Origin of the sequence: Microbacterium sp. MYb72 (genome assembly GCF_002979415.1) — a bacterium.
Taxonomy (GTDB): domain Bacteria; phylum Actinomycetota; class Actinomycetes; order Actinomycetales; family Microbacteriaceae; genus Microbacterium; species Microbacterium natoriense.
The window spans coordinates 87,079-169,883 of record NZ_PCOT01000005.1 but is presented as its reverse complement, the minus strand read 5'-3'; the positions used below and the strand labels follow the sequence as shown (position 1 = coordinate 169,883).

The 82,805-nt window shown below is 69.0% G+C and carries 75 protein-coding genes, 5 tRNA genes and 1 other RNA gene (1 of these 81 running past the window's edge); 38 read left to right on the top strand and 43 right to left on the bottom strand.

The window, feature by feature from the left end:
• Window positions 1-5: 5 nt before the first annotated feature.
• Window positions 6-404 carry a hypothetical protein gene (locus CQ047_RS04555; protein ID WP_105673094.1) on the top strand — a complete coding sequence of 133 codons (399 nt, stop codon included), beginning with the start codon at window positions 6-8 and terminating at the stop codon, window positions 402-404.
• Between the two features lie 67 nt (window positions 405-471).
• Here CQ047_RS04555 and CQ047_RS04550 read toward each other — a convergent pair whose 3' ends face one another.
• Both CQ047_RS04550 and CQ047_RS04545 read right to left on the bottom strand, forming a co-directional pair.
• Window positions 472-1,383 (bottom strand): restriction endonuclease, encoded by a 912-nt coding sequence (locus CQ047_RS04550; protein ID WP_181155831.1) that lies wholly within the window; start codon window positions 1,381-1,383, stop codon window positions 472-474.
• Between the two features lie 257 nt (window positions 1,384-1,640).
• A tRNA-Val gene (locus tag CQ047_RS04545) sits at window positions 1,641-1,713 on the bottom strand.
• 153 nt (window positions 1,714-1,866) lie between these two features.
• On the opposite strand from CQ047_RS04545, the gene CQ047_RS04540 reads away from it, so the two are divergent.
• From CQ047_RS04540 to CQ047_RS04525, 4 genes are all read left to right on the top strand, one after another.
• Window positions 1,867-1,939 (top strand) — tRNA-Gly (locus CQ047_RS04540).
• Between the two features lie 53 nt (window positions 1,940-1,992).
• Window positions 1,993-2,063 (top strand) — tRNA-Cys (locus CQ047_RS04535).
• A gap of 24 nt (window positions 2,064-2,087) precedes the next feature.
• Window positions 2,088-2,163: transfer RNA gene (locus tag CQ047_RS04530), tRNA-Val, on the top strand.
• 245 nt (window positions 2,164-2,408) lie between these two features.
• Window positions 2,409-2,693, top strand: coding sequence for a GIY-YIG nuclease family protein (locus CQ047_RS04525; RefSeq protein WP_258132475.1), 285 nt, complete (start codon window positions 2,409-2,411; stop codon window positions 2,691-2,693).
• Window positions 2,694-2,751: 58 nt separating this feature from the next.
• Here CQ047_RS04525 and CQ047_RS04520 read toward each other — a convergent pair whose 3' ends face one another.
• Entirely contained in the window at window positions 2,752-3,138 is a 387-nt protein-coding gene (locus CQ047_RS04520; RefSeq protein WP_105673092.1) for an SPW repeat protein, read from the bottom strand.
• A gap of 94 nt (window positions 3,139-3,232) precedes the next feature.
• Between CQ047_RS04520 and CQ047_RS04515 the strand changes: the two genes are divergently transcribed.
• Entirely contained in the window at window positions 3,233-3,874 is a 642-nt protein-coding gene (locus tag CQ047_RS04515) for a Pr6Pr family membrane protein (protein WP_258132473.1), read from the top strand.
• A 132-nt stretch (window positions 3,875-4,006) separates the two neighbouring features.
• Window positions 4,007-5,167: a DUF1611 domain-containing protein gene (locus CQ047_RS04510; RefSeq protein ID WP_105673091.1), complete on the top strand. Its 1,161-nt coding sequence runs from the start codon at window positions 4,007-4,009 to the stop codon at window positions 5,165-5,167.
• On the opposite strand, the gene CQ047_RS04505 is transcribed toward CQ047_RS04510, so the two are convergent.
• The 3 genes from CQ047_RS04505 to zapE all read right to left on the bottom strand — a co-directional run bounded on the left by CQ047_RS04505 (window position 5,133) and on the right by zapE (window position 8,238).
• The gene (locus tag CQ047_RS04505; protein ID WP_105673090.1) at window positions 5,133-5,726 is read right to left on the bottom strand and encodes a type II toxin-antitoxin system PemK/MazF family toxin; all 594 of its coding nucleotides are present in this window, start codon (window positions 5,724-5,726) and stop codon (window positions 5,133-5,135) included. The two genes, CQ047_RS04510 and CQ047_RS04505, sit on opposite strands and share 35 nt — an antisense overlap.
• Before the next feature lie 108 nt (window positions 5,727-5,834).
• Window positions 5,835-7,073 carry an ammonium transporter gene (locus tag CQ047_RS04500; protein ID WP_105673089.1) on the bottom strand — a complete coding sequence of 413 codons (1,239 nt, stop codon included), beginning with the start codon at window positions 7,071-7,073 and terminating at the stop codon, window positions 5,835-5,837.
• A gap of 124 nt (window positions 7,074-7,197) precedes the next feature.
• Window positions 7,198-8,238, bottom strand: coding sequence for a cell division protein ZapE (gene zapE / locus CQ047_RS04495; RefSeq protein ID WP_105673088.1), 1,041 nt, complete (start codon window positions 8,236-8,238; stop codon window positions 7,198-7,200).
• Window positions 8,239-8,368: 130 nt separating this feature from the next.
• Here zapE and CQ047_RS04490 point away from each other — a divergent pair, with 130 nt between their 5' ends.
• Window positions 8,369-9,262, top strand: coding sequence for a sulfurtransferase (locus tag CQ047_RS04490; RefSeq protein WP_105673087.1), 894 nt, complete (start codon window positions 8,369-8,371; stop codon window positions 9,260-9,262).
• Window positions 9,263-9,281: 19 nt separating this feature from the next.
• On the top strand, window positions 9,282-9,713 hold the full coding sequence (locus tag CQ047_RS04485; RefSeq protein ID WP_105673086.1) for a SufE family protein: 432 nt from the start codon (window positions 9,282-9,284) through the stop codon (window positions 9,711-9,713).
• Here the strand turns inward: CQ047_RS04485 and CQ047_RS04480 are convergent.
• Window positions 9,697-10,851 carry an alpha/beta hydrolase gene (locus CQ047_RS04480; RefSeq protein WP_105673085.1) on the bottom strand — a complete coding sequence of 385 codons (1,155 nt, stop codon included), beginning with the start codon at window positions 10,849-10,851 and terminating at the stop codon, window positions 9,697-9,699. The genes CQ047_RS04485 and CQ047_RS04480 overlap by 17 nt on opposite strands.
• Before the next feature lie 25 nt (window positions 10,852-10,876).
• On the opposite strand from CQ047_RS04480, the gene CQ047_RS04475 reads away from it, so the two are divergent.
• The 4 genes from CQ047_RS04475 to CQ047_RS04460 all read left to right on the top strand — a co-directional run bounded on the left by CQ047_RS04475 (window position 10,877) and on the right by CQ047_RS04460 (window position 16,074).
• Entirely contained in the window at window positions 10,877-11,458 is a 582-nt protein-coding gene (locus CQ047_RS04475) for a DUF3000 domain-containing protein (RefSeq protein ID WP_105673084.1), read from the top strand.
• The gene (locus CQ047_RS04470) at window positions 11,451-12,644 is read left to right on the top strand and encodes a ribonuclease D (protein WP_105673083.1); all 1,194 of its coding nucleotides are present in this window, start codon (window positions 11,451-11,453) and stop codon (window positions 12,642-12,644) included. The genes CQ047_RS04475 and CQ047_RS04470 overlap by 8 nt, the downstream gene beginning before the upstream one ends.
• Before the next feature lie 73 nt (window positions 12,645-12,717).
• A complete protein-coding gene (locus tag CQ047_RS04465; RefSeq protein WP_105673082.1) occupies window positions 12,718-13,923 on the top strand; it encodes a thiolase family protein in 1,206 nt (401 codons plus the stop codon).
• A gap of 6 nt (window positions 13,924-13,929) precedes the next feature.
• On the top strand, window positions 13,930-16,074 hold the full coding sequence (locus CQ047_RS04460; protein ID WP_105673081.1) for a 3-hydroxyacyl-CoA dehydrogenase NAD-binding domain-containing protein: 2,145 nt from the start codon (window positions 13,930-13,932) through the stop codon (window positions 16,072-16,074).
• A 117-nt stretch (window positions 16,075-16,191) separates the two neighbouring features.
• On the opposite strand, the gene CQ047_RS04455 is transcribed toward CQ047_RS04460, so the two are convergent.
• From CQ047_RS04455 to CQ047_RS04445, 3 genes are read right to left on the bottom strand one after another with little or no spacing between them, the layout of a single operon-like run.
• Window positions 16,192-17,814, bottom strand: a complete 1,623-nt coding sequence (locus tag CQ047_RS04455; protein WP_105673080.1) for an FAD-dependent oxidoreductase — start codon at window positions 17,812-17,814, stop codon at window positions 16,192-16,194.
• Complete coding sequence (locus CQ047_RS04450) at window positions 17,807-18,712, bottom strand: diacylglycerol kinase (protein ID WP_105673079.1); 906 nt, start codon at window positions 18,710-18,712, stop codon at window positions 17,807-17,809. Before CQ047_RS04450 ends, CQ047_RS04455 begins: the two co-directional genes overlap by 8 nt.
• A gap of 1 nt (window position 18,713) precedes the next feature.
• On the bottom strand, window positions 18,714-20,336 hold the full coding sequence (locus tag CQ047_RS04445; protein WP_258132471.1) for an FAD-binding oxidoreductase: 1,623 nt from the start codon (window positions 20,334-20,336) through the stop codon (window positions 18,714-18,716).
• Window positions 20,337-20,356: 20 nt separating this feature from the next.
• Here CQ047_RS04445 and CQ047_RS04440 point away from each other — a divergent pair, with 20 nt between their 5' ends.
• The 5 genes from CQ047_RS04440 (at window position 20,357) to CQ047_RS04420 (ending at window position 24,508) form a co-directional block, all read left to right on the top strand.
• Window positions 20,357-20,935 (top strand): TetR/AcrR family transcriptional regulator, encoded by a 579-nt coding sequence (locus CQ047_RS04440; RefSeq protein ID WP_105673078.1) that lies wholly within the window; start codon window positions 20,357-20,359, stop codon window positions 20,933-20,935.
• Window positions 20,932-22,380, top strand: a complete 1,449-nt coding sequence (locus CQ047_RS04435; RefSeq protein WP_105673077.1) for a glycerol-3-phosphate dehydrogenase/oxidase — start codon at window positions 20,932-20,934, stop codon at window positions 22,378-22,380. The genes CQ047_RS04440 and CQ047_RS04435 overlap by 4 nt, the downstream gene beginning before the upstream one ends.
• A 140-nt stretch (window positions 22,381-22,520) precedes the next feature.
• Window positions 22,521-23,216: an SPFH domain-containing protein gene (locus tag CQ047_RS04430; protein ID WP_105673076.1), complete on the top strand. Its 696-nt coding sequence runs from the start codon at window positions 22,521-22,523 to the stop codon at window positions 23,214-23,216.
• A gap of 45 nt (window positions 23,217-23,261) precedes the next feature.
• The gene (locus tag CQ047_RS04425; protein ID WP_105673075.1) at window positions 23,262-23,936 is read left to right on the top strand and encodes a TetR/AcrR family transcriptional regulator; all 675 of its coding nucleotides are present in this window, start codon (window positions 23,262-23,264) and stop codon (window positions 23,934-23,936) included.
• 101 nt (window positions 23,937-24,037) lie between these two features.
• Complete coding sequence (locus tag CQ047_RS04420) at window positions 24,038-24,508, top strand: hypothetical protein (RefSeq protein ID WP_146114267.1); 471 nt, start codon at window positions 24,038-24,040, stop codon at window positions 24,506-24,508.
• Between the two features lie 582 nt (window positions 24,509-25,090).
• Here the strand turns inward: CQ047_RS04420 and dxs are convergent.
• On the bottom strand, window positions 25,091-27,031 hold the full coding sequence (gene dxs, locus CQ047_RS04410) for a 1-deoxy-D-xylulose-5-phosphate synthase (protein WP_105673072.1): 1,941 nt from the start codon (window positions 27,029-27,031) through the stop codon (window positions 25,091-25,093).
• A gap of 125 nt (window positions 27,032-27,156) precedes the next feature.
• On the opposite strand from dxs, the gene CQ047_RS04405 reads away from it, so the two are divergent.
• Window positions 27,157-27,876, top strand: a complete 720-nt coding sequence (locus CQ047_RS04405) for a hypothetical protein (RefSeq protein WP_146114266.1) — start codon at window positions 27,157-27,159, stop codon at window positions 27,874-27,876.
• A 67-nt stretch (window positions 27,877-27,943) separates the two neighbouring features.
• On the opposite strand, the gene acnA is transcribed toward CQ047_RS04405, so the two are convergent.
• From acnA to dut, 4 genes are all read right to left on the bottom strand, one after another.
• Entirely contained in the window at window positions 27,944-30,778 is a 2,835-nt protein-coding gene (gene acnA, locus CQ047_RS04400) for an aconitate hydratase AcnA (protein WP_105673070.1), read from the bottom strand.
• A gap of 154 nt (window positions 30,779-30,932) precedes the next feature.
• On the bottom strand, window positions 30,933-31,667 hold the full coding sequence (locus tag CQ047_RS04395) for a DUF3159 domain-containing protein (RefSeq protein WP_105673069.1): 735 nt from the start codon (window positions 31,665-31,667) through the stop codon (window positions 30,933-30,935).
• Window positions 31,664-32,251, bottom strand: a complete 588-nt coding sequence (locus CQ047_RS04390) for a DUF3710 domain-containing protein (RefSeq protein ID WP_105673068.1) — start codon at window positions 32,249-32,251, stop codon at window positions 31,664-31,666. Before CQ047_RS04390 ends, CQ047_RS04395 begins: the two co-directional genes overlap by 4 nt.
• Entirely contained in the window at window positions 32,251-32,736 is a 486-nt protein-coding gene (gene dut, locus CQ047_RS04385; protein WP_181155829.1) for a dUTP diphosphatase, read from the bottom strand. The genes CQ047_RS04390 and dut overlap by 1 nt, the downstream gene beginning before the upstream one ends.
• 12 nt (window positions 32,737-32,748) lie before the next feature.
• Between dut and CQ047_RS04380 the strand changes: the two genes are divergently transcribed.
• Window positions 32,749-33,222, top strand: a complete 474-nt coding sequence (locus tag CQ047_RS04380; protein ID WP_105673066.1) for a DUF3093 family protein — start codon at window positions 32,749-32,751, stop codon at window positions 33,220-33,222.
• Between the two features lie 136 nt (window positions 33,223-33,358).
• Here CQ047_RS04380 and CQ047_RS04375 read toward each other — a convergent pair whose 3' ends face one another.
• Window positions 33,359-33,652 carry a DUF4193 domain-containing protein gene (locus tag CQ047_RS04375; RefSeq protein ID WP_105673065.1) on the bottom strand — a complete coding sequence of 98 codons (294 nt, stop codon included), beginning with the start codon at window positions 33,650-33,652 and terminating at the stop codon, window positions 33,359-33,361.
• Between the two features lie 200 nt (window positions 33,653-33,852).
• Between CQ047_RS04375 and sepH the strand changes: the two genes are divergently transcribed.
• Complete coding sequence (sepH, locus tag CQ047_RS04370) at window positions 33,853-34,890, top strand: septation protein SepH (protein ID WP_105673064.1); 1,038 nt, start codon at window positions 33,853-33,855, stop codon at window positions 34,888-34,890.
• Window positions 34,891-34,905: 15 nt separating this feature from the next.
• Here the strand turns inward: sepH and CQ047_RS04365 are convergent, their stop codons facing one another.
• Window positions 34,906-36,027, bottom strand: coding sequence for an alkaline phosphatase family protein (locus CQ047_RS04365; protein ID WP_258132468.1), 1,122 nt, complete (start codon window positions 36,025-36,027; stop codon window positions 34,906-34,908).
• Window positions 36,028-36,072: 45 nt separating this feature from the next.
• Here CQ047_RS04365 and CQ047_RS04360 point away from each other — a divergent pair, with 45 nt between their 5' ends.
• Window positions 36,073-38,514, top strand: a complete 2,442-nt coding sequence (locus tag CQ047_RS04360; protein WP_105673063.1) for a DNA topoisomerase (ATP-hydrolyzing) subunit A — start codon at window positions 36,073-36,075, stop codon at window positions 38,512-38,514.
• Window positions 38,515-38,625: 111 nt separating this feature from the next.
• On the opposite strand, the gene CQ047_RS04355 is transcribed toward CQ047_RS04360, so the two are convergent.
• Both CQ047_RS04355 and CQ047_RS04350 read right to left on the bottom strand, forming a co-directional pair.
• Complete coding sequence (locus CQ047_RS04355) at window positions 38,626-39,441, bottom strand: alpha/beta fold hydrolase (RefSeq protein WP_105673062.1); 816 nt, start codon at window positions 39,439-39,441, stop codon at window positions 38,626-38,628.
• Window positions 39,442-39,460: 19 nt separating this feature from the next.
• Complete coding sequence (locus CQ047_RS04350) at window positions 39,461-41,539, bottom strand: type IIA DNA topoisomerase subunit B (RefSeq protein ID WP_105673061.1); 2,079 nt, start codon at window positions 41,537-41,539, stop codon at window positions 39,461-39,463.
• Window positions 41,540-41,721: 182 nt separating this feature from the next.
• Here CQ047_RS04350 and CQ047_RS04345 point away from each other — a divergent pair, with 182 nt between their 5' ends.
• Window positions 41,722-41,937 carry a hypothetical protein gene (locus CQ047_RS04345; RefSeq protein ID WP_105673060.1) on the top strand — a complete coding sequence of 72 codons (216 nt, stop codon included), beginning with the start codon at window positions 41,722-41,724 and terminating at the stop codon, window positions 41,935-41,937.
• Between the two features lie 29 nt (window positions 41,938-41,966).
• On the opposite strand, the gene CQ047_RS04340 is transcribed toward CQ047_RS04345, so the two are convergent.
• From CQ047_RS04340 to CQ047_RS04315, 6 genes are all read right to left on the bottom strand, one after another.
• On the bottom strand, window positions 41,967-43,007 hold the full coding sequence (locus tag CQ047_RS04340) for an alanine racemase (protein ID WP_105673059.1): 1,041 nt from the start codon (window positions 43,005-43,007) through the stop codon (window positions 41,967-41,969).
• Complete coding sequence (locus CQ047_RS04335; protein ID WP_105673058.1) at window positions 43,004-43,699, bottom strand: alanine racemase; 696 nt, start codon at window positions 43,697-43,699, stop codon at window positions 43,004-43,006. The genes CQ047_RS04340 and CQ047_RS04335 overlap by 4 nt, the downstream gene beginning before the upstream one ends.
• Window positions 43,699-44,457: a type 1 glutamine amidotransferase gene (locus tag CQ047_RS04330; protein WP_105673057.1), complete on the bottom strand. Its 759-nt coding sequence runs from the start codon at window positions 44,455-44,457 to the stop codon at window positions 43,699-43,701. Before CQ047_RS04330 ends, CQ047_RS04335 begins: the two co-directional genes overlap by 1 nt.
• On the bottom strand, window positions 44,454-45,770 hold the full coding sequence (locus CQ047_RS04325) for a MurT ligase domain-containing protein (protein WP_105673056.1): 1,317 nt from the start codon (window positions 45,768-45,770) through the stop codon (window positions 44,454-44,456). Before CQ047_RS04325 ends, CQ047_RS04330 begins: the two co-directional genes overlap by 4 nt.
• Window positions 45,770-47,011, bottom strand: coding sequence for an RNA polymerase sigma factor (locus CQ047_RS04320; protein WP_105673055.1), 1,242 nt, complete (start codon window positions 47,009-47,011; stop codon window positions 45,770-45,772). The genes CQ047_RS04325 and CQ047_RS04320 overlap by 1 nt, the downstream gene beginning before the upstream one ends.
• A 166-nt stretch (window positions 47,012-47,177) precedes the next feature.
• A complete protein-coding gene (locus CQ047_RS04315) occupies window positions 47,178-48,119 on the bottom strand; it encodes a proteasome assembly chaperone family protein (RefSeq protein WP_105673054.1) in 942 nt (313 codons plus the stop codon).
• Between the two features lie 113 nt (window positions 48,120-48,232).
• Here CQ047_RS04315 and CQ047_RS04310 point away from each other — a divergent pair, with 113 nt between their 5' ends.
• The 3 genes from CQ047_RS04310 to sucB all read left to right on the top strand — a co-directional run bounded on the left by CQ047_RS04310 (window position 48,233) and on the right by sucB (window position 52,906).
• Window positions 48,233-49,711, top strand: coding sequence for a leucyl aminopeptidase (locus CQ047_RS04310; RefSeq protein ID WP_105673053.1), 1,479 nt, complete (start codon window positions 48,233-48,235; stop codon window positions 49,709-49,711).
• Window positions 49,708-51,081 (top strand): dihydrolipoyl dehydrogenase, encoded by a 1,374-nt coding sequence (gene lpdA / locus CQ047_RS04305; RefSeq protein WP_105673052.1) that lies wholly within the window; start codon window positions 49,708-49,710, stop codon window positions 51,079-51,081. Before CQ047_RS04310 ends, lpdA begins: the two co-directional genes overlap by 4 nt.
• 67 nt (window positions 51,082-51,148) lie before the next feature.
• Window positions 51,149-52,906: a 2-oxoglutarate dehydrogenase, E2 component, dihydrolipoamide succinyltransferase gene (sucB, locus tag CQ047_RS04300; protein ID WP_105673051.1), complete on the top strand. Its 1,758-nt coding sequence runs from the start codon at window positions 51,149-51,151 to the stop codon at window positions 52,904-52,906.
• An 8-nt stretch (window positions 52,907-52,914) separates the two neighbouring features.
• Here the strand turns inward: sucB and CQ047_RS04295 are convergent, their stop codons facing one another.
• The gene (locus CQ047_RS04295) at window positions 52,915-54,390 is read right to left on the bottom strand and encodes a hypothetical protein (RefSeq protein ID WP_146114265.1); all 1,476 of its coding nucleotides are present in this window, start codon (window positions 54,388-54,390) and stop codon (window positions 52,915-52,917) included.
• A 164-nt stretch (window positions 54,391-54,554) separates the two neighbouring features.
• On the opposite strand from CQ047_RS04295, the gene CQ047_RS04290 reads away from it, so the two are divergent.
• Window positions 54,555-55,265, top strand: a complete 711-nt coding sequence (locus CQ047_RS04290; protein WP_105673049.1) for a DUF4191 family protein — start codon at window positions 54,555-54,557, stop codon at window positions 55,263-55,265.
• Between the two features lie 65 nt (window positions 55,266-55,330).
• Here CQ047_RS04290 and CQ047_RS04285 read toward each other — a convergent pair whose 3' ends face one another.
• A complete protein-coding gene (locus tag CQ047_RS04285; RefSeq protein ID WP_105673048.1) occupies window positions 55,331-56,518 on the bottom strand; it encodes a RimK family alpha-L-glutamate ligase in 1,188 nt (395 codons plus the stop codon).
• A gap of 17 nt (window positions 56,519-56,535) precedes the next feature.
• Between CQ047_RS04285 and CQ047_RS04280 the strand changes: the two genes are divergently transcribed.
• Window positions 56,536-57,024 (top strand): ATP-dependent zinc protease, encoded by a 489-nt coding sequence (locus tag CQ047_RS04280; RefSeq protein WP_105673047.1) that lies wholly within the window; start codon window positions 56,536-56,538, stop codon window positions 57,022-57,024.
• A 6-nt stretch (window positions 57,025-57,030) separates the two neighbouring features.
• Here CQ047_RS04280 and CQ047_RS04275 read toward each other — a convergent pair whose 3' ends face one another.
• Window positions 57,031-57,462, bottom strand: a complete 432-nt coding sequence (locus CQ047_RS04275; protein WP_223586358.1) for an RDD family protein — start codon at window positions 57,460-57,462, stop codon at window positions 57,031-57,033.
• A 136-nt stretch (window positions 57,463-57,598) separates the two neighbouring features.
• Between CQ047_RS04275 and glnA (CQ047_RS04270) the strand changes: the two genes are divergently transcribed.
• Together glnA (CQ047_RS04270) and CQ047_RS04265 are read left to right on the top strand one after the other, a co-directional pair.
• Window positions 57,599-59,023, top strand: coding sequence for a type I glutamate--ammonia ligase (gene glnA / locus CQ047_RS04270; RefSeq protein ID WP_105673045.1), 1,425 nt, complete (start codon window positions 57,599-57,601; stop codon window positions 59,021-59,023).
• Between the two features lie 168 nt (window positions 59,024-59,191).
• Window positions 59,192-60,034 carry a transposase gene (locus tag CQ047_RS04265; protein WP_105673044.1) on the top strand — a complete coding sequence of 281 codons (843 nt, stop codon included), beginning with the start codon at window positions 59,192-59,194 and terminating at the stop codon, window positions 60,032-60,034.
• Between the two features lie 34 nt (window positions 60,035-60,068).
• On the opposite strand, the gene CQ047_RS04260 is transcribed toward CQ047_RS04265, so the two are convergent.
• Window positions 60,069-60,575 carry a GNAT family N-acetyltransferase gene (locus CQ047_RS04260; protein WP_105673043.1) on the bottom strand — a complete coding sequence of 169 codons (507 nt, stop codon included), beginning with the start codon at window positions 60,573-60,575 and terminating at the stop codon, window positions 60,069-60,071.
• Between the two features lie 114 nt (window positions 60,576-60,689).
• Between CQ047_RS04260 and CQ047_RS04255 the strand changes: the two genes are divergently transcribed.
• Window positions 60,690-61,862 carry an AI-2E family transporter gene (locus tag CQ047_RS04255; protein WP_105673042.1) on the top strand — a complete coding sequence of 391 codons (1,173 nt, stop codon included), beginning with the start codon at window positions 60,690-60,692 and terminating at the stop codon, window positions 61,860-61,862.
• Here the strand turns inward: CQ047_RS04255 and CQ047_RS04250 are convergent.
• The 4 genes from CQ047_RS04250 to CQ047_RS04235 are packed head-to-tail and all read right to left on the bottom strand — an operon-like array spanning window position 61,849 to window position 67,344.
• Entirely contained in the window at window positions 61,849-62,763 is a 915-nt protein-coding gene (locus CQ047_RS04250; RefSeq protein ID WP_105673041.1) for a diacylglycerol kinase family protein, read from the bottom strand. The genes CQ047_RS04255 and CQ047_RS04250 overlap by 14 nt on opposite strands.
• Window positions 62,764-62,805: 42 nt before the next feature.
• Window positions 62,806-65,781 (bottom strand): bifunctional [glutamine synthetase] adenylyltransferase/[glutamine synthetase]-adenylyl-L-tyrosine phosphorylase, encoded by a 2,976-nt coding sequence (locus CQ047_RS04245; protein WP_105673040.1) that lies wholly within the window; start codon window positions 65,779-65,781, stop codon window positions 62,806-62,808.
• 7 nt (window positions 65,782-65,788) lie between these two features.
• Window positions 65,789-67,126: a type I glutamate--ammonia ligase gene (glnA, locus tag CQ047_RS04240; RefSeq protein ID WP_105673039.1), complete on the bottom strand. Its 1,338-nt coding sequence runs from the start codon at window positions 67,124-67,126 to the stop codon at window positions 65,789-65,791.
• A 2-nt stretch (window positions 67,127-67,128) separates the two neighbouring features.
• Window positions 67,129-67,344, bottom strand: coding sequence for a hypothetical protein (locus tag CQ047_RS04235; RefSeq protein WP_105673038.1), 216 nt, complete (start codon window positions 67,342-67,344; stop codon window positions 67,129-67,131).
• Between the two features lie 70 nt (window positions 67,345-67,414).
• Between CQ047_RS04235 and ppgK the strand changes: the two genes are divergently transcribed.
• Complete coding sequence (ppgK, locus tag CQ047_RS04230; RefSeq protein ID WP_105673037.1) at window positions 67,415-68,161, top strand: polyphosphate--glucose phosphotransferase; 747 nt, start codon at window positions 67,415-67,417, stop codon at window positions 68,159-68,161.
• 68 nt (window positions 68,162-68,229) lie between these two features.
• On the opposite strand, the gene CQ047_RS04225 is transcribed toward ppgK, so the two are convergent.
• The 5 genes from CQ047_RS04225 to CQ047_RS04205 all read right to left on the bottom strand — a co-directional run bounded on the left by CQ047_RS04225 (window position 68,230) and on the right by CQ047_RS04205 (window position 72,221).
• The gene (locus tag CQ047_RS04225; protein WP_105673036.1) at window positions 68,230-68,925 is read right to left on the bottom strand and encodes a LysM peptidoglycan-binding domain-containing protein; all 696 of its coding nucleotides are present in this window, start codon (window positions 68,923-68,925) and stop codon (window positions 68,230-68,232) included.
• Window positions 68,926-68,972: 47 nt separating this feature from the next.
• Window positions 68,973-69,329: RNase P RNA component class A (gene rnpB, locus CQ047_RS04220), an RNA gene on the bottom strand.
• A gap of 14 nt (window positions 69,330-69,343) precedes the next feature.
• A complete protein-coding gene (locus tag CQ047_RS04215) occupies window positions 69,344-71,011 on the bottom strand; it encodes a bifunctional 3'-5' exonuclease/DNA polymerase (RefSeq protein ID WP_258132467.1) in 1,668 nt (555 codons plus the stop codon).
• A gap of 64 nt (window positions 71,012-71,075) precedes the next feature.
• Window positions 71,076-71,807: a zinc ribbon domain-containing protein gene (locus tag CQ047_RS04210; protein WP_105673035.1), complete on the bottom strand. Its 732-nt coding sequence runs from the start codon at window positions 71,805-71,807 to the stop codon at window positions 71,076-71,078.
• A 33-nt stretch (window positions 71,808-71,840) separates the two neighbouring features.
• Window positions 71,841-72,221 carry a YchJ family protein gene (locus tag CQ047_RS04205; protein ID WP_105673034.1) on the bottom strand — a complete coding sequence of 127 codons (381 nt, stop codon included), beginning with the start codon at window positions 72,219-72,221 and terminating at the stop codon, window positions 71,841-71,843.
• A 22-nt stretch (window positions 72,222-72,243) separates the two neighbouring features.
• On the opposite strand from CQ047_RS04205, the gene CQ047_RS04200 reads away from it, so the two are divergent.
• Together CQ047_RS04200 and CQ047_RS04195 are read left to right on the top strand one after the other, a co-directional pair.
• The gene (locus tag CQ047_RS04200; RefSeq protein WP_105673033.1) at window positions 72,244-73,074 is read left to right on the top strand and encodes an aldo/keto reductase; all 831 of its coding nucleotides are present in this window, start codon (window positions 72,244-72,246) and stop codon (window positions 73,072-73,074) included.
• Window positions 72,986-74,053 carry an isoprenylcysteine carboxylmethyltransferase family protein gene (locus CQ047_RS04195; RefSeq protein ID WP_105673032.1) on the top strand — a complete coding sequence of 356 codons (1,068 nt, stop codon included), beginning with the start codon at window positions 72,986-72,988 and terminating at the stop codon, window positions 74,051-74,053. Before CQ047_RS04200 ends, CQ047_RS04195 begins: the two co-directional genes overlap by 89 nt.
• On the opposite strand, the gene CQ047_RS04190 is transcribed toward CQ047_RS04195, so the two are convergent.
• The gene (locus CQ047_RS04190) at window positions 74,016-74,861 is read right to left on the bottom strand and encodes a helix-turn-helix transcriptional regulator (RefSeq protein WP_105673031.1); all 846 of its coding nucleotides are present in this window, start codon (window positions 74,859-74,861) and stop codon (window positions 74,016-74,018) included. The genes CQ047_RS04195 and CQ047_RS04190 overlap by 38 nt on opposite strands.
• A 101-nt stretch (window positions 74,862-74,962) precedes the next feature.
• Here CQ047_RS04190 and CQ047_RS04185 point away from each other — a divergent pair, with 101 nt between their 5' ends.
• The gene (locus tag CQ047_RS04185; protein WP_105673030.1) at window positions 74,963-75,727 is read left to right on the top strand and encodes an SDR family oxidoreductase; all 765 of its coding nucleotides are present in this window, start codon (window positions 74,963-74,965) and stop codon (window positions 75,725-75,727) included.
• A 3-nt stretch (window positions 75,728-75,730) separates the two neighbouring features.
• Here the strand turns inward: CQ047_RS04185 and CQ047_RS04180 are convergent, their stop codons facing one another.
• From CQ047_RS04180 to CQ047_RS04170, 3 genes are all read right to left on the bottom strand, one after another.
• A complete protein-coding gene (locus tag CQ047_RS04180) occupies window positions 75,731-76,618 on the bottom strand; it encodes a TIGR01777 family oxidoreductase (protein WP_105673029.1) in 888 nt (295 codons plus the stop codon).
• A 106-nt stretch (window positions 76,619-76,724) separates the two neighbouring features.
• Complete coding sequence (locus CQ047_RS04175) at window positions 76,725-77,678, bottom strand: L-lactate dehydrogenase (protein WP_105673028.1); 954 nt, start codon at window positions 77,676-77,678, stop codon at window positions 76,725-76,727.
• A gap of 73 nt (window positions 77,679-77,751) precedes the next feature.
• Window positions 77,752-78,660, bottom strand: coding sequence for a DMT family transporter (locus tag CQ047_RS04170; RefSeq protein WP_105673027.1), 909 nt, complete (start codon window positions 78,658-78,660; stop codon window positions 77,752-77,754).
• 92 nt (window positions 78,661-78,752) lie between these two features.
• On the opposite strand from CQ047_RS04170, the gene CQ047_RS04165 reads away from it, so the two are divergent.
• A complete protein-coding gene (locus tag CQ047_RS04165; RefSeq protein WP_105673026.1) occupies window positions 78,753-79,589 on the top strand; it encodes a LysR family transcriptional regulator in 837 nt (278 codons plus the stop codon).
• Window positions 79,590-79,649: 60 nt separating this feature from the next.
• Here the strand turns inward: CQ047_RS04165 and CQ047_RS04160 are convergent.
• Window positions 79,650-79,722, bottom strand: a tRNA-Val gene (locus tag CQ047_RS04160).
• Window positions 79,723-79,875: 153 nt separating this feature from the next.
• Between CQ047_RS04160 and aceE the strand changes: the two genes are divergently transcribed.
• Window positions 79,876-82,602, top strand: a complete 2,727-nt coding sequence (gene aceE / locus CQ047_RS04155) for a pyruvate dehydrogenase (acetyl-transferring), homodimeric type (RefSeq protein WP_105673025.1) — start codon at window positions 79,876-79,878, stop codon at window positions 82,600-82,602.
• Between the two features lie 32 nt (window positions 82,603-82,634).
• Window positions 82,635-82,805, top strand: partial view of a CdaR family transcriptional regulator gene (locus CQ047_RS04150; protein WP_105673024.1) — the 5' portion only. 1,026 nt of this gene lie beyond the right edge of the window; 171 of the gene's 1,197 nt are visible here — the first part of the coding sequence; it begins with the start codon at window positions 82,635-82,637; the stop codon falls past the right edge of the window.

Genomic DNA, 82,805 nt, shown 5'->3' with positions numbered 1-82,805 from the left:
GGCGCATGGTCAGGACTGCTGCACGATGGATGCTCGCGCTGGTACTCGCCGCGGCCGGCGCCGCGCATCTCGTCCGCACTCGGGGCTTCCGGATCGTCGTCCCGGACTGGGCGACGCGGGTCACGCGCCTCGACAAGGACGTGATCGTCATCGCCTCGGGGGCGGCGGAGCTCGCGCTGGCTGCCGGTCTCGTCGCCCTCCCCCGCGAACGCCGCAGGATGGGCTGGGCCGTGGCGGGGTTCTTCGTCGCCGTGTTCCCCGGCAACGTGCACCAGTGGCGTACGCGCCGCTCCGCACCCGGCCTCGACACGGATGCCCGCCGGCTCGGCCGCCTCTTCCTGCAGCCGCTGCTCGTGCTCTGGGCGCTGTGGGCGACCGCCGAGGGTGGCGACCCGCTCCGTTGACAGCGCGTGTCCCGCCTGGGGTTCCGGCAGTGGGCGCACCCACAAGCGTCGTACGTCGCGCGTCGGCTCAGGCGAAGAAGTCCTCATCGATCTCGACGACCTTGTACGTCTCGCGCACCTGGACCCCGACACCGTAACGGATCATCAGGCTCGTGAGCCGCGCACCGTCGATGAGGATGACGCGCATCGGGACGCCTTCGGCATAGGCGCGCGCCCCCTCGGAGAACCGGCTCGTCGTGATGAAGACGCCGCTGTCCGCCTTTCCGCTGAGGGCCCCGACGAAACCCTGCACGTCGGGACGCTGGACGACGTTGTGGTCGGCATAGCGCTTCGCCTGGATGTAGACGCGGCTGAGCCCGAGCACATCCTGATCGATGACCCCGTCGATCCCGCCGTCGTTGCTGCGCTGGGTCACGCTGCCGCCACCGGTCGTTCCGCCGTAGCCCATGGCGAGCAGCAGTTCTACGACAGCCTGCTCGAAGAATCCGGGTTCCTTACCCTGGAGTCGTTGGAGGAGCTCGGCGGCGACCTCCTCGTCGATGCGAGCGATACCGCTCTGCACCTGCTCGATCGGGGTCATCGACTCGCCATCGACCGCCGCGACCGTATCGCTGGGCTTCGCCCGCTCGGTCTTCTCGTAGAGGCGGATCGGCGATTCCGGGTCTGCACCGAGCGCACGGATGTCGCGCTCGCGGATGCCGTCGGGAAAGGAGCCGATGAGCTGACGGCCGGCGTCTGTGATCGTGTAATGGCCCCGCTTCGGCCGTGCGAGCGCACCGACGTTGGTGAGGAACGAGACCGCCCAGCCGATGCGGTTCTCGTACTTGACCTGACTGCCCGACGGCAGCATCTCCTGCTTCTGAGACTCCGTCAGCCCCGCCGCGTCTGCGACCAGCGGCTGGAACTCCCGCCAGTGCCTGACGATCCCGTCGTCGAGAACGCGAAGCGTCGGGATCATGAACCCTTCCCAGTTCGGCATCTGCTCAGTCACTTCATGCCCTCCCCGGGACAACATCCTGTCTTCGCGCTCCAGCCCAGGTCGGGCCGGCACATGATTCGAGTGTACGAACCTCACCCAAGGTGCCCACGACACCGCTCGCGCGTCTCGCCACGCAGCGTCACCGTGTATCCCTCCGACTGGAGGTCGCTGTCTCGCTAGGGTCCGAGCTCGCCGCCGGGTCGCACGCGAAGGCCAGGGAACGCAAAAACCCCCGGATGAACCGGGGGTTTTGTCTGTGCGCGATACCGGACTCGAACCGATGACCTCTTCCGTGTGAAGGAAGCGCGCTACCAACTGCGCCAATCGCCCATACCCGTGGGGTACGTCAACCGATACTACCCGACCGTCGGAGGCCCTGTTGACCAGATCGCGGGACACGCGCGAGATTCGGGTCTGGTTTTGACAACCGCCGATCGTCGGCTAATGTTTATCAAGTGCTCGGGGCAACAACCCGAGAACAACGCGGATGTAGCGCAGTTGGTAGCGCACAACCTTGCCAAGGTTGGGGTCGCGAGTTCGAGTCTCGTCATCCGCTCAAGTGCTGGGGCCTTCTTCGGAGGGCCTTCCGCACGTGGGGTCAATCCACACGGTGGCGTGGCCGAGCGGCTAGGCACCGGCCTGCAAAGCCGTTTACACGGGTTCGAATCCCGTCGCCACCTCTCAGAAACTGAATAGCCCCAACGGGCGCGATTGGCGCAGCGGTAGCGCGCTTCCCTGACACGGAAGAGGTCACTGGTTCGAGTCCGGTATCGCCCACCACAGAACCCCGCAGAGCTTCGGCCCCGCGGGGTTTCTTCGTCTCACAGCGGCCGAAGGTCCGACCGGGTCGGCCTCGGGTGTCGGAGCCCACGACTACCGTTCACATCGTGTCAGACCTTCCTCCCCTGCCCGGGCCTTGCGGACTCTGCGGGGGTCTGCGCGGCACGCGGCGCGAAGGTTCCCTGATCTGCGCCGACTGCGGCTGGCGCTACGGAGACGCACCTGACCCCGACCTGCCTCTTCCCGTGATCGAAGTGGTCTACTACCTCCGATATGACCGCCGGGTGAAGATCGGCACGAGCCGGAGGCCACGGCAGCGCCTCGCGAGCATCCGGCACGACGAGCTCCTCGCCTTCGAACAGGGCGGCAGGGCCCTCGAACAGCAGCGACACCGAGAATTCGCCTTGGTCAGGGAGGGCGGCGAGTGGTTCACCCTGACCGACGAGGTGAGAGCGCATATCGCAGCTCTGCGCGAACGCGGCGAGCCGTGGACGCTCTATGCCCGCTGGCTGAGCGATGCCCTTCGGTGACCTCACACGCCGATGACGGTGCCACCGGAAAGGTCCGGCAGCACCGTCGTCGTCGCTCTCACGCGTGAGCCGCAGAGACCTTCACGCGGGCCGGCTGGGGCTGCGAGAACAGCACGACCACGATCACCGCGACGCCGACCACGACGTGCGGCAGCCAGACGTTGAGCGCCTGGCCCGAGAAGCCGAACAGCCACGGCGACAGCGCGAGGAACAGGCTCGCCACGATGTCGAACACGAGGTGGACGGGCATCGGGATGAACCCGAACGGACCCCACTCGTACTTGGTGAAGAGGCTGTAGACGATGAGCCCGACACCGAGCACGATCGGGATGACGACGGCAGCGCCGCCGACGCTGGAGAAGCCGAACAGCCACGGTGCGGCGATCAACGCCACACCGACGATGTAGTCGAGGGCACCGTGGACCTTGGTGGGGATGAAACGCATGATTCCTCCTTAGCTGCGCCGCGGATCGCGACTCACAGCTGGTTCGGAGCGCAGGGGGAAACGGATTGCCGCCCTCCCCGCATAGCCTGGGGACGTGCCCGAGATCCGCCCCGCCTCTCGCCCCGTCGCCATCGCACGCATGCTCGTCGGGGCCGTCGTCATCGGCATCCTGATCTACACGTATGCGATCGGCATCCCGGCACAGGGCGCGAATCCGTTCGACTACTTCGGTTACTTCACGAACCTCACCAGCCTGCTGACCGGCCTGATCCTGATCGCGAGCGGGGCTGCGGCAGCCGTCACACGCACGGTGCCGGACTGGATGCCGCAGGCGCGCGGCGCGGCCGTCACCTGCATGATCATCGTCGCGCTGATCTACAACCTCATCGTCCCGGGTACGGGCACCGCTCCCGCATGGGTCAGCATTACGCTGCACCTCGTGTTCCCCGTGCTGCTGGTGCTGGACTGGCTCCTCGTCGGCGATCGGCCGCCGCTACCATGGCGGCGGCTCTGGATCGTCCTCCCCTATCCGCTGACCTGGCTCGTCGTGACGCTCATCCGCGGCGCGACGGACGGATGGGTCCCGTACGGATTCCTCCTTCCCGAACGGGGCGCCGCACAGCTCGCGGCCACCGCCGGAGGCCTGCTGGTCGCCCTCCTCGCCGCGGCTGCACTGGTCTGGACGATGAGTCGTCAGCGCGGGGTCGCCACGGTGTCGACCGGGTTCGCGGGGTAGTCCCAGGCTCGACTGCTACGGTGACCGAGTCGGCACCTCGTCGACGTCAGGGAAGACTTCTTGTCGACCAACGGGCCCCCATCGGCCATTTCGTTCTCCGTCGCCTCCTCTGGGTGATCCTAGGAGCGCGCCATGCCCGCCCATTCCCTTTCCGACCCGATCGACTCCTCTGCGCTCGACTGGGCGCTCCCCGCGACGCTTCCCGCCGGTTCGACGGCCGTGGTGTACTGCGAGGGACAGTTCGGCGAGCAGGACGGCAAGACCGCCAACGGGCTCGTGCGCCACTCCGAGAAGTACGAGATCCTCAGCGTCATCGACAGCACACGCGCGTTCCAGGACACGGGCGCGTTCCTCGACGGCGCGGACAACGGCATCCCGATCCTCGCGAACCTCGCCCAGGCGATCGTCAACGCCGGGCGAGTGCCCGACTACCTCATCTGCGGTGTCGCCCCCGCCGACGGGCTCATCTCCCCCGCGGTGCGCCGGGCCCTGCTCGACGGCATCTCACGGGGCATGCACATCGTCAGCGGCCTGCACGAGTTCCTCGGCGACGATGCCGAGTTCGTCTCGGCGAGCATCGCCGCAGGAGTCACGATCACCGATGTGCGCCGCCCGCGCGACAAGAAGGACCTCCATCTCTTCTCCGGTCGGATCTTCGACGTGACCTGCCCTCGGATCGCGATCCTCGGCACCGACGGCGCCATCGGCAAGCGGACCACCGCGACGCTCCTCGTCCGCGCCCTCACCGACGCCGGCATCCGGGCGGTCCTCGTCGGCACCGGCCAGACCACGATCATCCAGGGCGGACGCTACGGAGTCGCCCTCGACGCGCTCGTGCCGCAGTTCTGCTCGGGCGAGGTCGAGAACCAGGTCGTCGCGGCCTTCGAGGGCGAGGATCCCGACGTGATCATCGTCGAAGGACAGGGCGCGCTCAGCCACCCCGCGTACCTGACATCGGCGCACATCCTCCGGGGAAGCCGCCCCGAAGCCGTCATCGTGCAGCACGCACCGGCCCGCAAGACGCTCGGCGACTTCCCGATGGTCGCGATGCCGTCCGTCGCGAGCGAGGTGGCTCTCATCGAGTCGTTCGCCGACACCCGTGTGATCGGCGTCACGGTCAACCACGAGGATCTCACCGCTCCCCAGCTCGCCGCTGCGATCGACGAGATCGAAGGGGAGCTCGGCATCCCCGCCACCGATCCGCTCACGAGGCCGGCGAGCGAGCTCGTGGAGATGGTGCTTCAGGCCTTCCCGGCGCTCAGCCCTCAACTCGCCAGCCGTAACGCCGGCTGAGGGCGCCGGAGACCCGGCCGAAACGGACCTTGTCCAGGACGGCGGCTTCGCGCCTCAGCCCGCGCTCGTGGACGCTGTACAGCTGCTCGATGTCGACCCACGATTCCCTGCCCTGCGAGTCCCAGGAGCCGGATCCGATCGACAGGAAGTCCCTGTCCCGCTCGTGCGCCTTGCTGGTCATCCGCACCGCGTACACGCGGTCCGATGACTGGCGGCCGATCACGAGCACCGGCCGGTCTTTGCCCCTGCCGTCGTTCTCCTCATAGGGCACCCAGGTCCAGATGACCTCTCCGGCGTCCGGAGCGCCGTCACGTGCCGGCGCGTAGGAGATCCGCAGGTCTCGGATGCGCTCCGGATCGATGCGCACGGTGTCGGTGCCCGCGGCCTGCCCCGGCTCGACGACATGCCCGGAATCCGCGGAGTCGGTGCGCTCGGCATCCGTCTTCAGGCGTGCCCTCGGGCGTGTCGGAGAGCCCTGGGAGGGCGTTCGGCGCCCGGATCCCACCGCCTTGAGGAGGATCTCGAGGATCGAGGTCAGGATGCCGTTGCCATTGCCCACAGGGTCACCCTATCCGCTGCCGCTCCACGTCAGCGCACGCCGGAAGGGCGTCTCGGTTCAGGGGAACCGAGACGCCCTTCCGCGTTCGCACGACGATGCTGTAGGCGCTCACGCGTCCGCGAGCGCGTACCCCTCTTCGCCGTGCACGACCAGGTCCACTCCTGCGATCTCGTCCTCGTTCGTGATGCGGAACCCGATCGTCTTCTCGATCGCGAAGCCGATCACGAAGGAGATGATGAACGAGTAGAGCAGCACGCCCACCGCGGCGATCGCTTGCACCGCCAGCTGGCGGAGGTCGCCACCGACGAAGAGGCCGGTGCCGGTCGCGAAGAGTCCGAGGTAGAGCGTGCCGAACAGGCCGCCGACGAGGTGGATGCCCACCACGTCGAGCGAGTCGTCGAAGCCCAGGCGGAACTTCAGCTCGACCGCCAGCGCGCACAGGATGCCGGCCAGAGCGCCGAGCAGCAGCGACCACCCCGGCGTCAGGTTCGCGCAGGCCGGAGTGATGGCCACGAGACCGGCAACCGCACCGGACGCCGCCCCGACAGAGGTCGCCTTGCCGTCCTTGATGCGCTCGACGAGGATCCAGCCGAGGATCGCCGCCGCGGTGGCGCCCAGGGTGTTGAGGCCGATCAGACCGACGCCGCCCATGTCCTCAGCGAGCCACTCCGCACCCGCGTTGAAGCCGAACCACCCGAACCACAGCAGGGCGGCCCCCAGGAGCGTCAGCGGGACGTTGTGGGGCTTCAGGATGCCCTTCTGGAAGCCGATGCGCTTGCCGAGGACGATCGCCAGCGCGAGGGCCGCCGCACCCGCGTTGATGTGCACGGCGGTTCCACCGGCGTAGTCGATGACGGCGATGCCGCTGTCCTCGCCGAACAGGGTGGTGCCGAGATTCATGATCCAGCCGCCGCCCCAGACCCACGCGGCCACCGGGAAGTAGCCGACCGTCGCGAACACGCCGGCGAAGATCAGCCAGGAACCGAACTTCGCGCGGTCGGCGATCGCGCCGGAGATCAGTGCGACCGTGATGATCGCGAAGGTCGCGCCGTACGCGACGCCGAGCAGGGCTACGTTGGATCCCTCGCCGCTGGCCAGCGCGCTCAGGCCGAAGTCGGCGAAGGGGTTGCCTGCGAAGGCGGTCGGGCTGTCGACGGCGCTCATCGAGAATCCGAAGAGGATCCAGAGCACCGCGACGAGACCGATCGAGCCGAAGCTCATCATCATCATGCTCACGACGCTCTTCGCCTTGACGAGGCCTCCGTAGAAGAAGGCGACTCCGGGCGTCATCAGCAGCACGAGAGCCGTCGCTGTGATCGCCCAGGAGATGTTGCCGGGTGCATCCATGTGTAAACCTCACATTCGGGAAACTGTGAGGTTCAGTGTGGCGACACCCGATTTCCGGGATGCGTGAAGTTTGTTGCGCGCACGTTACAGGCTGAGCGCCCGTGTGAACATCGCGTTACGCAGGTCAGCGTTCGGCGTGGGTGAGGGCGTTCAGACGCGAGATCGCCCGCAGGTACTTCTTGCGGTAGCCGCCGCCGAGCATCTCCTCGGCGAAGACCTGATCCAGGCTGACCCCGGTGGCCACGATCGGGATCTGCGCGTCGTAGACCCGGTCGACGAAGGCGACGAAGCGCAGCGCCTCCGACTGATCGGTCAGCACGCGCACATCGCGAAGGCCCACGAGCCCGAGGCCCGTGATCAGACGGATGTACCGCGAGGGGTGCACGCGGGCGAGGTGGGAGATCACGTCGCCGAACGCGTCATCGGATGCCGCGCCCCCGGTCGCACCCTTCGCGATGGCGTCGGCGTACTCCGCATCGGACGATACGACGGCGTGACCGTCGAGCGCACGCTGGCGGAAGTCGACGCCGTCGATCCGCAGCGTCTCGAAGCTGTCGGACATGGCGTGGATCTCCCTCAGGAAATCCTGGGCGGCGAAGCGCCCCTCGCCGAGCGCGTTCGGCGGGGTGTTGGAGGTCGCTGCGAGCTTGGTCCCGGTGGGGACGAGCTCTCCGAGGAGACGCGTCATCACCATCGTGTCGCCGGGGTCGTCGAGTTCGAACTCGTCGATGCAGAGCAGATCGGCGCCCTTCAGCAGATCGACCGTGTTCTTGTACCCGAGAGCTCCCACCAGGGCGGTGTACTCGATGAACGAACCGAAGTACTTCCTGCGCGCGGGCATCGCGTGATAGATCGAGGCGAGGAGGTGCGTCTTGCCGACGCCGAAGCCTCCGTCGAGGTACACGCCCGGTTTGATCTCGGGCTCCTTCTTCGCCCGGCTGAACAGACCTCCGCGCTTCACCGGCGCACCACGCCCTGCGAACCGGATCAGGGTCTCCTTCGCCTCCTCCTGAGAGGGGTACGCGGCGTCCGCGCGATAGCTGTCGAACGTCGCTCCATCGAACTGGGGCGGGGGCACCAGGCTCGCGAGCATCTCGGGACCGGTGACGGTCGGCTGGCGCTCGGTCAGGTGCACGACGCCCGTGGCGGTGGTGGTGTCAGTCATCGTTTTCCTGTGTCGAAGTCTTACGAATCCGGTGCCGGGGGCGCAGCGGGGATCTATCGTCGAAGGGACGGCTCAACACTACGCCGTCCGCACCTGCGTCATCGCCCGCTCAACGTCTGAGGAGATCCCTGTGGCCATCGAGTTCGATTCGTCTTCGTCCAAGTTCGCCGAGTACGCGGAACCCGGCCGTCTGGTCACCACCGACTGGCTCGCCGCGCACCTCGGCGATCCGGGACTCGTCGTGGTCGAGTCCGATGAAGACGTGCTGCTCTACGAGACGGGCCACATCCCGGGGTCCGTGAAGGTGGACTGGCACACCGAGCTCAACGACCCTGTCGTCCGCGACTACGTCGACGGCGAGGGCTTCGCGAAGCTCCTGAGCAGCAAGGGCATCTCCCGCGACGACACCGTCGTGATCTACGGCGACAAGAACAACTGGTGGGCGGCCTACGCGCTGTGGGTCTTCTCGCTCTTCGGCCACGAGGACGTGCGCCTCCTCGACGGCGGCCGCGACCGCTGGATCGCGGAGGGACGCGAGATCACCCGCGAGGCCACGGTCCGCCCCGCGACCGAGTACCCCGTGATCGAGCGCGACGACTCGGTCATCCGCGCCTACAAGGAGGATGTGCTCGCCCACATCGGCAACCCGCTGATCGACGTGCGCTCCCCCGAGGAGTACAGCGGTGAGCGCACCACCGCCCCGGCCTATCCCGAGGAGGGCGCCCTTCGCGCCGGCCACATCCCGACAGCGCAGAGCGTGCCGTGGGGCAAGGCGGTCGCCGAGGACGGCGGCTTCAAGCCGCGTGCCGAGCTGGACGCCATCTACCGAGACGGCGCGGGTCTCGCCGACGGCGACCAGGTCGTCGCGTACTGCCGCATCGGGGAGCGCTCCAGCCACACCTGGTTCGTGCTGACGCACCTGCTCGGGTTCGAGAACGTCCGCAACTACGACGGCTCCTGGACCGAATGGGGCAGCGCGGTGCGCGTGCCGATCGTCACCGGGGCAGAGCCCGGCGCCCTCTGACGGTGCGAGAATGTCAGGGATGAGCACCAGCACCGTCCCCGACGTCCTCGCCGAGATCCGCGATTCCTTTCTGGAGACCCCGGAGCCCGATCGGCTCCTGCTCCTGCTCGAGTTCGCGGACGAGCTGCCCGCCGTGTCGGACGAGGTCGCCGCGCACCCGGAGATGTGCGAGCGGGTCGCCGAGTGCCAGTCCCCCGTCTACATCTACGTCGAGGTGCACGACGGCGTCGTGACGATGCACGCGACCGCTCCCCCGGAGGCCCCGACGACAAGGGGCTTCGCCAGCATCCTGGTGCAGGGGATCTCCGGACTCACCGTCGACGAGGTCCTCTCGATCCCCGAGGACTACCCGCAGTCGATCGGCCTGACCAAGCTCGTCTCCCCCCTGCGCATCGGCGGCATGACGGGCATGCTGATGCGCGCCAAGAACCAGGTCAGGCAGAAGAGCTGAAGCCGTTCCCGCTCACCCAGTCGGTGATGGATGCCGTCCACGCTGTCTGGTCGTAGTTCCAGAGCTTGGTGTGCCGCGCCGTCGTGAAACGCGGCATCGTCACGATGTCCGGACGGGCCTGCTGGAGCGCGTGAGAGGCGTCTGACGGGACGAAGCCGTCGTCGTCGCTGTGCAGGATGAGGATCGGCACGTCGAGCTCCTCGGCCCTGGCCACCATGTCGAGCCGATCGAAGGAGATGGCGTCGTCCGCGCCGCTCAAGCGCGCGGTGAGCGGGAGCTGGAGGGCGCCCATGGCCATGTCCGGCAGCGGCCCCCTGAGTCCGGACTCCCTCGCCTGGAACCGCAGGACGGTGCGCCAGTCGACCACCGGCGACTCGAGGATGAGTCCGGCGATCCTGCTGCGATTCGCCGAGTTGACCGCGGTCTGCAGCGAGATCGCTCCGCCCATCGACCAACCCATCAGGATGACGCGCTCGGCGCCGTGGCGCAGCGCGTAGGAGATCGCCGTGTCCACGTCGCGCCACTCCGCAGCACCCAGCGCATACGCGCCGGCTCTGCTCCGTGGCGCCTCGCCGTCGTTGCGATACGACACCACGAGGTTCGGGAGCCCTGCGGCATGCAGCACGGGCACGGCCCTGAGGCACTCCGCCCGCACCGCTCCGCGCCCGTGGACCTGGATCACCCACGTCGACGACTCCCCGGGGAAGTACCACGCTGGGCACGGACCGGCGGGCGATCCGATCAGGACGTTCTCCCAGCGCAGGTGCAGTTCGCTCGGGGTCGAGTAGTAGTAGCCGCTGAACGTCGCACCCCGGTCGACCCGGGCGCCCGGCTCGATCTGCGTGAGCAGCTTGCGCCGCACCGTCGTGGCATCTGCGCTGAGCACCGCGCCCAGCTTCACGTAGCCGTAGGTTCCGGTCGTGAACAGGCCGTAGCGCCCCGGGAGCTCCGTGTCGAGGGTCCGCTGCAGCTCGATCGTCTGCGCGCCCGTGTCGACAGCGCGGATGACCGTGTCCAGCGGCCTCCTGCCCGGGGTGACCACGCGACGGGCGGTGCCGAACACGAGCAAGGCGACCGCAGCCCCGAGCGCGAGCAGTGCGGGGACAAGGAGCGCAACGGCGTGCCTGAGACTCTTCATCGCCTCCTGACTCTAGCCTGTTGCCGTGACCGCACAGCCCGATGACGGGACCCTCTTCGACGCCGCCGTGGCCGAACTGCGTGAGACCGCCTTCCGTGCGGACATCGCCGTTCGGGAGATCACCACGCCCCAGAGCCTCGCCCCGTTCGCGATCGCGCTCGCCGCGGACGTCCGCCCCGACGACACCGGAGACTCGGTGTACGGCACCGGGCGCTTCGTCCTCCTCCACGATCCCGACGCACCGGCGCCGTGGGACGGCCCGTGGCGCATCGTGCTGTTCGCCCAGGCTCCCCTCGAGCCGGAGATCGGCACGGACCCGCTGCTCGCGGACGTCGCCTGGTCCTGGCTGGTGGATGCTCTCGACTCGAGGGATGCGATCTACCACTCTGCATCCGGCACCTCGACCAAGACGCTGTCGAAGGGTTTCGGCGGGCTCGCCGTCGAGGGCGACGGCGCACAGATAGAATTGCGGGCGTCCTGGACTCCAGAGGGCCCGTTCAGACCGCACGTCGAGGCATGGGCCGAACTGGTCGGAATGCTGGCGGGTCTTCCGCCCGGATCCGAGGGCATCGCCGTGATCGGCGCGCGAAAGGCTGCACGTGACTGAATACTCCGTGATCTCGGATTCCGAGGAGTTCCTGGCGGCATGCGCCGCACTCGCCGAGGGCACAGGTCCCGTCGCCGTGGACGTGGAGCGGGCATCCGGGTTCCGCTACTCCCAGCGGGCGTACCTCGTGCAGGTGTTCCGCCGGGGTGCGGGGGTCTTCCTCTTCGATCCTCCTGCCATCGGGGACTTCGCGCCGCTGCAGGCCGCGATCGGCGACGTCGAGTGGGTGTTCCACGCGGCGAGTCAGGATCTGCCGTCGCTGCGGGAGCTCGAGCTGGTCCCTGCGACGATCTTCGACACCGAGCTGGCGTCCCGACTCCTCGGCCACGAACGCGTCGGCCTCGCCGCCGTCGTCGAGGAGACCCTCGGCATCGTCCTGAAGAAGGAGCACTCGGCATCCGACTGGTCGACCCGGCCGCTGCCGCCGGCGTGGCTGGAGTACGCCGCACTCGATGTCCTCCACCTCATCGACGTGCAGGAGGTGCTGGTCGCCGAGCTCGAGGAGCAGGGCAAGACCGAGTTCGCCGCGGAGGAGTTCGCCGCCACGATCACCCGCCTGCCGAAGCCTCCTCGCGAGGACCCGTGGCGTCGGCTGAGCGGTCTCCACCAGGTGCGCGGTGCGCGCAACCTCGCGGTGGCCCGTGAGCTGTGGCGGGCGCGTGAAGCCTTCGCGCAGGAGCAGGACGTCTCCCCCGGCAGGCTGGTGCCCGATCGTTCGCTGGTGGCCGCCGTGCTCGCCAACCCGCAGAGCAAGTCGGCGCTCGCCGGCACCAAGGACTTCCAGGGCAGGGCCAGCCGCACCCAGATCGATCGGTGGTGGCAGGCGATCGTCGACGGCCGCGCCGCCGAGGAGCTGCCGCGCGAGCGCGTTCCCAGCGACACGCTGCCCCCGCCCCGCGCGTGGGCCGACCGCAATCCCGAGGCGGACGCCCGGCTCAAGGCCGCACGCCCTGTGGTGGAGGCCGTCGCCGAGGAGCTCGGCATGCCCACGGAGAATCTGCTCACCCCGGAGTTCCTCCGTCGCATCGCGTGGGATCTGCCGGGGACGACCGTCGAAGAGATCGGCACAGCGCTCGCCACGCTGGGAGCGCGCCCCTGGCAGATTGCACAGACTGCACAGAAGATCGCCGACGCCTTTGTAGAGGCTGGTCAATCGCCCGACGAGACCCCCACACCCGCTTCGTAGGTTCGATCCAACCGATTCCTCCCGCCTCCGCGGCCTTCCTAGACTGAGGTCACCGCACAAACTTGGAGGCAGAGTGGCCGAGATCTCGGACGTCTTCTTCGTCGATGGAGTGCGCACCCCCTTCGGGCGCGCCGGCGAAAAGGGCATGTACTGGAACACCCGCGCAGATGACCTCGCCGTGAAGGCGACCATCGGCCTGATGGAGCGGAACTCGGCCGTCCCGGCCGACCGCATCGACGACGTCGCGATCGCCGCGACATCGCAGACCGGAGACCAGGGCCTCACTCTCGGCCGCTCGGTGGCGATCCTCGCCGGCCTCCCGCAGACGGTCCCCGGCCTCGCCGTGGAGCGCATGTGCGCCGGCGCCATGACGAGCGTCACCACGATGGCGGCGTCGATCGGCATCGGCATGTACGACTTCGCCCTCGCCGGCGGCGTCGAGCACATGGGACACCACCCCATCGGCGGCAACGCCGACCCGAACCCCCGATTCGTCGCGGAGCGCATGGTCGACCCCGGCGCGCTGAACATGGGAGTGACGGCGGAGCGCATCTTCGACCGCTTCCCGCACCTCACCAAGGAGCGCTCCGACCGGTTCGGCATGCTCAGCCAGCACAAGGTGCAGGCCGCCTACGACGCGGGCAAGATCCAGCCCGACCTCGTGTCCGTCGCGACGAAGGGTGCCGACGGCGCCTGGGGCCTCGCGACCGAGGACGAGGGCCGCCGCCCGCAGACGACCATGGAGGACCTCGCCGCCCTCAAGACCCCGTTCCGTCCCCACGGACGCGTCACGGCCGGCACCTCCTCTCCCCTCACCGACGGCGCGACGATGTCGCTCCTCGCCGGAGGCGGAGCGGTCAAGGAGTTCGGTCTCACGCCCAAGATGCGCATGGTGTCGTTCGCCTTCGCCGGCGTGCAGCCGGAGATCATGGGCATCGGCCCGATCCCGTCGACCGAGAAGGCCCTCAAGAAGGCCGGTCTCACCATCGACGACATCGGTCTGTTCGAGCTCAACGAGGCCTTCGCCATCCAGGTGATCTCCCTGCTCGACCACTTCGGGATCGCCGACGACGACCCCCGGGTCAACCAGTGGGGCGGCGCGATCGCGATCGGTCACCCGCTCGCTGCATCCGGCGTGCGCCTGATGATCCAGCTCGCCGCGCAGTTCGCCGAGCGTCCTGACGTGCGCTACGGCCTCACCGCGATGTGCGTCGGACTCGGCCAGGGCGGCTCCGTCATCTGGGAGAACCCGCACTACAACGGCAAGAAGAGGAAGTAAGTCGCGATGACCAACTACGAAGACATCGACTTCTCCCCCATCCAGGCGCTCACCGAGGGCGAGGTGATCACGCACTCCCCCGTGCGCGACATCCGCCTCGCCTCCGGCAAGGTGCTCGCTCTCGTCACCCTCGACAACGGCCGCGACCACACGCGTCCGAACACCCTCGGTCCGGCGACGCTCACCGAGCTCGGCGCCACCCTCGACGGACTCAAGGCACGCGCCGCGGCCGGCGAGATCCAGGCCGTCGGCATCACCGGCAAGCAGTACATCCTGGCTGCCGGTGCTGACCTGTCGGACATCAGCAAGGTCGGGTCGCGAGACAACGCGCGCCTGATCGCTCAGCTGGGCCACAAGGTGCTCGGCAAGCTCTCCGAGCTCGGCGTCCCGTCGTTCGCCTTCGTCAACGGCCTCGCGCTCGGCGGCGGCCTCGAGATCGCGCTGAACTCGACGTACCGGACCGTCGACGCCTCCGCCGCGGCGATCGCTCTGCCCGAGGTGTTCCTCGGCATCATCCCCGGCTGGGGCGGCGCCTATCTGCTGCCGAACCTGATCGGCATCGAGAACGCCCTCGAGGTCGTGATCTCGAACCCGCTCAAGCAGAACCGGATGCTCAAGCCCCAGCAGGCCTTCGATCTGGGAGTGGTCGACGCCATCTTCCCGGCGGCGAACTACCTCGAGAACTCGCTGACCTGGGCCGATGCGGTCCTCGGCGGGAGGAAGGTCGAGCGCAAGAACGAGCCGGGCAAGATCGAGCGGCTCACCAAGTGGCCGATCGCGATCAAGATGGCCCGCGGCATGCTCGAGTCGAAGATCGGCACGGTGCCGAAGTCGCCCTATGCGGCTCTCGACCTTCTCGACAAGGCGAAGAGCGGCACCAAGGCCGAAGGCTTCGCCCGCGAGGACGAGGCGCTCGCAGAGCTCGTGACCGGCGACCAGTTCGCCGCGTCGATGTACGCGTTCGACCTGGTGCAGAAGCGCGCCAAGCGCCCCGTCGGCGCACCCGACAAGGCTCTCGCCAAGAAGGTCACCAAGGTCGGCATCATCGGCGCCGGCCTCATGGCCAGCCAGTTCGCGCTCCTGTTCGTGCGCAAGCTCCAGGTGCCCGTGCTCATCACCGACCTCGACCAGGCCCGCGTCGACAAGGGCGTGGCCTACATCCACGAGGAGATCGGCAAGCTCGAGGCAAAGGGCCGTCTGGACTCCGACTCCGCGAACAAGCTGCGCGGCCTCGTCACCGGCACCACCGACAAGAGCCTCTACGCGAACTGCGACTTCGTGATCGAAGCCGTGTTCGAGGAGGTCGGCGTCAAGCAGCAGGTGTTCGGCGAGATCGAGAAGATCATCGCCGAGGACGCGATCCTCGCCACCAACACCTCGTCGCTGTCCGTCGAGGAGATCGGCTCGAAGCTCGCGCACCCCGAGCGGCTCGTGGGCTTCCACTTCTTCAACCCGGTCGCGGTGATGCCGCTGATCGAGATCGTGAAGACGCCCTCGACGTCTGACGCCGCGCTGTCGACCGCGTTCGTGGTCGCGAAGGGCCTGGGAAAGAACGCGGTGCTCACCGCCGACGCCCCCGGATTCGTCGTGAACCGTCTGCTCGCGAAGGTCATGGGCGAGGCAGCTCGTGCCGTGTACGAGGGCACCCCCGTGGCGGATGTCGAGAAGGCCTTCGGTCCGCTCGGCCTGCCGATGGGCCCTTTCCAGCTGATCGACCTGGTTGGTTGGAAGGTCGCCGCCCACGTGCAGGACACGATGGTCCGCGCGTTCCCCGACCGCTTCTACGCGAACGAGAACTTCCACGAGCTGGCCGCGCTGGATGCCGTCGTGGAGAAGGACAAGGGCGGTCGCGTGACCGGCTGGACCAAGCAGGCGGAGAAGCTCCTCAAGCCGGCGGTGGGCAACTCGCCCGCATCCGCAGCGACGATCCTGCAGCGTGTTCAGGATGGTCTGGCGACCGAGATCAAGCTCATGCTCGACGAGGGCGTGGTGCCCGAGGTCGAGGACATCGATCTGTGCCTCATCCTCGGTGCGGGCTGGCCCTTCATCGACGGCGGCGCATCGCCGTACCTCGACCGCGAAGGGGCCTCGGAGCGTGCCTTCGGCGGGTCCTTCCACACTCCGCAGATCAGGGGTGTCGAAGCCCGCTGACCCCCGGTCGTTGAGCGAGCGAAGCGAGACGAAACGCCTCATCCGACGTCATACGTCGGATGAGGCGTTTCGCGTATCCCTGCACGCCTCGCCAGGCACGCGTGCAGTGGCGTGCTCCTACTGGACCGGCCTCACATCGTCGTCGCCCGCACGCGGCCAGTACGACAGAGCCCGCTCGGCGAGGGCGGTGATGGTGAGCGAAGGATTCACCCCGGGATTCGCGGGGACCGCGGAGCCGTCGACGACGTGCAGACCAGGGTGACCCCAGACACGATGGTAGGCGTCGATGACGCCCTCCTCCGGCGACGAGGAGATCACCGCTCCGCCGAGGAAGTGCGCGGTGAGCGGGATGCCGAAAACCTCGGGCCAGGAGCCGCGGGCCTCGGCCGGCTCACCGCCGTCGCGCTCGACACGTGCGGCGATGGCCGCGGCCGCTGCGTGCGCCTGCGGGAGGTAGCTCGGGTTCGGTTCGCCGTGGCCCTGCTCACTGGTCATCACCAGTCTGCCGAAGCGGCGGCGCAGAGACAGCGTGAGCGAGTTGTCGGCCGTCTGCATGACGAGAGCGATGATGCCGCGCTCGCTCCAGCGCCGAAGGTTGCCGAGTCGGAACTGCCGCATCGGCGAACGGAGCACCTGTGCCGCGAGGTTCGTCAGCCGAGCACCGAGCCGTCGATCGCCGGGGACCAGAGCTGTAGCGAGAGCGCCCATGAGGTTCGAGCCGGGGCCGTAGCGCACGTTCTCGACGTGGGTGCGGTCGTCCACGTGGAACGATGTGGTGATCGCGACCCCTCGCGCCAGTTCCAGCGATTCGGGGACCTTCGTCGCTATCGCTCCGTCGAGAGCCTCCGAGTTCGTCCGGGTGAGGCGCCCGACGGCATCCGAGATCCGCGGCAGCGAGCCCGACTCCTTCATGCGGTGCAGCAGCTGCTGCGTCCCCCACGTGCCCGCGGCGAGCACCACCTGCCTGGCCGTCACGGTCCGCCGTCCTCGTCGGAGCCACGCGCCGCTGCGCTGGGTCGTGACGGCGAACCCTCCGCCGGGCAGCTCGGCCACGTCGATGACCGTCCGCAGCGATTCGATCGCGACGCCGCGGCGCTCGGCCAGAGCGAGATAGTTCTTCATGAGCGTGTTCTTCGCGCCGACCCGGCATCCGACCATGCAGTTCCCGCAGAGCGTGCATCCGGTGCGCTCTGGACCCTCCCCGTCGAAGAACGGATCGGGGGTGCGCTCCCCCGGCTTCCCGAACCAGACGCCGACGGGCGCGCGCCGGAATGTGTCTCCCACGCCGAGGTCTTCCGCGGCCCCGGCCATGATCCGCTCGACGGGACCGGTGTGAGGATAGTGCTCGACGACGCCGAGCATCCGCTTCGCCGTCGCGTAGTGCGCGGAGAGCTCCCGTTCCCAGTCGGCGATGCCTCGCCACTGCGGATCCTGGAAGAAGCTCGCGCCCGGCTGATACAGCGTGTTCGCGTAGTTGAGCGACCCGCCGCCGACCCCGGCGCCGGCCAGGATCATCACGTGCGGCAGCCTATGGATGCGCTGCACGCCGAAGCATCCGAACGCCGGCGCCCACAGGTACCGCCGCACGTTCCAACTGGTCTTCGCGAAGTCCTCGTCCTCGAATCTGCGGCCGGCCTCGTACACGCGAACCCGGTAGCCCTTCTCCGCCAGCCGCAGTGCGGCGACGGAGCCTCCGAACCCGGACCCCACGATGACGACGTCTTCGTCGAACTCAGTCATTGTTCTCCCTCGGCACCAGCATCGTGAGCGCGCCCGGAATCAGCGAGATGGTGCATTCATCCTCGCCGATCCGCTCTCCGTCGGCATAGACCACGAGTCCGGGAGCGGACACCGACACGGTCTTCGCGCGACGGTGCCTCACCTCTCGACGATCCAGATGCCGCCCCTGGAGCAGCAGCGGGAACAGTCGAAGCAGCCTCATCCGACCGATCGGCGCGACCTGCACCACGTCCAGGAGCCCGTCATCGGGGATGGCGCCCGCGCACACCGGCATCCCTCCGCCGTAGCTCGACGTGCTCCCCACCGCGATCAGCGTTCCCGGAGCGTGCTCGGGGTCGGCGCCGTCGACGGATAGGCGGAAGTCCATCGGACGCAGACGCGCGAGCTCGATGAGGAGCGCGAGGTAGTAGCGCAGGGCGCCGTGCGGCCATCTCAGACGGTTCGTGCGATCGCTCACCTTCGCGTCGAACCCGAGTGCGGCGATCGTCAGGAACCGACGCGTCGAGTCCCTGGTGGCGACGACGCCCACGTCGATGGGACGCTGTACCCCGGTCAGCGCGAGCTCCGCCGCGGCCGGGGCGTCTCCGCGCGGCAGCCCCAGCGCCCGTGCGAGGTCGTTCCCCGTCCCGGCCGGGACGAGCACGAGGGGAACGGATGCCGCGCACAGTTCGTCGAGCACCCCCGACAGCGTGCCGTCGCCTCCGACGATGACGAGCGCCCGCGGGGCGTCGGCCAGGGCGGCTGCGGCGAGCCGATGGGTGTCGGCGGCTGAGCCGCCCGCGTACGCCCGCACGTCGGCGCCCCGATCGCGCAGGTGCGCGACCGCAGCTTCCGCCGCCCGCCTGCCTCGGCCCTTGCCGGAGAACGGGTTCGCGAGCACGGCGATGTGCTCGGCCACGTCAGCGCGTCCGCTCGATCGGGATCACAGCGCCCGGGTTCATGATCTCCGAGGGATCCAGCTCCCGCTTGATCGCGGACAGGATGCGGATGCCGGTCTCCCCGATCTCGCGCTCCAGCCATGCGGCGTGATCCCGCCCGACCGCATGATGATGGCTGATGGTGCCCCCCGCGGCGAGGATGGCGTCGTTGACGCTCGCCTTGACGGGCTCCCACACGGCGAGCGGGTCGGAGCGGATGCCGGCCAGCACGGTGAAGTACAGCGATGCCCCCGTCGGGTAGACGTGCGAGACGTGGCACATGACGTAGGACCTGGCCCCTGCCTGCGCGAAGCCGTCCTTCAGGGCGGCCTCGACCGCCGATCGCAGCGTCGAGAGGTTCGACCAGGTCGTCGCCGTCTCGAGCGTCTCGCAGAAGACGCCGGCGTCCAGGAGCGAATCGCGCAGGTACGGTCCGTCGAATCTCCCCTTCAGCCACTCCTCCGCCGCTCCCTCGCCCGCGGAGACGCCTCCTGCTGCTGCGAGCAGAGCGCTGACCCTGGACCGGCGCTCCGCGATGTCGTCGCCCTCGTAGACGGTGACGACGCTGGCGCCCTTCGCGAGCGCCTTCCCGATCTTCCCGACCTGAGCGAGGCTCACCGCGGTCTCCGCCTCGTCGGAGAGGCGGATGACGGTCGGCCCGTTCCCGTGCTGGGCGACGTGGCGGAGCCCCTCGGCGCCGCTCACGAAGTCGGGGAAGGACCACGACTCGAAGACGCGATCACGCGGAATCGGATGCACGCGCACGGCCACCTCGGTGATCACGCCGAAGATGCCCTCCGATCCGAGGAAGACCCTGATCAGATCGGGCCCAGCGGCAGAACCAGGCGAGCGGCCGAGGGCGATGTCTCCGGTCGGCGTCGCGACGCGGATGCCGGTCACCATGGTGTCGAAGCGGCCGTTGCCCGCGGAGTTCTGACCGGATGACCTCGCCGCGGCGAAGCCGCCGATCGTGGCGTAGCGGAAGCTCTGCGGATAGTGGCCCAGCTCGAGGCCGTGAGCGGACAGCAGAGCCTCCGCCTCGGGACCGGTGGTACCCGCCGCGAGGACCGCTTCGCCGCTGACCTCGTCGAGCCGGACGAGCCCGCTGAGCCTGCGCAGGTCCAGGCTGACGACGGCGTGGTGTCGTCCGCGCTCGGGGTCCAGGGCGCCGACCACGCTGGTTCCTCCGCCGAACGGGATCACCGCGACGCCGCGATCGGCAGCCACGCGCAGGCACGCGCTGACCTCGTCGTGATCGGCGGGTCGGATGACCGCATCCGGCGCGTCCTGACCGATCCGCCGCCTCCGCAGCAGATCGGGCGTGGAGCGTCCTCCCGCGTGACGGATGCGCGCCTCGTCGGAACGGTCGACGTGCTGCTCCCCCACCGCTGCCTGAAAGGCGGCGAGATCGTCGTCGTCGAGTGCGGAGGAGCCGAGCACGACCTCCCCGAGGGCGGCGGCCTGCTCGGGCTTGCGGATGCGTCCGAGCAGAAGGGGCAGCAGCGTGCGCACCGCGAGCGGGAGGTCCTTCGCCTTCGCCGGGTCGCCCCAGCCGTTCCATCTCATCGACGGGTCGTCCTCGACCCTGCCATCTTCTGGGCTCATGCGTTACAGTGTGACACATCATGGAAGAACGTCAAGTGATGTGGGACACCACGCAAGTGCGTATTCTCGACGCCGCCGATGCGCTGATCGAGCGCAGGGGCGTGCACGGCGTGACGATCGCCGAGCTCGCCCGCCGCGCCGATCTCAGCCGACCGACGATCTACCGCAGCTGGAGCGACGCCGACGATGTCGTTCGCGCCGCCCTGCTGCGCCGCGTGGGCGGCATCCTGGACGCGTTTCCCGAGCATGCGCGCACACGTGCCGATCTGGTGGACGACGTCCTGCGATTCACCGCGCTGTTCCGCTCCGACTCCGTCTACGGCCGTCTCCTCGCCGACGAGCCGGAGGCGTTCACGCGCTACACACTGCAGCGCGTGGGGTCGAGCCAGAGGATGATCCTGCAGTGGCTCGCCACGGCGATCGGCACCGCACAGGTCGGAGGGACGGTACGGCACGGTGAACCTCTGGAGATCGCCGTGATGCTGCTCCTCATCGCCCAGTCGGCGGTTCTCTCGCACGGCACAGTGTCCGAGCTCATCTCCGACGCCGCCTGGGAGCGCGAACTGCGCTCGGCGCTCGACGGACTGCTCCGGCCATGACTCCGGACCCCACGGTTCTCAACGTCGCTCGGCGCAGGACCGATCTCGCCAGGGCGGCCGACGGCACCGCGGACGTGCTCGTCGTCGGCGGCGGTATCACCGGCGTCGGCGCCGCCCTCGACGCGGCCTCCCGCGGCCTCAGGGTCGTGCTGATCGAGGCCGAGGATCTCGCCTTCGGCACGAGCAGGTTCAGTTCCAAGCTCGTGCACGGCGGACTGCGCTATCTCGCGACCGGAGATGTGGCGACGGCCCGGGAGAGCGCTCTCGAACGGCACCTGCTGATGACGACGATCGCTCCGCATCTGATCCACCCCCTGGCACAGCTCCTGCCGTTCAGTCCGGGGGTCGCTCTCCGCCAGCGCGCGGCCGGGGCGGTCGGCATGGGTCTCGGCGATCTGCTGCGGATGCGCGCCCGCACACCGCGCACCGTGCTCCCCACCCCGAGGCTCGTCTCCGCGCGCACGGCGCATCGCCTGGCTCCCGCCCTCGACCCCCGAGGGCTGCGCGGCGGGATGCTGTCGTACGACGGGCAGCTCGTCGACGACGCCCGCCTGGTCGCCACGGTCGCGCGCACCGCGGCGTGCCTCGGAGCGCGCATCCTGACCCGCGTGCGCGCGATCGAGCTGCGAGGGGACGGCGCGACGGCCGAGGACGCCATGTCAGGCGAACGGCTCGAGATCAAGGCGCACGCCGTCATCAATGCGACCGGCGTCTGGGCGGGGTCCCTCGACGGCGCGATCAGCGTTCGCCCCAGCCGTGGCACGCACATCGTCCTCGATGCCTCTGACCTCGGCTCCCCCACGGCGGCGCTCACGATCCCGCACGAGGGGTCGATCAGTCGATACGTGTTCGCCCTGCCGCAGCAGCACGGACGGGTGATCGTGGGCCTCACCGATGAGGACGCGCCAGGGCCGGTGCCGACCGTCGCCCAGCCCACCGAGCCCGAGATCGCCTTCCTCCTGAGCACTCTCAATCGGGTCCTCGCCGTGCCCGTCCGGCGCGATCAGGTGCGCGGAGCGTTCGCGGGCCTCAGGCCCCTGGTCGACAGCGGTGCAGACGCCACCTCCGACGTCTCCCGACGGCATCTCGTCGTGGCGTCGGATGCCGGGTTCGTGACGGTTCTGGGCGGCAAGCTGACCACCTACCGCCGGATGGCCGAGGATGCCGTCGACCTCGCCGTCTCGTCACGAAAGCTGAGCGCTCCGTCGAGTCGCACCGCATCGCTGCGTCTGGTGGAGCGCACCGTGGCCGGTCGGGAACCCCTCGACGAGATCACCGGTCTCACACGAGCCGATGTGGAGTTCGCCGTGCGCAGCGAGGGCGCGATGACGGCCGAGGACGTGCTCGATCGGCGGACCAGGATCGGACTCGTCGACGCCGACCGGGAACGCTGCCTCCCGGCCGTCGAGGAGCTGGTCGCGCGTACTCTCGCCGACCTCGGCTGAGGCCACGCGGCGGCCGATCAGGGCCGGGGCGTAACCGCTGCGGGGCACTCCGGCGAACGGCCGACGAACAGCGCATGAACTCACCCGCCGCACGCGCTTCGGAGGCGATCTGCTGCGACACGACGCGGCACAGTGGTGTCATGGACATGCTCTTCACGATGCTGGGCGGCAAGGGGATGTCGGGGTTGCTGAAGACCGGCACGGCGATCCTCACGACACTCCTGGTCCTTCCGGCTCTCCTCAAGCTCTTCGTGGTCACCGTCGACGAGGGTTGGGCCGCCATCCGCACGCGCAACGGCAAACCGATCATCCGCAATCGTCCGCAGCGTCGCCCGGCCAACCGGCGTGGAGCCGTCGGCGAAGTGGTCGTGCTCGATCCCGGTTCGCACGGCGCCTTCCCGCTGTTCTACTGGTACAAGCTCATCGACGTGCGCTGCCGTGCGACCGATCTCCCCGCGCGCGAGATGACCGGCGCCGGCGGACACCAGCACCGCGTGCACGCGTCGTTCGAGTGGCGCCCCATACCGACCGGACGAGATATGCGGGTCTTCGAGCTCGACGTCGTCAACGTCAAGGAACGTGCGTCCAACATCGTCGGCGCCGCGCTGCGTGACGTGATCCGCGGTCTCGACGGGGCGGAGCTGCCCCACAACGACGAGATCAACACGAGGGTGATCGCCGCCAGCGCGGAGGAGATCCGTCGAGCCTGCGGCGTGGAGCTCGTCCGCGTGATGGTCACGGGCGACGCGCTCACCGACGGCTATCTTCTTTCCACCGCCATGCGCGACGGAGACCGCGGCGCCCAGGCTGTCGCCGCTCTGCACGCCTTGAACTGAGGCGCCCACTGGCGGACTCCGCCACGGCGGCGTACAGTTTTGAACATGTTCGAAACTGAAGCGCCGATGTCGAAGAGCGCGCGTACGAAGGCGCGGATCAGCGCGGCGGCGGTCGAGTCGTTCACAGAGCGCGGATACGCCGAGACCACGATGCGGTTGATCGCCGAGAAGGCCGGAGTCTCGGCGGGAAACGCCTACTACTACTTCCCCTCCAAGGATCATCTCGTCCAGGAGCTGTACCGGCGCGTGCAGGAAGAGCACGCAACGGCGGCGCGCGCGGCTCTTTCAGGAGAGCACGGCCTCGTGGATCGTCTACGGCTGGTGCTCGAATCCGGACTGTCCACGTTGACTCCGTACCAGCGCAGCGCCGCAGGATTCCTGACGGCGATGATCCCCCCGGACTCGCCGATCAACCCGCTCGCTGCCGAATCGGAGGAGGCGCGGGCCATCACGATCGGGCTGTTCCGCGAGGCGATCGACGGCGCACAGCACCGCCTTCCGGCCGACGTGGCGGCGCTCCTGCCGGAAGCTCTGTTCGTGGGCTATCTCGCGCTTGTGCTCCGCTGGACGTACGACACCTCTCCGTCGCACGAGCAGACGACACGGCTGCTCGACGCCGGCCTGCGGCTGTTGAGCGTCGCGCTGCCCTTCGTGCGGGTGCCAGGACTGCATCGAGCGACCATGCAGCTTCTGACACTGATCGCGGAAGTCCGATCATGACCCCGCAATCGGTGCAGCGCTCGCCTCGCACACCGGCGGAACCCATGGCGTTCACTGGTGCCGAGCTCGTACGAGGCGCCGTCTCCGCATGGGTGATGTTCATGACCACGCTGCTTCTGTCCACGACGATCACCGCAGCCGCGTATTCGTCCTTCCCCGGCTGGGGTTCGCCGGGCACCCTTCTTCCCAGCGTCCTCATCGTCGACGCCGCAGTACTCATCATCGGCGGCATCGTCTCCGCTCTCGTGACGGTCCTTGGGACACTCCTCGCGCATATGCTCGGATCCTTGCTGCGCCACGAGGCATCTCTGCGCGTTCACGTGGCGATCTTCACGGCTTTCGGCGTCGGAGTCGGCAAGACCTACATCCTCGTTCTCCTGCTGATGCAGATTCCTCAGAGCGTGGGCGTATTCGGCGCACCGCTCGCGTTCCCGGCCGTGCTTGTGGCGCTCGCGGTACCGCTGGGGTGGTGGTACACAGCGTGGCGCGCCCTGCTCGAAGACAGCAGAACTCGCTCTCAAGCGGCGCGAGTGCAGAGCATTCAGGATGCGGTCGCCGAGGTGCGCCCATGATCGCGAAGAAGGACGGGATCCCTCCGCGCACTCAGGCGAGACCGATGGCGTTCACGGACCGTGAAGCGCTGCGCGGCGGCATCGACGTGTGGTGGATCTTCCTCGTCTTCCTCGTCATAGGCATCGGCGTCTGGTGCACAGCCCTCGATCTCACGGATGGCGTCGAGACGTCTCCCTCGAACATCAACGTGTTCCTGTTCGCCGCCTTCTGCGCACTCGTGATCGGAGGGACGATCTCTCTCATCGTCATGCCCGTGGGGGTCATGCTGGCGATACCTCTCGGGCGCGCTCTGTCGCGTAGCCGACGGCTCTGGGTGCACATCGTCGTCTACACAGCGCTCGGCATCGCCATCGGCCTCGTATACATCGCGCTGCTGCGGGGCGGTGAGGTGTTCACCCCGATCCGCTCAATATGGGACTACGTACTCTTCGTCCCCGCCGTCTCTGCGTCACTCGCGGTTCCGCTCGGCTGGTGGCGCACCGCTCATCGGCTCCTGCTCGCGGATCGACGTCGGACGGAGCACCGCACTGAGCGACCGCACACCGAGGGCGGTGCGGCGGGGAGCGCTTCCTCGACGGGGATCAGTGCCGCTCGTGCAGCGGAAGGTCGATCGCTCCGGTCTCACCGGCGTTGCGGGCGACCGGAATACGGGTGCCGAGCACCTGTGCGACGACGTCCTGGGCGATCTTCGGCGCGGTGAGGCCGGCATCCGCCAGCACCTGCTCGCGCGAGGCGTGATCGATGAACTCGTCGGGAAGCCCCAGCTCGTCCACGGCCGTGTCGATCCCGGCCTCGCGCAGCACCTGACGCACGCGGGTGCCGATCCCGCCCACCCGGATGCCGTCCTCCAGCGTGATCACGAGACGGTGATGCGCGGCCAGCTCGATGACGGAGGGCTGCACGGGGATCGCCCAGCGCGGATCGATGACGGTGGCCCCGATGCCCTGCGCCCTGAGGCGTGCGGCGACGTCCATCGCGAGCGCGGCGAACGGGCCGATGCCGACGATGAGGACGTCTTCCGATTCGCCCTTCGCGAGCACGTCGACGCCGTCGTCGAGACGCTCGATCGCGGGGAGGTCGGGGGCGACCTCACCCTTCGGGAAACGGATGACCGTGGGGGCGTCGTCGACGAGGACCGCCTCCTCCAGCGCCTCTGTGAGGCGCGCGGCATCGCGGGGAGCAGCGATGCGGATGTGCGGAACGATCTGCAGCATCGCGAGATCCCACATGCCGTGGTGGCTGGGCCCGTCGGGTCCGGTGACGCCTGCGCGGTCCAGCACGAACGTGACGCCCGCGCGGTGGAGAGCGACGTCCATCAGGACCTGGTCGAATGCGCGTCCCATGAAGGTCGCGTACACGGCGACCACCGGGTGCAGGCCGCCATAGGCGAGACCCGCGGCGGATGCCACCGCGTGCTGTTCGGCGATGCCGACGTCGTACACGCGATCGGGGAAGCGCTCGGCGAACGGCGCGAGGCCCGTGGGGCGCAGCATCGCGGCCGTCATGGCGATGACGTCGCTCCGGCGCTCGCCCACATCGACGAGAGCCTTCGAGAACACATCGGTCCACCCCAACCCGCCGGAGGAGAGCGTCTCCCCCGTCACCGGATCGATCCTGCCGACGGCATGGAACTGGTCGGCCTCGTCATCACGCGCCGGCTGATAGCCCCTGCCCTTCTCGGTGATCGCGTGCACGATGACCGGGGCCCCGTACGACTTCGCGAGCTCGAGCGTCTCCAGCAGCGCCGGCAGATCGTGTCCGTCCACCGGGCCGAGGTACTTGATGTCGAGGTTCGAGTAGAGCGCTTCGTTGTTCGTGAAGCGGGAGAGGAACCCGTGCGTTCCGCCGCGCACGCCGCGGAACACCGCGCGACCGACCGGCCCGAAGGCCCGGAACAGGCGGTCGGACTTGCGGTGCAGGTCCTTGTACGCCGCCGCGGTGCGCACGCGGTTGAGGTAGCGGGACATTCCGCCGATGGTCGGCGCGTAGGAGCGCCCGTTGTCGTTCACGACGATCACGAGGTTGCGGTCGTTGTCGTCGGAGATGTTGTTCAGCGCCTCCCACGTCATGCCGCCCGTGAGGGCGCCGTCGCCGACCACGGCGACAACATGGCGGTCGGCGCGACCGGTCGCGGTGAGAGCGCGAGAGACGCCGTCGGCCCAGCTCAGCGAGCTCGAGGCGTGCGACGACTCGACGACGTCGTGCGGGCTCTCGCTGCGCTGCGGGTACCCTGCGAGACCGCCGCGGACCCGGAGATCGGAGAAGTCCTGCCGCCCTGTGAGCAGCTTGTGTACGTACGACTGGTGACCAGTGTCGAAGATGAACGGATCGTCGGGCGAGGAGAAGACCCGGTGCAGTGCGATCGTGAGCTCGACGACACCCAGGTTCGGCCCCAGGTGGCCGCCCGTGCGGGACACGTTCTCCACGAGGAAGTCGCGGACCTCCGCAGCGAGTTCGATCAGCTGCTCAGTGGACAGGGCGTCCAGATCTCGGGGTCCTGAGATGCTCGGAAGAATGGGCATCTGCGCCTCCTCACAGGCTCTGTACGCGGCATCCGAGTTCCGGTTCGAAGGCCGCTACGATCCTATCGCGCGGCGCTGGGGAAGAACCTGGCGCCAGGTGGGCGATCCGTGCGAAGCTCATGGCCATGAACCGTTCGCAGAAGATCGCGGTCGCGGTGTCCGCGCTCACCGTCGCGGGCCTCGCCGCGATCGCTGCCCCGGCGATCGCGGCGGCCACGTCGACAGTCGGCGGCTGGTCGCTGTTCGGCCAGGCCGCTGCCGCTCCGGACGATACCGCCGCCCCTCGCCCTGTCGAGACGCCCGCGGACACGCCGTCCCCCGCCCCCGTCGATCCGTTCGACGGCTGCGAGCGGCCGGCGCAGATCAACTGGGGGCGCATGACCGCACAGATCGCCGGAATCGTCGAGGACCGCGGCCCTCGCCCTTACGCCGAAGGCACCGTGGGCGCCGACGAGAGCGGCGCCATCACGACCTACACCGTCGCTCCGGGCGATGGGCTCATCATGATCGGCGAGAGGCTGTGCATCGAAGCCGGTGCACTCGACATGTTCAATCACTCCCGCGACATCTACCCCGGCCAGGTGCTCCGCCTCACGCAGGATCCGAACGTGCCGAATGTCCCCTTCCTCCAGCCGCCCGACGCTCCCGAGGGCTTTCAGCAGATCCCCTATCAGCAGGCGATCGTCGACATGCGCAAGGCGGCGAACGCCGGCGACGTGGACACGATGCGCAGGATCTGGACGAAGACGCTCGCGCCGATGTTCCCTGTGGAGGCTGATGCTGACCTGATCAGCGCCTTTCTCGACGCCGGGGACATCACCAAGCTGCGCCAGATGTTCGCGTGACGCGATCGCACGACGACAAGGCGCCCCGCGCGGCCGAAGCCGAGCGGGGCGCCTTGTCAGCAGCTGATCAGACCAGCGAGCGCAGCACGTACTGCAGGATGCCGCCGTTGCGGTAGTAGTCCGCCTCACCGGGGGTGTCGATGCGGACGACCGCGTCGAACTCCACGACCTGCTTGCCCTCGGGCGAGTGCTCGCTCGGGGTGGCGGTCACGCGGACGGTCTTCGGGGTCACGCCGTTGTTGAGCTCTTCGAGACCCGTGATCGAGACGATCTCGGTGCCGTCGAGGCCCAGCGACTCCCAGCTCTCCCCCGCGGGGAACTGCAGCGGGACGACGCCCATGCCGATGAGGTTCGAGCGGTGGATGCGCTCGAAGCTCTCGGTGATGACCGCCTTCACGCCCAGGAGGCTGGTGCCCTTGGCCGCCCAGTCGCGCGACGAGCCGGAGCCGTACTCCTTGCCGCCGAAGATGACGAGCGGTGTGCCCTGCTCCTGGTAGTTCATGCTCGCGTCGTAGATGTACGACTGCGGGCCGTCAGGCTGGGTGAAGTCGCGCGTGAAGCCGCCCTCGATGACCTGACCGTCGTTGACGGCGGAGACCAGGAGGTTCTTCAGGCGGATGTTCGCGAACGTGCCGCGGATCATGACCTCGTGGTTGCCTCGGCGCGAGCCGAAGGAGTTGAAGTCCTTGCGGTCGACGCCGTGCGCCTCGAGGTACTTCGCGGCCGGCGTGCCCGGCTTGATGTTTCCGGCCGGCGAGATGTGGTCGGTGGTGACCGAGTCGCCGAGCGTCGCCATCACGCGGGCGCCCTGGATGTCGCGCACCGGGGTGAGCTCCATCGTCATGCCGTCGAAGTACGGAGCCTTGCGGACGTACGTCGAGTCCTCGTCCCACTGGAAGATCGCGTCATCCGGAGTGGGGAGGCTGCGCCAGCGCTCGTCGCCGTCGAACACCGTCGCGTACTGCTTGATGAACTGGTCGCGAGAGATGGACGAGTCGACGATCTCCTGCACCTCTTCGGGCGTCGGCCAGATGTCCTTGAGGAACACGTCGTTGCCGTCGGAGCCCTTCCCGAGGGCGTCGTTGTCGAAGTCGAAGTGCATCGAACCGGCGAGTGCGTAGGCGATGACCAGAGGCGGGCTCGCCAGGTAGTTCATCTTGACGTCGGGGCTGATGCGGCCCTCGAAGTTGCGGTTTCCGGAGAGCACCGCGGTCACGGCGAGGTCGTGCGAGTTGATCGCCTCGGAGACCTCCTCGATCAGCGGACCCGAGTTGCCGATGCAGATCGTGCAGCCGTAGCCGACCGTGTAGAAGCCGAGACCCTCGAGGTCCTTGTCGAGACCGGACTTCTCGTAGTAGTCGGTGACGACCTTGGAGCCGGGGCCGAGCGTCGTCTTGACCCAGGGCTTCTGCTTGAGGCCCTTCTCGAGCGCCTTGCGGGCCACGAGACCGGCGGCGATCATGACCGACGGGTTCGACGTGTTGGTGCACGAGGTGATGGCCGCGAGGGTCACCGCGCCGTTGTCGAGGATGTACTTCTCCCCCGACGGCGTGGTCACCGGAACCGGCTTCGACGCGTTGGCGGGCGCACCGCTGTTGATGTGCACCGGACGGGTCGTCGGGGCTTCCTCTCCGGGGACCTGACCGGGGTCGGATGCCGGGAACGAGTGCTTGCCCTCGAGGTCGACGAGGTCGTCGGAGGTCGACGGGGTCGCGTAGCTGAGGATGTCGTGCTCGAACTGCGACTTCGCCTCCGAGAGGAGGATGCGGTCCTGCGGGCGCTTCGGGCCGGCGATCGACGGCACGACGGTGCCGAGGTCGAGCTCGAGGTACTCGCTGAACACGGGCTCGTGCGACGCGTCGTGCCAGAGCTTCTGCTCCTTGGCGTACGCCTCGACGAGCGCGACGGCCTCTTCGCTGCGACCGGTGAGGCGCAGGTAGTCGAGGGTGACGTCGTCGATCGGGAAGATCGCGGCCGTGGAGCCGAACTCCGGAGACATGTTGCCGATGGTGGCGCGGTTCGCGAGCGGGACGGATGCGACGCCCTCGCCGTAGAACTCGACGAACTTGCCGACCACGCCGTGCTTGCGCAGCAGGTCGGTGATGGTCAGCACGACGTCGGTCGCGGTGACGCCGGCCGGGATCTCGCCGGACAGCTTGAAGCCGACGACGCGCGGGATGAGCATCGACACGGGCTGGCCGAGCATGGCCGCCTCTGCCTCGATGCCGCCGACGCCCCAGCCGAGCACGCCGAGGCCGTTGACCATCGTGGTGTGCGAGTCGGTGCCGACGCACGTGTCGGGGTAGGCGCGCAGGACGCCGTTCACGTTCCGGTCGTAGATGACCTTGGCGAGGTGCTCGATGTTCACCTGGTGCACGATGCCGGTGCCGGGAGGAACGACCTTGAAGTCCTGGAAGGCCGTCTGGCCCCAGCGCAGGAACTGGTAGCGCTCGCCGTTGCGCTCGTACTCGATCTCGACGTTGCGCTCGAGAGCGTTCTCCGAGCCGAAGAGGTCGGCGATCACGGAGTGGTCGATGACCATCTCGGCCGGCGAGAGCGGGTTGATCTTGTTCGCGTCGCCGCCCAGCGCCGTCACGGCCTCGCGCATCGTGGCGAGGTCGACGATGCAGGGAACACCCGTGAAGTCCTGCATGACCACGCGCGCCGGCGTGAACTGGATCTCGGTGTTCGGCTCCGCCGCGGCATCCCACGACCCGAGCGCCTCGATCTGCGCCTTCGTCACGTTCGCGCCGTCCTCGGTGCGAAGCAGGTTCTCAAGGAGCACCTTGAGGCTGAAGGGGAGCTTGTCGAAACCGGGCACCGTGTCGATGCGGAAGATCTCGTAGTCGGTGCTGCCGACCGTCAGGGTGCTCTTGGCACCGAAGCTGTTCACCGTGGACACGAATCCGTCTCCTTCTATTCGGATGGGAGCGACAGGCGCCTCCATCTTGCTCGCCTCCGACGCCGTCCGGCTAGCAAGGTGGACCTAACCCAGTCTGCTCCCCGCGGGCCTCGGGCGAAAGCCTGCAATTTATCTTGATGTCAAGATAAATCTATCATGCCTCGGAAGAGGACTCGGCAACCGACTCGCGGGGGTAGAGCGCTCGGACCACGAGCCACGTGACGGCGATCATGGGAGCGAACAGCGGAAGCCCCATGATCAGCTTCAGCGTGCCGAGCGCGGTGACCTCCCCCGCGAGGTAGAGCGGGAACTGCACGGCCAGCCGCGCGAAGAACAGCGCGGACCAGGCGAGCCCGAGCCACAGGAACGCGCGCTTCTTCCGGCGATCCCTGCGCCATGCGGTGCCGTCGCCCATGAGGAACCCGACCGCCAGGCCGATGAGCGACCATCCGATCAGCGCCGAGATCAGCAGCACCGTCCCGTAGGCGGCGTTCGTGATGAGACCGGGGACGAAGTTGTCCTGTCCTCGGCCCGTCCAGAGCGCGAGACCGGCGGCGGCCGCAGCGGCGACGAGACCGCCGATCGCGGCCGACGGCGGCGACTTCTGCAGCAGCCGGATGATCGTGAACACGGCGGCGAGACCGACGGACACCCCCAGTGCCAGGACGAGCGGCTCGGGGCGGATGGTGAACAGGATCACGAATGCGAGGCTCGGCAGGACCGACTCCAGGATGCCGCGCCAGCCGCCCATGGCGGACCAGACGACTTTCTGCGTGCTCGCGCTGTCGGCGGGATCGAGCCCTGCACGCCGCGCAGCGCCGCCGAGCGCCGCCCCGAGGATCTCGGATGCGGAGGGCTCGCGCTGGTCGTCGGGCTCTGCTGCGCTCACGCGGAGCCCGGGGTCGCCGGCATCTTCAGCGGGATCAGGTCGCGCGGCGGCATGGGAGCGCCTCCGCGGACGACCACGATCGAGCGGAACAGGTCCTCGACCTTGGCGGCGGCCTCCAGGTCGGATGCCGCGGCACCGCCGATCACGCCGCGCAGGAACCAGCGGGGGCCGTCGATGCCGATGAAGCGCGCGAGGCGCAGTTCGGAGCCCTCGTTGGCGGGTGCAGGCACCTCGGCGAGCAGCTCCTTGCCGAGGGGGCCGTCGCGCTCCTCGACCCGGCCGCCCTGGGCCTTGACCTGGTCGCGCAGCTGCACGCGGGTCTCGTCCCACAGACCCCCGGAGCGCGGTGCGGCGAAGGGCTGCACCTGCAGTGAGGAGTCCGCGTAGTCGAGTCCGACGGCGACGATGCGCTTGGTCTGCTCCTCGACCTCGAGGCGCAGGTTGAGCCCCTCCCGCGGGAGGATCTTGATGCCGCCGAGGTCGATGTACGGGCGGACGGGATTCGCCTCGGAGTCGTCCAGGGGGCCCTCGGTGGCCCGGTTGTCGGGCGCCGACTTCGACGGGGTGGCGTTGTTGTCAGTCATCAGCCTTGTCCTGCTTCGTTCTGGTGGGATGCTGCCTGGTATCCGGTGGATCCGAATCCGCCCTCGCCGCGGACGCTGTCTGGCAGCTCCTCGACGGGGATGAAGGTCGCTCGGGTCACCGGCATGATGATCAGCTGGGCGATGCGATCGCCGACGGCCACATCGTACGCGCTGCGGATGTCGGTGTTGATCAGGCTCACCTTGATCTCCCCGCGGTAGCCGGCATCCACCGTCCCAGGGGAGTTCACGATCGAGATCCCGTGCTTGGCGGCGAGGCCGCTGCGCGGCACCACGAACGCGGCGTATCCCTCGGGCAGGGCGATGCGGACGCCGGTCGCGACGAGCGCGCGCTCGCCCGGTCCGAGGTGCACGGCCTCCGCAGCGACGAGGTCGGCTCCGGCGTCTCCGGGGTGCGCGTAACCGGGAACGACGGCGGCGTCGTTCAGCACAGGGGCGATAATGGGGATGTCCACCGATTCAGTCACCCCACGAGGCTAATGCAGAACCGCGCCCCACAGACACGTCCGCTCTACCGCGAGCGGCTGTCGCCGAGCCTCTGGCTGCTCGTGACCGTCGCCCTCGCGGGCCCCATGGTGTCTCTGATCTTCGTTCCGGTCGGCTCGACCGTGGCTCTCCTCGCCGGCGCCGCCGTGTCGGCTGCGCTCGTCGCCGCGTTCATCGGCTTCACTCCGGTGCTGTCCGTCGATGGCACCGTGCTGCGCGCCGGCAGGGCCCACATCGACGCGCGTTTCCTCGGCGATCCCGAAGCCTTCACCGGCGACGAGGCGCGCCAGGCTCGCGGCCCGCGGCTCCCCGCACGGGGCTGGCACCTCATCCGCGGCGGTATCGACGGCGTCGTGACCGTCCCCAACATCGATCCGGACGACCCTGTCGACACCTGGACGATCTCGACGCGGACCCCCGACCGCCTCGCCGCGGCGATCCGCGCCGCCCGGCCCGTCACCGACTGATCCATCGTGCGTCCGCTCGCGAGCTGAACCGTCGCGACCGGCCGGCCCCTCCGGCACCGCGGCGACCAGCGCCCGGATACGACGACGCGCCCTGAACCGTGAGGTTCAGAGCGCGTGACGATCGCGTGTCGCTGCGTCAGGCAGCGCACTCCTTGCAGATCGGACCGGAAGCGTCTTCGTGGTCGAGCTGCGAGCGGTGCTTCACGAGGAAGCAGCTCATGCAGGTGAACTCGTCCTCCTGAGCGGGGAGCACGACGACGTCGAGCTCCAGGTCGGACAGATCGGCACCCGGGAGGTCGAAGCTGGACGGGTTGTCCGAGTCCTCGTCCCCGGTCGAGCCGGAGAGCTTGTCCGGCACACGCTCCTTGAGGGCTTCGATCGACTCGGAGTCGTCTTCGCTCTTGCGGGGAGCGTCGTAATCGGTTGCCATGTGGTAAATCTCCACTTTCATGGTGCGAGTGGTCGGGATGCGCCGTCGGGTATTCGGCGGCCATAGTTTGCATGACCGCGAGAGATTTCGCAAATGCCCTCGCATGCGACAGAGCAAACTCACGGCACGCCCAGGGTATTCCCGGCCCTGCCGGATCATGCGTGACACCATGAAAGCACACCCACCAGAGGGGCATTCGCATGGAAAACGTCACCATCGTCGGCACTGAAGCAGGAGTGCTGGTACTCGCGACCGAATCGGGCGCGCGGTTCGCGTTGCCCATCGACGACGTGCTGCACCGGGAGATCCGCCGCGCGACGCGACAGAGCGAGCCCGTCGTGCAGCGCCTCGCCGCCAGCCCCCGCGACATCCAGGCGCAGATCCGCGCCGGACTCACGGCACCGGAGGTCGCCGAGCTCCTCGGCATCGGCGTCGATGACGTCGCACGGTTCGAAGGGCCAGTGCTCGCCGAGCGCGAGCACGTCATCGGGCAGGCGCTCGCCGTGCCGGTCCTCATCGGCAGCGAAGTCGAACCCGATGCCCAGCCGACGTTCGGCACCGCCATCCGCGCCAAGCTCGCAGAGCTCGAGGCGTCCGCCGAGCGCTGGGCGAGCTGGAAGGACGAGAGCGGCTGGATCGTCAAGCTCGAGTTCACGGCGAACGAGGTCGAGCACGATGCGCGCTGGAGCTTCGACCCGCGCCGCAGCGCTCTCGCACCGCTGAACGCCGACGCCACCCAGCTCTCCCGCCAGGGATCCCTGCCCGAAGGCCTCATCCCCCGGCTGCGCGCCGTGGACGCGGAGCGCCCCGCGTCGCCCTACAAGGACGAGAGCCGCTTCGACTCCGGCGCCTTCGGACCCCGTCTCGTCCCGACGCCGGAGGCCGACGTCGAGGACCCGAGCCTCCCGGAGCGCTCCCCGTCCGCCGCTCAGGATGCCGCGATCAAGCGCGCACCGGAGTCCCAGACGACCAGCCCGGAGACGGCCGACCTGCTCGAGGCTCTGCGCCGTCGTCGCGGCCAGCGTGAGAGCGCGCCCCTCATCGACGCTGACGACGAGGATCGTTCGCCGGAGCCGAGTCCGATCGCCCTGTTCGACGCTCTCGAATCGTCTCAGGACGAGCCGGAGGACGAGCCGGAGCCCACCCCCGAGCCCGCGCAGGACAACGGACGCCGCCGTCGCCGCAACGCGATGCCGTCGTGGGACGAGATCGTCTTCGGAGCGCGCACCGACGAGTGATCCGCGCGCGACCGCTCAGCGAGCGAACGCGCCGAATCGCAGCAGAGGCACCTGGCGCTCCTCGGGAGTGAGTCCGCCGTGCTGCCCGACCATCCCCCGGCTGCGCTGATCGGCGGCGGTCCCGTCGTACACGGCCCCGCTCCCTCGCGCGACGACGAGCAGGTCGCCGATCCGGGATGCCGCGGCATCCGTCACCGTCTGCCCGAAGAGTCCCGAAGCGATGGCCTCGGCCTTCGACCCGATGTCGGCGACGCCGTCGAGGTCCGACCGCCACCGCGAGAGGACGGCATCGACGTCGCTCTCGGGCTGCAGATACACGTGGAGCATCCGCGGCTCTCCTCCGACGTGCCGTACTCCGTCGAGGTGCTCGGCCTCCAGCACCGTCTGCCGATGGCTCGGCACGTCCACCATCCCGTGGTCGGAGGTCACGATGACACCGACGCCCGGGGGGATCCTGCGTGCGAGCGCGGCGTCCACGTCCTCGAGCGCCGACACCCATTGGCGCGACGCGATGCCGTGCTTGTGCCCCGCCTTGTCGACCTCGGGAAGGTAGCAGTAGACGAGGGCGCCGGGATGGCGCTCCGCGAGCTCGTAGGCGGCCTCGACGCGATCCGCGGGCGACTGCGCCGCGACGAAGTCCGCACCGCGCAGCGTGGCCCGCGTGAACCCGCTGCCCGCGTAGGCGGCGACCCCCACGGCGAAGACCGGCCTGCCCTCGGCGCGTCCGCGTTCGAACACCGTGGGCGCCGACTGCCACACGGCGGGGTCGATGCCCTCCGACTCCCACCCGGACAGCTGATTGACCAGCACATCGCGCTCGCGGTCGAGCACGCGGTATCCCACGAGGCCGTGCTCGCCGGGCCACACCCCTGTGAGGATGCTCGTCAGGGCGGCCGCCGTTGTCGAGGGGAACACCGAGTGGGCGACGTCCTTCTTCGCCATCCCCGCCGTCAGGCTCCGCGCGTGTCCGGCGTGAGCTCGCAGGCTGATGGCCCCGAGGCCGTCGATGAGGACGAGCACGACGGAGTCCGCCCGCGGCAGCACCGCGGACTCACCGCGCAGGGACGCGAACAGGTCGTCCGCCACCCCGACGACGCTCCGGGCTGTCGGGGACTCGGACGGTAGCATGAGGGACATCCGAGCCAGTCTGACACAGGCTCCATCTACGCCCTCAGGAACTCCATGCCGAAAACCCCGCCGCCCGAGCTCGCCCCGGAACGAATCCAGGACATCGACCTCGAAAGCGAGATGCAGGGCTCGTTCCTCGAGTACGCCTACTCGGTTATCTACTCGCGCGCTCTGCCCGACGCCCGCGACGGTCTCAAGCCCGTGCAGCGACGCATCCTGTACCAGATGGCCGAGATGGGTCTTCGTCCCGACCGCGGACACGTCAAGAGCGCCCGCGTCGTCGGCGAGGTGATGGGAAAGCTGCATCCTCACGGCGATTCGGCCATCTACGATGCCCTCGTCCGCCTGGCCCAGGAGTGGGCACTGCGCGTGCCCCTCGTCGACGGGCACGGCAACTTCGGCTCGCTCGACGACGGCCCCGCGGCCGCGCGGTACACCGAGGCCCGTCTCGCGTCGCCTGCCATGGCCCTCACGGAGAACCTCGACGAGGACGTCGTCGACTTCATCCCGAACTACGACGGGCAGTTCCAGCAGCCGTCTGTCCTCCCCGCGGCCTTCCCCAATCTGCTCGTGAACGGCGCCAGCGGCATCGCGGTCGGCATGGCGACGAACATGGCGCCGCACAACCTCATCGAGGTCGTCGCCGCGGCGACGCATCTGCTGGAGAACCCCGACGCCTCCACCGAGGAGCTCATGGAGTTCGTGCCGGGGCCGGACTTCCCCTCCGGCGGCATCCTCATGGGCCTCGACGGCGTCAAGGACGCCTACACGACCGGACGCGGTGCGCTCAAGGTGCGCGGCAAGGTCTCCGTCGAGCCGCTCGGCCCGCGCCGCACCGGCATCATCGTCTCGGAGCTGCCGTACATGGTCGGCCCCGAGCGCCTCATCGAGAAGATCCGCGACGCGGTGCAGTCGAAGAAGCTGCAGGGCATCAGCGACGTCACCGACCTCACCGACCGCAACCACGGCCTTCGCGTCGCGATCGGCATCAAGACGGGCTTCGACCCGAACGCCGTGCTCGATCAGCTCTACCGGCTGACCCCGCTGGAGGACTCCTTCAGCATCAACAACGTCGCCCTGGTCGACGGACAGCCGCGGACGCTCGGCCTCAAGGAGATGCTCAGCGTCTACGTGGCGCACCGCCTCGAGGTCATCACGCGCCGCAGCCGCTACCGCCTCGCCCGCCGTGAGGAGCGCCTGCACCTCGTCGAAGGTCTGCTCATCGCGATCCTCGACATCGACGAGGTCATCCAGGTCATCCGCTCGTCCGACGACTCCGAGCAGGCGCGCACCCGCCTGCGGTCGGTGTTCGACCTCAGCGAGCTGCAGGCCGAGTACATCCTCGAGCTGCGGCTGCGTCGCCTCACGAAGTTCTCCCGGATCGAGCTGGAGGCCGAGCGCGATGCGCTGCGCGCGGAGATCGCCGCGCTGCAGGAGCTTCTGGCGAGCCCGGTGCTGCTGCGAGCTGCCGTGGCGAGGGAGCTGGATGCCGTGGCCGACGCCTACGGCACCCCCCGGCGCACGCTGCTCATGAACGCCGCCCCTCCGAAGCCGCGGGCCGCGAAGGGCGCCCCCGATCTGCAGATCGCCGACGCCCCGACCGTGCTCGTTCTCTCCACGACCGGTCGTGCCGTGCGCGTCGACCTCGCCGAGGGGCAGGAGCTGACGGCGCCGGCGCGCCGCAGCAAGCACGATGCGATCCTCACGACGGTCCAGACGACCGTGCGTGCGGATCTCGGTGCGCTGACCAGCGAAGGGCGCGTCCTGCGCTTCTCCCCCGTCGATCTGCCGTCGGTGCCGTCGACGTCGGTGCAGCTCGCCGCGGGAACCCCGCTGCGGGACTATCTGGGCGTCACGACGCGCGGAGAACGCGTCATCGGCTTCGTGCGCTTCGACAGCGACACGCCGATCGCCCTCGGCACCGCACAGGGCACGGTCAAGCGCATCGTCCCCTCGACCCTCCCCGTGCGCCCGGATCTCGAGGTCATCGGGATGAAGCCCGGCGACACCGTGGTCGGAGCCGCCGAAGCGCCGGACGACGCCGAGCTCGTGTTCATCACGACGGATGCGCAGCTGCTGCGGTTCGGAGCATCCGCGGTGCGTCCGCAGGGCGCACCGGCCGGCGGCATGGCGGGCGTCAAGCTCGGAGCCGGCGCCTCGGTGCTGTTCTTCGGCGCGGTGTCCCCAGAGGCCGAGGCCGTCGTCGCCACCGTGTCGGGCGCCGACAGCGCTCTGCCCGGCACCGAGCCGGGACGCGCCAAGGTCTCCTCCTTCGCGGAGTACCCGGCCAAGGGCCGTGCCACGGGCGGTGTCCGCGCGCACGCCTTCCTGAAGGGCGAGGACCGGCTCACGGTGGCGTGGGTGGGGCCGGACCCCGCACTCGCCGTCGATCCGACCGGTGCGGTCCGCAAGCTCCCCGAGAGCGGCTCTCGCCGCGACGCGTCTGGCCAGCCGATCGACGGCGTGATCGGCTCCATCGGTCGCACGATCGTCTGAACCGGCGCCCCCGAGGGGCCGGGATGAGCGCGACCGAGAACGCCCATCGCCCTCACGTCGCGCAGACCGCGCGAGCCGGGAGTCTGTGCGGGGTCTGCCGCTCCCCGCTTCTCAGGAGACTCGGCCCCTGAAGGCGGCACCGTCCAGGATGCGCAGAAGCGCCGTCGAGGCGGCGTCCGGTGCATCCCAGGTGACGATGTGCCCTGCACCCGCGATGACGTGCTCGACGACACCCTCGGCATCGGCCCAGGCAGGCATCGCGGTGGAGATGTTGCCCGTCCTGTCTTCTGCACCCCGCATCAGACCGAGGGGAACCGGCGTGCGATAGCCGGGCTCCGGAGCGATCAGCGAGGCGGTGGCGCGCCAGACGTCGAGGAACACGCGCTTGGGCATCCGCGCGAAGACCTCCTCCGTGCGGGCGACGGCCGCCGGGGTGGTCGCCGACGCTCTCGCCATGAGTCCGGGGAGCACCCGAGCGGGGATCATGGCCAACGAGGGCGCCGCGATGCGCAGAGCGAAGCGCTCGATCGCGGACAGCGGTCCGGCGTTCCAGCTCGCGTCGATCACGACCAGTCCGTGTGCGGCCGAAGGTGCTTCGCGGATCACTGCCTGGGAGAGGTTGCCGCCCAGGGAGTGCCCGACGAGAACGGCGCCTTCGGTTCCGATCGATGCGAGCAGCGCCTTCAGGTCGCCGACGGCATCCTCCGCGGTGAACCGTCGCCCGACCAGGGTCGACTCCCCATGACCGCGCAGATCCCAGACGATCGGCCGGAAGCCGGCCGCGGACAGCGCTCTCACCTGATCGTCGTACATACGGTGGTCCATGCCCGCGCCGTGGGTGAGCACGATCGGACGGCCTCGTCCGCCGTGGTCCGCGAACGCGATGCGGGAGCCCGGCCGATCGAGGAATCCGTCCAACTGCCCCATGACCGGCCTCCGCGACGACTCAGGCGTCGATCGCCTCGCGCGACAGACGGTCGGACGACTCGATGATGAACTCGCGACGAGGGGCGACCTCGTTGCCCATGAGCAGTTCGAAGACGCGGCCTGCGGCCTCCGCATCCTCCATGCGCACCCGCCGGAGCAGACGTCCGCCACGATCCATCGTGGTGGTCGCGAGCTGTTCGGCGTCCATCTCGCCGAGACCCTTGTACCGCTGGATCGGCTCGTGCCAGCGCTTGCCCGACTTCTTCAGCTTCGTCAGCAGCGCGTGCATCTCCTGCTCGCTGTACGTGTAGATCGTCTCGTTCGGCTTGGACCCCGGGTTCATCACGATGACCCTGTGCAGCGGCGGCACGGCGGCGAACACGCGCCCCTGCTCGATCAGCGGCCGCATGTAGCGGAAGAAGAGGGTGAGCAGCAGCGTGCGGATGTGGGCGCCGTCGACGTCGGCGTCGCTCATCAGGATGACCTTGCCGTAGCGCGCGGCGTCGATGTCGAAGCTGCGCCCCGATCCGGCGCCGATCACCTGGATGATCGAGGCGCACTCGGCGTTGGAGAGCATGTCTCCGACCGAGGCCTTCTGCACGTTGAGGATCTTTCCGCGGATAGGCAGCAGCGCCTGGAACTCGCTGTTGCGCGCGTTCTTCGCCGTGCCGAGCGCCGAGTCGCCCTCGACGATGAAGAGCTCGCTGCGCTCCACGTCGTTCGTGCGGCAGTCGACGAGCTTGGTCGGCAGTGTGGACGACTCCAGCGCGTTCTTGCGGCGCTGCGTCTCCTTGTGTGCGCGCGCGGAGACGCGCGCCTTCATCTCGGCGACGATCTTGTCGAGCAGCTGAACGGCCTGGCTCTTGTCGTCGCGCTTCGTCGAGCTAAAGCGGTCGCCGAGGTCCTTCCGGAGCACCTGAGCGACGATCTGGCGCACAGCGGGAGTGCCGAGCACCTCCTTCGTCTGGCCCTCGAACTGCGGCTCCGGCACGTTGACGGTGAGCACGGCGGTGAGCCCCGCCAGCACGTCGTCCTTCTCGAGCTTGTCGTTGCCGACCTTCAGCCGTCGGGCGTTCTGCTCGACCTGCGTGCGCAGCACCTTGAGGAGCTCCTGTTCGAAGCCCTGCTGATGCGTTCCGCCCTTCGGGGTCGCGATGATGTTCACGAATGAGCGTGTCGTCGTGTCGTAGCCGGTTCCCCAGCGCATCGCGATGTCGACCGCGCACACGCGCTCGACCTCGGTGGCGACCATGTGACCGTCGGCCTGCAGCACCGGCACGGTCTCCTTGAAGGTGCCCTCGCCCTGGATGCGCCATGTGTCGGTCACCGGCGCATCGGAGGCGAGGTACTCGACGAACTCGGAGATGCCGCCCTCGTAGTGATACGAGGTCTCGTTCTTCTCCTCGGCGCGCTCATCGCGGACGACGAGTTCGAGGCCGGGGACGAGGAACGCGGTCTGCCGTGCGCGGGTCTCCAGATCGGGGAGCTGGAAGGCCGCGTCCTTGGTGAAGATCTGCCGATCTGCCCAGTACCGGATGCGGGTGCCGGTGACACCGCGGGGGGCCTTTCCGATGACGCGCAGCTCGCTCTTGTCCTGGAACGGCGTGAACGGCGCGTCGGGGCGCTTCTCCCCCGTGTCGGCGAAGTTCCCCGGCTCACCCCGGTGGAAGGACATCGCGTAGGTCTTGCCGCCGCGGTCGACCTCGACGTCGAGCCGCTCGGAGAGCGCGTTCACGACGGAGGCGCCGACACCGTGCAGGCCTCCGGATGCCGCGTACGAGCCGCCGCCGAACTTGCCGCCGGCGTGCAGTTTGGTGAAGACCACCTCGACACCGGTCAGACCCGTGCGCGGTTCGACGTCGACGGGGATGCCGCGGCCCTTGTCGTGCACCTCGACGCTGCCGTCGGCGTGCAGGATGATGTCGATCTTCGAGCCGTTGCCCGCGACGGCCTCGTCGACGGCGTTGTCGATGATCTCCCAGAGGCAGTGCATGAGGCCGGGCGAGCCGTTGGAGCCGATGTACATGCCTGGGCGCTTCCGGACGGCCTCGAGCCCTTCAAGCACCTGGAGATGATGGGCGGAATACTCGGCGGTCACAATCTCCGATTCTATTCTCGCGACCCCCTCCAGAGCCGCAGACACTCCCCGATCTGCGCCAGACGGCCACCGCGGCGTACGCGCTGAGCGAAACACGCCGTAAGCCGGGCATGCGTACAGGTTGCGCGTGGTTGTATTGAGCACACCCCGACAGTGAACCCGACACCCAAGGAGGCACCGAGATGAATGCAACGACCGAACGTGAGACCTCCGCCGTCGAGTTCCGCCTGACCGCCATGGATCGCTGTGATTCGTGTGGCGCTCAGGCCTACATCGCGGCGGTCGTCAACGGTTCCGAGCTGCTCTTCTGCGCTCACCACGGACGCAAGTACGAAGAGAAGCTCCGCAGCATCGCGACGAGCTGGCACGACGAGACCGCTCGCCTCATCGAGGCCTGACTCTCTGCTCCCGACCGGCGCCGCGTGCGTCAGTCGATGACCACGCGGCGCACGCGTGAGGTGAGACGGGTGAGGATCTCCTCGCCCACCGTGTCGACCCGCTCCGCGAGCGAGGTCGCGCTCACCTCTCCGTGAGCGCCGGCACCGAAGATCCAGACGGTGTCGCCGACCGCGAGGTCGGCCGCGTCGGACATCACGGATGTGGTGTGGCCGATGCTCGTGAGCAGCCGAGTTCCGGACTCCGTCCCGACGGGCATGCCCGCGAGGGTCGAGAGCAGGCCGTCGAAACTGCCGATGCCGATCACCGCGGCACCGTCTGCGATCTCGACAACCGTCGCGGTGAGCTCCGCCACCGGCAGGATCCCGTCGAGCTCAGGGCCGTCAGCCGAACGGACGCCGTAGCAGAACGCCCCGATCCGGGAGACGGATCCGCGCAGCTCAGGACGCCACCACGACGCCGCTGAGGCGGTGAGGTGGAGGGCTTCCGGAGCAGCGCCGGACGCGTTCACGACCTGCACAGCGTCGAGGAAGGCATTCTGGGCGTCGTCGTCCTCGGCATCGCTCGCCTCCGCGAGGTGACTCCAGACACCGACCAGCTCGATGGCGCCGGATGCCTCGGCCGCACGGGCGCGCTCCACGACCGCGGCCCAGTCCTCGGGCAGCACGCCGTTGCGGTGCAGCCCGGTGTCGATCTTCAGGTGGATGCGCGCGCAGAGTCCGAGGGCGACGGCCCTGGCGATGATCCGGTCGAGGTATTCATCGGTGCCCACCCCGAGGTCGATCCGCTGCAGGAGCGCATCGTCGATCTCGTCGTCCGTCGCCGTCGCCCAGGCGAACACGCGCGCCGGGCGCTCGAGGATGCGACGGATCTCGAGACCTCCGCGGACGTCGTAGCTGCCGAACCACTCCACGCTCGTACGCGCCGCGGTCTCCACGGCCCAGGTGATCCCGTGCCCGTACGCGTCGTCCTTCATCACGAGCATCAGCTCGGACGGCGAGATGCGCTCACGCACCGCGTCGATGTTCGCGATGAAGCGAGCGCTGCTCAGTCGCAGCTGAGGACGGGTCATGACTCCCACTCCCTCTCGGCGTGGGACCCTGCGACCGTCACGAGTTCCGCGACGGAAAGCCCCGTCACAGACCTCCACCCGGCGAGGGCGGGTCCGGCAGGACCTCGTCCACCGAAGTACGTCACCTCTGTACCCACGGGAACGTCCTCGCCCTGCAGGTCGACGACGCAGACATCCATCGCCACCCGGCCGACGATGGGCCGTTCTCTGCCGTCGACTTCAACGTGGGCTCTGTTGCCGAGCGCTCGCACGATTCCCTGCGCGTACCCGCCGGTCACCAGGGCGACCACGGTGTGCGCGGTCGCGCGATGGGTGTACCCGTAGGACACGGCGTCACCGGGTCTGAGCCTCTTGGTCGACATGACGCGGCCTGCCAGCCGCATCACGGGATCGGTGAGCAGAACGCCGTCATCGTCCGGCAGCCCGTAGAGCCGCGCGGAGTCGATGTCGGGCTCGATGCCGACGACCGCGCCGATGCCCTCCAGGGACAGGGCTTCGGCCTGACTCGCCGAGTCGACGAGCACCGCTTCGGCTCCCGCCATCGTCACCGCGTGGGCGACGGAGAGGATGCCGTGCCCCCAGGCATCGGAGCGCAGATCGGCCACTCGGCCTCCTGCGGCGACAGCGGCCGCCGCGGATGCGGTGAGCGCCGATCGCGAGATCACCGCCCGGGGAAGCGCGCTGCTGATCATCACAGACCGATCGTGCTGAAGTCCTTGCTGTGAACGAGGTGCTCGATGGCCGCGCGGGCTCCGTCTGCGTACTCGTTCAGATGCGTGTGCGCATCGCCGGCGGACCACGCGATGCCGCGCCGTGCGGTCACCGCGGTGAGGATCGCGTCGGACCACTGCGGATTCAGCGGAAGAGCCGGACCCTGCACGTTGGACGCGTAGGACTCTCCCCTGCGGACGATCTCGCCGGCCGCGCCGTCAAGAGAGAAGCTGCCCTTGCCCGCCACCACGGTGCCTGCGGCCTCGGCCTGCGGGCCGAGGGTCCAGCGGGAGGCGTGGTCCTCGAATCCGATGACTCGACCGAACGGGGCGTCGGCGATGATGTATCCGACGTTGCGGTCGCGCGTGCGCGCCACACGGAACGGGAACAGGCCGAGGCCGTCCAGGATCTCACCGTCGAGCAGATCGACGCCCTCGCTGAGGAGCTCGGCGGACGCGCCGATCGCGAAGAGCGAACGGCCAGCCTCGACGAACTTCTCGAGCTCCGCGGCGCGCGCCCGGAGGTCGTCTGCGACGATGCGCATGGCGGAGAGGGGGCCGTTGCCGAGCACGATGATGTCGGCATCCGCGGGGAGTGCCTCCCCGATGCCGACGCGGACGACGTCGACGGGCACTCCGGCGCGCTCCAGACGCACCTGCAGGGCACGCACGTTGCCGCGGTCGCCAGTGATGCCGAGCTCCACCGGATAGAGCTGGACGATTCGCACGGTGTCGGTCATCGGCGCGCAATCTCCTGATCTCCGTGACCGAGCAGCCTGCGCCCGATCATCATCAGCTCGTAGTTGACGAACCAGGTCTGGCGGCCAGAGGCCGCGGGCTCGAGCGCCCGCATGAGCGCCACGGCCTTCTCCATGTCGGGCTCGACGACGCCGATCTCGACGCCGGCGTGCTCGAGGCTGAGAGCGAGCTGGTACGCCTTCTCCCCGGTCACGACGTCGATGCGCTTCACCACGTCGAAGTCGACGTCGTACAGCCAGGAGACGTCGGGGGTGCCCTCGTCGATCGCGATGAGGGCGCGCTCGGGGGCCCCCTCCAGCGCATCCAGGTTCATCTGCAGGCTGGGCGCGTTCTTGAACATGACGAACTCGACCTGCTCGCCCGCCGGGTCGCGGCGGAGCGGGATGACCTCGCCGCGTCCGTACGCGGGCGCCATCTGCGCGAAGCCCTTCGCGGCGCTCTCCACCGTGAAGTCGGGTCCGAGGACTCGCGACGCCACGGTCAGCGCGGCGGCCGCGTCGGCCGCGTAGTGCAGGCCGCGGGCGGGGAGGGTGATCTCGGCGTCCACACCGTCGACGCGGACGACCACATCACGACCACGGGCGCTGACGACCTCGGCGAAGGCGTCGTGGTCGAGGATTCCGGCGTTGCCGCTCCGGGTGTCCGCGGCATTCGCGAGGCCGTGGGCTGAGGCCGCGACGAGCTCGGGCGAGACGCCGAAGAACGACACCTCACCGCGCATCGCGCTCGTGTCGATCTTGCTCAGGTACGGGTCGTCGCGGTTCACGATGACATGACCGGTGGCGCGCTTCGACGCCTCGAGCATCATGTCGGCCACGCGCTCGGTCTCGTAGAAGCGGTACAGCTGGTCGACCTGCACGTTCAGCGAGAGGATCACGGACGGCGAGAGCCGATCCGCGAGATCCGCTGCGTAGCCCTCGTCGATCTCGAGCACGGCGACGTCGGCACGGATGCGGCCGGTGAGCGTCGCATCAGCGAGCAGCGCGCTGGTGACGCCCTGCGGCAGATTCGCGCCCGTCGGGTTCGTGAACACGGTCAGACCGTGTGCACGCAGCACCTCGCTGATCATGTGCGTCGTCGTGGTCTTGCCGTTGGAACCGAGCACGAACACGACGCCGTACCGGAACTGTCCGGCGAGCGTGGGAAGCAGCGTCGGCGCGAGTCTGTTCGTCAGGTACCCCGGAAACGCCGATCCGCCGCCGCGCAGACGCGTGGCGAACCGGGCGAGCTTGCCCGCCAGGACGGGGAAGACGTAGCGGATGCCTGCCGAGCGCGCCTGAGGTGCGCCCGTCATCATTCGAGGTAGTCCCGCAGCGACTGCGACCGGCTCGGGTGCCGCAGCTTGGCCATGGTCTTCGACTCGATCTGGCGGATGCGCTCACGCGTCACGCCGAAGGTGTCGCCGATCTGGTCGAGGGTCTTCGGCTGTCCGTCGCCGAGGCCGAAGCGCATCCGGATCACGCCGGCCTCGCGCTCGGAGAGAGAGTCGAGCAGCTGCTCGAGCTGACGCTGCAGCATCGTGAAGCCGACCGCGTCAGCGGGGACCACGGCCTCGGTGTCCTCGATCAGGTCGCCGAACTCGCTGTCGCCGTCCTCACCGAGCGGCGTGTGCAGGGAGATCGGCTCTCGGCCGTACTTCTGCACCTCGACGACCTTCTCGGGCGTCATGTCGAGCTCGCGGCTGAGCTCCTCGGGAGTGGGCTCCCTGCCGAGGTCCTGCAGCATCTGACGCTGGACACGGGCGAGCTTGTTGATGACCTCGACCATGTGCACCGGGATGCGGATGGTGCGGGCCTGGTCGGCCATCGCACGGGTGATCGCCTGACGGATCCACCAGGTGGCGTACGTCGAGAACTTGAAGCCCTTGGTGTAGTCGAACTTCTCGACCGCGCGGATCAGGCCGAGGTTGCCCTCCTGGATCAGATCCAGGAACTGCATGCCGCGACCGGTGTAGCGCTTGGCGAGCGAGACGACGAGGCGGAGGTTGGCGCCGAGCAGGTGGCTCTTCGCACGCTGGCCGTCACGGGCGACCCACTGCAGGTCGAGTCCGAGCTGGCTGGTCTTCTCCGCCGCGGTCATCGCGGCGAGCTTCTCCTCGGCGAACAGACCGGCCTCGATGCGCATCGCGAGCTCGACCTCTTCGGCCGCGTTCAGCAGCGCGACCTTTCCGATCTGCTTCAGGTAGTCCTTGACGGGGTCGGCCGTCGCGCCGGTGATCTGCGTGGAGTAGACCGGGACGTCCTCGTCGTCGTTCGAGGAGATGACGATCGCGCCGGTCGGCAGCGGCTCGGTGAACTTCGGCTTCGCGTCGTCGTCGTCCTCGTCGGCCTCCTCGGCCGCACCGGCGACGGGGGCATCGTCGTCTTCGACGATGTCATCCGACTTCTTCTTCTTGGCAGGAGCGCGCTTCGCCGCGGCACGCTGCGCAGCGGTCTTGGGCGCGGGCTTCTCGGGCGTCTCGTCGACCTGGGCGTCGATCTCCGGTTCGACGGCGGTCTTCTTCGTCCGGGATTTGTTTGTCGTGGCAGGAGTCACGTTTCGCCTTTCACGGGGCCGCTGAAACGCCCCGGAACTTTCGGACACTAGTAAGACCCTTGTCAAGTCCGGCCTCCGAAAAGACTGATTGACAACGGGTCAGAGTCCTAGTATCGCACACGTACGGGTGTGCGGCTGCATTCGGTGCGGAACATACCGCGTATCGTCAGCCTCGACCCTGCTTGTCGTCATCGCCCGACGGCCGCGAGGCCAGATATCTCTCCAGCTCCGCGGCGAGCTCATCGGCGCTGGGCAGGTCGCGTTCGCTGAATCCGCCCTCGTCGTAGGAGTCGTCCTCCGGGTCGCGCCCCGCCATGTAGGCGTCGTAGCGGCGCTCCAGGTTGTGCACCATCTGCTGCAGCTCGTCGTTGCCGAGGACCTGCTCGTCGACCCGGGTGATGTAGTCCTCCCGGCGCGCGCGCACCTCGTCGAGCATCAGCACCAGCCCCGTCGCGGCCATCAGACGCTCGGCCGCCGTGATCACGGCATCCGGGTTCTCGGTCTCTGCGAGGTAGTGCGGAACCAGCAGGACGAAACCGACCACGCGATCACCGCGCTCGGCGAACCGGAACTCGAGCAGATGCCCCGCGGTCGCCGGAACCTGCGTGCGGGGGCGCCACACCGAGTGCGCGACGGTGAGGTCGCGTCGGTTGCCGCTCACCGTCGTGCCGATCGGACGCGTGTGCGGCACGGGCATGGCGATCGAGTGCACCCAGCTGACGCCGGAGACCTCGTACTCGGTCGCGAGCTCGAGGACGGTGCGCGCGAACTCGTTCCAGGCGAAGTCGGGCTCGTAGCCGGAGAGGAGCAGGAACTTCTGCCCGAGCGCATCCGTGGCGAGAGAGAGCTCGAGCCGAGCGGGCCGGAACTCGGTCAGGTGGTCCTGATCGAAGGAGATCACGGGGCGGCGCGCCCGGTAGTCGAGGAGTGCGTCGTTGTCGAACACGACGACGGGCTGGAGATCGGCCGTCTCGCGGAGGTGGTCGATGAGTCCGGAGACGGCGCTGCCCGCGTCGGTGAATCCGGTCAGGAGCATCACCAGAGGAAGGCCGCGCGGCACTGCCGGCGCGTTGGCGACGCGTTCGAGGATGTCTCCGGAGAAGGGCATATCTCCATGCTACGAGCCGCGTCGGACGAGGGGGCGGCACGGGTATTGCTCAGAGCGAACACGCGGCGGCGCCACCACACGCCCCCGGCCTCCGTGCTCTCTAGGATGGAGGCATGACGCTTCCCGCGCTCTCGCGCACCTCAGATCAGTTCCCCGGAAGCGCTGCAGATGCCGCAGTGCTCGTCGTGCCCGACATCTCCGACTCCGCAGAGTCGCTCGCCGGCTTCCCCGGCCTCGCGGACTCGCTGCAGGGCATCGGCTTCACGGGTGGCGCCTCCGCCTTCGCGCGGGTGCACGCACCCCAGGTGACGACGGTGCCGTTCGCGGTGGTGGGCGCCGGGAAGAACCCGAACGCGCTCGCCGTGCGCAACGCCGTCGGTGCCGCACTGCGCACGCTCACGGGATTCGCGACCGTCTCGGTCGCACTGGCGCCGGGGCTCGAGGAGTTCGCGGATGCCGCGGCAGAGGGCGCCGTGCTCGGAGGCCACCGGTTCGACGGGTACAAGGCCGATCCCCCGAAGCCGCGGGCGAGCACCGTTCTGCTTCACGCTGAGCTCGACGATGCCGCCGTGGCGCGCGCCGCAGCCGTCGGCGAGGCCGTCGCGCTCGTCAAGGACCTCGTGCTGGTGCCCGCCGAGTGGCAGAGCCCCGCGCAGCTCGCCCAGAGCGCCGCCGACAGCGTCGATGGGCTCGAGGTCTCCGTGGAGATCCTCGACGAGAAGGCGCTGGCCGAGCAGGGCTTCGGCGGCATCCTCGGCGTGGGCCAGGGATCGGACCGGCCGCCGCGCCTCGTGCGCCTCGATTACTCCCCCGCCGACGCGGCGCGCCACATCGCCCTCGTCGGCAAGGGCATCACCTTCGACACCGGAGGCCTCTCCCTCAAGCCCGCCGCCTCCATGGTCGGGATGAAGTTCGACATGGCGGGAGCCGCGACCAGCCTCGCCGCGCTGCGGGCCATCGCGAAGCTCGGCCTTCCCGTTCGTGTGACCGCCTGGCTGTGCATCACCGACAACATGCCCTCAGGACGGGCGATCCGCCCCGGCGACATCCTGCGGATCCTCGACGGCACGACGGTCGAGGTGAACAACACCGATGCGGAAGGTCGCCTCGTGCTGGCCGACGGCCTGGTCGCCGCGAGCCGCGAGCACCCCGATGTCATCATCGACGTCGCGACCCTCACCGGCGCCATCATCGCCGCGCTCGGCCATCGGCACACCGGCGTGTTCGGAGACGACGACACCGTCGCGGAGTTCCTGGCCGCAGCGGATGCCGTGGACGAGCCGGCGTGGCACATGCCCCTCCCCACCTACATGGAGGACTCGCTCGACTCCCCCATCGCCGACCTGCAGAACGCGAACATGAGCGATCGCATGGGCGGAGCCTCCTTCGCCGGGCTCTTCCTGCAGCGCTTCGTCGGCCGCGTGTCCGACGCCGAGGACGCCCCGCGCATTCCGTGGGTCCACCTCGACATCGCCGGCTCCAGCGAGCACAACGGCGCACCCTACGGCTTCACTGAGAAGGGCCCAACGGGGGCGATGGTCCGATCGATCATCGCCTTCGCCGACGCATCCCACCCGGAGGCAAGATCATGACAACCCACACCTTCGACATCGTCGTCCTCGGTGGCGGCAGCGGCGGGTACGCCGCAGCCCTGCGCGCCAGCGAGCTCGGCAAGTCCGTCGCCCTGATCGAGAAGGACAAGGTCGGCGGCACCTGCCTGCACCGCGGGTGCATCCCCACCAAGGCGCTGCTGCACGCCGCCGAGGTGGCGGAGCACGTACGAGGGGCCGCGCACGTCGGCATCTCGGCGTCGCTCGACGGCATCGACCCGGCGGGCGTCCGCGCATACCGCGAAGGCATCGTCGCGAAGAAGTACAAGGGCCTCGAGGGCCTCGTCAAGGCCCGCGGCATCAAGACGGTGGCCGGCGCCGGGCGCCTCAACGCCGATCGCTCGGTGAGCGTCGGCGACGACGTGTACGTCGGCGCGGACGTGATCCTCGCGACCGGCTCGTACAGCAGGACCCTCCCCGGTCTCGAGATCGGCGGACGCATCCTGACGAGCGAGCAGGCGCTCTCCCTCGACGTCATCCCCGAGAAGGTGCTGATCCTCGGCGGCGGCGTGATCGGCGTCGAGTTCGCCAGCGTGTGGCGCTCGTTCGGCGCCGAGGTCACGATCATCGAGGCGCTCCCGCACCTCGTCCCCAACGAGGACATCGCGCTCAGCAAGGGCCTGGAGCGCGCATTCCGCCGCCGCGGGATCCAGTACTCCCTCGGCATCCGCTTCCAGACCGCCGTGCAGGACGACGCCTCTGTGACCGTCACGCTCGAAGACGGCAAGGAGTTCACCGCCGACTACCTCCTCGTCGCGGTCGGCCGCGGTCCGGTGACCGCCGACCTCGGGTTCGAGGAGGCGGGCGTCGTCCTCGACCGCGAATTCGTCACGGTCGACCAGGATCTCCGTACCGGCGTCCCCGGAGTGTGGGCCGTCGGCGACATCGTCCCGGGTCTGCAGCTCGCACACCGCGGTTTCCAGCAGGGCATCGCGGTCGCCGAGCGCATCGCGGGCCTCTCGCCCGCGAACGTCCCGGACGTCCAGATCCCGAAGGTCACGTACTCGAGCCCCGAGGTCGCCTCGGTGGGCATCACCGAGGAGGCGGCGATCGCCGCCCACGGAGCGGATGCCGTCGCCGCCTACGAGTACAACCTCGCCGGCAACGGCAAGAGCGAGATCATCGGCACCGGGGGTCTCGTCAAGGTCGTCCGCCTCAAGGACGGCCCTGTCCTCGGCGTCCACCTCCTCGGCGACCGGGTCGGCGAGCTCATCACCGAGGGCCAGCTGGCCGTCGCGTGGGAGGCGCACCCCGAGGACATCGCCCCCCTGATCCACGCCCACCCCACACAGAGCGAGGCACTGGGCGAAGCCTTCCTGGCGCTGGCCGGAAAGCCGCTCCACGCTCTCTGAGCACCAACCGGTGCGCAGTTCACTAAGCTAGACAAGCGTCATACAACTTCCTGAAGGAGACTCCGTCATGAGCACATCCGTGATCCTCCCCGCTCTCGGTGAGAGCGTCACAGAGGGTACGGTCACCCGCTGGCTGAAGCAGGTCGGTGACACGGTGCAGGCGGATGAGGGCCTGCTCGAGATCTCGACCGACAAGGTCGACACCGAGATCCCCTCCCCTGTCACCGGCGTGATCGAGGAGATCCTCGTCGCCGAGGACGAGACCGTCGAGGTCGGCGCGCTTCTCGCGCGCATCGGCGACGGCAGCGGCGCAGCACCGACCGCGGATGCCCCGGCAGCCGCGGCCCCTGCTGCAGAGGCGACCCCCGAGCCGGCCGACCCCAGCGTCGGTGCACAGGCCGAGGCCGCACCCGCTGCGTCCGCACCCGCGGCCCCTGCCGCACCGGCTGGCGACGCCACCGACATCGTCCTCCCCGAACTGGGCGAGAGCGTCACCGAGGGCACCGTCACCCGCTGGCTGAAGCAGGTCGGCGACACCGTCGCGGTCGATGAGGCCCTGCTCGAGATCTCGACCGACAAGGTCGACACCGAGATCCCGTCGCCGGTCGCCGGCGTCCTGCAGGAGATCGTCGCCGGTGAAGACGAGACCGTCGCCGTCGGCGCCGTGCTCGCGCGTGTCGGCTCCGGTGCAGCACCCGCCGCCGCGGCGCCCGCTGCTCCGGCACCTGCAGCGGCTCCTGCACCCGCCGCCGCACCGGCACCCGCTGCCGCACCGGCACCCGCCGCCGCACCGGCACCCGCTGCCGCACCGGCACCCGCCGCCGCACCGGCTCCCGCTCCCGCTCCCGCAGCTGCCCCGGCGCCTGCAGCCGCACCGGCACCCGCCGCCGCACCGGCCCCGGCCGCTGCGGAGAACGACAACGTCTACGTGACGCCGCTCGTGCGCCGCCTCGCTTCGCAGCAGGGTGTCGACCTCGCGACCGTCGCCGGCACCGGTGTCGGAGGACGCATCCGCAAGGAGGACGTGCTCAAGGCCGCCGAGGCCGCAGCCACCGCGCCTGCCGCTGCCGCACCCGCTGCTCCGGCTCCCGCTCCTCTCGAGGTGTCGCCGCTGCGCGGTACGACGCAGCCGATGTCGCGTCTGCGCAAGGTGCTCGCGGAGCGCGCTGTCGCTTCGATGCAGCAGACGGCCCAGCTGACGACGGTTGTCGAGGTCGATGTCACGGCCCTCGCCGACTATCGGGACAGCGTCAAGGGATCGTTCCTGCAGAAGACCGGCGACAAGCTGTCCTTCCTGCCGTTCTTCGCCCTGGCCGCCGCCGAGGCTCTGCGCGCCTTCCCGATCGTGAACTCCACGGTCGACGGCGACCAGATCGTCTACCCGGCGACCGAGAACCTGTCGATCGCGGTCGACACCGAGCGCGGCCTGCTGACTCCCGTCCTGCGCGACGCGGCGTCGAAGAACATCGCTCAGATCGCTCATGAGATCGCCGACCTCGCTGCTCGCACTCGCGACAACAAGCTGAAGCCCGACGAGCTCGCCGGCGGCACGTTCACGCTGACCAACACCGGTTCGCGCGGCGCGCTGTTCGACACTCCGGTGGTCTTCCTGCCGCAGTCCGCGATCCTCGGCACCGGAACCGTCGTCAAGCGCCCCGGTCTCGTGAAGGTGGGCGGCGCCGATGCGATCGCCGTCCGTTCGTACGTGTACCTCGCGCTCTCGTACGACCACCGGATCATCGACGGCGCCGACGCAGCTCGCTTCCTCGGTGCGGTCAAGGCCCGCCTCGAGGCGGCGAACTTCGCGGCAGACCTCGGAGCCTGATCACAGCATCACCCTGGCTGGTCCGCGACGTCGTACACGTCGCGGACCAGCCAGTGCTCGTTAAGGCGCACGAGCACGAGCATCCGCTCGCCCTCGGAGGGAGAACCGCCATCCTCCCTTGCGACCGCTGACATCCGCACCACTGCGACGTCGCCGTACTCGTCGACCAGCGCGAGTTCCGGTCGCTCCTCGCCCCGCAGCGCGACCGCCAGCGCATCGACGACACCGGCTGAACCTTCGGCCACCGCCTCCGTGCACGCGGCATCGGACTCAGCGAGGCACTGTGAGATCGTGTCGAGAAGCACGGGACCCGACGCCAGCGGATCCTCTTCAGGGCCCGGCGACTCCGGCGCGCTGTGCGGAAGTGCATCAGGTGTCGCGGCCGGGGACTCCGGCGGAGTGGACACCCGCGTCTCCGGTGTCACGGCACCGACCGTCTCTGCGCCATCGGCGGGCCACAGCAACCCCACGGCCAGGACTGCCACGGCGGCGACACCGGCGATCATCTGCGCTCGGCGCCGCTGGGGCCTCGGCACCCGTCCGCCGTCGCCCTCCCGACGTTTGTCACTCTGTCCGTCGTCACGCCGCCCGCGACCGATGCGGCTCCGCAAGCCAGCGCCTGTCTCCCGCGCAACACCGCGGCCGGAGTCAGGTCGCAGACGGAGAAGCAGGTCGGCCATCGTCCCGGAAGCAGCCCGCCCCCATCCCACCAGAGCTGAGCGGACGGCACGTCCTACTCCCCTGGACGCATCGCCCTCGTCAGAGGCGCGTCGGAGTTCCCGCCGACTCCACACCTGCGCGCGGGGGTCCTCGTCGCGGAGCATCTCGATGTCGCGAACCCTCTCTGGCGCCAGGACTTCCCGGTCGAGCGCCCTCGGCGCCGCGAGCTCGAACAGCTCCGCCTCCCATCGCGTGAGGTGCTGAGGCAGCATCCGCGGCCTGCTGCTCCCCTCCGTGAGCCCACCCTGCACGGAGGAGAGCAGCCGCCCCAGCGCCCGGTCGGTGCATTCCCGCTGCACCAGCTCGACGATCCGCGCGGTCGCGATCCGCACGTCCTCGCCCTCCCCGATCACGAACATCGGCCGACCTCCGTCCGTGATCCACCAGGTGCCGCTCCCCTCGGCGATCCTCTCCCCGCACTCCGCCACACCCCGCAGCAGACTCGCCACGAGGGTGCTCACCTCCCCAGGGGCGAGCGTGGAGCCCGCAGCGGCTCGGCGCCCCAGAAACGCCGAGATCCGCTCCGTGCACCACGGCAGCAGCACGTCGTGCCCGTCGGCACGACGCACGAGGTCGAGCGGACCGGCCACATGATCGCTCCCCGCGAGCATCCACCCCGTCCACCCGCTGAACGCGGCCGCATCCGCGCAGACGGCGACCCTTTCGCCGTCTGCGACCAACGTGCCCCGGAACGGCCCCTCGTCCGCATCGAGCACCCTGATCGCGCGGTGCGCACCGGGCACCAGCCCGGTCGCCGCGTTCATCTCCCTCACCATGCGACCATGACAGCGCATCCGCCAGCGCCGTGGTGGCGAAAGCGGGTGATGTGGATGGATCCGTCGCGAATCGACCGCTGTGGACGAAGAGTGGAATCCGCCCGGCGCGAACGGGACATCGGACGCACCGGGGAATCGGTAGGCTGATACCCATGGCAAACCGCGCGTCCGCACCTGAGAAGCGTCCTGGGTTCTTCTCCCAGATCAGGTCCCTCTTCAAGTTCACCCGTGAGATCTATCCCTGGCTTCCGTGGGCGCAGATCGCCATCCTCGTCGCCGGCGTCCTCGTCGGGCTGATCGCCGGATACGTCATCCCGCCGTTCCAGATCTGGACGCTGGTCCTGTGGGGCATCTCCGGTCTCATGCTCGGCATCCTCGGTGCGATGTTCCTCATGACGCGCCTGTCGACGTCCGCCATGTACCAGAAGATCGACGGCATGCCCGGCGCGACGGGTCATGTGCTGAGCACGAGCCTCGGCCGCAATTGGCAGGCCTCCGAGACGCCGGTGGGCATCAACCCGAAGACGCAGGATGCCGTGTACCGCACGGTCGGACGCGGCGGCGTCGTGGTCGTCGGCGAGGGTTCTCGCGGACGCCTCACCCGCCTGGTCAACGATGAGCGCAGCAAGGCGGAGCGCGTCGCGCACGGTGTTCCCGTCACGGTGCTCTACGTCGGCCATGGCGACGACGACGTCACGATCGCCGACCTGGCGAAGACCATCAAGAAGCTTCCGAAGGCCATCGACAAGGCGACGATGGGCGCGGTCATCCGCCGCATCGACTCGGTCTCCCAGTCGCTCTCCTCGCTGCCGATCCCGAAGGGCATCGACCCCACCAAGGTCCGTTCGCAGCGTCCGCGCTGATCGAACGCCCCGCACACGAAGAAGCGCGGCCGCACCTCGTCAGGAGGGCGGCCGCGCTTCGTCGTTCACTCGGAGAGCGGCTGGCGGGGCAGACGACGCACCTTCGCACGGCGCCGACGTCGCTCGGGGATCATGGAGCGCATCTCGTCGAGCTTGCCGAAGCAGAAGAGCCGATCGTCGGCCTCGAGGATCACGTGCTTGCGCGGGTTGGGGATGACGCTGACACCCCGGTGCAGCGTGAGCACGGTGATGTCGCGCTCCCACAGCCCCGCCTCGCCGAGCGTCTTGCCCACGAGATCCACCGCCCCGTGAACCATGAGCTCTGCCACTCCGTACCCGGTCGAGACGGTGAGCCGCTGTCGCACGTCGATCTCAGGGAAGGCGACCTGGCCGGCGATGTAGTCGATGATCGCACCCGCGACGTCGAGCTTCGTGGCGGTTTCGATGCCCTGGAGCCCCGGAGAGGAGTTCACCTCCATGACGAGCGGGCCGTCCTCGCCCTCCAGCATGTCGACTCCGGCGACGCGCAGGCCCATGATCTGCGCCGAGCGCACCGCGGCGCGCTCGTACACGGGGTCGAGCTCGATGGCCTCCACTGAGCCGCCCCGGTGCACGTTCGACCGGAACTCGTCGCCGGCTGCCGAGCGTCGCATGGCCGCCACGACGCGGTCGCCCACGACGAGGGCGCGGATGTCCTTGCCACGGCTCTCCGAGATGAACTTCTGGATCAGCACGTTCTGCTTCGTCGAGTGCAGGGTCTCGATGATCGCCTCGGCGACCTTGACCTGCGGAGCGAGGATAACCCCGATGCCCTGCGTGCCCTCGAGGAGCTTGATCACGACGGGGGCGCCTCCCACGCGTTCGATCGCCGGGCGCACGTCGGCGCGATTGCGGACGAAAGCGGTCGGCGGCATCGCGATGTTGTGGCGCGACAGGATCTGGTTCGCGCGGAGCTTGTCGCGCGCACTGGAGATGCCGTTCGCCGTGTTCGGCGTGTACACGTCCATCTGCTCGAACTGGCGCACCACGGCGGTGCCGAAGTACGTGATCGAGTTGCCGATGCGCGGCAGGATCGCGTCGTAGTCGCTGAGCTGACGCCCCCGATAATGCAGGTCCGGTTCATCGGCCGTGAGGTCTATCGCGAAGCGCAGCGTGTTCAACACCTTGACGTTGTGCCCGCGCTGGAGTGCCGCTGCACGGAGTCGTTGGGTTGAGTACGCCTGCGGCGCACGGGAGAGCACAGCGATCTTCACGAAGTTTTCCTGCCAGGATGTATCGGGTGAGTAAGACATCCCATTCAAACACTCTTATCGGGTGGCGAGAATGGGTGAGCCTGCCCGATCTCGGCGTCGACTGGTTGAAAGCCAAGATCGACACGGGCGCGCGCACCTCATCGCTGCACGCTTTCGAGATCCGCGAGTTCGAGCGCGACGGCGAGGAGTGGGTGCGATTCCGCGTCAAGCCCTGGCAGGACAGCCAGGAGGACACCGTCGAGGTGGAGTGCCCCGTGCACGATCGGCGGGCCGTCCGCAGCTCCTCTGGCCACGCGCAGGAGCGTTTCGTCGTCGAGCTGCTCATCCGCCTGCACGACCGCGAGGTCCTCGCCGAGGTCACGCTGAGCAACCGCGACGAGATGGGGTTCCGGATGCTCATCGGCCGCGAGGCGCTGCGTCAGGGGTACGTCGTCGATCCCGCCCGCTCCTTCGTGGGCGGACGCGCTCCCCGAGAGGCGCGCCGCCGCAACCGCGGCAAGGAGTGAGCCGCGTCAGGCGCGGATGAGCATCAGCCCTGACGCCTTGTCGTGGAGTCCTCGCTGATCGGCGTCCCATACCACCGCGGGGATGACGATGACCAGCAGGAGCGTGCGGACGACGGGGCGCCACAGGCCGACCCAGCCGGGGCCGGCGAAGGGAACCACACGCATGCCGAGAATGCGGTGCCCCGGGCTGCCGCCAGCGGTGGGGATGAAGAGGATCTGCATCACCGCGAACACGGCCATGGGCGCGAACTGGCTGAGACCGGCCTCCGAGGGCAGCGCGAACTGGTTGAATCCGAAGAACGCCGTCGCGATGATGCTCGCCGCCGCATAGTCGATCAGCAGCGCGCCGATCCGCCGGCCGGGGCGGGCGATGCTCCCGGGACCTTGCTCTGGAAGACCGAGTCGTTCACCGGGGTACGAGTTCACAGCATCCGTCACTTGTCCAGCCTACCCAGCGTCCGCGGGTGCCTCCGCCGTAACAAGCTCGAAACAAAGCGGACACCCCGGAGAAATCCTCCAGCCGTACTGTGCAGAATGGCCGTGAAGCCATCGATCCGCATTACAGGAGTCGTACATGTTCAAAGATTCGTCCGAGGTACTGAGCTACATCACGGAGAACGACGTCAAGTTCCTTGACATCCGTTTCACCGATCTCCCCGGTGTGCAGCAGCACTTCAACATCCCGGCATCCACGGTGGACGAGGACTTCTTCGTCAACGGCCAGCTGTTCGACGGTTCCTCGATCCGCGGCTTCGCGAGCATCCACGAGTCCGACATGCAGCTCATCCCTGACGTCACGACCGCCTATGTCGACCCGTTCCGCGAGGCGAGCACGCTCGTCATGGTCTTCGACATCTACAACCCCCGCACCGGAGAGATCTACTCGAAGGACCCACGTCAGGTCGCCAAGAACGCCGAGAAGTACCTCGCGTCGACCGGCATCGCCGACACCGCGTTCTTCGCGCCCGAGGCCGAGTTCTACATCTTCGACGAGGTCCGCTACTCCGTCACCGCGGGCGAGAGCTTCTACAAGGTCGACTCCGAAGAGGCCGCGTGGAACACCGGCCGTGAGGAAGAGGGCGGCAACCTCGGCAACAAGACGCCGTACAAGGGCGGCTACTTCCCCGTCTCCCCCGTCGACAAGACGGCCGACCTCCGCGACGACATCACCCTCAAGCTCATCGAGGCCGGGTTCATCCTCGAGCGCTCGCACCACGAGGTGGGCACCGCCGGTCAGCAGGAGATCAACTACCGCTTCGACACCATGGTGCACGCGGCAGACGACATCCTGAAGTTCAAGTACATCGTCAAGAACACCGCCGACCAGTGGGGCAAGACCGCGACGTTCATGCCGAAGCCGCTCTTCGGCGACAACGGCTCGGGCATGCACACCCACCAGTCGCTGTGGAGCGACGGCAAGCCGCTCTTCTACGACGAGGCCGGCTACGGCCAGCTCAGCGACATCGCGCGCTGGTACATCGGCGGCATCCTGGCGCACGCTCCGGCGCTGCTCGCCTTCACCAACCCGACCCTGAACAGCTACCACCGTCTGGTCAAGGGCTTCGAGGCCCCGGTCAACCTGGTCTACTCGGCCGGAAACCGCTCGGCCGCGATCCGCATCCCGATCACGGGCTCCAACCCGAAGGCGAAGCGCATCGAGTTCCGTGCGCCCGACGCCTCCGGCAACCCGTACCTCGCCTTCGCCGCGCAGCTCATGGCCGGCCTCGACGGCATCAAGAACCGCATCGAGCCGCACGAGCCCGTCGACAAGGACCTCTACGAGCTCCCGCCCGAGGAGGCCAAGAACATCCCGCAGGTGCCGAACTCGCTGCTGGACTCGCTGGAGGCCCTGCGCGAGGACCACGCCTTCCTCCTCGAGGGCGGCGTGTTCACCGAGGAGCTCATCGAGACCTGGATCTCCTACAAGTACGAGAACGAGATCCTGCCGATGGCCCAGCGACCGCACCCGTTCGAGTTCGAGCTGTACTACGGCGTCTGATCGCCCGACGTTCACGATGAGCCCGTCCCGACCTGCGTCGGGGCGGGCTCTTCCGTCTGCGCCAGGGTCCCGAAGAACAGGGCTGACGGCGCTCACGTTTCCTCGGTACTCTCGATCGATGCCCGCCCACATCTGCCGCGCCGCGCCGATCGTCTCACCCGTCGTCCGATGACGTCACGCGACTTCGCGGAGATGGCGGCCGCGCTGTACTCCGGTCCACCCGCCGAGTTCGTCGCGACCCGGAACGCCTTCGCGGCAGCGGCCGCCGATCGCGACACGGGCGATCGGATCCGCGCGCTCAAGAAGCCGTCGGTGTCGGCGTGGGTCGTGAACCTGTTCGCCCGCGAACGCCCCTCCCAACTCGGTGAAGCACTGCAGTTGGCGCAGGAGCTCCGCGACGCGCAGGCCGACCTCGACGCGGCGACGCTGGCGAGCCTCGGTCGTGAACGTCGCGCACTCACTCAGCGCCTGGCTGCGGAAGCGACCTCACTGGCGTCGGCGCAGGGCGAGCGCATCACGCCAGCCACCTCCGAAGCGGTGCGGCAGACACTCACCGCGGCGTTCTTCGATCCGGATGCAGCGGCGGCCGTCGCTTCCGGTCGGCTGATCCGAGAGCTCGAACCCTCCGCCCCGGTGGATCTGGAGTCGGTCGTCGCGGGCGGAGTGTCGGATGCCGCGCCCGCTTCCACCCCTCCTCTCGATGAGGTGCGAGCGCGACGGATGCGGAGGGATGCGGAACGTGCGGTCAGCGACGCGGAGAAGGCTCTTGCTCACGCCGAACAGCGGCAGCACGCAGCGCAGAGGGCGGTGAGAGACGCCGAGGCTCTGACCGCTCGGCTGCCTGCGCAGATCGAGGAGCTCGAGACGGAGCTCGCACGGATGCGCGATCGACTCGCCAGGGCGACGGCGGATGCCTCGGCCGCTCAGGCGCTCCTGGATACGGCGACATCCGACGTCGTGAGCGCAGCGGAGGAGCTGTCCGCATCACGGCAGCGCGTGAACGAGCTGTGATGACGGCCTCTCGAGCCTGTCGAATGATCACCGACTAGTCGTCGACGGCGCCCAGGTCCAGCATCCATTCGTTCATGACGAGCTCGCCGCCCCGGAAGGTCTCGGTGATCGTCCCGACGAGGGCGAAGCCGTTGCGCCGGCAGACGCCGTTCGACGCGGCGTTCTCGGCGCCGGGGAACGCGGTGAGGAACCGGCGCCCCGCGCGGTGCTCGCGCGCATCGACCACGAGCAGCGCGACAGCCTCCGATGCCGCCCCGCGCCCCTGCGCCTCGGGGAGGACGAACCATCCCGTCTCCAGGGCCGCTGAGCCCCGCCAGTCGACGTTCCACCAGCCGATCGACCCGAGCGGCACACCGTCATCCTCGATGACGAACATCCGCGCCTCTCCCGACTCCCCCAGCCGCAGATAGCGGGCGTGCCGGTCGACGAGCTCCTGCTCGCTCTCCGGTCCGTTGAGGTGGGCCGTCATCGTCGGAGTGTTCGCCTGCGTCAGGAGGGGGAGGTCTTCCGCGGACCAGGGACGGAGCAGCAGTGCGGTCATGCTCAGACTCTCCCACGCGGCTCGGACACTCCGCAGCGGACGCCGCGCAACCGGCTTGACTCCGGAGCGCGCGCCTGCTCAACTGACAGTTCCGAACCGACACCTGGGGGCACGATGCGACGCCGTCGACCGATCACCACGCCTGAGACGACGAACACGGCGCAGCCGTATCAGGGCACCCGCCCTCAGCCGCAGCCGACGACGGCCGCCGCCGCGATCTCGCGCATCAACCCGTTCGTGTTCGGCCTGTTCGGGGCCCTCGGCGTTCTCGTCGCGCTGACCCTGGGCGGCATCGTCACCCAGCTCGGAACGGTGCTCGTCTACATCGGGTTCGCCGTGTTCCTCGCGCTCGGCCTCGATCCGATCGTGACCTTCCTTGAGAAGCGGTTCTCGATTCCGCGCCCAGGCGCCGTCGCGATCGTCGTCGCGATCGTGCTGCTGCTCTTCGCGGGGATCATCCTGGCGATCGTCCCGATCCTCGTCGACCAGATCAGCAACCTGATCGAGAACGGTCCGAAGATGGTGAGCGACATCCAGCACGCCGGCTGGTACAAGGACCTCACCGCGCAGTTCGGCGCGAACTTCCAGGACGCGACCGACGCCGTCCTCAAGTTCGTGAAGGACCCCAGCAACCTCCTCAACATCGGCGGCGGCGTGCTCGCCGTGGGCACCGGCATCGCCGGCGGCTTCACCGGCGTCACGATCGTGCTGATCCTGACCCTCTACTTCATGGCCTCCCTGCGCAGCATGAAGAAGGTCGCCGCCCGCTTCGTGCCCGCCTACCAGCGCGACACCTTCAGCAGCCTCGTCGAGGACGTCTCCGGCGCCGTCGGCCGCTACGTCATCGGCCAGGTGAGCCTCGCCCTGGTGAACGGCGTCCTCAGCCTCATCGTGCTCTCGATCATCGGCGCCCCGGTGCCGGCTCTGCTGGCCCTGATCGCGTTCATCGGATCGATGATCCCGCTCGTCGGAACGCTGTCGGCGTCCATCGTCAACTCGCTGATCTGCCTCGTCGTGAGCCCCGTCACGGCGCTCATCGCCTTCATCTACTACCTCATCTACATGCAGATCGAGGCATACGTCCTCTCCCCGCGCATCATGAGCAAGGCGGTCGCCGTCCCCGGCTCGCTGGTCGTGATCGCCGCGGTCGCCGGCGGCGCCCTCGGCGGGATCGCCGGCGCCCTCGTGGCGATCCCGGTCGCGGCGAGCATCATCATCATCGTCCAGAAGGTGCTCTTCCCCGCTCAGGACGGGAAGACCACCCCGCCCGCCGTCAGCGCACGATGAGAGCGCCCGGCTGCACGGTCGCGACGAAGGACGCGACCTCGCCGACCTCCTCGCCGTCCACCTCGAACTGCTGAGGGGAATCCAAGGTCACCGAGATCGTCTGCGCAGCCACGTGGCGAGTCGACTCCGTGCTGACCGCCTCCGTGCCCCCGCCGAGGAGACGCCGGATGCCGTTGTCCCACACGACCGACCTCACGGTGTCGAGCCACTGCAGCGCCCCGTCGGCGCTCACGAGCAGCAGATCCAGCTGCCCGTCGTCGAGCACGGCATCCGGGAGCAGACGGATGCCGCCCTGCAGCATGCCGCAGTTGCCGATGATCATGGTGTGCCCACGGACCTCCTGAGCGTCGCCCTCGTCCAGCGTGAGGGTGATGTCCGTCATCTCCGTGCCCGCCAGCGCCCGCCCCATGGCCTCGACGTAGGCGAGCCAGCCCGCACGGTCCTTCAGATCGTCGTTCGTCTCCACGAGCATCTGCGCATCGACGCCGAAGCCGACCATGACGGTGAAGGCGCGCTTCTCCCCCTCGAACTCGACCCAGCCGATGTCGATGCTGCGGGGCTCGCCGTCCTGCACGCGCTCGAGCGCAGCGGTGATGTCGTCGAGCGGCACACCGAGGTTCCGCGCGAGCAGATTCCCCGTGCCCTGCGGGACGATGCCCAGCGCCACCTCGGTGCCTGCGAGCACCTCTGCGACCGCTCGGACCGTGCCGTCGCCGCCGACCGCGACGACGACGTCGCAGCCCTCGTCGATCGCGGAGGACGCCATCCCGCGCCCCGGGTCGTCTTCGCTCGTCTCCCACCACACAACCTCCGCGGTGATGGTCTCCGAGACCGCGGCGCGCAGCCGCTCCTCATCGATCTTCGAGGGATTCCAGATCACACCGAGCTTCGAGATCGTCATGGGGCCAGCCTGCGCGAGTCGAGCCCGGATAGCAAACCGGACTCACCCGTAGAAGAGCGCCTCGAAGGCTTTCCTCGCCCGTCGGGTGACGCCGAGATAGTCGTCTTCGAGCACGGAGGCCGATCTCTCCGGATATCCGAGCAGGATCCCCAGTGCGTCCAGCTGACGCGGCTCGACGGGCAGCACGTCGCTCGTCTGCCCGGTGTACAGGGTGATCGCCGAACGCAGCCGACTGGACAGGCGCCACGCGGCCCGCAGCAGGTCGGCTGACGCCGCCGGCACGAGCTCCGCATCCACCGCCGCATCCAGCGCGGCGATGGTCGACGTCGTGCGCAGAGCGGGCACGGCGTGCGCATGCTGCAGCTGCAGCAGCTGCACGAGCCACTCGACGTCGCTGAGCGTCCCAGGACCGAGCTTGAGGTGACGCCGCGGGTCGACGCCCTGCGGCAGCCGCTCCCCCTCCACCCGCGCCTTGATGCGCTTGATCTCACGAGTGCCCTGCAGGTCGATCGCCTCCGGGTACCGGATGCTGTCGGCGAGGTTCGTGAACTTCGCGATCAGCTTTGCGCTCCCCGCGACGCCGCGCGCCCTGAGCAGGGCCTGGGCCTCCCACGAGAGCGACCATCGCCGGTAGTACTCGGCGTAGGCCTCGATCGAGCGCACCACAGGGCCGTTGCGCCCCTCAGGGCGAAGATCCGCGTCGAGGTCCAGCGGCACCCGGTGATCCGTCAGGTGCTCACGGAGACCGGCGACGATCTGCGTGGAGAGCTTCTGCGCGCGTTCGGGGTCGATGCCGTTCGCGTCGTACACGTAGAGGATGTCGGCATCCGATCCGAAACCGAGCTCCGCGCCGCCGAAACGCCCCATGCCGATCACGGCGAAGTCGAGCGCCGCGTCCTCCTCTGGAACGATCTCGCGCTGCACCGCCCTGAGGGCGGCCTGGATGGCGGCGTCGGTGATCTCCGTGAGGGAGGTCGCGACCTCCTCGATCGTGAGGACGTCGAGCACGGCCCCCATCGCTGTTCGGAGCAGTTCTCTGCGGCGCAGAGCCCGCACGGCGCGCAGCGCATCGACGACGCTCTCGTGGCGGGTCTGGATCGCCCTGGCCTCCTCGTCGAGCGCGGCCCCGCTGCGCGGTCGCAGCAGCTCCGTGCTGTCGAGCCAGGCGACGGATTCGGGGATCCACTCCATGAGCTCGCCTACGTACCGCGACGAGGAGAGCAGACGCGTGAGGCTCTCGGCAGCGCCGGACGAGTCGCGCAGCATCCGCAGGAACCAGGGGGTGTCGCCGAGCCGCTCGCTGATCCGGCGGAAGGCGATCAGGGCGTAGTCGGGGTCGCTGCCGTCGGCGAACCACCGCACCATGATCGGCATGAGGTGCCGCTGGATGGTCGCCTTGCGGCTGAGGCCAGTCGTGAGCGCGCCGATGTGGCGGAGCGCGCCGGCGGGGTCGCGGAAGCCGATGGCGGCGAGGCGGTCGTGCGCCTGCGCCGTCGAGAGCGTGCGCTCCTCCTCCGGCAGGGCGGCGACGGCGGAGAGCAGAGGGCGGTAGAAGAGGCGGATGTGGATCTCGCGCACCTCGCGACGAACGCTCTCCCATCGCGCCCACACGCCGTCTCCGGACTCCGCGAGGCCGGTGCTGCGGGCGAGCACGCGGAGCCCCGCGGGGGTGCGGGGCATCAGATGGGTTCGGCTGAGCTCCCTCAGCTGGAGGCGGTGCTCCATCAGCCGCAGCACGCGGTAGTCATCGGCGAACGTCGCGGCCTCCGCTCGACCGATGTAGCCGCCCTCGACCAGTGCGTCGATGCTCTCCAGCGTGCCGCGCGTGCGGATGCGCGGATCGGTGAGCCCGTGCACCAGCTGCAGCAGCTGCACGGTGAACTCGATGTCTCGGAGGCCTCCTGCTCCGAGTTTGAGCTGATACGGCGCATCCTCCGGATCGATGTGCTCCATCACGCGTTCGCGCATGCGCTGAACGCTGTCGACGAAGTTCTCCCGCGCCGCGCTCGACCAGATCTTGGGCTGCACTGCCTCGATGTACGCGGCGCCCAGCTCGGCGTCGCCGGCGAGGGGACGCGCCTTCAGCAGGGCCTGGAACTCCCAGCTCTTGGCCCATCGGTCGTAATACGCCAGGTGCGAGGCGAGGGAGCGCACGAGCGCGCCCTGCTTGCCCTCGGGACGGAGCGCCGCGTCGACCTCCCAGAGCGGGGGCTCGACCTCGATCCCGCTGAGCCCTCGCATGGTCTCGCGCGCGAGACGCGTCGCGATGTCGATCGCCCTGGCCTCCGGGACCAGGTCCTCGTCCTTCGTGCCGCCGACGAAGATCACATCCACGTCGCTGACGTAGTTCAGCTCTCGAGCTCCGGCCTTCCCCATGCCGATGATCGCCAGTCGCGTCGCCGCCACGTCCTCGGTGCGCAGCGTCGCTCCGACCCGGGTGCGAGCGATGGCGAGTGACGCCTCGAGAGCGGCCCCCGCGATGTCGGCGAGAGCCGCTGCCACGTCTCCGACGATCTCGACGGGACGGGGGTGGCCGAGGTCGTAGGCCGCGATCGCCACGAGGTGGCGGCGGTACGCGACGCGCAGAGTCCCGAGCGCGGCGTCGTCTCCGGATGCCGCGAACCCGTCCTCGGCTCCGACGGCGTCGAGGAGCAGCCCACGGAGATCGGACGCCGAGGGCAGCGCGTGCCCCGGCGTCCGCAGCACGTCGAGCTGCTCGGGGTGTCGTCGGAAGAAGTCGGCGAAGCCCTGAGATGCGCCGAACACCTGCCACGCGCGACGCCGCGTCTCCGGTGCGCTCAGCAGCTCCCGCAGTTCGACGGTGTCGCGCCAGGCCACATGGAGCATCCCCTGCACGGCGGCGTCGGGATCAGCGGCATCCGCTCCGTCGAGCAGCTCCGCCCTCTCGATGCCGAGAAGGGTCGACAGCTCGGCGAGGGATGCCGCGGCCTCGCTGAGCTCGGCGAAGCCCAGCCTGGCCAGAGCGGAGAGCGAGACGGAATCGTCCGAACGGGCCATGCGCGACTCAGAGGAGCTCGAGGTTGTTCTTCAGCTCCAGCGGAGTGACCTGGCCGCGGTAGGACTCCCACTCCTTGCGCTTGTTCAGCAGCACGTAGTTGAAGACGGACTCCCCCAGGGTCTCCGCGACGAGCTCGGAGTTCTCCATGTACTCCAGGGCGTGGTCGAGGCTCGCTGGAAGGGCCGAGTAGCCCAGTGCACGGCGCTCGGCGTCGCTGAGGGACCACACGTTGTCCTCGGCCTCTGGCGGCAGCTCGTAGCCCTCCTCGATGCCCTTGAGGCCGGCGGCGAGCATGAGCGCGTACGCCAGGTAGGGGTTTGCCGCCGAGTCGAGGGCGCGGTACTCCACACGAGTGGAACCGCCCTTGTTCGGCTTGTACATCGGCACTCGCACGAGCGCGGAGCGGTTGTTGTGGCCCCAGGTGACGAAGCTCGGAGCCTCGTCTCCGCCCCACAGCCGCTTGTACGAGTTGACGAACTGGTTCGTGACGGCAGCGATCTCGTTGGCGTGCCTGAGGAGTCCGGCGATGAAGTGGCGTCCCGTCTTGGAGAGCTGGTACTTCGCACCCTCCTCGTAGAACGCGTTGCGCTCGCCCTCGAAGAGCGACATGTGCGTGTGCATGCCGCTGCCGGGCTGGCCGCTGAGGGGCTTCGGCATAAACGTCGCGTAGACGCCCTGCTCGATGGCCACCTCCTTGATGACCGTGCGGAAGGTCATGACGTTGTCGGCCATCGTCAGCGCATCCGCGTATCGCAGGTCGATCTCGTTCTGGCCGGGGCCGCCCTCGTGGTGGCTGAACTCGACCGAGATGCCGAGGTCCTCCAGCATCCGCACCGAACGGCGACGGAAGTCGTGCGCGGTGCCGCCCGGCACGTTGTCGAAGTATCCAGCGGAGTCGACGGGAACGGGTCCGTCCGGGCCGAAGGACGAGGACTTCAGAAGGTAGAACTCGATCTCCGGGTGCGTGTAGAACGTGAATCCGGCGTCCGCCGCCTTCGCGAGGGTGCGCTTGAGCACGTGCCGGGGGTCGGACACCGCGGGGCGTCCGTCCGGCGTGGTGATGTCGCAGAACATACGCGCGGTCGGGTCGATCTCTCCGCGCCACGGCAGGGTCTGGAAGGTCGTCGGGTCGGGCTGCGCGAGCAGATCTGACTCATAGCTGCGGGTGAGGCCCTCGATGGCCGAGCCGTCGAAGCCGATTCCCTCGGCGAAAGCGCCCTCGACCTCAGCCGGGGCGATCGCGACGGACTTCAGGGTGCCGATCACGTCGGTGAACCACAGCCTGACGAACTTGACGCCGCGTTCCTCGATCGTCCGGAGGACGAAATCCCGCTGCTTGTCCATCGCTACTCTGCGACCTTGCCGGAGCCGGCGTCCCAGCCGTTCTCGGCGGCTTCCTCTTCGGCCCAGGCGCGCGAGCGCTCCTTGAGCTTCTCCGGTGCGTTCGCAGCCTCGGCCTCGGTGTCGAACGGTCCGACGCGGTCGACGGACGGCGAGATCATGCCGAACTCGACCTGACCGGTCTCCAGGTTGTACCAGTACTTCTCATCGCCGTTGGTCATGGCCGATCCCCTTCTTCACGTGGTGTCATCGATCCTACTGGCGACGGCACCGGTCGCTAAGCTATCGACCATGGCTAAAGCGATCGGCGTCGATATCGGCGGCACGGGTATCAAGGCAGGACTCGTCGACCTCTCACACGGAACCATGGCTTCCGACCGGGTGCGTGTACCCACGCCCGAGGGCGCATCCCCGCAGGACGTCCTCGTCGCCGTGCAGACGGTCCTGAAGACGCTCGACGTGCACGAGTCGACCCTTCCGCTCGGCGTGGCCTTCCCCGCCATCGTCAAGCGCGGAAAGACCCTCTCCGCGGCGAACGTCTCCAAGGAGTGGCTCGACTTCGACGCCGAGCGCTTCTTCCGCGACGGACTCGGTCGCAACATCGTGTTCGTGAACGACGCGGATGCCGCGGGCGTCGCCGAGGCGCGCCACGGCGCCGCCAGAGACGTCCAGGGCCTCACGCTCCTCACGACCCTCGGCACGGGCATCGGGTCGGCGTTCCTGTACGACGGCGTGCTCGTCCCCAACTCCGAACTCGGACACCTGAACTTCGGCACCTACGACTCCGTCGAGAAGTGGGCAGCCACCTCCGCACGCGAGCGCGAAGGACTGAGCTGGTCCGAGTGGGCGGAGCGGCTGCAGGCCTTCTACTCGCACATCGAGTTCCTGTTCAGCCCCGATCTGTTCGTGGTCGGCGGCGGCGTCTCCAAGAACGCCGGCGACTTCCTCCCGCTGCTCGAGCTGAAGACGCCGATCGTTCCGGCGATCCACCGCAACAACTCCGGCATCATCGGCGCGGCATCCCTCGCCGGCGACTGAGTCAGCGACCCACACGACACGCGAAGGCCCCGCTGAATCCAGCGGGGCCTTCGTCGTGCCAGTCCCCGCTACTGCTTCACCTCGAACAGGACCGAGGGATCCACCGCCAGCAGCAGGAGGTCGCCGGTCTTGAGCGGCCACTCCAGATTGCTGTACTCCATGAACGAGTACGGTTCGAGGCAGAACCGGTCGCCGATCGCGAACTCGCCGTCGCCTTCCGCGACCGTGTACGACACGATGCGCCCGGCGGAATCCCTCGCCACGGTTCCGTCGGCGGTGTCGCTCGGACCGCGGTCGACCAGTTCGGGACCGGTCCAGAACACCCAGTGTCCGTCGATTCCGCCGCCGTCCATGAATCCCAGCTTCGACCGCCCGACGCATCCGCTGATATCGGGCATGGTGGCGCCCTTCCGGAGAAGGAGGCGATCGCCCGGAGCGATCGATTCCGGAGTGATGTCGTTGAGGGACGCCAGCCCGGCGACGCCGAAACGCTTCTCGATCGCGCCCAGCAGATCGCCATAGGTGACCTCATAGCCCACGAGTGCGTCCTCGTAGAAGACGACCTCTCCTTCGGCGCCATCGATGGAACCGGTGTCGACCGGCTCGGACGTGGCGGTCAGCGCGGGGTCCGCCGTCGGTTCCGGCGACGGTTCGACCGCGGCCGGCGTCTCCGCGGACTCCGGCACCGGAACCGTGCACCCGACGAGAACGACGGTGGCCAAGGCGACGAGAAGCGCCGACGTGGCGGCTGTGCGGTGCGACATAGACGCACGCTACCGCGGGCTCGGCGGAGAGACCAGCATCCAGGGTGCGAATGGGCCGACCTGTACGCCGGGTTCTGTTCCGGGGTTCTTCGCCCCTTCGACGGCCATCTCTCTCGGCGACACGTTGCCGTGGCACTCTAGCGGTCTACCCGAGGACTCGGCGAGCCGCGTCAACATCCTCTGTCTGACCTTGCTCCGGACGAGGTTTACCTGGCGGGCCGTGTCACCACGGCCCCCGGTGGTCTCTTACACCACCCTTTCACCCTTACCCCTTGCGGGGCGGTCTGCTCTCTGTGGCACTGTCTCGCGGATTGCTCCGGGTGGGCGTTACCCACCGTCCTGCCCTGAGGAGCCCGGACGTTCCTCGGTGCGGTTGCCCGCCACGCGACCGTCCAGTCGACCCATTCGCCCGTCCAGTCTACCGGGACTCCTTCTCCGCGGATTCGGCGATCCGCAGATCGAGCGGTACGTCGATGGGGAAGCCGCCGAAGAGTCGAGTGGTCGCCACCGCTGCAGCCTCGCGCACGGCCTGGGCTGCGGCCTCCGCCTGCTCGGCGGGCACGTGCAGGATCACTTCGTCGTGCAGGAAGAACGCCAGATGCGGATGCCGCGCGAAGGGACCCGAGGCGATCGCCGGCGCCTCCGACTCCGGAAAGTCCCTCAGCCGATGCCTGATCTCCGCGAGCCAGATCAGCGACCACTCGGCAGCCGTGCCCTGGACCACGAAGTTGCGGGTGAAACGGCCCCAGTCGCGGGCGCGCCGGCGGGCGAGGGCGACCTCCGTCTGATCGACGTCGGCGTCGGTCGCTCTGGCCTGCATGCGCGACCACTCATCCGACGGGCGCGGCGACGAGCGACCGAGCCAGGTCGAGACGACCCCGCCGTCCTCGCCCTTCCTCGCCGCCTTGTCGACGTGCGCCATCGCCCGCGGGTACACCTTGCGGAGCCTCGGCACCAGTCGCCCGCTGTCCCCCGTCGTCGCGCCGTACATCGCACCGAGCACGGCGTACTTCGCCTCTTCGCGCGTCCCCACGGCGCCGGAGTCGACGACACCCGCGTAGAGGTCGCTTCCCTGCGCCGCCCGCGCCATCGCCCGATCGCCGGCCATGGCGGCCAGCATCCTCGGCTCCAGCTGAGCGACGTCCGCGACGACGAGCATCCACCCGTCGTCGGCGCGCACCGCCGTGCGGAGCATACGCGGCAGCTGCAGCGCTCCCCCTCCGGCCGACGCCCACCTTCCCGTGACGACGCCGCCGGGGATGTAGATCGGTCGGAAGCGCCCGTCGTGGACCCACTCGGAGAGCCACGCCCACCCGTTGGCGCTGAGCAGACGCGCGAGCTTCTTGTACGCGAGGAGGGGCTCGACGACGGCGTGGCTGTGCTGCGCGAGCTCCCAGCGGTTCGTCGACTCGACCTGCACCCCCACGCGGTGCAGGGCGCGCAGGAGCTTCGGCTGGCTGTCGAGGTTCAGCGTCGCGTCGCCGAGGATCGCGCGGACGCGGTCGGCCAGCTCGAGCATGCGCGACGGGACACCGCCCCCGACGGGGCGCGTCCCCAGCGTGTCCGCGAGGATCCCCCGATGGACGTCCTCGTTCCACGGGAGTCCTGCCGCGCGCATCTCCTCGGCGATGAGCCCGCCGGCCGACTCCGCCGCACAGAGCAGCAGGAGGCGCCCGTCGTGGCCGTCGGCGATGACCCGACGCTGCGCCCGGTACTGATCCAGCGCGTCGGCGACCGGGTCTTCTGCGGGGTGCTGCTCCATCACGTCGAACAGCGCAGGCGCGTCGTCCGAGGGTTCACGGCGCACCCAGGACGCCGACGGCGCCAGGGGACGCGCCACCGTGTCCGTGTCGCGGAGGATCGCGTGGCACAGCAGCAGGTCATGAGTGCGGGTGAGGAACACCCCGGCGTCGAGGAGCATCGGATAGATCTCCCTGGCATGGCGGAGGATCCATCTCGGCGTCGCCTCGTCCTCGCGCGCGGCCACCCAGCCGGGCAGCTCGCCCGCGGAGAGCTCGTGCCTGCTGATCTCGACGTCATCGTCGCCGAGCTCGACCGCGACGTATCGGCCGGAGCCCGTCGCCACCAGGGCGATCCTGCGCTCGGGGGGACGCCGCGAGGTCACCGCCGTCGCGCTCGTGGCGCGGAGATCACAGCCCGGATTCCTCGGTGCGCACCAGGATGCATCCGCACTCCGGGCAGGACACGACGGCGTCTTCCGCGGCACGGCGGATGTCGTTGAGGTCGGTGCCGGGCAGCAGGATGCGGCATCCTTCGCAGGTGCCGCGGGTGAGAAGGGCGGCGCCCGCGCTGTTCGCCGCGCGCCGCGCATAGTCGGCCAGCAGGGCCGCGGGGATCTGCTCGGTGATCGCGGCACGATCGCGCGCCAGCTGCTCGCCGAGTTCGGTGGCCGCCGCCACGTCGGCCTTCGCCTGCGCGGTGAGCGCCGAGCCCTCCGCCGTCGTGGCGTCCAGCAGCGCCTGCTGGGCGGCGACCGCGGCATCCGCCTCCTCGACACGACCCATCACATCGAGCTCGGCGTCTTCGAGGTTGCTCTGGCGCCTGGCGAGGCTGTCGAGCTCGTGCTCGAGTGCCTGCGCCTCCTTGGAGTTCGTCGCGGCGGCGAGACGCTCGGCGTCGCGGGCGCGCCTCTGCTCGACCAGCTTCACGTCGGACTCGAGACGAGTCAGCTCGACCCGCACATCGTCGCGGGTTCCGGTGAGCGTGGTCAGCTCCCGCAGCTGCTCCTGACGGATGGCGACGAGCTCGGTGATGCGCGGCCCCTGCACCGGCTTCGTGCGCGCACGATCCGCCTGGGAGATGCGCCGATCGAGATCGGCGACGTCGAGCAGGATGCGCTGGTGTTCCGGGCTGGCGTTCACGTCTTCAAATCTAGTCGGTGCGTGCGACGTCTCTCACTGCACTTCTCCGTCGAGGTACAGCCAACGCCGCCCCTCCCTCACGAAACGGCTGCGTTCGCGGAGCGATCCGCGCTCATCGCCCTGCTGCCAGAACGCCTCGAACTCGACGACGCCCTCGCGATCGAAGGGGCCGCCGGCGACGCGGTCGATGATCAGGAGCCGTCGCCAGCGCAGTCCCGGCTCCAGATCCACCACGGGGGGTCTAGTCGAGCCGTGCCAGGAGGCGCGGAGATACGCGGTGTCGCCGAGCGAGAAGGCCGTGTAGCGTGACCGCATCAGTCGTTCGGCCGTCGGAGCGGGAGAGCCGGCGATCAGGGGGCCGCAGCATCCGCCGAGCACATCCCCCGATCCGCACGGGCATCTCTGGTCGTCCATGGCCCCAGCGTACGCTGAAGGCATGAACCGCTTCACCGCCCACAACGGATTCCAGCTGCCGGCGATCGGACTCGGAACCTACGGTCTGCGAGGAGATGCCGGATCGGATGCCGTCGCCGCGGCGATCGGCGCCGGATACCGACTCATCGACTCCGCGTTCAACTACGAGAACGAGGGCGCGGTCGGGCGCGGAGTGGCGGCGTCCGGCGCCGATCGCTCCGAGGTGATCGTGACGACCAAGCTGCCTGGTCGTCATCATGCCGCGGCGAAGGCGCGGACGAGCATCGAGGAGAGCCGGTCCCGCCTCGGGCTGGAGGCCACCGACCTCCATCTGATCCACTGGCCCAACCCGAGCCAGGACGAGTACGTCGAGGCGTGGCAGGCCCTGGTCGACGCACAGCAGCGCGGCGTGGTGCGGCAGATCGGCGTGTCGAACTTCCTCCCCGAGCATCTGGAGCGCATCGAGCGCGAGACCGGTGTGCGCCCCGTGGTGAACCAGATCGAGGTGCACCCCTACTTCCCGCAGACCGAGCAGCTCGCCTATCACCGTGAACACGGCATCCTCACCCAGGCCTGGAGCCCGTTGGGCAAGGGATCGGCCCTGCTCTCGGAGCCGGTCGTGGTCGAGGTCGCCGCGGCCCATGGCATCAGCGCCGCACAGGCCGTGCTCGCCTGGCATGTCACCCGCGAGACCGTCGCCATCCCCATGGCGACGTCTCTCGAGCATCAGACGGCGAACCTCGCAGCGGGCTCCGTGGTGCTCGATGCGGCGGAGGTCGAGGCGATCACCGCGCTCGGGCGCCAGGACGGCCGGCTGTTCGGCGCCGACCCGCGGACGCACGAGGAGTCCTGAGATCAGCAGCATCACGATCGCCGGCATCGGCGTCGCCCCGGGGAGCGCGCGAGCGTACTTCGGTCTTCAGGCGGTCCTGGGAGCGCTCTGGTGGGTAGGGGTCTTCACGACGGACTCCCTGCGACACGCGACGCTCGGCGACCTCCCCGCTGCCGTGATCGCCGTCGCCGACATCCCCCTCTTCGTCCTCGCCTCGGCGCTCGTCGCATGCGGCATCCGCTGGGCTGTGTGGATCGTCGTCCCGTGGACCGCGTTGGTGGCCGCGGGCATGGCGGTCTATGCGACGGCGACGACGCTGTCGGGATGGGGCGCACTGCTCATGGCCCTCGCCGCGATGGGGTCCATCGCGGCGGGCATCGTCATCGTCTGCGGCAGAGCTCCCGTCGAATGGATCGTCAGCGGGCCGTTCGCGTTCCGCACGGCAGACGATGAGGGCCGCACCAGACTCGCCGTGCGGATCTTCCGTCAGATGCTGCTGTTCTGGGTGCTCTTCCTCGGCGTGCTGCCCCTGGGCATCTCCGCTCTGGAATCCCGGTGGATGCTCGCCGTCGACGTCCCCGTCGCCGTGCGGATCGGCGGCGGCGTGCTGTTCGTCGCGACCGGAGCGCTCGGCATCTGGTCGGCGGTCTCGATGCTCGTCAAGGGTGAGGGCACACCGCTGCCCGCGCATATGGCCCGGCATCTCGTGATCTCCGGCCCTTACCGCTACGTGCGCAATCCGATGGCGGTGGCGGGCATCGCCCAGGGCGTCGCCGTCGGCCTCGCCCTCGGTTCCTGGATGGTCGTCGCCTACGCCCTGTGCGGCTCACTGATCTGGAACACCCTCGTCAGACCGCAGGAGGAGGCCGACCTCTCCGCGCGCTTCGGCGCCGAGTTCGACGAGTACCGGAACGACGTGTCCTGCTGGATCCCGCGTCTGCCGAAGGGCCACCGCGCAGCCGTCACGACGAGCGGATCGTCTGCGTCCCCAGCACCCTGAGCAGATCGAGTCTGCTCGCCGCCTCACTGCCCGGCGCCGCGGTCAGCACGATGAGCGCCTGAGACTCGTCGGGCGTGAGGAGGGCCTGGCAGTCGACCTCGATCTCGCCGAGATCCGGGTGCACGACGGTCTTCCGATCCTCGAACCTCCGGCGGACCTCGTGGTCCTCCCAGTAGTCGACGAACTCGGGGCTCACGGCACGCAGAGCCTGTTCGATCTCCCCCGCGCGCGACGTCGGCCCCCAGGTGCCGTGCGCCGCGCGCAGCGACGCCGCGAGAGTGCGGCCGTGACGCTCGTGATCCCGCACCGGATAGATGCGGCGCTCCTCCTCGGGGCTGGCGAACCAGCGGTAGATCCCGCTGCGCTCCATGCCCTTCCGCGCGCTCGCGTCGCCGAACAGGGCACGCGCGGCGTCGTTCTGCACGAGCACCTCGTCGAGGACGGACACGACGAAAGCGGGGGTGTCGCTCAGGCGGTCTATGACGCGCAGCAGACTCGGGGCGACGTAGTCGCTGAACACGGCGCGATCCGGCGCACTGTGCCCGCTGACCCGGTAGAGGTAGTCGCGTTCGTCGGGCGTGAGCCGGAGCGCCCGCGAGAGGGAGGACAGCATCTGCACGCTGGGCTGAGGGCCGCGGCGCTGTTCGAGCCGCGCGTAGTAGTCGGCGGACATCGCGGCGAGCATCGCGACCTCCTCGCGGCGCAGTCCGCTGGTGCGGCGCCGGGGCCCCTCGCTCAGACCGACGTCCGACGGCTTCAGCTCCTGTCTGCGTCGCAGCAGGAAGTCGGCGAGGGCATCACGATCCATCCCCGAAGTATCCCCCGTCTGCGCCGTGCGCATCCAGGGAGCGCCGATCCATGGATGAGCGCTCTCTGCCACGCCCGCGGGAACCTCCGCAGGCTGGGAACATGAACATCAGCGGAAACACCATCTTCATCCCCGGGGCGACCAGCGGGATCGGCCTCGCCCTCGCCAGGGCGCTCAGCGCACGCGGCAACACCGTGATCATCGGCGGTCGCAGGGCCGACCTGCTCCGGACGATCGCCGCCGAGACCCCCGAATTGCACACGGTCGAGATCGACACGACGGATGCCGACAGCATCCGCTCCGCCGCCGAGGAGGTCATCGCCGCACACCCCGACCTCAACGTGCTCGTCACGATGGCCGGCATCATGCGGGTCGAGGACTGGACGACGCCGGAGGGCTTCCTCGAAACCGCCGAGGCGACCGTCACGACGAACCTGCTCGGCCCGATCCGCCTCATCGCCGCCTTCATCGAGCAGCTGCGGGCGGTACCGGACGCCACGATCATGACGGTGTCGTCGGGACTCGCGTTCGCGCCCCTGCGCGTCACTCCGACGTACAACGCGACGAAGGCGGCGATCCACATGCTCAGCGAGTCGGTGCGCCTGCAGCTCGCCGGCACCGGAGTGCGGATCGTCGAGCTCGAGCCGCCGTCCGTGCGCACGGCGCTGATGCCCGGCCAGGAGAGCAGCGCCTTCGCGATGCCTCTCGACGACTTCGTCTCCGAGGTCGTCGAGCTCATCGAGACGCAGCCGGACGCGACCGAGATCCAGGTCGAGAACGTGAAGTTCCTTCGCTACGGCGAGGCGCGGGGTGACTACGACCAGGTGGTCGCGACCCTCAACAGCCTCGACCCGCACGGGAACTGACGCTCAGACCGCGTGCTCCACGGCATCCTCCGCCGTCGCGTGGGAGAACGAGAAGCCCGAGCGCTCGAGTGCGAGCGGACGCACGTCCGCATCGCCGAGGAGCAGGGAATCGGCCGCGGGGCCCAGCGCGAGGCGAAGCGCCCAGGCGGGAGCGGGCAGCCAGAACGGGCGGTGCATCCTGCGGGCGAGCGCGCGTCCGATGTCGTTCGCGGAGGCCGGGGTCGGTCCGGTCAGGTTCACCGGCCCCGCGAGCCCCTCGTCGATGGTGTGCCGGATGGCCCGCACCTCGTCGTCGAGGGAGATCCAGGGCCAGATCTGCGTGCCCGTGCCCAGCGGCCCCGAGACGCCGAGTCTCGTGAGCGCGATCAGCGGCTTGAGCACTCCCCGCGGGTGGATCACCGGCGCCGTGCGGAGCAGCGCCACACGCGCACCCTCCCCTGCGCGACGGGCGGCGTCCTCCCACGCCACGCACAGTTCCGCGAGGAAGGTGCTCCCCGCTCGTGAGGACTCGTCGAGCACGGCGCCCGGAGCCGAGCCGTAGTACCCCACCGCGGAGGCCGACACGAAGGCGGGAGCATCCGATCCCTGCGCACGGAGCGCTGCGGCGATCGTCTCCGTCGGGCGCAGGCGCGACGAAAGGAGCTCGCGGCGATAGCGTGGCGTCCAGGGCAGCCTGCCGACGCTGGCTCCGCCGAGCGCCACCACGGCCTCCGCTCCGGAGAGCACGTCGGGGTCGAGGGGCGCCTCTCCCGGGCTCCACTGCACCTCGTGCGAGGCGCGCGGCGGACGACGCACGAGGGTCGTCACCTCGATCCCGTCCGCGCGCAGCGACGCTGCCAGCGCCGATCCGATCAGGCCGGATGCTCCGCTGATGACGATGCGACGGGTCATGATCCTCCGATGCTCGCTGCGGGCCACGGGCGGGACGACGATCTCGTGTCGGACGACGCGGCCCCGCGCCGATCGTACCCCGCTGCATCCGCCCTGCTCGCGACGCCTAACCGCGGAGGTCGTCCACGGCCGAAGCCAGAGCCCCAGCCGAGAGCCTCAGCAGCTCCAGTTCCTCCGGGGAGAACGTCGTGTTGCGGACGGGAACCGCTCCGGCCGCGCTCACGATGGACGGCACGGAGAGAGCGACGCCGTCGATCCCGTGGAAGTCGTGGAGCACCGTGCTCACCGGCATCACGGCGTGCTCGTCGCGGAGGATCGCCTCGACGATCCGCGCGCTGGAGAGCCCGATCGCGTAGTTCGTGGCGCCCTTGCCCTGGATCACCTTGTATGCGGCATCCCTGACGTCGACCGCGATCCCGCGCAGCTCGTCGAGAGTGAGCCGCGGGTGCTCCGGAGTCTCCCAGTCGAGGATGGGCACCGTGCCGATCGTCGCGTGCGACCAGAGCGGGAACTCCGTGTCGCCGTGCTCGCCCACGATGTACGCGTGGACGCTGCCTGTGGAGACGCCGGCGCGCTCGGCGAGCTTCCACCGCAGACGCGAGGTGTCGAGCACGGTGCCGGAGGAGAAGATCCGCTCCGGCGGAAGCCCTGTCGCCTCCTGGGCGATCACGGTCAGCACGTCGCAGGGGTTCGTCACGATGACGTAGACGGCGTTCGGCGCCACCTCGATGAGCTTCGGAAGCATGTCGCGGATGATGCCGGCGTTCACGTCGGCGAGCTCCATCCGCGTCTGCCCGGGCTTCTGCTTGGCCCCCGCCGTGATCACCACGACGTGCGATCCGGCGGCCACCGAGATGTCGCTGCCGCCGACGATGTCGCTCGACCCGGTGAACTGCGTGCCGTGCGCGAGATCGAGCACCTCGGCCTCGACCTTCTCGGTCGCGATGTCGTACAGAGCGACGTGGCGCGCGGAACCGCGGATCAGGGCCGCGTACGCGACGCTCGAACCGACGCTGCCCGCGCCGACGACCGTGAGCTTCGAGTTCTCGATGATTGCCATGCGGTCAGTCTCGCAGTGCCGGGGCCGTGGACTCCAGCGGATCGGACCGGAGAATCGCGAAGCAGGTCGGATGTCACTGCGCCCGCGACTCCGCTGAGATGGGGTGCTCCATCGCGGTCGGCCGTCGTCGTGAGTCGCCTGACCCGCCCACTGCGCAGGCGATCCCGCCGATCACGAGACCCAGGATCACTCCCTGGCCCGGAACCTGACCCAGGAGGAGCCAGCCGAAGAGCGCAGCGACCGACGGGATCACCGCGAAGAGCAGCGACACCCGGGCGGCGCCGCTCCGCCGCACCGCCGCCATGTAGACCGTGGTGCCCACGGCGGCGCTGAGCACGATCATCGCGCCCATGCTCGCCAGCGCGAGCCCGGGGTCGCCCAGATCGGGCGGCGTCACCGCCGCCCAGATCAGCATGGGCATCGCGGAGACGAACTGGCCGACGGCGCTCGCAGGCAGCGGATCGGTGGCCGCGAGGAATCGCTGCTGGTAGACCCCTCCCGCAGACATGCCGAGGAGCGCCAGAAGCGTCAGGACCAGCGCCGCGTCCACGCCTGTGGCCGTGACCCGCCCCGCGAACGCGACACCGATGGCGACGAGTCCGAGAGCGAGCCCGACGACGCCCCGCCTGGTCGGCCGCTCCCCGAGCCACGATGCCGTGAGCACTGCCGTCACCAGCGGGTTCATCGCGATGACGAGCGCCGTCAACGTCGGCGAGACCCCCTCCCGCATCCCCTCGTACGCGCATCCGAATTGCACTGCCTGTGTGAGCAGCCCGACCACGATCGCATGCCCCCACTGCCGACCGCGTGGCCACCGGCGACGCCCGAATGCAGCCGCCCCGGCGAGGAGCGCGGCGGCCAGCACGAATCGGATCGACAGCACCCACGGCGCCGACAGCTCGCCGAGCGCCATCGCGCCGAGGGGGTAGCCGAGTCCGTACAGCACGACGATGAGGATGATGTGAGTCGCTCGGAGCTTCATGGTTCCGATGCTCTCCGCAGCGAGGCCCGTCCGTCCAACAATGATTATTGATCGCGATCGATAAGCTTTGGCAATCGGACTAGGGTGTGATCATGGAGACCCTCGACGTCATCCCGCTGCGCTCCTTCCTGGCGATCGCATCATGCGGCGGATTCCACAGAGCGGCGGCGGCCCTTCACCTCAGCCAGTCGGCCGTGAGCCAGCATGTGCGGCGCCTGGAGCAGGTCGTCGGAGCGCCGCTCGTAGAACGCAGCGGACGCCTCATGGCCTTCACCCCTCGCGGAGAGTCCCTGCTCGCCGAAGCGCGCCGGATCGTCGACCTCCACGATGAGGTGCTCCGAACCGTGCGGGTTCCCGATGAGACCGGCACTCTCGTGCTCGGCTCCACCGAGCACGGGGCCGAGCAGATGCTCCCCGAGATCATCTCGACGCTCAAACGCGACGCGCCCGACACGGAGGTGAGGATCCGCCTGGACCGCACCGCACGCGTCAGCGAGGCGCTCGAGGCCGGTCGCCTCGATGTCGCGGTGGTGCTCGAGATCGGAGAGCCCAGCCCGGCGCAGAGACGGCTCCGACTCGGGTGGTTCGCCGCCCCGGAGTGGACCGCGCCGCTGAACGAGCCCGTGCCGCTCATCCAGTTCGATCCCCCCTGCGTGATGCGCCCCGCCGTCCTCGATCTCATGGCGGCGAACGGGAGGGCCTTCCGCACTGCCGTCGAGGTCGGCGACCTCGCCGGCGGCCTGTCCGCAGCACGTTCCGGCCTCGGAGCGATCCTGCTCCCCGTCGTGGACAGGGGTCTGGAAGGGCTCCGCCCGGTCCCGGGCCTCCCCGTACCTCCGCCGTTGCGCATGGTCGTGCGCGGACGCCACGGCATCCCGGCACGGATCGTCCGCTCCGTGCAGAACGCGGTCGATGCCGCCTTCGCCTGAGGATGCCGGCCCACGGCGGGCTCCGCGGGAGTGCAGGACCCGACGAGCCGAGGAGAAAGGTGGGCCCTGCCGGGATCGAACCGACGACATCCACGGTGTAAACGTGGCGCTCTACCAGCTGAGCTAAAGGCCCTGGTGCTGCCAGTCTATCCGGTGGCGGGTGCGCGCCCGTGTCGTGGAAGAGGGATAAGGTGAGGGAGGCGCGCGTTGTGCACAGCCGACAAGGCTGCCCGCGTCGCTTCCCGTTTCATTGGCATGACCTGCCAGCTTGACGAAAGGCTCCCCCGTGACCGTGCACGACCAGGATCCGTACTCCCAGGGCCCCCTCGACAGCGATCCGGAGGAGACCGGCGAGTGGCAGCAGTCGCTCGACGAGCTCGTCGACGCGAAGGGCCACGGCCGCGGCCGCGAGATCATGCTCAGCCTGCTCAAGCGCTCCAAGGAGCTGCACCTGGGCGTGCCGATGGTCCCGACGACGGACTACATCAACACCATCGCCTCGGAGAACGAGCCCGAGTTCCCCGGCGACGAGGAGATCGAGCGCCGCTACCGCGCATGGATCCGCTGGAACGCCGCCGTGACCGTGCACCGCGCACAGCGCCCCGGCATCGGCGTCGGCGGTCACATCTCGACCTACGCGTCGTCCGCCGCGCTGTACGAGGTCGGCTTCAACCACTTCTTCCGCGGTGCGGACAACCCCGGCGGTGCCGACCAGATCTTCATCCAGGGCCACGCCTCCCCCGGCATCTACGCGCGTTCCTTCCTCGAAGGCCGCCTCACGGAGGAGCACCTCGACGGGTTCCGCCAGGAGCAGTCGCGTGCGCCGTTCGGCATCCCCTCGTACCCGCACCCCCGCCAGATGCAGGACTACTGGCAGTTCCCGACGGTGTCGATGGGTCTGGGCCCGATCAACGCGATCTACCAGGCCATGTCGAACCGCTACCTGGAGAACCGCGGCATCAAGGACACCTCGTCCTCGCAGGTGTGGGCGTTCCTCGGCGACGGCGAGATGGACGAGATCGAGAGCCGCGGTCAGCTCCAGGTCGCAGCCAACGAGGGCCTGGACAACCTCAACTTCGTGATCAACTGCAACCTGCAGCGCCTCGACGGACCCGTCCGCGGCAACGGCAAGATCATCCAGGAGCTGGAGTCGTACTTCCGCGGCGCCGGCTGGAACGTCATCAAGGTGGTCTGGGGCCGCGAGTGGGACGACCTGCTCGCCCGCGACACCGAGGGCGCCCTGCTGAACATCATGAACGCCACGCCCGACGGCGACTACCAGACGTACAAGGCCGAGTCCGGCGCGTACATCCGCGAGCACTTCTTCGGCAAGGACGAGCGTGCGGCCGCCCTGGTCTCGGACTACACCGACGACCAGATCTGGCACCTCAAGCGCGGCGGTCACGACTACCGCAAGGTCTACGCGGCCTTCAAGGCGGCGGCCGAGCACAAGGGCCAGCCCACGGTCATCCTGGCGAAGACGGTCAAGGGCTACGGCCTCGGCCCCCACTTCGAGGGCCGCAACGCGACCCACCAGATGAAGAAGATGACGCTGGACAACCTCAAGACGTTCCGCGACACGATGCACATCCCGATCACGGACGCGCAGCTCGAGGAGAACCCGTACCTTCCCCCGTACTACAACCCCGGGGCGCAGGACGAGACGATCCAGTACATGCTGGAGCGCCGTCGCAACCTCGGCGGCTTCCTCCCGGAGCGCCGTTCGACGCACGTCGGCCTGTCCCTGCCCGACGACGCCGCGTACGCCCTGCCGAAGAAGGGCTCCGGCACGCAGGAGATCGCCACCACCATGGCGTTCGTCCGCCTGCTGAAGGATCTGCTCCGCTCGAAGGACTTCGGCAACCGCATCGTGCCGATCATCCCCGACGAGGCGCGCACCTTCGGCATGGACGCGTACTTCCCGACCGCGAAGATCTACAACCCGAACGGCCAGCACTACACCTCGGTCGACCGTGAGCTCCTCCTCGCCTACAAGGAGAGCCCGCAGGGCCAGATCGTGCACGTCGGCATCAACGAGGCCGGAGCGCTGGCCGCGTTCACCGGCGTCGGCACGTCCTACGCGACGCACGGCGAACCGCTGATCCCGATCTACATCTTCTACTCGATGTTCGGATTCCAGCGCACCGGCGACGCCCAGTGGGCAGCCGGCGACCAGATGGCCCGCGGGTTCATCATGGGCGCCACGGCCGGCCGCACCACGCTGACCGGCGAGGGCCTGCAGCACGCGGACGGCCACTCGCACCTGCTCGCCTCGACCAACCCGGCGACGGTGTCCTACGACCCCGCGTACGGCTACGAGATCGCCCACATCGTGCGCGACGGCCTGGAGCGCATGTACGGCGGGAAGCACCCCGACCCGAACGTCATGTACTACATCACGCTGTACAACGAGCCCTACGTGCAGCCGGCTGAGCCGGAGAACGTGGACGTCGACGGCATCGTGCGCGGCATCCACCGCGTGTCCGCCGGCGAGGGCGAAGGCCCCCGCGCGCAGCTGTTCGCCTCGGGCGTCGGCCTGCCGTGGGCGCTGGAGGCGCAGGAGCTGCTCAAGAACGACTGGGGCGTGATCGCCGACGTGTGGTCGGTCACCTCGTGGACCGAGCTGCGCCGCGACGGCCTCGCCGCCGACGAGCACAACTTCCTGCACCCGGAGGAGGAGCCCCGCACGGCCTACCTCACCCAGAAGCTGCAGGGCGCCGAGGGTCCGGTCGTCGCCGTGAGCGACTTCATGCACGCCGTGCAGGACCAGATCCGTCCGTGGGTCCCGAACCGCTACGCCACGCTCGGCGCCGACGACTTCGGCTTCTCCGACACCCGCGCCGCCGCACGCCGGTACTTCAAGATCGACGGTCCGTCGATCGTGGTCCGCACGCTGCAGTCGCTGGCCGAGGAGGGCAAGGTCGACCGGTCGCTCGCAGCGCAGGCGATCCAGAAGTACGACCTGCACAACGTGAACGCCGGAACCAGCGGCAACGCGGGCGGCGAAAGCTGAGCCCTTCGGTGACAGACTCGTCTCCCACCGGCATGGACAAGGCCGCGACGCTCACCTGGCTGCGCCGGATCTCCGGCGACATCGCCTCGGTGACGATCAAGCGCCTGGAGGACACCCTCCCCTGGTACGCCGACATGCCACCGGCCCGCCGCTCTGCGGTCGGGCTGGTGGCTCAGGCCGGCATCACCTCGTTCATCCAGTGG

What these genes read in the sequence shown, in the direction of transcription:
- CQ047_RS04195 (WP_105673032.1), top strand. Translation starts at nt 72,986, where the DNA reads ATGCGGCGGAGGTCGAGGCGATCACCGCGCTCGGGCGCCAGGACGGCC.
- glnA (WP_105673045.1), top strand. Translation starts at nt 57,599, where the DNA reads ATGTTCAAAGATTCGTCCGAGGTACTGAGCTACATCACGGAGAACGAC.
- CQ047_RS04180 (WP_105673029.1), bottom strand. Translation starts at nt 76,618, where the DNA reads ATGACCCGTCGCATCGTCATCAGCGGAGCATCCGGCCTGATCGGATCG.
- CQ047_RS04435 (WP_105673077.1), top strand. Translation starts at nt 20,932, where the DNA reads ATGACTCCGGACCCCACGGTTCTCAACGTCGCTCGGCGCAGGACCGAT.
- CQ047_RS04360 (WP_105673063.1), top strand. Translation starts at nt 36,073, where the DNA reads ATGCCGAAAACCCCGCCGCCCGAGCTCGCCCCGGAACGAATCCAGGAC.
- CQ047_RS04390 (WP_105673068.1), bottom strand. Translation starts at nt 32,251, where the DNA reads ATGACTGACAACAACGCCACCCCGTCGAAGTCGGCGCCCGACAACCGG.
- CQ047_RS04405 (WP_146114266.1), top strand. Translation starts at nt 27,157, where the DNA reads ATGAACCGTTCGCAGAAGATCGCGGTCGCGGTGTCCGCGCTCACCGTC.
- CQ047_RS04380 (WP_105673066.1), top strand. Translation starts at nt 32,749, where the DNA reads ATGCAGAACCGCGCCCCACAGACACGTCCGCTCTACCGCGAGCGGCTG.
- CQ047_RS04200 (WP_105673033.1), top strand. Translation starts at nt 72,244, where the DNA reads ATGAACCGCTTCACCGCCCACAACGGATTCCAGCTGCCGGCGATCGGA.
- CQ047_RS04255 (WP_105673042.1), top strand. Translation starts at nt 60,690, where the DNA reads ATGCGACGCCGTCGACCGATCACCACGCCTGAGACGACGAACACGGCG.
- CQ047_RS04310 (WP_105673053.1), top strand. Translation starts at nt 48,233, where the DNA reads ATGACGCTTCCCGCGCTCTCGCGCACCTCAGATCAGTTCCCCGGAAGC.
- CQ047_RS04550 (WP_181155831.1), bottom strand. Translation starts at nt 1,383, where the DNA reads ATGCCGAACTGGGAAGGGTTCATGATCCCGACGCTTCGCGTTCTCGAC.
- sucB (WP_105673051.1), top strand. Translation starts at nt 51,149, where the DNA reads ATGAGCACATCCGTGATCCTCCCCGCTCTCGGTGAGAGCGTCACAGAG.
- CQ047_RS04315 (WP_105673054.1), bottom strand. Translation starts at nt 48,119, where the DNA reads ATGCCCTTCTCCGGAGACATCCTCGAACGCGTCGCCAACGCGCCGGCA.
- CQ047_RS04260 (WP_105673043.1), bottom strand. Translation starts at nt 60,575, where the DNA reads ATGACCGCACTGCTGCTCCGTCCCTGGTCCGCGGAAGACCTCCCCCTC.
- CQ047_RS04235 (WP_105673038.1), bottom strand. Translation starts at nt 67,344, where the DNA reads ATGACCAACGGCGATGAGAAGTACTGGTACAACCTGGAGACCGGTCAG.
- CQ047_RS04245 (WP_105673040.1), bottom strand. Translation starts at nt 65,781, where the DNA reads ATGGCCCGTTCGGACGATTCCGTCTCGCTCTCCGCTCTGGCCAGGCTG.
- CQ047_RS04455 (WP_105673080.1), bottom strand. Translation starts at nt 17,814, where the DNA reads ATGACTGAGTTCGACGAAGACGTCGTCATCGTGGGGTCCGGGTTCGGA.
- CQ047_RS04290 (WP_105673049.1), top strand. Translation starts at nt 54,555, where the DNA reads ATGGCAAACCGCGCGTCCGCACCTGAGAAGCGTCCTGGGTTCTTCTCC.
- CQ047_RS04365 (WP_258132468.1), bottom strand. Translation starts at nt 36,027, where the DNA reads ATGTCCCTCATGCTACCGTCCGAGTCCCCGACAGCCCGGAGCGTCGTC.
- CQ047_RS04485 (WP_105673086.1), top strand. Translation starts at nt 9,282, where the DNA reads ATGAGCACCAGCACCGTCCCCGACGTCCTCGCCGAGATCCGCGATTCC.
- CQ047_RS04420 (WP_146114267.1), top strand. Translation starts at nt 24,038, where the DNA reads ATGACCACGCTGCTTCTGTCCACGACGATCACCGCAGCCGCGTATTCG.
- CQ047_RS04265 (WP_105673044.1), top strand. Translation starts at nt 59,192, where the DNA reads ATGACGTCACGCGACTTCGCGGAGATGGCGGCCGCGCTGTACTCCGGT.
- CQ047_RS04280 (WP_105673047.1), top strand. Translation starts at nt 56,536, where the DNA reads ATGTATCGGGTGAGTAAGACATCCCATTCAAACACTCTTATCGGGTGG.
- CQ047_RS04335 (WP_105673058.1), bottom strand. Translation starts at nt 43,699, where the DNA reads ATGATCAGCAGCGCGCTTCCCCGGGCGGTGATCTCGCGATCGGCGCTC.
- CQ047_RS04185 (WP_105673030.1), top strand. Translation starts at nt 74,963, where the DNA reads ATGAACATCAGCGGAAACACCATCTTCATCCCCGGGGCGACCAGCGGG.
- CQ047_RS04345 (WP_105673060.1), top strand. Translation starts at nt 41,722, where the DNA reads ATGAATGCAACGACCGAACGTGAGACCTCCGCCGTCGAGTTCCGCCTG.
- lpdA (WP_105673052.1), top strand. Translation starts at nt 49,708, where the DNA reads ATGACAACCCACACCTTCGACATCGTCGTCCTCGGTGGCGGCAGCGGC.
- CQ047_RS04460 (WP_105673081.1), top strand. Translation starts at nt 13,930, where the DNA reads ATGACCAACTACGAAGACATCGACTTCTCCCCCATCCAGGCGCTCACC.
- CQ047_RS04205 (WP_105673034.1), bottom strand. Translation starts at nt 72,221, where the DNA reads ATGGACGACCAGAGATGCCCGTGCGGATCGGGGGATGTGCTCGGCGGA.
- CQ047_RS04190 (WP_105673031.1), bottom strand. Translation starts at nt 74,861, where the DNA reads ATGGATCGTGATGCCCTCGCCGACTTCCTGCTGCGACGCAGACAGGAG.
- CQ047_RS04440 (WP_105673078.1), top strand. Translation starts at nt 20,357, where the DNA reads ATGGAAGAACGTCAAGTGATGTGGGACACCACGCAAGTGCGTATTCTC.
- CQ047_RS04165 (WP_105673026.1), top strand. Translation starts at nt 78,753, where the DNA reads ATGGAGACCCTCGACGTCATCCCGCTGCGCTCCTTCCTGGCGATCGCA.
- zapE (WP_105673088.1), bottom strand. Translation starts at nt 8,238, where the DNA reads ATGACTGACACCACCACCGCCACGGGCGTCGTGCACCTGACCGAGCGC.
- CQ047_RS04175 (WP_105673028.1), bottom strand. Translation starts at nt 77,678, where the DNA reads ATGGCAATCATCGAGAACTCGAAGCTCACGGTCGTCGGCGCGGGCAGC.
- CQ047_RS04330 (WP_105673057.1), bottom strand. Translation starts at nt 44,457, where the DNA reads ATGACCGACACCGTGCGAATCGTCCAGCTCTATCCGGTGGAGCTCGGC.
- CQ047_RS04445 (WP_258132471.1), bottom strand. Translation starts at nt 20,336, where the DNA reads ATGAGCCCAGAAGATGGCAGGGTCGAGGACGACCCGTCGATGAGATGG.
- CQ047_RS04170 (WP_105673027.1), bottom strand. Translation starts at nt 78,660, where the DNA reads ATGAAGCTCCGAGCGACTCACATCATCCTCATCGTCGTGCTGTACGGA.
- ppgK (WP_105673037.1), top strand. Translation starts at nt 67,415, where the DNA reads ATGGCTAAAGCGATCGGCGTCGATATCGGCGGCACGGGTATCAAGGCA.
- CQ047_RS04225 (WP_105673036.1), bottom strand. Translation starts at nt 68,925, where the DNA reads ATGTCGCACCGCACAGCCGCCACGTCGGCGCTTCTCGTCGCCTTGGCC.
- CQ047_RS04520 (WP_105673092.1), bottom strand. Translation starts at nt 3,138, where the DNA reads ATGCGTTTCATCCCCACCAAGGTCCACGGTGCCCTCGACTACATCGTC.
- CQ047_RS04295 (WP_146114265.1), bottom strand. Translation starts at nt 54,390, where the DNA reads ATGAACGCGGCGACCGGGCTGGTGCCCGGTGCGCACCGCGCGATCAGG.
- CQ047_RS04510 (WP_105673091.1), top strand. Translation starts at nt 4,007, where the DNA reads ATGCCCGCCCATTCCCTTTCCGACCCGATCGACTCCTCTGCGCTCGAC.
- CQ047_RS04375 (WP_105673065.1), bottom strand. Translation starts at nt 33,652, where the DNA reads ATGGCAACCGATTACGACGCTCCCCGCAAGAGCGAAGACGACTCCGAG.
- CQ047_RS04480 (WP_105673085.1), bottom strand. Translation starts at nt 10,851, where the DNA reads ATGAAGAGTCTCAGGCACGCCGTTGCGCTCCTTGTCCCCGCACTGCTC.
- sepH (WP_105673064.1), top strand. Translation starts at nt 33,853, where the DNA reads ATGGAAAACGTCACCATCGTCGGCACTGAAGCAGGAGTGCTGGTACTC.
- dxs (WP_105673072.1), bottom strand. Translation starts at nt 27,031, where the DNA reads ATGCCCATTCTTCCGAGCATCTCAGGACCCCGAGATCTGGACGCCCTG.
- CQ047_RS04250 (WP_105673041.1), bottom strand. Translation starts at nt 62,763, where the DNA reads ATGACGATCTCGAAGCTCGGTGTGATCTGGAATCCCTCGAAGATCGAT.
- glnA (WP_105673039.1), bottom strand. Translation starts at nt 67,126, where the DNA reads ATGGACAAGCAGCGGGATTTCGTCCTCCGGACGATCGAGGAACGCGGC.
- CQ047_RS04500 (WP_105673089.1), bottom strand. Translation starts at nt 7,073, where the DNA reads ATGGATGCACCCGGCAACATCTCCTGGGCGATCACAGCGACGGCTCTC.
- CQ047_RS04355 (WP_105673062.1), bottom strand. Translation starts at nt 39,441, where the DNA reads ATGGGGCAGTTGGACGGATTCCTCGATCGGCCGGGCTCCCGCATCGCG.
- CQ047_RS04340 (WP_105673059.1), bottom strand. Translation starts at nt 43,007, where the DNA reads ATGACCCGTCCTCAGCTGCGACTGAGCAGCGCTCGCTTCATCGCGAAC.
- CQ047_RS04555 (WP_105673094.1), top strand. Translation starts at nt 6, where the DNA reads ATGGTCAGGACTGCTGCACGATGGATGCTCGCGCTGGTACTCGCCGCG.
- CQ047_RS04425 (WP_105673075.1), top strand. Translation starts at nt 23,262, where the DNA reads ATGTTCGAAACTGAAGCGCCGATGTCGAAGAGCGCGCGTACGAAGGCG.
- CQ047_RS04325 (WP_105673056.1), bottom strand. Translation starts at nt 45,770, where the DNA reads ATGACGGGCGCACCTCAGGCGCGCTCGGCAGGCATCCGCTACGTCTTC.
- CQ047_RS04430 (WP_105673076.1), top strand. Translation starts at nt 22,521, where the DNA reads ATGGACATGCTCTTCACGATGCTGGGCGGCAAGGGGATGTCGGGGTTG.